The sequence below is a fragment of the Geothrix sp. 21YS21S-4 genome (assembly GCF_030845995.1).
In the GTDB taxonomy this organism is placed as follows: Bacteria; Acidobacteriota; Holophagae; order Holophagales; family Holophagaceae; genus Geothrix.
Genome location: NZ_CP132719.1, coordinates 2,255,728 through 2,370,818 on the forward strand (window position 1 = coordinate 2,255,728; position 115,091 = coordinate 2,370,818).

Here is a 115,091-nt window from a genome sequence, read left to right on the forward strand (position 1 = left end):
GGCCCCCGTGGGCGGCACCCTCGCCGGCAGCCCCCAGGCCGAACTCCTGGTGCTGGGCAGCTCCACGGGCGGGCCCAAGGCGCTGCAGGACATCCTGCCGGCCCTTCCCGCCAACCTGCCGGTGCCCTGCCTCATCGTCCAGCACATGCCCAGCACCTTCACCAAGCCCTTCGCGGACCGGCTCGACGGGCTGTGCAAGGTCCACGTCAAGGAAGCGGAGCAGGGCGAGCCCCTCAAGGCCGGGACGGTCTACATCGCCCCCGGCGGGATCCACATGACCTACGGCCCCCGCGGGCCCAAGGGCTGCATCGAACTGAGCACCGAGCCCGTGTCCTCCCTCCACCGCCCCAGCGTGGACGTGCTCTTCCTGAGCGTGGCGGAGCTGTTCCAGGGCCCGACCTTCGCCGCGATCCTCACCGGCATGGGCGCCGACGGCGCCAAGGGCATGGAGCAGCTCAAGCGGAAGGGCGCCCACACCCTGGCCGAATCCGAAGAGTCCTGCGTGGTCTACGGCATGCCGCGGGCCGCGGTGGAGCGGGGCTGCGTGGACCTGGTCGCACCGCTGCCGGACATCCCCGGCCACATCCGGCGCCACTTCAGAATCTGATGGACGGCGCGGCTCCGCTCTCGCCGACCGTCCTCGCGTCCCTGCGGATCCCCGCGACCGCGGGGCCCGCGGCCGCCGACCTGCTCAAGGCCCTGGTGGGACAGACCCTGGAGGCCACGCTGGGCTCCGCCGGCCCGGACGGGGTGCGCCTCCTCCTGGCAAACGGGAAGGAGCTGACGGCGCGGGGGGACCTTCCCTTCCCGGCGGGCAGCGCCCTGGCCCTCAAGGCCGTGCCCCTGCCCAGCGGGGCGGGGATCCAGCTCCAGGTGGTCCGCGCCACGCCTCCGCCCGCGTCGCCGGTCCTCCAACCCCTGGCGCAGGGGGAGGCCGCCCCGCTCCTGGCGCGGCTGCTGCAATCCCCCGCCTCGGCCCTCCAGCCCCTGGCCGCCCTGTTCCGCGCCCTCTCCGGCGGCACGGCGGCGGAGGAGCCCGACGCGTGGGCCACCTGGCTGAAGGAGGCCTTCCAGTCCCTGGCGGATCCGGCCGCGTCCCCCGATGAGGCCGCGTTCCACCGCCTGCAGGGGCAGGAGGACAGCGGCTGGTTCGAGGTGCCCCTCCCCTGGGCGGCAGGGGCCGAGCCCCTGCGGCTGTGGGTGGAGGCCGATCGGGATTCCGGCGAGGACGCCGGCAGCGAGCCGGTCCATCGGGTCTTCCTCAGCGTTCCCTTCACCGAGCTGGGGGACGTACGCGTGGGCCTGGAGCAGCGGGCGGCGGGCCTCCGGGCGAAGGTGTGGCTCAGCGATCCGGCCCAGCTGGAATCCGGCCGCGCGGCCCTGGAGGCGGAACTGGGCGCCCTGGGCCGCCCCGTGGACCTCCGGATCCTTCCCCTTCCCCCCCAGGCCCCGGACCTTCGCGCCATGGCCGGGGGCGCCTCGCTGTCGGCCCTGGGATGATTTTTCACGCCTCGCATTTAATCGGCATTTAAAATTCATTTCCTTTATAAATCACATTGGGGATGACAGGGTCGCGCTGGGACCTGCGCATCCGGTACCTTCCCGGCCATTCTGAGGATGATGTGGGTTTTCGCCGTTCCTTCGCGTTCCGTCTGCTGTCCCTTTTCCTCCCCCTGGCCGTGGTGGTGACCGCAGCCGCCTGGGCGGGCTACCGGGCGGAGACCCTCCGGCGCCACGCGTCCCACGAGAGCCGAGAGCGGTCCCGGGTGGAAGCCGGGGTGGTCTCGCTGGGATCCAGCCTCGAATCCATCCGCGGGGACCTGCGCTACCTCATCGCCCAGCTCCGGCTGCGCCACGCCGTGGAGGCCCCCGGAGCCGAGGCCCTCGAGCGGATGGCCCAGGACTGGGTGGGCTTTTCCCGGGCCAAGCCGGTGTACGACCAGATCCGGTGGCTGGACGAGACGGGCATGGAGCGCATCCGCATCAACCAGGGGGGAGGGACGCCGGTGATCGTCCCCCAAAGCCAGCTCCAGAACAAGGCCGACCGCTACTACTTCGTGGAGGCCCAGGCGCTCAAGGAAGAGGGGATCTACGTCTCCCCCCTGGACCTCAACGTCGAGAACGGCCAGATCGAGCGGCCCCTCAAGCCCACCATCCGGGTGGCCTCGCCCGTCCGCGATTCCCAGGGGCGGCGGCGGGGGATCGTCATCCTCAACTACCGCGGCGACACCCTCCTGTCGCTGTACGCCAAAGCCACGGGAAATCACCTCAACCGCGCGTGGCTGACGAACACCTACGGCTACTGGCTCAAGGCCACGAATCCGGAAGAGGAGTGGGGCTTCCAGTTGGGCCGTCCCGACCTGAGCGTCGCCCGTCGCCATCCCGATGCCTGGGAGCGGATCCTGACCGAAGAGCAGGGCCAGTTCCCGACCCCGGAAGGGCTGTGGACGTTTCGCACCGTGGTGCCCTTCCGGGACCAGGCCGATGCGGGACCCGCGCCTTTCGGCGTCCCCACGTGGAAGTCCATCTCCCTTCTGCCCCACGCCAATTACAACGGCGGGCTGGCGGGACTGGCGACCGTTCTCAAGGTTTCGGTCGCCACCATCCTCTTGCTGTGGTTCCTGGGGTGCTGGCGGCTGGTCCGCGCCCAGATCGCCGAAGAGAAAGTCCGCACGGGGCTGGAGGATCTGATCGCCGAGCGCACCCGGGACCTCGACGAGAAGAACCACGCCCTCGCCGCCAGCCTCAAGGAGAGCCAGCGGCTCGGGACGGCCCTCCACCAGGCCGCGGAATCCGTCCTGATCACCGACGCCGGGGGCACCATCCAGTACGTGAACCCAGCCTTCACCGCCGTCACCGGCTACGAATTCGAGGAAGCCGTGGGCGCCGCGGCCGGGGCGCTCCTCCGCAGCGGCAAGCACGACGCGGACTTCTACGAGGCGATCCGCACCGCCGTGGCGGCAGGGAAGATCTGGAAGGGCCGGGTGATCAACCGCCGCAAGGACGGAAGGCTGATCACCGAGGACACCACCATCTCGCCCGTGGTGGACGCCTCCGGCGCCATCCGCGAGTCCGTCACGGTCAGCCAGGACATCACCGCCGAACTGGAGCGGGAATCCCAGTACCGCCAGGCCCAGAAGATGGATGCCGTGGGCCGGCTGGCGGGCGGCGTGGCCCACGATTTCAACAACCTGCTGATTCCCATCCTCGTCAACAGCGACCTCCTCCTCCAACGCCCCGATCCGGATCCGCAACTGACCCTGCTGGCGGCGCAGATCTCCGAGGCCGCCGGCCGGGCCAAGCGGATCGTCCAGCAGCTCCTCGCCTTCAGCCGCAAGCAGACCCTGGTCCTGGAGCCCACGGACCTCAACCAGGTCGTGGTCCACTTCAACCAGCTCCTGACCCGGATCCTCCACGAGAACGTGGAGGTCCACACCGTCCTCGCCGAGCACCTGCCCCTCGTCCGCGCCGATGCCGGCCAGATCGAGCAGATCATCATGAACCTCGCCATCAACGCCCAGGACGCCATGCCCCACGGCGGGCGCCTGACCTTCAGCACGGAGATGGCCGAGCTGGACGAGGCCTACGTCCAGACCCACCCGGGCGTCGCTCCCGGCTCCTACGCCATGCTCGCGGTCAGCGACACCGGCCACGGCATGGCGCCCGAAACCTTCGAGAAGATCTTCGAGCCCTTCTTCACCACCAAGGACAAGTCCAAAGGCACGGGGCTCGGGCTGTCCACGGTCTTCGGGATCGTCCAGCAGCACCGGGGCAGCATCTGGGTCTACAGCGAGCCCCATCACGGGACCGTGTTCAAGATCTACCTGCCCCTGGCGAAAGATCTGACCCTCCCGGTCGCCGCACCGCCCGCCGAGCCCGAGCGCGTGCGGGGAACGGAGACCATCCTGATCGTGGAGGACGACACCGCGGTGCGGGACCTCGCCACCCGGATCCTCCGCCAGCAGGGCTACACCGCCCTCGCGGCCCGGGACGGGCAGGAGGCCCTGGAGCTGCTGGCGGGCGAAGGCGCCTCCAGCCGTCTGATGGTGGTGGACGTGATCCTTCCCGGGATGAACGGGCGGGACCTGTACGCCCTCGCCGCCACGCGGATTCCCGGACTGCGCGTCCTCTACATGTCGGGCTACACCGACAACATCATTGGCGAGGACGAGTTGCTGGATCCGAAAACGCCGTTCCTGCAGAAGCCCTTCTCCATCGCGGGGCTCACGGCCAAGGTGCGCGCGGCCCTCGACGCCTGAAGCGCCGAGGGGACCGCGGCCTCACTCGGAATTTCCGGCCCGGCGCAGCTGTTTCATGAGGCGGGGCAGGCGGTTGAGGGCGGCTTGGGCCTCGGTCCATTCGCGGTGGGGGCGGGCGGGGAACCCCGTGACGAAACTGCCCTCGGGCAGGCTCTTCGCCACCACGCTGTTGCCTCCGACGACGCTCCGGCTGCCGATCTCGATGTGGCCGATCACGCCGACCTTGCCCGCCAGGGTGACGTAGTCCCCCAGCTTCGTGGACCCGCTGATCCCGGTCTGGCTCACCAGAAGGCAGTGGTTCCCCACCTGCACGTTGTGGCCCACCTGCACCTGGTTGTCGATCTTGGTGCCCGCGCCGATGCGCGTGGGGCCCAGGACGCCGCGGTCGATGCACACGCAGGCGCCGATCTCCACGTCGTCGCCCACCTCCACCCAACCCACCTGGGGGATCTTGGCGTGGCGGCCCTCCACGAGGACGTAGCCGTACCCGTCGCTTCCCACCACCGAGTTGGCGTGGACCGCGACGCGATTCCCCAGCCGCGTGCGGCGGTAGAGCACCGCGCCGGGAAACAGCTCGCAGCCTTCCCCGAGGACGCAATCGTCGCCGACGTGGACGCCCGGATGGATTACCGAACCCGCGCCGACCACCGTCCGCGCGCCCACCGTGGCGCTCGGCGCGATGCGGCAGCCCTCTCCCACCGCGGCGGAGGGATGGACCGGGCGCTCGCTCCACTCGGGCGCGGGCTCGGGATGCAGCCAGCCGATGGCCTGGGCGAAGGCCCAGTAGGGATGCTTCACCCGCAGGACGGGCCGATCGCCCAGGTCCACCGCCGCATCGGCGAAGATCAGGCCCGCGGCACTTTCCTTGGCCTTCGAGGCATATTTGGGATTGGCCAGGAACGACACGGATCCCGGGCCCGCCTCCTCCAGCGGCTTCACTTCGGAAATCGCCCGATCCGGGGGACAATGCTCCAGGCTGCCGCCCAGCCGTTCCGCCAATTCCTGGGCCGAGAGGGTCGGCATGGGCGCTCCTTATGGTCTGCCAACCTCCAGTCTCCAGCCTCCGGGCTCCCGCCTCAACCTCCGCCGCGGACTTCCATGCATCCAGTTCTTTTCGAGATCGGTTCGTTTCCCCTCGGCACCTACGGGTTGCTGCTGGCGATCGCCTTCTTCGCGGGCACCGCCCTCGCCAAGCGCCAGGCGAAGCTGGACGGGCTGAATCCCGCCGCCATCACGGACATGGCCATCGCCATGCTCATCGCCGCCATCGTGGGCTCCAAGCTGCTGATGGTGGTGGTGGACCTGATCAACGGCACGCCCGTCCGCGAGGTGTTCTCCGTCGCCACCCTCCGCGCCGGCGGCGCCATCCACGGCGGAATCATCGCCGCCACGGCCACGTTCTTCTGGAAGCTCCGCAAGGGCCAGGGACTGCCGCTCCGGACCACCGGCGACGCCCTGGTGCCCGGCGTCGCCCTGGGCCAGGCCATCGGCCGCCTGGGCTGCTTCTCCGCCGGCTGTTGCTACGGGACGGAAAGCCACGCCCCCTGGGCCACGACGTTCACCGATCCCATCGCCCACGCCTTCAGCGGGACGCCCTTGGGCATCCCGCTCCATCCCGTCCAGCTCTACAACACCCTCGCCAACCTGATCGTGATGGCCATCCTCCTGCTGGCCCGCCCCAAGCGGGCCTTCCAGGGGCAGATCTTCGCCCTGTACTTCCTCGTGGAGGGGCTGGGGCGCGTGATCACCGAGACCTGGCGCGGGGACGTGGACCGGGGCACGGGCTGGCTGGGCTGGGCGTGGCTCAGCACGGGCCGCCTGACGGGCCTCGGCTTCATGCTGCTGGGCCTGGGGCTGTGGGTGTTCTGGAGCCGCCGCAAGCAGGAGACCGCATGATCCGCCTCGTCGCCGAAACCGGCGCCCCCCGCCTGGACCGGTTTCTCGCCGACCGCTTTTCCGAAGTGCCCCGCGCCCGCTGGGACATCCACGTGCGCGCGGAACTGGTGAAGGTCAACGGCCAGCCCGTGTCCAAGGGCGGAACGAAACTGCGCCCCGGCGACGTCGTGGAGACCGACCTGCCCGTGATCACCGCGCCCGCAGCCCACCTGGAGGCCGAGGATCTCGAACTGCCCACCCTGTTCGAGGACGGCCACCTGTGGATCGTGGACAAGCCCTCGGGCATGGTGGTCCATCCCGGCCCCGGCCACGCCGGCGGCACCGTGGTGAACGCCCTGCTCCACCGCCTTCAGACGCCCGTCGCCGCGATCGCCGGCGAAGAGGGAAGCGAAGGGGAGGACGCGGAGGAACTGGCCTCGGGCTGGCCGGGCCTCGTCCACCGCCTGGACCGCTATACCACGGGCTGCCTCTGCCTCGCGAAGACCGCCGAGGCCCAGCGCGGCATCCAGGCGCAGTTCAAGGCCCGCACGGTGGAGAAGCGCTATCTGGCGCTGGTCCGCCATTCGCCCCGCCTGCCCACCTTGGGCAGCCTGCTGGTGGACGAACCCATCGCCCGCCACAAGCAGGATCGCCTCCGGATGGTGGTGGCCGCGGGCGGACGCCCCGCCCAGACCCGCCTCCGCGTCCTGGCCCGCACCACCAGCGCGGCCCTCGTGGAATGCGAACTGCTGACGGGCCGTACCCACCAGATCCGCGTCCACCTCGCCCACCTTCGCGCGCCCCTGATGGGGGATCCCCTCTATGGCGGCCCCGGCCGCTGGAAGGATACGGCGGGCGGCGCCCTGCTCCTGCCCCATCCCGCGCTCCACGCCTGGAAGCTGTCCGTGGACCACCCCGTCACCGGCCTCCGCATCCACGGCGAGGCGCCCATTCCCGACGCCTTCCGCGCCCTCGCGGCCTCGCTGGGGCTGGAGATCCCGCTCTAAATACCAATCGGCGCTCAAGACCCAAGATTTTCTTTCACCACCAAGACACGAAGACACCAAGAAAAGATGTGTTCGATCCTCCCGCTCTTCTTGGCGCCCTTGGTGTCTTGGTGGTGATCCTTAAGCCTTTAAATGCAAACTGGCATAAGAAATCATCCAAGAAGGCCAAACTGGCATTCATGTCTTCTTAGCGGTGAGTCCTTACTTTTTCGAGGCTCAGACCACGTCGTCCTCCGGCAGGCCCCAGCGGTCCCATAGCAGCAGCAGGAGCAGCCCCGGAATCGCCGCGGCGGCGCAGACGGGGAAGTAGAGCTTCCAGCCGTACCACTCGGCCATGAATCCCGTGAGCCCGCCGAACACCGTTCTCGGAAGGGCCATCAAAGCGCTGAACAGGGCGTACTGGGTGCCCGTGTAGCGGCGGTTGCAGGCCCCCATCAGCAGGGCCGCGAAGGCGCTGCCGCCCATCCCGTAGGCGAGGTTCTCCAGCGTGTTCGCCGCCACCAACAGCGGCAGGTGCCGCCCCAGGAGGGAGATGGCCCAGAAGCCCAGGATGCTGCCCGCCTGGACGAAGCCGCAGATCCACAGCGCCTTCCGCAGGCTGATGCGGGTCAGCATCCACCCGCCGAGAAGGCCACCCACGATGATGGCGGCCATGGCGGTGGTCTTCTGGACGGTGCCGATCTCCAGCTTGGTGAAGCCCATCCCCCGCAGCAAAAAAGGGATGGTCATGGATTCCGCCAACCAGTCGCCCAGCTTGTAGAACACGGCGAAGGCCAGCAGGTAGGCGATGCCCTTGCGCTGGAGCAGGTCCTTCAGCGGGCCCGAAATGGCTTCCTTCAAGGTCCGCGGCGCCGGAGCCACCGCGTCCGTATTCGTCGCCAGCCAGGTGCCCAGGGCGCCGAGCAGCGTGAGCCCGGCCATGACCAGATAGGTGCTCCGCCAGCCGAAGGTCTGGGCCAGAATGAGCGCCAATCCGCCGCTCACCAGCATCGCCACGCGGTAGGCGGCGATGTGGATGCTGTTGCCGAGGCCCAGGTGCTTGGCATCCAGAGCCTCGGCCCGCCACGCGTCCACGGCGATGTCGAAGGTGGCGCTGGTGACCGCCACCGCCAAGGCCAGGAGCACGACGCGCAGGAGGTCGAGGTGGGGCTGGGTCAGGGCCAACAGCCCCAGGGCCGCCGCCATGCCCACCTGCATGGCCAGCATCCACCCCCGCCGCCGCCCCAGCCCCGGCAGGGCGTAGCGATCCAGGAAAGGCGCCCAGAACACCTTCAGGCTGTAGGGCAGCGTCACGAAGCTGAACAGCCCGATGGTCGCCAGGCTCAGGTTCTCGTCCGTCATCCACGCCTTCAGCGTCGAGCCCGTCAAATAGAGCGGCAGCCCCGACGCGAACCCGAGGAGCAGAAGGACGGAGGTCTGGCGGGGCTTCATGCCCACCAGACTAGCCGGGGTGGCGTCCCAGCCAAACGACCTCAAAACACGAGATGCTCGAGTGAGAAAATTCCAGATTGATTCTTTACCTATAGCTATTCATTCGGCTAGCCTCCAACCATCGATCTTGAGTGCGGTCATCAGGGAACGGGGGCGTTGTGCGGATGTTCAAAGCGGCTGTGTGGACCTTCCTGTGGGTCCTCGGAGGTTCGTGTGCCCTGAAGGGGCAGATCGATACGACAACGGCCCTCACCCAGGCGCCTTCGGCCTCCTATCACGTGTCCTCCCGGCTGGGAGGTTTCGATGCGATCACGGGAAAAGGGTCGTTTTCGCTGCCTCTAGGTCCCACCCTCCCGGGTCGGATTCCCGCCGGATTCTCTCTGAACTTCGACGGCACCGGCTTGATGGGCAGCTTTCGGCCCGTGACGTGGCGTCTGGGAAATTCCTATCAGACGCCCCAGGCTGCATATTCCAACACCGTGACCCTCTTCGGTTCGGACCTCGTTTTCCACTCCTTGCCGTCCAGCCTGGTTCCTTCTGCGACTTCCCTTCAGACCTGGATGACTGCCCGGCGAGTGGATACGGGTGAGGCAGCGGCGGATGCGAGGATCAATGAGATCCGCAACTCGGGAGCGCAAATTGTCTCCGGGCCCACCAAGACATTCATTCAGGATGCGATCCAGGCCACGACGGACGGAACCAAGTTCCTGGCGTGGTACCACTGGCGCATCACCTATGGCCTCCCCAATCCCAAGAACCCCGATGTAGACGAGCGCACCGTCAATCAAGACATGCCCATGAATTGCGCGGTCATCAACGGGGATCAGGCCGTTTTCCAGTCCGAAAATATCACCTATGTAACCACGCTTTGGGGAGACAAGGTCTCCATCCTCGAAACAACCGCTCAAGACGGCTTGAGCGCTTCGTTTACGATTCGAGACGAAGTGGTGCCCTCCAATAGCCTTACCCTTAGCGTGAACACCTCACTGCCAGCCACGGGCGATCAGAAATTCCGTTCCGCCACCTTGGGCGTGACCGCCACGGGCGCACTCTCCGGTCTTCCCGTAGCCATAGCTTCCGGCTTCTACCTCCATCCCACCAGTTTGCCAAATTGGACCGGCTCGACCACGTGGGCGGGGGCCTTCCTTCCCATCTCTCACACTTCCCGAGCCGTGGATGGCACTGAGCGCACCACCACATTCCAGTGGAACTACAGCTTGGTGCCAGGTTTCAGCCTTGTTATAGAAGGCATATCTGCCGGAGAACTCGGCATCCGGAAAATGCAGCACTCAGATGGCCTCGTAGAAAAATTCGCCGGTTCTGGCGCCCCAACCTACGGGAATAAATGTTGGAATTTCGCTTATGGAACATGGACCGGCTTTAAAGCAGGAAATTCCATGTCTTCGATCGGGCCCGGCTTTTCCGGCATCGACCGCATTCAGACGGATGGGACGGGAAGCAGCACCCGCGTCTCTCGGATCATTCCGTGGGGATCTTTCGATGCAAGCTCCACCCCTCATGTCTGGCGATGGAGTTCGTTTGACCAGAAGACGCTGATCTACGCCTTCGATCGCCCGACCTTTTCCAGCGGCCCCAGCGGCCTTCCCTATCGTCTGACGCGGCTGACACACGTGTCCTTGCCCGGAAGCGACCCTTCAAGCTCCACCGCGTTTCTGGCCTACACGTCGGCCGTCGTGCAGGCGGAATCCCTGTACGGCACGGGCGTGGGAAGTGATTGGAGCCCCCAGGGGGCTACCACCACGTCGGTCATCCAGTATTCCGGATGGGATCTGAGTTCATGGATCAATCCCACCAATGCATTGCTCTACCCCACCACAGCGGTTGCCACGCGCGTCCAGACCTTCACCCCGGATCTCCCCACCAAAACCACCCTCGTGGGAGATCTCAGCAAGAACGGCAGGGATGCGCGGGGTCCGGTGCGGACGGATGAATCGACAGATGGGCCAGCCGGCTTGCCGGCCCTGAAAACCGGTAGGGAGACGCCAGCCTGGAATTCCCCCCCGTCAAATCCTTCCCTGGACGGGAATGTGCGCCGAACGGGCGTGGTCACCCGCGAATGGCGTGATTCCCTCGCCGCGCTGAAGACGTTGACGGACCAAAAGACCTTGGCGGGAAGTGCCCTACCCAACCTCCGAGGCGTGGCCTCGGCGGATTTCGGGACGACGACGTACGCCTATGATGCGTTGGGCCGGATTTCGAGCCAGAAGGGGGACCGGGGCGGGTTCACGGCGGAGGAGCAGCGGAGCTATGTGGACGGGCTGCCGCTGCTGCGGGAGACCACCCAGAATGCCCTGACGGGGCCCGGCGGGCCCTACTACCCCAATCCTGACAATTCCGGCATGGTGGCCGGAAAGGTCTACACCTGGGCGGACACGCACGTCCAGGGAGGTCCCTCCACGGTGAGGGACAAGATCGACGGGCGGACGGAGTCGTTCCATTACGACGACCTGGGGCGGGAGACGGGCCACACGGACGTCCTGGGCATCACCACCACCACGAGCTACGACGCCTGGGGACGGAAGTCGCAGGTGACGCGCCTGGCGCGGGGCGGTGTGGGCGCGGTCACCACCGACTACGCCTACGACGTGAACGGGACGTGGAAGGACGAGACCCTCACCGCGGATGGCAGGAGCCTCCGCACCCGGACGAACCTGGACGCCTTCGGGCGGGCGGTGAAGGTCACGGCCTACGACGCCAATGGAATCCAGGCCACGTCGCAGAGCTTCGGCTACGACGGGTTCGGGCAGAAGGTCCGCCAGAGCCCCGTCCTGACAAGGACCCAGGCTTCCTGGGGAAACGAGACCTGGGCCTACGACGGCCAGGGGCGGATGACGGACCACTGGGACGCCCAGGGACGGCTGCTCCAGCATGTGACCCTTCAACCCACCTGGACCACGATCGGCGGAATCACGGCGGTATGGACCACGATCCAGGACGACCGGGGCTTCACCCGGTCGGAGGCGGTGGACCTGCTGGGGCAGAAGCGGGCGGTGATCGACCAGGCGGGCCAGCTGAGCGAGTCCTTCTACGACCAGGACGGCCACCTGATCCAGACCCTGCAGGGCAACCAGCAGCGGAGCTACACCTACAACGCCATGGGGTGGCTGACCAGCCGGACGGAGCCCGAGGAGGGGACGACGGTCTATTCGAAGTTCACCCAGGCCGGAGCGCCGCTGGTGGTCCAGCAGTACGGCCGGAGCGGGGGGAGCGTCCGGAATGCCTTCAGCACGGTCCTGAACGACCAGCTCCTGCCGGCGATCCAGAGCGCCTCCGGACCCGAGGGAAGCGTGGTGCGGACCCTGACCTATGACCCCGCCACGCGGCTGCTGACGGCGCTCCAGGAGACCCAGCCCAACGGGACCCTGACGGAGGCCTACGGCTACGACGACCTGTTCCGCGTTTCCAGCAAGACCGTCTCCGACGGCGCCCAGAGTTTCAATGTCAACCGCGCCTTTGATGCGGCGGGACGGGTGACGAGCCTCACCTATCCCGCCGCCGCCGGCCGCCGGGACGTGGTGGGCTACACCTACGACGTCCTGGGTCGGATGTCGGCGGTGACGGTGAACGGAGAGACCCGACCCCGGGGATCGATGGTCTACGACCAGGTCTCGGACACCTCCGTCAGCCAGGTGCTGACCTACGGGAACAACGCCTGGACCACCAGTCGGGCCGATCGCGGGGAATTGGCCCAGGTGACCCACGTCGCGCCCGCGGGCACGTTGGAAGACCATACGATGGCCTGGACCCCCGGGGGCCTGCTGACGCGCCGGGGGACGGACACCTTCGGCTACGACGCCCTCCAGCGGCTGAGTTCCGCCCACGTGCTCAACCCCCAGACGGGAACGTATGTGGACCAGGGCTTCAGTTACGACCGCTACGGAAACCGCACGTCCAGCACCACCACGGCCCCCGCGGGCACCCTTCCGGCCACGTCCGAAGCCCTCACCTGGACCGCCGCCTACGGCAGCAGCAACGACCTGCCCGCCACTGTGGCCGCCGTGGGCGGGAGCCTCGCCACCGGCGCCCTCTACGACGACCTGGGGCGGATGAAGCAGGTATGGACCACGCCGGGGCAGGCCGCCACCCAGACCGCCTGGACCTACGATCCCTCGGGCAGGATCGTCAAGGAGAATGGGACCGCCTACCTGCTGGACGGGCAGGGCCTGAGGTTCCGACGGTCGAAGGGGGACGGATCGATCACTTACACGGTCTACGGCTTCAACCGGGAACCCCTGGTGGTGATCAGCAATGGAATGGCTCCGGGAGAAGCCACCCTCGAGAATGGCGTCACACCCTCAGGGGGGCCCTCCGCCACCACGCATGGCGGAGGGAAAGCTGTTCGCATTTGGCACAAGCAGGGTACGAACTGCTCCCTTGATAGATATTTAGGAAGATTCGAGGCTGGGGACATCGTGACGGCCACGGTGTGGTGCAGGACCGACCCTGGGACCACGGCCACTCTTTTTCTCGGGGATGCGGGCGGACCCGATCCCTATGACAACCAGAGCGTGGCCTCCCTGGATGGGAACGGGAAGTGGCAGTGCCTGACCGTGAGCCGGACCCTGTCCCATGCCGATGACCTGTGGATCTACATCTACGGGAACGTCATGGGGAACGACCCCGCGAATTCAACCAGTGTGTTGTACGACGATGTTACGGTAACCAGTACCCGGAAAGGCGTGGTGCTGCAGGATGGATTTGAATCGGGCTTCGGCGATTGGGATTCGGCAGGTCAGCCCAATGACCTTCTCTCGTCTTCTACTGCCACGACCTACACCGGCCATGCTGCCGTTCGCATCTGGCACAAGCAAGGAACGAATTGCTCCCTTGCCAGGTACTTAGGGAAATTCGATCCGGGCGACATCGTCACGGCTACGGTGTGGTGTAAGACGGAGCCGGGGACCGCGGCGACTCTTTTTCTCGGTGATGCGGGCGGAGTCGATCCCTATGACAATCAGATGGTGATCCACCTTGATGGGAACGGGGATTGGCAGCGCTTGACCGTGCATCGAACCATGTCCCATGCGGATGATATCTGGATTTATATCTATGGGAATGTCATTGGAAACGACCCGGCGAATTCCACCAGCGTGTTGTACGACGATGTCAGGGTGACCAGCACGCTGAAGGACGTGGTGTTTCAGGATGGATTTGAATCGGGCCTCGGCAATTGGGATTCGGCGGGGCAACCCGGTGACCTTCTCTCCTCCTCCACGGCGACCACGTACAGCGGCCATTCGGCGGTTCGGATCTGGCACAGGCAGGGAACGAACTGTTCCCTGGACAGGTATCTGGGAAGGTTCGAGGCGGGGGACATCGTCACGGCCACGGTGTGGTGCAAGACCGAGCCTGGAACCGCGGCCACCCTTTTCGTGGGTGATGCGGGCGGAGCCGATCCCTATGACAATCAGGCGATTCAGAGTCTGGATGGGAATGGGGATTGGCAGCGCTTGACCGTGAACCGGACCTTGTCCCATGCCGATGACATGTGGATTTACATCTACGGGAACGTCGTGGGGAACGACCCGTCCAATTCAACCAGCGTCCTGTACGACGAGGTCACGGTCACCAGCACCCGGAAAGGCGTGGTGCTCCAGGATGGATTTGAATCAGGCTTCGACAATTGGGATTCCGCAGGCCAACCCAACCAGTTGGTCTCCGCTGTTAACACCTATTGGGAACGATCCATGGTCTACGGCTTCGGTCAGCTCCTCAGCGAGAGCCGGCCGGATGGGGTGATCTACATCCAGGGGGATCAGGTGGGGAGTCCCAACGTGATCACGAATGCCAGCGGGGTTCTCGTGAACCGGACGAAGAACCTGCCCTTTGGCGAGCGGCTGATAGACGGGCTGCCCGGCGCGCCCAAGAGCCTGCGGCGGTTCACCAACCACGAGGAGGACCCCGATTCGAACGCGATCTACATGCAGGCAAGGACCTACCTCGCAGGCTACGGGAAGTTCGTCCAGGTGGATCCCGCCTACGACCAGACCAAGGATGATCCCGAGACCTGGAACCTCTATAATTACGTTACGAACAACCCCGTCACCAAGACCGATCCGGATGGACGGATCATGAGCATCCCCGAACAGCAGCAGCAGGCCTGGAACAACTTTTATTCAACCCGATTTGGGGATGCATTATATGCAATAAGCAATGTATCGATGGTTTTAAGGAATACAGGTAGGGATAGTTATACCCTCTCCATAGATACCGACATCCAAGCAATCGGTAGAGAGACGATCTTTACCAACTTTCGAAAAGAAGCGGAGGGACCCTCTACTAATACCAAACCCGCCCAAAGAGGGGCTGTTGATGGTTCAGCTTCCAAGAATGCACTTGTAGCCGGAACCCGAGATCTCTCGGAGAAATCTATCCAGGCGCTTGAGAAAGCACTGGGAACAGGCTCCACGGAAAAAACATGGAGAGGTGCTATCGAGAGTGCTGCCGAAGCCAAGGGAATAGACCCGAATCTTCTAGTTGGATTAGGGTTCAAGGAATCAACCCTGAACCCCAATGCGGTTAATGGTGAAGCTAAGGGGATGTTCCAGATACTTCCCGCGCGACAAGCTGATCTACATTTGAGCACTGAAGATCTATTTACGCCTAAAGTCGTTGCAGCAGTTGCGGGAGCACTATCGGGTGCAATCAAGACATTTCATGGAAACACTGATCTAGCTATCGCTTCATGGACTCTTGGTGCTGGCAGAACACAAAGTGTATTTGCCAAGGAAGGTATGGATGGAGTTCGAAATAGATTATTAGATGCTCGGAACCCATCATATGGTCGTCTTGGTATTAATTATATCGATATTATCAGGAGTTTTCAATGATGATTAAAAAAATGGTTGTCTACAATTTTGCCAAATTGATTACATTGTTTATATTTATGGGCATTGGATCTAATTCTATACAGGCACATGATGTCGGAATCTCTATTCAAGAATTTAGAAATATTATTAATAAAGTTCCAGACTCTAAGGCACACATAGAATCAATTTTGGTTTTTGCGCCTGAAGAGCGTGTTGCAATCCTATACAGTGATTTAACGCGAGGATGGGGCATTTGGGTCTATCAAAAACGCGGTTTAAAGCTTTGGGAGTTAGTATGGGGATCTCCCAAGCTAGATGATTCTTTCTCTATAAGTTCACCCGATCGATTTAAATTATGCAATCTTCCAACCGGAGAGCGAGGTATACAATTCTCAGGGTGTGGAGCACATAATTGCTCGGATATTTATTCTGTAATGATCTATGTACCTTCACAAAATAAATCATATTCGGTCTCCCATCGTTTGGATCGAATTGATTATTCATTTATTCCAGTTGTGAGCGATGAGAACCTATACAAGGAATATTTAGGTGAACAAATTCGGAACTAACCGCGCAAACAAATGGAGCCCAGGGTCTGACAGGTCCACCGGGGCAGTTAGACAACCTGCAACAGAAGGCTAAAGACGCCACAATCAAGGCAGGTGAGGTTTCTAGGCAGAAGTTTGGGCAGCTCGATGTCTTCGCGTATGGTGGCACTGGGGGTCCTTGAGCTGCCGCTCGTACTGCTCCTTCACGTCCAGGGGCTTGACCCGGAGGGCGTTCTCCATCCCGCACTTGCCATCCTCGATCCAGCCTTCGATCTCCGAGGGCGGAAGGTCGAAGGCCCGGCTGGTTTCCGCCACTGTCGTCTTCCCCTGGATGATCTCCATCACCAGCGCTGCCTTTCGGCGTGCCGTCCATCGTTTGATCTCGTCTTCCATGGCTCCACTCATGGGGTCTCCTTTGGAGTATCCCCTGAGCAGCTTTTCACTGGGTCATTACAGGCTTGCGTAGAGAGGAGCCAACCCTGGTTGAGGTGGACATGAAGCTCGGCCATCCAGGCGGAATCGGCGGCTGCGTTGGGTCCCACCCAGCCTCCCCCGGCAGCCAACGTCCCAAAGTATAGATATGGGCAGCCTCCGGAGATGCGACCCATTGCCGGAAATGAGAGAGGTGGTGAGGGGGTCTGACCGGGGGGAAATAGACATCCCCGCACCTGTGGATCCAGAGGAGGTGGGGGTGGCTGGAGTTGTCGTGGGCTGCGACCAGGGTTTTCAGATCCTCAATGGTGGCTGGGTTCTCTGTTGTTCCATAGGTCCCGAATGAGCTGAGTGCAATCAGGACCGCATTGAAACAACATGCCGTGTCGAAAGAGGCAGGAGATTCTCGGGCCGGTACTTTCTAGGTTTCAGCCTTCAGAGATGGCCTGATCGGGGTCGGTATACGCCGCAGGGTGCGATTCGAATCAATCCGCGAGCGTGCTCAAATCCCCCGGATCCTGCCCCAGGGCTTCGGCCTTGAGGGCGCGGCGGACGATCTTGCCGGAGCGGGTCTTGGGGAGACTGGCGCGAATCTCGATCTCGCCCGGGGCGGCGATGCCGCCCAGGTCCTCCCGCACGTGGTCCTTGAGGCTGGCGATGAGGCCCGGGCCCGTGGGCACGCCCGCCTTCACCACGACGAAGGCCTTGATGCACTCGCCCTTGATGGGATCGGGCAGGCCCACCACGGCGCTCTCGGCCACGGCGGGGTGGCGGAGGAGGGAACCCTCCACGTCGGCCGTGCCGATGCGATGGCCCGCCACGTTGAGGACATCGTCCGCCCGGCCCAGGACGGCGATGTAGCCGTCGGCGTCCTTCACGGCGACATCGCCGGCGCTGTAGCAGCCGGGGATGTCCCGCCAGTAGTCCTCGTAGCGCTTCGGATCGTTCCACACGGTGCGGAGCATGTAGGGCAGCGGAAACTTGACCACCAAGAGGCCGCCCTGGCCGTCGGGAACGGGCGTCCCGTCGCGGTTCACCACCGCCAGTTGGGCGCCGGGCAGGGCCTTCCCCGCCTTGCCCGGCCGGGCCTCGAAGGTGGGCAGGGTGCCGATGACGGGCCCGGCGATCTCGGTCTGCCACCAGTTGTCGACCACCATCCCGTTCCCCTGCCCCACCAGGTGCTGCTGGGCCCAGCGGTGGGCCTCGGGGTTGAGGGGCTCGCCAGCGCAGGCCATCAGCCGGAGGCGGCTCAGATCGAATTTCCCGGGCGCCTCGGCGCCGTGGCTCATCCACATGCGGATGGCGGTGGGCGCGGTGAACATCACGTTGACGCCGAACCGCTCGCAGATCTCCCAGGTGACGTCGGGGCTCGGGTAGTCCGGCGCGCCCTCGCGGCACAGCACCGTGGCGCCGATGCTGAGGGGGCCGTAGACGATGAAGCTGTGCCCCACCACCCAGCCGATGTCGGAGGTGCTCCAGTAGATGTCGCGCTCCTGGATCTGGTAGAAGGCCCGGCTGAGGTAGTTGACGCCCACCAGGTATCCGCCGGTGGCGTGGACGACGCCCTTGGGCTTTCCGGTGGTGCCGCTGGTGTAGAGGATGAACAGGGGGTGCTCGGCGTCCACCATCTCGGGATCGCAGTGGATCTCGCGGCCCTGCTGGATGTCGTAGAAGTCCTTCTCCCGCTCGCTGGCGAAGGTGACGGGCGCGTCGCCGGGACGGGAACCGCGGCGGTGGACGATCACGTGGTCCACGGAGGCCAGGTCGCGCACGGCCTCGTCCACGATGGGTTTCAGCGCCGTGGCCTTGCCGCGCCGGTAGGTGAAGTCGGAGCACACCACCACCCGAGCGCCGGCATCCTCGATCCGGGTGCGGAGGGCCGCGTGGCCCATGCCCGCGTAGACCACGCTGTGGATGGCGCCGATGCGGGCGCAGGCCAGCATGGAGATGATCCCTTCGGGCGTCAGCGGCATGTAGAGGATCACGCGGTCGCCCTTGCTCACGCCGAGCCGCTTGAGGGTGTTCGCGAAGCGGTTCATCTCGCGGTAGAGCCGGTTGTAGGTGTAGGACCGCTCGTCGCCGTCCTCGCCCACCCACAGGAGGGCCGCCTTGTTGCGCCGGTCGCTGTGGACGTGGCGGTCGATGCAGTTGACCGTGGCGTTCAGCTTCCCGCCCAGGAACCACGCGTGGTGCGGCGCCTCGAACTGGAAGACCTCCGTCCACGGCTGGTGCCAATCCAGCGCCGCAGCCTTGTCCCCCCAGAAGGCGGCGGGATCCGCCTCGGCCAGGGCACGCTCCACTTCGTAGTCGATGGCGGCCTGCTTCGCCAGCCAGCCCCGCATGGGAATGGACGGCTCGCCCTTCTGGAGCGCGTCGATGGTGGCCCGCTGGGTGAGGCTGATCTCCACGTCGCTCATGGGCGGCTCCGGGAAAACGGATGGATTGTCGGGATGGCTGGAGGGAAGGTAGCACAAGGCCGGACACGCTCCTAGACTCGTCCCGGAGCGCCCCATGCCCGAGCCCTACGACCTCCATCCCAGCGTGGCCTACGTCCAATCCATCCTGTCCAACCTGGAAGTCCGCACGGGCCGGAGCCTGAAAGCCTGGACCGCCCTCGTCCAGGCGGAGGCTCCGGCGGACGCGAAGGCGCGCGTGGCGTGGCTGAAGGCCCAGGGCCTCGGCGCCACCCAGGCGGCCCTGGTGGCGCAGCGGGCGGGCGCTGAACCGGGCCACGCGTTCGACGACACTCCCGAAGGCTACCTGGCCGCGGCGCCGGGCTACGTGGAGGCCCAATACGGCGGGAGGAAAGCCGCCCTGCGCCCCCTCTTCGAGCAGCTCGCCGCCGCAGTCCGCGGCCTCGGAACGGACGTGAAGGTCTGCCCCTGCGAGACCATCGTCCCCTTCTACCGGAATCACGTCTTCGCCCAGGTGAAGCCCTTCGCCTCCCGCCTGGACCTGGGCCTCGCCCTCGGCGATCCCGCCGCGGTGGAGGATCCCTCGGGCCGCCTCCAGGACACGGGCGGCTTTCGCAGGAAAGACCGCCTCACCCACAAGCTGGAGATCGTCTCCGACATCGACGTGGCCGCGGCGCTGCCGTGGCTGCAGAGGGCCTACGAACGGGATGGGGACCGGGACGGAACGAGCTAGGAGCGGCTCCCTTCCTTCAACACAGCGAGATCCTCCGGCGCCAACGCGAGGGAGGCCGCGCGGATCAGGCTGTCCAGTTGCGCCGGGGTGGTGGCGCTGGCGATGGGCGCGGTGACGCCGGGGCGGGCCATCAGCCAGGCGAGCGCCACTTCCGCGGGCTTGGCGCCATGGCGCGCGGCCACCTGCTCCAGGGCGCCGAGAATCCGGAAGCCGCGCTCGTTGAGGTAGGCCTTGATCCCGCCCCCTCGCACGCTCTGACCCAGGTCCGCCTCGCTGCGGTACTTCCCGCTGAGGAAGCCCCGGGCGAGGCTGAAGTAGGTGATGACCCCCAGCCCTTCCGCCAGCGCGAGGTCCCGCAAGGCTCCTTCGTAGCCCTGGCGGTCGTAGAGGTTGTACTCGGGCTGGAGCACGTCGTAGCGCGGCAGGTCCCGCGCCGCGGCCGCGTCCAGGGCCTCGCGCACCTGGGCGGCGCTGTAGTTGGAAGCGCCCACGGCCCGCACCTTTCCGGCGGCGATGAGCTTCGCGTAGGCCTCCAGGGTCTCGGCGTGGGGCACGTCCGGATCGGGCTTGTGGGACAGGTAGACGTCGATGTAATCGGTCCGGAGGCGGCGCAGGGAATCCTCCACCGCCCGCTCGATCCAGGCCGCAGACAAGCCCTTCCGCCCCGGCCCCAGCTCCATCCCGACCTTGGTGATCAGGACGATCCGGTCGCGGACGCCGCGCTCCCGCATCCACTCGCCGAGGATGGTCTCCGACTCGCCGCCCTGGTTCCCGGGCTTCCACGCCGAGTAGACGTCGGCGGTGTCCACGGTCTCGAAACCCGCCGCCAGGAAGCGGTCCAGGAGGTCGAAGGAGGTCTTCTTGTCGATGGTCCAGCCGAACACGTTCCCGCCGAAGACCAGGGGCGAGATGGCGATGCCGGTGCGGCCGAGGAAGCGCTTGGGCTGCATGGTGAATCCTCCGCAAGTCAGAACTTCCTTTTTTTAACCGCAGATGACGCAGATGGCGCAGAGAAAGATGAAAACGAGGGCCTTCAGCATCTTGCAAATTTCATCTGCGTCATCTGCGGTTAGACAACCATTCAGCTAGATAGACGGAGGTCTATGGAATCGCCACCGACACGCGGTGAATCGTCAGCACGCGATCCAGATCCTTGGGATCGAGGCCCACGAGAAATCCCCGGCTGCCGCCGTTGAGGTAGACGCGATCGAGGTCGAAGATGGTGGCTTCGGCGTGAACGGGCATGGGCTTGCGGGTGCCAAGGGGGCTGGTGCCGCCCACCAGGTAGCCGCTGTGGCGGTTGGCGGTGTCGGGCTTGCAGGGCGAGACCGATTTCACGCTGAGCTGGCGGGCCAGTTCCTTGGTGCTCACCTCGCGGTCGCCGTGCATGAGAACCACGAGCGGCGCGCCGGTCTCGTCCTCCATGACGAGGGTCTTGATCACGGCATGCTCGTCCACGCCCAGCTCCCGGGCGCTCACCGCGGTGCCGCCGCGCTCCTCGTAGCGGTAGAGATGCTCGGCGTAGAGCACGCCCGCCTGCCTGAGAAGCCGGGTGGCATTGGTGGAGGGAGCCTTGGGCATGGGATCATGATTTCACGACTTCCGGGAGGCGGCGATGGGCGCAGGGGGACTGGTCGGCGGGACGGTGCTGGTGACGGGCGCCAGCCGGGGATTGGGGCGCGAAGCGGCGCGGTGGCTAGCGGAGCGCGGGTTCACGGTCATCGCCGGGACGCGGGCGCCCGCGCTCATTCCGGGGACGGATGTGCTGGCCCTGGACGTGGCGGACGAGGCCTCGGTCCGCGCCGCGGTCGCGCACGTGAAGGCCCGCCACGGCCGGCTGGACGCGCTGGTGAACAACGCCGCGATCCAGATCGATGGAACGGACGGAGTGCTGGACCTGCCCCTGGAAACGCTGCGGCGCACGCTGGAGACCAACACCCTCGCGCCGCTGCGGATGGCCCAGGCCTTCGCGCCCCTGATGGGAAAGGGCGGGCGCATCGTGAACGTGAGCAGCGGTGGCGGCCAGCTCTCCACGCCCGCCGCCTGGGCACCGGCCTACTGCATCTCCAAGACCGCCCTCAACGCCGTCACGGTCCAGCTCTCTGAGGGGCTCAAGCCGAAGGGGATCGCCGTCAACGCCGTCTGCCCCGGCTGGGTACGCACGGACATGGGCGGCGCCGAAGCCCCGCGCAGCCTCGAAGAGGGCGCGGCCAGCATCCTGTGGCCGATCCTGGAAGCGGGCCCCGACGTCACCGGCGGGTTCTGGCGGGACGGGAAGCGGATCGAGTGGTAGGGCCGTCAGCCCGCGCGCTTGGCTCGCGCTTAGCATTCACAAATTGAGGATCACCACCAAGACGCGAAGGGCACCAAGACGCACACCCTCAGTGGTCGAGCTCTTCTTGGTGCCTTGGTGGTGAAAAAAATCTTGGGTCTTGATCGCTCGCTGGCATCAGCCCTCCAGCGCCCTGAAGCGCGCGCCCTCGGGCACGTCGATCCCGAAAGACTCCCGCAGGATCGGCACGACTTCCTCGGGCGCCAGTTCGCGGCCCTCCACGCGGTCCCCGTAGATCTCCGCGTAGGCGCGGTTCCGCAGGATCCGCCGCGCCTCGGGACCCGGCAACTGCGCGGTCAGCGTGCGGACGAACCGCGACTCGGGGTGGGTGGCGGTGTAGTGGTTGGCCACTTCGAAATCCACCGGGAACCGGGGCTCGGGGCGGAAGGCGTAGAGGTCCGTCCACACCCCGTCGCGGAAGGATTGGAGGACGCGGGCGTCGCCGTCCGCCGCCACGCGCTGGACGCCGCCGAACTGGGACTGCGGTTCCCCATCGAGGGGCACCGGGCCCAGCAGCCCCTCGCCGCCGAAGCCCACGTCGGCCAACCACACGCGCCCTTCCAGCCGGACCAGCAGCAGCATGTGGGTGCGGGGCAGCACCTCGGAAGCACCCAGCCGCACCCGCGCCTCGCAGGCTGCGGCGTCGAAGCCCAGGGCGCGGAGGACGGCGAGAAAGAGCGTGTTGTGCTCGAAGCAGTACCCTCCCCGGCGGCGGCGCACCAGCTTGGCCTGGAGGGAAGCCAGATCCAGGCGGATGGGAAGGCCCATCTGGATGTCCAGGTTCTCGAAGGGGATGGAGGTGGCGTGGGCGAAGTGGAGCGCCCGCAGCGCCTCCAGGGTGGGCGCCAACGCGCCGCCGAAGCCCGTGCGCGCGACGTAGGCGCCCAGGTCGAGGTCAGCGGACATACTGCGCTTCGCCGTTCCCGAAGGACCAGTCCGCCAGGTCGTTCTCCACCAGGCAGACCAGGATGTCCTCTCGGCGCAGGCCCGGATTCCCGGCCAGGTTTTCCGCGATGCGGCGGTAGAGGGCCTGCTTCATCTCGACCGTGCGCCCCTTCCGCAGCGTGATCTGGATGGCCACCCAGTCCGCCGACCGCTCGATGCCGAGGTAGTGCGCGTCGAACACCAGGCCCGAGGCGTGCTCCGTGAGGATGTGGAACCGATCGTCGGCGGGCACGTTCACCGCCGAGGCCAGGGCCTCCTGGACACCGTCGGAGAGGGCCTGGCGGTAGGCATCGGACACGCCGGCGCGGTGGGAGATTCGGACGAGGGGCATGGGATCTCCTGGAGGGTCGTTCATTCTAGGCCCTGTCATCCTGAGGAACGCTCCCGGAGTTCCCATGCGCCTTCCGAAGGCCCGCCTCCTCCCCTTCCTCGCGGTCGCGCTGGCCGTGGCGCCGCTCACCGGCGGGGACCGGGTGACGGGCCGGGCCTTCGCCACGCGGTCGGAGGTGGCGGCCCAGCACGGGATGGCCTGCACCAGTCAGCCCCTGGCCACCCAGATCGCCCTGGACATCCTCAAGCAGGGTGGATCGGCGGTGGATGCCGCCATCGCCGCGGACGCGGCCCTGGGTCTGATGGAGCCCACCGGCAGCGGCCTGGGCGGCGACCTCTACGCCATGGTGTGGGATCCCAAGGGAAAGCGGCTCCACGGCCTCAACGCCAGCGGCCGGTCGCCGAAAGCGCTCACCCTCGACCACTTCAAGAAACTCGGCCTGACCCACATTCCGCCCCACGGCCCCCTGCCCGTGAGCGTGCCGGGGTGCGTGGACGGCTGGTTCGAGCTGCACCGGAAATTCGGGAAGCTCCCCATGGCCCAGGTGCTGGCGCCTGCCATCCGCTACGCCCGCGAGGGCTTCCCGGTCAGCGAGCTCATCGCCTACTACTGGGACCGCAGCGTGCCCATCCTCGGCAAGTTCCCCGGCTTCCTGGAGACCTTCACCGTGGACGGCAAGCGGGCGCCGAAGAACGGCGAGGTCTTCCGCAATCCGCGCCTGGCGAAGACCCTCGAACTGCTGGCGAAGGACGGCCGTGACGCCTTCTACAAGGGCGAGATCGCCCGCAAGATCGACGCCTACATGAAGGCCAACGGCGGGTTCCTCAGCTACGAGGACCTGGCGGCCCACCGCTCGGAGTGGGTGGAGCCCGTGAGCGCCTCCTACCGCGGCTACGACGTGTGGGAACTGCCGCCCAACGGCCAGGGGATCGCCGCGCTCCAGATGCTGAACATCCTCGAAGGCTACGATTTCTCCGCGATCCCCTTCGGCAGCGCCCGGCACGTCCACCTGTTCACCGAGGCCAAGAAGCTGGCCTTCGAGGACCGGGCGAAATTCTACGCGGACGCGGCCTTCATGAAGGTGCCGCTGTCCTGGCTGCTGTCGAAGGACTACGCCGCCCAGCGCCGCGCCCTCATCGACGAAACCCGCGCCGCCCGGCGCCTGGAGGCGGGCCATCCCCCCCTGAAGGAGGGCGACACCATCTACCTCACCACCGCCGACGGCGAGGGCTGCATGGTGAGCCTCATCCAGAGCAACTACCGCGGCATGGGCAGCGGGATGACACCCGGGGACCTGGGTTTCTGCCTCCAGGACCGCGGCGAGATGTTCAACCTCGAAGACGGCAACGCCAACACCTACGCGCCCGGCAAGCGGCCCTTCCACACCATCATCCCGGGCTTCATCACCAAAGACGGCGAACCCTTCCTCAGCTTCGGCGTCATGGGCGGCGAGTTCCAGCCCATCGGCCACGCCCAGATCGCCATGAACCTGATCGATTTTGGGATGAACGCCCAGGAGGCCGGCGACGCCCCTCGCATGACCCACGACGGGTCGCCGGAACCCACCGGCGAGAAGGGGAAGCTGCCCGGCACCATCCAGCTGGAGAGCGGGTTCCCCTACGAGACCGTCCGCGAGCTGATGAACCGCGGCCACGGCGTGGGCTGGCTGTTCGGAGGCTACGGCGGCTACCAGGCCATCCGATGGGATCCCAAGCAGAAGGTCTACTTCGGCGCCTCCGAATCCCGCAAGGACGGCCAGGCGGCGGGATACTAGTGATCATATTTAGGATAGATTCTCAAAACAATCAGATTTTAGCTTCGCCAGAAGCCTTTAAATAGAAAGATTTATCTTTCAATACGATAAGAGTGAACTTTGAGTAATTTGGCAAAAAGGACCCTCGCAGACGATCTCGCTCTTCAACATAGATAGGTAACCAACGGTTGTTGCAAGGCCATTCTCCTAAGTCTGCAGGAATTTCAGGTCTTTGTAATCCATGAAAAACCATGTTTATTGAAAAATGCTGAAAACTGCTGTTCGAGGAGGCCGTATTATAAAATTCGGCAGGATTGGCGACTCCCGGATAAGCCATGTCACGCCACTTCACTTCGACTCGAATATGTTTATCAGGAGTCTTTGCTAACTCCCAAGATACAGCTTCGTTGTTCGAGTCCTATGGAATCAGAGTGATATCGCAGTAGGCCCTGTGGCACTTCTGCTGTATGGGAGCTTCTAACAAAGGAAACCACTTTGTCAGTTGCAATCGTTCCGCATGAAGCAAGAATGTCCGATGAAGGGTAGCACTTAGAGCTGTTTCCCTTTGCCCCCGTATCGCATACTCTGCTGGATGGACGGTATTTTGATAACAGTTGAAGAAAAGTGACCAAAATTTCTTTTCACTCATACGAGTAAGTAGAAGCTGCTGCTCTTGTTCCGCGGGAGCATCCGAAAACATCTCTAAGGTCATAGCAAAAATCTCCATACCTAACCATTTCGGTCATTGTGGACAAAGCCTTAAAGGGCAAGCTGCCATTAGTTGAAGAGCCTAGCGTTTCTCGCAACTCAACTCTTAGTCCTAATTCTTTGAAATCTGCCAAATCTTCTTTTTGATTAGAAACCTTTTTGACTATAGAAACGCCACCGGATCCAGCTTCCACTCCCGCGGATCCTCGTAGTCCACGATCTGTTCGCTGGCGCGGGCGAGGTGGAGGTCCCGGGGCTGGAGGCGGAGTTTGCGCCCGGCGTCGAACACGATCCGCACGGTGGGGCGGAGGAGATCCTCGCCCTGCTCCACCACCACGGCCAGCCGGCCCCCGCTGAGGCGGACGAGGGAGCCCACCGGGTAGATGCCGAGGGTCCGGATGAAGGCCTGGACGAGGTCCCCGTCGAGGTGCGATCCGCTCCATTCCAGGAGCTTCTTCAGCACCTCGGTGGGCTCCTTCGCCGCGTGGTAGACGCGGTTCGAAGTCAGGGCGTCGTAGACGTCCACGATGGCGGTCATCCGCCCGAATCGGGAGATACGGTCGCCTCCGACGCCGGTGGGATAGCCTCCGCCGGCCATCTTCTCGTGGTGCTCCCCAGCGATCTGGATGACCGTCTCCGACAGCCCGGGGACGCCCGTCAGCAGGTCCCGGCTGAGGGCCGCATGGGATTTCATCACGGCGAATTCCTCATCCGTGAGCCGGCCCGGCTTGTTCAGGATCTCGGCCGGGACCTTCATCTTCCCCACGTCGTGCAGCAGTCCGCCGAGGCCGGCTTCCTCCACGGTGGCCGCATCGAGCCCCAGGGCGTGGCCGAAAGACACCAGCAGCGCGCAGACGCTGACAGAGTGCTGGAAGGTGTAGGTGTCCGCGGCCTTGACCCGCGACAGGCTGATGAGGGCGCCGGGATTCCGCAGGACGGAGTGGCGGACGGCCCTCACCAGAGGGCGCGCCTGCGCGGGATCCACCTGCTTACCCAGCCGCACGTCGTGCAGCAGGCCCTCCACCAGGCCGCCCGCCTCCTCCAGGATCCGCCGGGCCGCCACGGACTCCTCCTTCTGGGAGATCCGGGCCGGCTGCAGGGCGGCGCCGGTCTCCGCGGATCCCTTCAGCAGACGATCCAGCCCGCGATCCACCTCTTCCCGCGTCGGCGCGCCCGCCGCGTCTCCCCCGCGGTCGGTGTCGATGTAGATCTCGTTCAGCCCCTGGTCGCGCATCTTCTGAATCTGCGCGGCCTCCTTCAGCAGGAACCGCTGGCGCAGAAAACCGTGCTCGAGCCAGCCACAGTTGAGATCGTGAACATACATCCCCACTTGGAGATCCTCGATCCTCACCCGCTTGATGGCCATTGCGTCCTCGTCCTTTCCCGATCGGCTCCCGCTCCCGCCGGGATTAAGGGTAGGGAGCGCACCTCTGAGATCGCGTCTCTTCTCTTCTCCGGCGCGGAAAGACTCCCGAGCCGGATGTAGAATGGCAGTTCGGACCGCGTCCCGCGGCGTTCTCAGGGGAGTTGACCGTGCTGCAAGCCTACCGCCAACACGTTGCCGAACGCGCCGCCATGGGCATTCCCGCCCTGCCGCTGACCGAAGCCCAGATGACCGAACTGGCGGATCTGCTGGCCCACCCGACCGCGGGCGAAGAGCAGGCCCTGATGGAACTCCTGGCCTACCGCGTGCCCGCGGGCGTGGATGAAGCGGCGCGGGTGAAGGCGGCCTTCCTGGCGGCCGTGGCCAAAGGGCAGGAGAAGGTGGAGCTGGTGTCGCGCGAGAAGGCGACGGAACTGCTGGGCACGATGCTCGGCGGATTCAACGTCAAGCCCCTGATCGACCTGCTGGACGAGGAGCAGGTGGGTGGGATCGCCGCGGAAGGGCTGAAGAAGACCCTCCTGATCTTCGACGCGTTCGCGGACGTGAAGGCCAAGGCGGACGCCGGCAACGCCAACGCCCGCGCCGTCCTGGAGTCCTGGGCCGCGGCCGAGTGGTTCACCAGCCGGCCCGAGGTGCCCCAGAGCCTCACCCTCACCGTGTTCAAGGTCAGCGGCGAGACCAACACCGACGATCTGTCCCCCGCCCCCGACGCCTGGAGCCGCCCGGACATCCCCCTCCACGCCCTGGCCATGCTGAAGAACCCCCGGCCCGGGATCGAGCCCGACGAGCCCGGGAAGATCGGCCCCCTCAAGCAGCTGGAAGTCCTCAAGGCCAAGGGCCACCAGGTGGCCTACGTGGGCGACGTGGTGGGCACCGGCTCCTCCCGCAAGTCGGCCACCAACTCCGTCCTGTGGTTCACCGGCGAGGACATCCCCTTCGTGCCCAACAAGCGGTTCGGCGGCGTGTGCCTGGGCACCAAGATCGCGCCCATCTTCTACAACACCATGGAGGATGCCGGCGCCCTGCCCATCGAGTTGGACGTCAGCGGCATGGAGATGGGCGACGTCATCGAGCTGCGCCCCTACGAGGGCAAGGCCCTCCGCAACGGCCAGGTCATCGCCGAGTTCAAGGTCAAGTCCGACGTGATCTTCGACGAGGTCCGCGCCGGCGGCCGCATCCCCCTGATCGTGGGCCGCGGTCTCACCACCAAGGCCCGCGAGGCCCTGAAGCTGCCGCCCTCCACCGCCTTCCGGATGCCCAAGGTCCCCGCCGACACGGGCAAGGGCTTCAGCTTGGCCCAGAAGATGGTGGGCCGCGCCTGTGGCGTGACGGGGATCCGCCCCGGCACCTACTGCGAGCCGCACATGACCACCGTCGGCTCCCAGGACACCACAGGCCCCATGACCCGCGACGAGCTGAAGGACCTGGCCTGCCTCCAGTTCTCCGCCGACCTGGTGATGCAGTCCTTCTGCCACACCGCGCCCTACCCCAAGCCCGTGGACGTGAAGACTCACCGCGAGCTGCCCCCCTTCATCACGAACCGGGGCGGCGTGTCGCTGAAGGTCGGCGACGGCGTCATCCACTCCTGGCTGAACCGGCTGCTGCTGCCGGACACCGTGGGCACGGGCGGTGATTCCCACACCCGCTTCCCCATCGGGATCTCCTTCCCGGCGGGCTCCGGCCTCGTGGCCTTCGCCGCCGCCACGGGCGTGATGCCCCTGGACATGCCCGAATCCGTACTGGTGCGCTTCAAGGGTACCCTGAATCCCGGCGTGACGCTGCGCGACCTCGTGAACGCCATCCCCTACTACGCCATCCAGCAGGGCCTGCTGACGGTGGAAAAGAAGGGCAAGAAGAACATCTTCAGCGGCCGGATCCTGGAGATCGAGGGGCTTCCCCACCTGAAAGTCGAGCAGGCCTTCGAGCTGTCCGACGCTTCCGCCGAGCGCTCCGCCGCGGGCTGCACCGTGCGCTTGGACAAGGAACCGATCATCGAGTACATGACCTCGAACATCACCCTGATGAAGTGGATGATCGCCAACGGCTACGAGCATCGCGGGGCGCTGGAGCGCCGCATCCGCGCCATGCAGGACTGGATCGCCAAGCCCGAGCTGCTGGCTCCCGACGCCGACGCGGAATACGCCGCGGTGATCGAGATCGACCTGGCGGACGTGAAGGAACCTCTGCTGGCCTGCCCCAACGATCCCGACGACATCAAGCCCCTGTCCGCCGTGGCCGGCGACACCATCGACGAGGTGTTCATCGGGTCCTGCATGACCAACATCGGCCACTTCCGCGCCGCCGGGAAGCTGCTGGACGGGAAGAGCGACATCCCCACCCGCCTGTGGATCGCCCCGCCCACCAAGATGGACGAGTACGTCCTCACCCAGGAGGGCTACTACGGGATCCTGGGCCGGACCGGCGCCCGGATGGAGATGCCGGGCTGCTCGCTGTGCATGGGCAACCAGGCGCAGATCCGCAAGGGCGCCACCGCCATGTCCACGTCCACCCGCAACTTCCCCAACCGCCTGGGCATCGATACCCGCGTCTACCTCGGCTCCGCGGAGCTGGCGGCCATCTGCGCCCTCCTGGGCCGGATCCCCACGGTGGAGGAATACCGCGCCCAGATCGGGATCGTGGACCAGAAGGCCAAGGACATCTACCGCTACATGAACTTCGACCAGATCCCCGACTTCCGGGAGATCGCGGACACCGTGACGGTCTAGTCCGTTCCTTTCCGGAAAAGGCCCGGGGCCCCGCTCCGGGCCTTTTCCGGATGACCCCCGCGGGGGGCCGTGCTAGTCTCGTCAATTCTTCTTGACCACCTTTCGGGGGGTTCCCATGGGGATCTTTGAGGGCCACATCCGCGTTCACGAGGGCGACCGCTTCGCGCTCGTGGCGTCGCGCTGGAACGACTTCATCGTCGACCGCCTCATCGAGGGCGCCAAGGACTGCGTCCTGCGCCACGGCGGCCGCGAGGACCAGCTGGACCTCATCCGCGTCCCCGGCAGCTTCGAGCTGCCGCAGGCCGCCAAGCTGGCGGCCCAGAGCGGGCGCTACGCCGGCGTGATCCTGCTGGGCACCGTCATCCGCGGGGGCACGCCCCACTTCGACATGATCGCCGCCGAGGTGACCAAGGGCGCCGCCCAGGTGGCCCTGGACACCGGCCTTCCCCTGGCGTTCGGGGTGCTGACGACCGACAGCGTGGAGCAGGCCATCGACCGGGCCGGCGCCAAGATGGGCAACAAGGGCTGGGAAGCGGCCATGAGCGTGATCGAGATGGTCGACCTCGCCCACACGCTGTCCGACGATAAGGGGCGCAGGTAGATGGGTGTTCGCCGCCGGGGGCGCGAGTACGCCCTTCAGATGCTCTACGCCATGGACCTGAGCGGCTACCAGCCGGACCAGGTGTTCGCCGGGTTCTACGCCATCCAGGACCTGAACCGGGACGCGTTCTACTACGCCCGGCGCCTGGTGGACGGCGTCCACGGCCACCTGGACGAGATCGACGGCGCGCTGGCCAAGTACGCCGAACACTGGAAAATCCACCGCATGGCCGCCGTGGACCGGAATCTGCTCCGCCTCGGCCTGTTCGAGTTGATGTTCGTGAAGGAAGTCCCCTTCCCCATCGTCATCAACGAGGCCCTGGAGATCGTCAAGGAATTCAGCGACCAGGAAGGCACGCAATTCCTCAACGGAATCCTCGACGCCGCCCGGAAAGAGTACCGCTCGGAAGAAAACGGCCCGCGCCCCCGCAAGAAGGCCGCCGCGGCCGAATCCACCGAAGAACCCCGATCCTGACCGTCCGGGCTGGTTTGCTATGCTCGATGCCTTCCCCAGCCTGAACCGACCGTTGGAGTCCCGATGAGCACCTCCCGCAAGAAGTCCGCTGTCGCGAAGAAGCCCGTTCCGGCCCCCAAGCCGGCCCCCGCCCGGGCCGCCGCTCCCAAACCCGCCCCGCCCCGCCCCGCCAGCACCGCCCTGGGGCTGGAGGAGATCAAGGCGCTGATCGCCCTCGTGGGCCGCGAGCCCTTCCAGGAATTCGAGTTCGAAGCGGGCGACATGCGGTTCCGGATCCGCAAGGACGGCCCCGCGCCCGCCGCCGCGCCGGCGCCCGCCCCGGCGCCCCTCGTCCAGGCCGCGCCCGCGATTCCCGCGCCTGTCCCCTTCTCGTCCCCCGCGACCCAGCCCGCCGCGCCGGTGGATGAGCCGGGGATCCACTACGTCACCAGCCCCATCGTGGGGACCTTCTACCGCGCCTCCAACCCCACCGCCGCGCCCTTCGTCCAGCCCGGCGACTTCGTCAAGCCCGGCCAGACCCTCTGCATCATCGAAGCCATGAAGCTCATGAACGAGATCGAGAGCGACGCCGCCGGCGAGGTGGTGAAGGTTCTCGTGGAAAACGGCACGCCCGTCGAATACGGCGAGCGGCTCTTCGCCGTCCGGATCGGGTAGCCATGGCCGCGGCCATCAAGCGCAAGTCCGCCCCCGCCGCCGCTTCCGCCGACGCGCCCCCCTTCCGGAAGGTGCTCATCGCCAACCGCGGCGAGATCGCCCTGCGCGTGATCCTGGCGTGCAAGGAGATGGGGATCCAGACCGTCGCCGTCTACTCCGAGGCCGACCGCAACGCCCTCCACGTGCGCTTCGCCGACGAGGAAGTCTGCATCGGGCCTCCACCCTCGTCGAAGTCCTACCTGAACATCCCCCAGGTCATCGCCGCCGCCGAAGTCACCGGCGCCGAGGCCATCCATCCCGGCTACGGCTTCCTCAGCGAGAACGCGCACTTCGTGGAAGTGTGCCTCGCCTGCGGCATCACCTTCATCGGCCCCAGCGCCGAGATCATCCGCAAGATGGGCAACAAGGCCCAGGCCAAGGCCACCATGCTGGAGGCGGGCGTTCCTCTGATGCCCGGCAGCGACGGCCTCGTCGACACGGTGGAAGAGGCCCTGGTGGTGGCCGAGCAGATCGGCTATCCCGTCATCGTCAAGGCCAGCGCCGGCGGCGGCGGGCGCGGAATGCGCATCGTCAACAATCCCGACGAGCTGCCGGACCTGTACCACACCGCCCGCAGCGAGGCGAAGGGCGCCTTCGGCGACGACAGCGTCTACATGGAGAAGTACCTCCTGGAGCCGCGCCACATCGAAGTCCAGATCATGGGCGACCTCTTCGGGAACGTGGTCCACCTGGGCGAGCGCGAGTGCTCCATCCAGCGCCGCCACCAGAAGCTCATCGAGGAGAGCCCCAGCGCCGCCCTGGATCCCGACCTCCGCCGCCGCATCTGCGACACCGCCGTCCGCGCCGCCCGCGCCGTGGGCTACTACAACGCGGGCACCATCGAGTTCCTGCTCGACAAGCGCGGCGACTTCTTCTTCATGGAGATGAACACCCGCGTCCAGGTGGAGCACCCCGTCACGGAGCTGGTGACCAGCATCGACATCGTGAAGGAGCAGCTCCGCATCGCCGCGGGCCAGAAGCTGAGCTTCCGCCAGGAGGACGTGGTCCAGAAGGGCCACGCCATCGAGTGCCGGATCAACGCCGAGGATCCCTTCAAGTTCACGCCCAGCCCCGGCCGCATCACCGCCCTGCACTTCCCCGGCGGCCCCGGAATCCGCGTGGACACCGCCATGCACCAGGACGCGGTGATCCCGCCCCACTACGACTCCATGGTGGCCAAGCTGATCGCCTACGGCGCCGACCGCACCGAGGCCATCGCCCGCATGCGCCGCGCCCTGGACACCCTCGTCATCGAGGGCATCAAGACCACCGCGCCCCTCCACCGCCGCATCATGGACCACCCGGACTTCATCTCCGGCGCCTTCTCCACCAAGTGGATGGAGGGGTTCCTGGACGAGCTGAAGCGGGAGCAGGCCGAAGCTCCGCGCCCCTGAGGTCCGTTCAGGAAACCCGAAGGATCCGATAGACTGGATGTCGTGCCGCTATAGCTCAGTTGGTAGAGCGCCCGCCTTGTAAGCGGATGGTCGTTGGTTCAATTCCGACTAGCGGCTCGGATGTGAAGCCCCCAAAGCCAGTGCTGGCGGGGGTTTCAGTGAATTGCCCAATCAATCAAAGAACTGACCACTCAGCGTGGTTGTGAGCATTTCAAGGCAGGACAGGTGCAATAGAGGTGCAAGTCGAAACGGGATGAAACCCTCGTGGTTCCTTGCGTCCCTTTCATCCTCGCGGACCAGTTCCGAATTGAGGCTTGCGAACTCTTGGGGATTGACCCCAGCGGCATCAATCAGAAGGTATTCGGCGACGCCATCACCGCTGCGATTGAGAATCACGGGGTGCAGATCAAGCGAGACCGGCTGCTCCATCCGGTGCTGGGCAACGTTGTCATCTATCGCGGCATAACCATAGCAACCCTTCGCATCACCTGGTTCTGGTGGAATTCTAAAGTCCTTCCGGGCCGAGTTGGGTAAACCTGGGGAAAAGGCAGCCGCCAACATAGGTCACAAGCTACATGTGACCTATGTTGGCGGCTGCTTGCGTTGGAGTCCTCGCTGGGAGCGCTGATAGGAGCCAGCGTGATTATTCCCCTACGACCAAGGTGCGCAGCCTCCCGCCATTTCTGAAGGAAAGAACAGCCTCAATTGGGTCTCCAACACCAACAAGGCCAAAGCCGTCGGACACAGACTGCGCATACCCGTTCCGGGCGGAAGGGAAGTCAGTCCAATCGGATTGGGCCTGTCGTGACCTCGATGGAAGTTACCGGGTGGATCCCCCATGCGTCCGCACACCAGTGCCGTGAGTTCCCTGGAGCGGTATTCACCACCTGGTTCTTGGCTTCTACGTCGAAGGGCATCCAACAGCGAACCTTCACCCAGCGTCCAAGCCAGGAGTGCCGCAGCGCCTTGGTAGTCCAGTCCACGTCCTTGGCCTTCAACATCGCTCATCTGCTGTGCACTACATCTCCTCTTATCGTCCCGATTCCTCGACTCCGCTCCTCATCTCGGTGCAGGCATCGCCGGTTAGCCGTATTCGTTAGGCCACCTTCCAGCGCCCAGTTCGCCCTAATTTTTAGGCCGCATCGTTACCAAATGCATGTATTTCCAAAAATGGGCCCCAATCCGGGAATTTCCGGTCTGCCTATTCCGCTACCCTGTTTCATAGCTCTACTGTTCGTTTAGCAGTTACATGTTTCTCAACTGTAGGATTAGGCGAACTCAAGGCTTTTCGGTCGCCGTCCATTTCTAGTAGGCCCTGATGAGCACCGAAACCATACTTAGCTTAGCCATCAGCATCCCGCTTAGTGTTCTTTGTGGGTTGTTTTCCGGTCTCGTTGTCGCTCGATACCAGCGGTTTTCTGATCTCCGGTATCAGGCTAAAAAAGTCATTTGGGAGATCGGTTTCGTCTCTGAGGGAGACCATCTGGAGTTTCCTTCCAGGACCGAAGCGCCCGAGTTGTCATCCATCGCCTCCGAACTCTTGTTCCTCAAACATCGTGAAGCAGCTGAAACCCTGCTTCGCTTGCACGCTGGAATGTATGGATCAATTCAAGACGCGAGAATGGGCCGAATCAGTTTTGAGAAATTCAACAAGATATACGGTGGTTGGCAAGAGTCGATCATGGCCATTTCACCGAATATGCGGCAACTCCTACGCTTACGTGGTGGGCTGTGAGCTTTGGCCTAACCCTCCGCTCAGCTCAACTCGGCCCCTATCGCTGCGCGCTAGGGTCCTCAAACAATTCAGCAGCCAGGTTCCCGCAGCAGTAGGGCCGGTTAGCTTCCTTCGTTAGGCATCTACACACTCCCATGCGGCACATGAAAAAAAAGCGAATCATCCATAACCACTCAATCAGCAAGAACCTGAAAGAAATTGAGGGCTTACGCGCTCTCAAAATGTTATTACCACTGGCAAAGCCAATTTTGGTCCCACTTGGTGTTGACTACAAAGGATTAAAGGATTCTTTCTCTAAAATCGACAGCATACACGATCAAATGAAGAAATTAGCAACGTTACCTGATCGTTTTAATGATATCTTTTCAGATCTCGGCTGGATAATGTACGACATGATGAACGTTGAAGTTGCCGAATCGGCCATTCAAATGGCCGCTATGGGTAATATAGAATCTGCTGAAGCCATAATTGTAGAGCATTATTCCAGCGAACAAGTGGAATGGCAACTTAATACAATGCTAGGAGTCAAAGCCTTCTACGAAAGAATGACCCTAGCTAAATTAGCTCTCATTGATTACAAGGAAGAGCGATATCATGCATGTGTTCCAGTAGTGCTTGCCTTACTCGATGGGCTCGTCAATCACGTAGGCAAACAAAATCGTGGTTTTTTTGCAGAAGGTGCTGATCTTTCCGCTTGGGATAGCATTGCAGCACACGACACCGGTTTAAACAAAATTGTCGAACTATTTAAAAAATCACGAAAAAAGACGAACAGCAATTCAATAACAATTCCATATAGAAATGGAATTGTTCATGGTATGGACCTCGGTTATGCCAACAAAATAGTGGCAGCCAAATGTTGGGCGGCACTGTTCGCCACGCGAGAATGGGCTATTAAATACGAAAATGATCAGATCGGTAAACCCCCACCAACCGAAGATATTTCATGGTCTAAATTATTTGAACAACTCCGCCAAGACGAAACAAACAAACGTGCCCTAGAAGCCTGGAAACCGCGTGAAAACCTCAATTGTTCAACCCTTTCCGACAATCCGCCTCCAGAAAACCTGCCCCAAGACAGTCCCGAGCGCACACTGGCTCAATATTTTTCTTTTTGGCGCCAAAAGAACTATGGGCATATGTCAAAACTTATACACAAATGGAGTTCAATCAGTGATTCCATATCACCGGCCCAGGTTAAGCGAGAATATTATAACAAAATGCTTACAAAATATCAATTTACGTCCATTACAGATAATGCTGCCGCAATAACAATTATTGGATCCTCTATCGAATTCACAACAAACAGCCAAATTTTTTCGATAGATTTTGAGTTCAGGTTGATTTGCATTGATCAAAACGGCGAGATTGCAACCAGAGGTGAAGCTAAAACCAGTTGGAAGATCATTTCTTGGTGTGTGTACTGATGCCTAACCCTCCGCTCAAGTCTGACCCCGCCTACATTGCCTTCCGTTCTCTCTCAACATTTCGCTATCCCGGCTTCCCTCACCGCCTCGGTGCAGACGTGGCCGCTTAGCTTCCTTCGTTAGGCAACCAGAATACTCCCGGAATTTCTCAAACCATCTAGCTCCTCAGTTCAGAGAGCGGCGAGAGGATTTGGGTGGTCTTTCCTCATAACCCACTCTCTTCTGGCGTATGGTGCGTTAAACATGATCGCTTCACACACTCCGGATGGTGCGTGGTGGCCAATTTTGTTTTACATCCCTGATTACCCGCTTTCATGGTTGGTTTTTTCATCATTCGGAGATCACTGGCCCGCTTGGACAGCATGGCTAACGCTGACAGTCCTCGGGGGTGCATGGCATTTCTGTTGGCCGCAATTGCTTGTCTGGTGGTGCCGAAGAGGCATTCAGCTTGTTAAAAGAAAATGAGCCTCCGACAATGCAGCCGCATGAGCCCGTTCTTGAACTTGGTGGTCATGTCACCTCCGCGATGAGGCGGAGTGGTCAGGCTTTGAAGAATCGGGCAGAGAGTGCAACATAGGTTCAGGGGCGTGCCTCATGCCCCGTAAACCCTTAGTGCCGCTATAGCTCAGTTGGTAGAGCGCCCGCCTTGTAAGCGGATGGTCGTTGGTTCAATTCCGACTAGCGGCTCCAGTCCTTCCGAGCCGCCTCCGCGGCTCGGCGTTCCAAAGGATTTCTTCACCGCAGAGCCCGCAGCGCGCGCAGAGGAAAGACGCTCCCCGATGACCGAGCCCGCTTCCCGCCCCAGCCTGCTCCGCTCCGCCGGGATCGTGGGGCTGATGACCCTCCTCAGCCGGCTTACGGGGCTGGCCCAGACGTTCTTCCTGAGCCACGTCCTCGGAGCGGGCGCGGCGGCGGACGCCTATGCCGTGGCGTTCCGCCTGCCCAACCTGCTGCGCCGCTTCACCGCGGAAGGCACCATGAGCGCCGCCTTCCTGCCCACCCTGGCGGAAGCCGAAGCCGCCGAGGGCGAAGCCGCCGTGAAGGCCGTGGCCGCACGGTTCCTGGGGACCCTCCTCGCCCTCCTGCTGCTCGGGGTCGTCGCGGTCCTCCTCTTCATGGGGCCCCTGGCGGGCCTCCTCACCCTGGGGCGGCCCGGCGTCCAGGGCGAGCTCACCGCGAAGCTGGGGCGGATCATGTTCCCCTACCTCGCGCTGGTGAGCCTGACGGCGGGCTTCGCGGGCCTGCTGAACCTGCGCCACCGCTTCGCCCTGGCGGCCTCCGTATCCGTCTTCTGGAACGTGGCGTTCATCGGTTTCGGCTGGACGGCCCTGCGGGTGCTGGAGCGGAACGGCCGGGTGCCACTGGAGACGGTCGCTGTCATCTGCGCCTTGGCCGTCCTGGCGGGCGGCCTCCTCCAGCTTCTGGTGGTCCTCCCGGGCGTGCGGAAGGAGGGCTTCGGCCTCGCCTTCGGCTTCCACCTGCGCGATCCCTGGGTGGCCAAGGCCCTCAAGCGGATGGGCCCGGGAATGCTGGCGGCGGGGATCTACCCCATCAACGCCCTCATCAGCACGACCCTCGCCTCGAAGTTGGCGGACGGCGCCCAGATCGTGCTCTACAACAGCGGGATGATGGGCGAGATGGTGCTGGGCCTGTTCGCCATGAGCCTCGCCACGGCGGGGCTGCCGACGCTGGCGCGGCAGGCCGAGGCGAAGGACTGGCCCGCCCTCAACCGCAGCCTCACGCAGGCCGTCTCCGCGTCGGCCCTGCTCGTGCTTCCCGCCTCCGTGGGCCTCGCCGTGCTGGCGCGGCCCATCTGCGCCCTCCTGTTCCGCACGGGGGCCTACTCTCCCGCCGCCTCGGACTGGACGGCGCTGACCCTGGGGTTCCAATGCGTAGGACTGGTGTTCGTAGCCGCCCAGCGGCTGGGCAACCAGGCCCTCTACGCCCTTAAGGACTACCGCGGCCCCGCGGCCCTGGCGGGCGCCAGCCTGGGGCTCAACGTCCTCCTCAGCGTGCTTCTGCTGAAGCCGCTGGGCACCGGCGGCCTCGCCCTCGCCAACGGCCTCTCCAGCCTCGCGGGCCTCGCGGGCCTCGTCCTGCGCCTCCGCCCGCGCCTGCCGGGCCTGACCTTGCGCCCGTTCCTGGGCGCCGCCGTCAAGGCGCTCCTCGCCGCCGCGCTCATGGGCCTGCTGGCCTGGGCGGGGGCGCGCGTCTTGGGGCTGGATGCTCCCCACGCCTTCCGCCGTGCCGCCCTGGGCTGGCGCCTCCTTCCGCTCATCGTGCTGTGCGCCGCCACTTACGGCCTGGCCGCCGCGGGGCTCGGCCATCCCGAAGCGCGGGAACTGGCGGCCAAGCTCCGACGCAAGCTGGGCTGATACCCACGAGCGACCAAGAATCGAATTTCCTCGGCCATCAAGCTTCGGCGAAGCCGCAGACCCCGGTCTCTAGAACGCCAAGAGAAGCCATCTCCAAAGCGGAGGAGCGCGGAAAAGCCGAGAAAAGCGGAGGAAATTTTTCTCCGCGCTTCTCCGTCCCTCAGTTTTCCTCAGCTTTTATTCCTTGGCGGCGCGGACCTCGAACGCTCCGTGCCAACCGAAGCATTTACAGGACGCAAAGAGAGCCAAGAACCGCCTCAATAGTGGCTTTTCTTGGTGCCTTCGCGCCTTGGTGGTGATCCTTGTCTTTTGAATGCCAACCGGACTGAGCTTCAGCCCTGGGCGGCGGAGGGCGCACGGAGTTCCCGGCGCAGGGCCTTGCCCACGGCGTTCTTGGGGATCTCGGCGAGGAAATCGAAGCTGGTCGGCACCTTGTAGCCCGCGAGGAGCCGCCGGCAGTGGGCGCGGATCTCGTCCACCGTGAGTTCCTTCCGCAGCACGACGAAGGCGCGCACGGCCTCGCCCGTGCCCTCGTCGGGAACGCCCACCACGGCCACGTCGGCGACGTCCGGATGCAGGGCGATGCAGGCCTCCACCTCATTGGGGAACACGTTGAACCCGCTGACGATGATCATGTCCTTCTTGCGGTCGGTGACCTCCAGGTAGCCGTCGGCGTCCAGGCGGCCGACGTCCCCTGTGTGGAGCCAACCGTCCCGCAGCGTCTGGGCGCTCTCGCCGGGCTGGTTCCAGTAGCCGCGCATGACCTGCGGCCCGCGCACCACGATCTCGCCGTGCTCGCCAGGTCCCACCGCGCGGCCCTCGTCGTCCACGATGCGGACGTCGGTCCCCGGCAGCGGCAGGCCGACGCCGCCCACCTGCGCCATGGTGCGCCGCAGGCGCCCGCCCTCGCGTACGGCGGCGTTGTAGGTCACCAGCGGACTGGCCTCGCTGAGGCCGAAGCCCTCGATCACCAGGCAACCCGTGAACGTCTCCCAGCGCTCCAGCACCGCCGGATGGGTCTGCATCCCGCCGGCGAAGGCGCCGAGCATCTTCCGGGTCATCTCGGGGCGGAACCAGGGCTCGTCGGGCAGGGCCTTCAGCAGGGTGTTCACCGCCGTCATCCAGGTGATCTCGTGCTTCCGGAACGCCGGGCGCAGGTTCTGCAGCGGCCGCGGATTGGGCACCAGGATGCTGTGGCTGCCGCTGTGGAACCCGAACAGAAGGTTGATGGTGAAGGCGATCACGTGGTACATGGGCAGCACCGTGAGCACCGTCTCCTCGCCGTGGGTGAGGTAGATCCGCGTGATCTCCGCGATCTGCTCCAGGTTCGCCAGGAGGTTGCCGTGGGTCAGCATGGCGCCCTTGCTCGTGCCCGTGGTGCCGCCCGTGTACTGGAGGAGCGCGAGGCTGTCCCGCGTGGGCGCGGGGGGCTGCCGGTGGAAGAGGTGCTCCTTGGCGACGTAGAGAGCGCCCTGGTGCAAGGCCGTCGAAAGTCGCGTGAACGGCATCCCCAGCCGCGGGATCTGGCCCGAGAGCTTGAGCTTCGCCCGGATGAGGGCGCGGGAAAGCAGCGGAAAGAAGTCCGCGATGCCCGTCACCACGACGGTCTTCACCTGCGTCCGCGGGACCACGGAGGCCACCTTGTCGCCGAAGTGATCCAGGACCACCAGCACTTCCGCGCCGCTGTCCGCCAGTTGGAGTTCCAGCTCCCGCGGCGTGTAGAGGGGGTTGGTGTTGACGACGACGCAGCCGGCCTTCAGCGCGCCGAAGGCGCAGACGGGATAGGCCAGCGCGTTGGGCAGCAGGATCGCCACGCGCGCGCCCGCCTCCAGCCGGAGGCCGTCCCGCAGATAGGCGGCGAAGGCGTCGGACAGCCGGTCCACCTCCTTGAACGTGAGGGAGGCCTCCATGCCGTTGGGCAGGACGAGGGTCTCCGCCTTGCGGTCCCCGTAGCGCTCCGCCGCGCCGCGCACGAGCTGCCCCAGGTTGTCGAAGGGAAACGGCTGCGCCTCGCGGCCCACGCCCGCGGGATAGTTCGACCACCACGCCTGTCCTGTCGTCACCGATCCGCCTTTCCGCCCGCGGACCGCCGATCGGCCCGGTCTTTTGTTAACTTTGGAACCTTCATCATTTTAGCCCTTTCCATCCCCTGAGTGGAACGCCGGCGTTTTCCCGGCCCCCGACCGTGGCACAGTCGAAAGGGAGGGCATCCATGAGAGCCGTCATCCAGCGCGTGAAGCGGGCCGCCGTGCGTTCCGGCGACCGGGAGGCCGCGATCGGGCCGGGCCTGCTGGTGCTGGCGGGACTGGAAACCGGCGACACGGCGGAGGCCTGCGCCTGGGCCGCCGCCAAGATCGCGGGCCTGCGGATCTTCGACGACGCCGAAGGCAAGATGAACCTGGGCCTCGCGGACGTGGACGGCGAGATCCTCGCCATCAGCCAGTTCACCCTCGCCGGCAGCGTCGCCAAGGGCCGCCGTCCCTCCTTCGACCGCGCCATGGCTCCGGGCGAAGCCCGCGTCCTCTTCCGCACGTTCCTGGATCAGCTGAAGGCCCAGCATCCCCGCCTCAAAGCGGGCTTCTTCCAGGAGCACATGGAAGTGGAACTGGTGAACGACGGGCCGGTGACGTTCGTGCTGGAGCGGTAGACCGGAAACTACCGCGCTTCGATCGGCATCCGCCGGAGGCGCTCCACGCGGGCTTCCATGGGCGGGTGCGTGGAGAAGAGGCTCATCAGGCCGCCGCCGCGGAAGGGGTTGACGATCAGCATGTGCGCGGTGGCGGGCTCGGCGGTGTGCATGGGGAGCTGGTGGTTGTAGGCGTGCAGCCGCTCCAGGGCGGAGGCCAGCATGTCGGGACGGCCCGTGAGGCGGGCGCTGTAGTCGTCCGCCAGGTACTCCCGCGAGCGGCTCAGCGCCATCTGCAGCATGAAGGCGGCGAGGGGGCCGAGGATCATGATCGCGATGCCCGCCAGGGGATTGGAGCGGCCCTCCTCGTCCCGCGCGCCGAAGAAGCCCACCAGCCGCGACAGGAACATGATGGCCTGCGCCAGGACGGCGGCCAGGCTCCCGATCAGGATGTCGCGGTTCTTGACGTGCCCCAGCTCGTGGGCGAGGACGGCCTCCAGCTCGGGGCGGCTGAGGATCCGCATGATGCCCTCGGTGACGGCCACCACGGCGTGGTCGGGGTTCCGGCCCGTGGCGAAGGCGTTGGGCGTGTCGTCGGGGATCATGGCGACGCGGGGCATGGGCAGGCCCGCGCGCTGCGCGAGGTTGGCGACGATGGCGTAGAGTTCCGGCGCCTCGGCCTGGGTGACGATCTGCGCGCGGTAGCTGGCCAGCACGATCTTGTCGGAGAAGAAGTAGCTCACGCCGTTCAGCACGAGCCCCAGCGCCAAGGCCATCACCATCCCGGACTCGCCGCCGAAATAGCTGCCGATCCACACCAGCACCCCGGTCAGGGCCGCGATGAGGAGAAGGGTCTTGGTCTGGTTCATGAAGGGTCCTCCACGTACCAGGATACAAATCCGATCAAGCGCCCATCCGCTTCACCACCACCAGCGTGACGTCGTCGCGGAAGCGGCCCTCCTCCAGGTGCTGGAACGCCGCTACAAGCAGGGCTTCGAACAGATCGTCGGCTCCGGCGGAGGCGAGCCGGCGCACCACGTCGCCCAGGGGGCCATCGCTCAGTTCCTCGCCCGCGGCGTTCTCCGCCTCCACCAGCCCGTCGGTGAAGATCACGAGCGTATCCCCCAGCCCCATGGAGGCCCGGCCCTCGGCGAACTTCACGCCCGGCAGCAGGCCCACCATCGGGCCCGTCGGCGCGAGCCGCACGACCTCGCCCCCGGCGCGGACCAGCAGCGGCGGATTGTGGCCGCCGTTCACATAGCGGAGGTCGCCGTTCTCGGGATTGAGGCTGGCGGCGAACAGGGTGGTGTAGCGGTTCCCGTCCCGCACGCTGTTCATGCGGCGGTTCAGCCGTTCCGCCAGCCGGCCCCAGTCGTCCACCCGCCGGTCGCCCATGGCGCGGAGGAAGGCGGAAAGCTGGGTCATCATCATCGACGCGGGCAGGCCCTTGCCCGAGATGTCGCCCACGGCCATGTGCAGCCGGTCGCCCTGCTGGTCGTCGCGCGCCATCCACAGGTCGTACAGGTCGCCGCCCACGGCCTGGTAGGGCAGGTTCGCCGCGGCGCACTGCCAGCCCGCGGGCTCGGGCAGGGTCTGGGGCAGCAGGCTGCGCTGGATGTTGCGGGCCAGGTCCAAATCCTTCTCCATCCGGTCGGCCTGGAGCCGGGCTTCGCGCAGCTCCAGGCTGGAGAGCTGCGAGGACGTGAGGTTCAGGAGGGTGTGGAGGAAGACCTCGTCATCCTCGGAGAGGCTTCCCACCACGGGGTCGGCCACGTAGGCGAAGCCGTGGCTGTGGTTCTGGTCCTGGAGCTCGATGGCGTGGACCAACCCCTTCGTCTCCACCAGTTCGTGGAGCGCGTCGCCCTCCAGCGCCTCCGGGACGCGGCCCAGCCCCTTGGCGTGGAGGATGCCCCCCTGGGGATCCACCACCAGCAGCCGCATGATCCGGAACTCGCCCATCAGGGTGTTGGCCATCAGGCGGACGAGATCCTGCCGGGTCTCCACCTGGCCCAGGTTGCGGGTGAGTTCAAACACGGTGTTCAGGCGGGAGAGCTGCAGGGCCAGGGCCTGGTTCTGGGAGCTGCGGACGGCCTCGGCCCGCCGCCAGGCCAGAAGGGGCGCGGAGATGGACAGCAGCAGGGGAACCGCCGCCGGCAGATCCGTCGCTTTCAGTACCAGGTGCCCGTAGGTCTCATCCCCGTAGCGCCACGGCAGCACCTGCCAGCCTTCGCCGGGGTGGGTGGGAAAGGGCGGCGCCGAACCACGGAGGAAGAGCCACCGCCCGCCGTCCCACAGCCCGCCCTGGCGGGCCTTGGCGATCCCCATGGCGGTGACGCCCACGAGGTGGACCAGATCCTCTTCCGTGCCCTGCTCCGGGAAGGTCTCCAGGAAGTCGATGAGCGGGAGCAGCTCCTGCGCCCCTTCGGGGGTCTTCAGCGCCAGCTGGCGGAGGCGGTCGAAGGGAGTCGTGGTCGGCATGGCGCGCGGAATCCGCCGTTCAGCCGATCTTCTTGATCAGGCAGCACTCGTTCCGGCCCGAGGCCTCGTCGGCCTCGAAGCGCACCTCGTCCATGAAGCGGCTCATGAGCAGCAGCCCCAGGCCTCCCTTGCGGGGATGCTTGATGTATTCCTTGGGATCCGGCAGCACCATCTGATCGGCGCGGATCCCCTGGCCCGAATGCAGGATGTGGATCTCCAGGGCGCTCTCGGTGAAGCGGAGGTCCAGCTCCACGGTGTGCTCGCCCTCGCCGCGGTAGGCGTGGAGGATCACGTTCGTCACCGCCTCGTCCACGGCGATGCTCACCTTCGCCGCGGCGGCGTCGTCGAGCCCGGCCACGAGGGAGGCGCGCTTGGCGAGTCCCGTCACGAGGTTGAGGTAGCGGGTCTGGCTCGGGATGACGAGCCGGAACTGCGCGGGATTCACGGGAACCAACGCGCTCACGCTTTTCGGTCCGGAGCGACCGCCGCCAGGGCCTGGTCCTCGTCGCCGAATACGCGATAGAGCTGGGTGAAGCCCAGGGTGTCGAAGATGGCGAACACGTTCTCCTGCAGGTTCGACAGGAGGATGTCCCCTTCGTGTTCCCGCACGGTCTCGATCAGGCCCATGATGGCGCCCAGCCCCGCGGAACTGATGTAGTGGAGATCCTTGCAGTTCAGCAGGATGGTGTAGCGCCCCTCCTGGACGAGACCTTCCAGGGCATCCTCGAATTCCCGCACGGTATGGGCGTTGATGAATCCGGTGGGAAGAAGCACGGATACGTCCCGGGTCTGCCGCACCACTATGGAAAGATCCGCCATCCGCCGTCTCCGAGGAACCTGGGCCATCCTATCGGTTCCCCCGGCCGATTGCCAGCGGACGGCGTTCCGCGGGAAGTGGGCTACCCTGGTTGGGAACCTTCCCGAGCTTCCGATGAGCGACCTCCGCCCCGTGGATCCGCCTGCCAGCGACCCCCTCCACCGGGAAGTGGAAGCGTGGCTGCGCCAGCGGCGCGAGGCCCTGGCCGACGAGTTCCAGGCCGCCTGCGCCCGCCTGGTTCCCGACGCCGACCTGGCGGAGCGCCTGCGCCGGGCCGTCCCTTCCCCGCCTCCTTCCGCCGGCTCCGCCTTCGCCGATGCCCTGGATCTGGTGGAGGGGGCCGCCACCCAGAGCGACCTCCTCAAGCGCCTTCTGGACGCCCTGGCGCCCCTGGCCGGACGCAGCGCCCTGTTCATCCTGCGGCAGGGACTGGCCTCCCTCTACGCCCACCGGGGGTTCGATCCCGGAGCGCCCCCCCCGACCGGAGCCGTGGTGCCGCCGCCGGAGCTGGAGGCGGTCATCCAGGGTTCCGCCCGCGCGATCCGGTCGAAGGGCCCCGCCTACGCCGCGCTCCTCGCCGCGCTCAGCGCTCCGGAGGCCGCGGACCTCGCCATCCTCCCCCTGCGCCACAAGCGCAAGACGGTGGCGCTCCTGCTGATGGACAGCGGCGCTCAGCCGGCGCTGGACCATCCCGAATTCCTGCGGGCCCTGGTCCTGGCCGCCTCCGCCACCCTCGCCAGCCTGGCCGCGGCGGCGAAGGAGGAGACGTCGCCCCACCTCCGCCCCGGCGGCTTCCCGACCCCCAGCGCCCCCACCCAGGCCCTTCCCGAGTCCCTGGACGGCCTCGCCGAGCCGGAACTGGACGGCCGCACCCGGGCCTCCGCCGAGCGCCTGGCGCGGGTCCTGGTGAGCGACGTGGAACTGTACTTTCCCGCCAAGGTGGCCCAGGGCCGGACCCACGGCGACCTCTACCGTTTGCTGCGGGACGAACTGGAGCGGAGCCGGGCGACCTTCGTGGATCGGTTCGGGGAACCCCTTGAGGCGCGCCACCGGATTTTCACCACCACTGTCATTCAGCACCTGTGCGAAGGCGACGCTTCCAAATTGGGCACCCCTTCCTGGGCCTGAGCACCCCTCCGGGGGGAGGTGACAACGGCGGCGGACTCTGGTAGAACCTTGTTCCTTTGGGTCTAGGCGAGGAATAGGTCAATGGCGGATCTCGGCAAGAAATTCACATGTTTCCAGTGTGCGGCGAAGTTCTACGACTTCGGAAAGCCGGAGGCGATCTGTCCGAAGTGCGGCGCCAACCAGAAGGCTGCGCCCGCCAAGCCCAAGGCCGTGAAGAAGGAAAAGAGCGTCCACGTCATCGAGGACGACTTCGCCGGCGAGCCGGAAGCGGAGAACCTGGAGGAGACCTTCAGCGAGAGCGGCGTGCCCATCGAGCGCGGCCGCGGCGAGGGCTTCGATCCCGGCGACCTGCGGATGGACGACTACGACGAGTAGGGCGAAGCGGACGAACGCGGAACAGCCGGGCATCATGTCGGCCATGAGCCTTCCCGCCCCTTCCCCGCCGCTGGTCGACCGCCACACGCACCTCGAAGGGGCGCTGGATCCGGCCTGGGTCCGCCGCGAAGCCGCCGCCCGCGGGCTGGAGATCCCGGCCAGCCTCGAGACCCTCTGGGCCGGCGTGCCGGCACCGTTCGAGGGCTTCATCGAGGCTTTCCTGTTCGGCGCGGCCCTCCTGGACCGGCGCGAGGCCGTTCGCGAGGCCGTCCTCGGCGTGGCGCGGCGCACGCGGGACGCCGGCGGCGCCGGCTTCGACCTGTGGGTTTCCCCCCACTTCCTGGTGATCCACCAGGGCCAGATCCGGCTGGGCGACCTGTGGCGCGGGCTGGAGGAAGGCTTTGCCGCCGCGGCGGCCCTGGGCGTCCGCGGGTGCGCAGTGGTGGACGCCGTCAACCACCTCGGCGCGGAGCACGGCCACGCTGTCCTGGACTTGGTCCTGCCGGAATGCCCTCCCTTCGTCCAGGGCTTCTCCACCGGCGGACTGGAGCGCCGTCCCTTCCGGGAGTGGGCCCCCGTCTTCGACCGCGCCAGGACCGCCGGCCTGCGCCTTGCCGCCCATGCCGGAGAGAACGGCCGCGGCTCCAACGTCCGCGAAGCCGTGCTGGAAGCGGGGGTGGAGCGCATCGTCCACGGCCTCCGGGCGGATGACGCCACCTTCGAGCTGCTGGCGGAGCGCGGGATTCCCGTGGACGTCTGCCCCAGCTCGAACCGGGCCCTGGCCGCCGACGTCGCGCCCCATCCCCTCCCCCGGATGCTGAAGGCCGGCGTCCGCTGCGCCCTCGGCACCGACGATCCCGGCGTCATCCCCTGCGATCTGACGACCGAAACCGCCGCCGCCCGGGTCATGGGCTTGGACGAAGGCGGCCTGGCCCTCCTCCGCCGCCACGGCGCCGAGGACGCCTGGTGCCTGGCGGAAACCTGAAAGCTGGGGAGACGGCCCCGTGAGGAGCTTCCGGGCGGAGCCGATAGAGCCCTTCGGCCTCCGGCGCCCTATCCCGCCAACCCGGGGGTCGAAGCGAACGGAGCTTCCAGGTAGACTAGGGGATTCGGTGCGCGCCCATAGCTCAGCTGGATAGAGCATCAGGCTTCGAACCTGAGGGTCGGGCGTTCGAGTCGCTCTGGGCGCACCACCGGCATTGACAACTCGGCTTGCTGCGAGCGTGGCGGAACTGGTAGACGCACTGGATTTAGGTTCCAGCGGTTCACACCGTGTCGGTTCGAGTCCGACCGTTCGCACCATTCCGCAGGATTGCGGAATGGGACGGAATGGACGCGCCAGCGTCCATTGCCGCCCGCAGGGCGAGGGCACAGGACGTGCCCGAGTCACGACGGAAGCCGCCACACCCTGCCCCGGAATGATCCCGTCACCCATCCCGAGGCCAGCCGCCATCACCCGAAGTCCTGCCCGTTCCCACGCACGTCCTGCACCACGGAGCCTTCATGTCCGCCACCCTCCACCACCAGTCCCCCACCCGCAAGGCCGTCGAGGTGACGGTGCCCGCCGCCGAAGTGAGCGCCGCCTTCAACGAGGTGGTGGCGAAGATCGCGCCGAAGGTCCGAATCCCCGGGTTCCGTCCCGGCAAGGCCCCCCGGCCCGTCCTGATGCAGCGCTACGCCCGCGAGATCCAGTCCGACGTGGCCCAGCAGCTGGTGGAGAAGCACTTCTGGAAGGCCGCCCAGGAAGCGGGCGCCCTGCCCATCTCCCATCCCTCCCTGGAGAAGCTGGAGCTCACGGAAGGCGCCGACGCCATGTTCCGCGCCCAGTTCGACGTGGCGCCGGAGATCGGGCTGCCCGACTACAAGTCCATGGCCCTGACCAAGAAGAAGCGCGCCGTCGACGACGCCACCATCGAGGAGCACGTGGAGAGCCTGCGGCAGCGGGCCACCAAGTTCCTGCCCGTGGACGACGGCACCGCGGCCGACGGCCTGATCGTCACCTGCGACATCCGCGTGAAGCCCCAGGGCCTCAAGGCCCAGACCTACCGCGACCAGACCCTGGAGCTCGACGCCAAGCGCCCCTTCGATGCGCAGGTGGTGGGCATGAAGGCCGACGAGAAGAAGGCCTTCACCCTCGACCACCCCGCGGACGACGCCAACACCGTCCTCGCCGGCAAGAGCCTCGCGTACGAAGTGACGGTCAAGGACATCCGCCGCAAGGAAGTGCCCGTCCTGAACGACGACTTCGCCAAGGACATGGGCGCCTTCGAGAACCTCGAGGCCCTGCGGGCGGCGGTGCGCAAGGATCTGGAAGAGGCCTCCGAGCGCGATGCCGTGGCCCGCCTCCACGCCACCATGCTCGACACCCTGCTGGACGCCGCCCCCTTCGAGGTGCCCCGCACCATGGTGGGCCTCCAGCTCGACGACTACTGCCAGGAGTTCGCGCAGCAGGTGAGCCGCCAGGGCATGGATCCCAAGCGCGTCAACTGGCAGGCCTACCGCCAGCACCGCCTGAACGACGCCGAGCGCGCCGTCCGCAGCGGCTACCTCCTGCAGGCCATCGGCAACGCCGAGAACATCGAAGTGCCCGAGGAGGACATCGACGCCGAGATCCGCACCTTCATGGCGGAGAACCAGGTGCAGCAGCCCTTCGAGGCCTTCAAGGCCGAGCTGGAGCGCCGCGGGAACGCCACCGAGATCAAGGGCCGGCTGCGCACGGACCGCATCTTCGACCACCTGCTCACCACCGCCCAGGTCTCGGAGGAGCTGCTGGACAAGGCCGCCTTCGAGGCGCTGGTCGAGCTGGAGCGCCGCCGCGAGGCCGGGCTGCCCATGAACCGCTTCGACGCGGGCGGCCTGGAGGGCGGCGAGCTGGAGGATCAGGAGGGCGGCGAACCCGCTGCCGTGGCCCCCGCCGGTCACGTCCACGGCCCCGACTGTGACCACGATCACGACCACGAGCCCGCCGCGAAGAAGCCCGCCAAGAAGGCCGAAGCCGCCGAGGGCGAGGCGGAGTCCAAGCCGAAAAAGGCCGCCAAGGCGAAGGCCGAAAAGGACGAGCCCGCCGAGGAGAAGCCCAAGGCAAAGAAGCCCGCCGCCAAGAAGTAGCGGTCTGCTTCCCTTTCCCGCAGAAGGCGCCGCAAGGCGCCTTCTTGCTCTATCCTGAGGAACCAGCCGGAGGGCCCATGCCCAGCAGCTACTATCCCCCCATCGTGATCGAGCAGACGCCCCGCGGCGAGCGCAGCTACGACATCTACTCGCGCCTGCTCAAGGACAACATCATCTTTCTGGGCACCGCCGTGGACGACAACGTGGCGAACGCCATCGTCGCGCAGATGCTGTTCCTCGAGAGCGAGGACCCGGACAAAGACATCCAGATCTACATCAACAGCCCCGGCGGCAGCGTCACCGCGGGCCTCGCCATCTACGACACCATGCAGTTCGTGAAAAACGACATCGTGACCTACTGCATCGGCCAGTGCGCCTCCATGGGCGCGCACCTGCTCGCCGCGGGCACCAAGGGCAAGCGCTTCGCCCTGCCCAACGCGCGCATCATGATCCACCAGCCCTCCGGCGGCGCCCAGGGCCAGGCCACCGACATCGAGATCACCTTCAAGGAGATCCAGCGCCTGAAGGAGAACCTGGCCGCCACGTTCGCCAAGCACACCGGCCAGCCCCTGAAGAAGGTCATGAAGGACATGGACCGGGACTACTTCATGAGCGCCGAAGAGGCCATGGAGTACGGCATCGTCGACAAGGTCCTGTCCGAGCGGCCTGCGTAATGAGCGCGAGCCTCTCGACCCTTCCGGCCTTCGACCACCTGTCCCGGATTCCGCTGTACGTGCCGGGCAAGCCCATCCAGGAAGTCCAGCGCGAGCTGGGGCTCACCACCGTCGTCAAACTCGCCTCCAACGAGAACCCCTGGGGGCCGACGGAAGCCGTCAAGGCCCGCGTGGCCTCCGTCATCGCCGGGTCCGAGTTCGAGGGGCTGGGGCTCTACCCCGTGAGCGACGGCTACTACCTGCGGAAGCGCGTCGCCGAGCGGAAGGGCGTCGCCCTCGATCGCGTCGTCCTCGGCAACGGCAGCAGCGAGATCCTGGAGATGGTGGCCAAGGCCGCCTTCCTGGACGGCGGCAGCGCCGTCGTGCCCAAGCACAGCTTCGCCATCTACGGAATCGCGACCCAGACCGCCGGCGGGCGCGTCATCGAGTCCCGGGCCTCGGCCACGGAACTCGACGCGGACGACATCCTGAACGCCGTCGCGGAGGACACGCGGCTCGTCTACCTCGGCCATCCCAACAACCCCACCGGCGTCCGCCTGGAGCGCGCCGCCCTGGAGCGCCTGGTGCGCGGGCTGCGCGAGGACATCGTCCTGGTGGTGGACCAGGCCTACGCCGAGTACGAGGATCCCGCCGAGTACCCCGACGCCGCCGCCTACCTGGACGAGCGGCCGAACCTGCTCGTCCTCCACACCTTCTCCAAGATCCACGCCCTGGCGGCCCTCCGCATCGGCTACGGCCTCGGCTCGAAGGAGCTGATGGGGCTGCTGGAGCGGGTCCGCAGTCCCTTCAACACCAACCACCTGGCCCAGGCCGCGGCGGAGGTCGCCGTCCAGGACCTGGCGTTCGAGGCCTTCTCGCGGACCAGGAACGCCGAAGCCCGCGCCGCCTTCGTCGCGGAGGCCGCCAGCCACCGCTGCCGCCTGTCGGGCACCAGCGGCAACTTCATCCTGCTGGAAAGCGCCCTGCCCGCCGCCGATCTGTTCAAGGATCTGCTCCAGCGCGGCGTGATCGTCCGTCCCATGCAGGGCTACGGCCTGCCCAACCACATCCGCGTCTCCTTCGGCAAGCCCGAGGAGATGGCCGCCTTCTGGAAGGCCGCGGGACCGCTGCTCGACGGCGGCTGCTGATTGGCGCCGGTCGGCGATGAGATCGGCCTCCTGCGCGGCCTGCTGGACCGCGGGGAGCGGTCCGCCTGCCGGGAGGGACTGACGGCCCTGCGGACCCGCTACCGGCAGGACCCGGGAGCGTTCACCCCCGACACCATCACGGCGCTGAAGGCGGTGGCCGCCGCGCTGGAGGCCGCTCCCGACCTGGAGGCGGCCCTCAAGGCCACCTTCGGGTACGACACGTTCCGACCGGGCCAGCGGGCCATCATCGAAGCCGTGCTGGCGGGCCGCGACGTCGTCGGAATCATGCCCACGGGCGCCGGAAAGTCCCTCACCTACCAGCTTCCGGCCCGCCTCCTCGGCGGCGTCACGCTGGTGGTGTCGCCCCTCATCGCCCTCATGAAGGACCAGGTGGATGCCCTCACCGAGGCCGGACTGCGGGCGACCTTCCTCAATTCCAGCCTGGATGCGGAAGCCCGCCGCGACCGCATCCGCGCCCTCAAGAACGGCGAGCTGGAGCTGGTCTACGCCGCGCCCGAGGGCCTGGAACTCTACCTCGCGGACCTGCTGCGCGAAGTGGACCTCCGCCTGATCGCGGTGGACGAAGCCCACTGCATCAGCCACTGGGGCCACGATTTCCGCCCCGCCTACCGCACCCTGGCGGGCCTGAAGCGGCGCTTTCCGTCGGTGCCCGTCCTGGCCCTGACGGCGACGGCGACACCTGAAGTCCGCCGCGACATCGCCGCCCAGCTGGAGATGCGCGGGCCTTTGGAAGTACAGGGCTCCTTCTTCCGGCCCAACCTGCGGATCAGCGCCTACCGCAAGGGCGCGGAAGGCCAGCCGCCGGTGCGGGAGGCCATGCTGCGCCTCCTGCTGGCCCGGCGGGGGGAGAGCGGCATCATCTACTGCCTGTCGCGGAAGGCCGTCGAAGCCACCGCGGCCTTCCTCACCGGCGAAGGGCTGCGGGCCGCGGCCTACCACGCGGGAATGGATCCCGCCGCCCGGGCCGCCGCCCAGGACGCCTTCCAGAAGGACGACGTGGACGTCATCGTGGCCACCGTGGCGTTCGGGATGGGCATCGACAAGAGCAACATCCGCTTCGTCATCCACCGCGACATGCCCAAGAGCGTCGAGGGCTGGTACCAGGAGATCGGCCGCGCGGGCCGCGACGGCGCGGACGCGGACTGCGTGATGTTCTACGGCTGGGGCGACGTCCTCAGCTACGACCGCTTCACGGACGGCCTGGAGGACAGCCTGGCCCAGGGGCAGCAGCGGCAGACCCGCGACCTCTTCCGCCTGGCCGAATCGACGCGCTGCCGCCACCAGGCGCTCCTGGCCCACTTCGGGGAGCGGATGGACCCCTGCGGCGCCTCCTGCGACGTGTGCTCCGGCGTCGATCCGCTCGAAGCCGCGCCCAAGCCCGGCAAGGCCAAGCGGGGCTCGCCGCGGGGCACCCGCCCGGCGCTGACGGAGGGCCCGGTGGAGGGCGAAGAGGCGCTCTACCGCCACCTGAAGGCCCTGCGGAAGGGCCTCGCCGACGAGAAGGGCGTCCCCGCCTACGTGATCTTCAGCGACGCCACCCTCCAGCAGATGGCCCGGTTCCGCCCCGCCACGGAAGCGGAATTCTTAGCCTTGAGCGGCGTCGGACCGAAGAAGCTGCAGCAGTACGGCGAAGCGTTCCTCGACAGGCTGCGGACCTGGGAGCCTTGAGCTCCCGGGATCTCTGTCACAACTTGGAATGTCGCAAGTTGATAACAATCGAGATAGGTCACTACGCACGGGATCGCGGGCTTGTCGCCGTCCCCGCGGGATTCTAGGGTTAGAGAGAGACATTTCATACGCGCATGTCGTTTGTTTTCCCCCATACGCGGAGGTAGCGCAGTGAGCATCATCGAACGCACCAGAGATCTGGTCAGGCTGGCCTTCCAGCTGGGCAACAACTGGCTGACCCTGGCCGGCGCCGCCATCACCACGAGTTCGGCGGTCGTCCTCATCTGGTTCTGGTTCATGGAACTCACGAGCCCCCGGCCCATCTCGCCCTACGCCGGGATCCTCCTGTTCCTGATCCTCCCCGGCATCTTCCTCGCGGGCCTGGCCCTGATCCCCCTCGGCATCTGGCGCCTGCGCCGCCAGCGCAAGCTGGCCGGCGAAGCCCCCCAGCCCCTCCAGAAGGTGGATTTCAAGCAGCCCGGCGTGCGCCGCCTGCTCACCGCCGTGGCCGTCCTCACCTTCGCCAACGTGGCGATCATGGGCACCGCCGGGCTGAAGGGCGTGGAGTACATGGACTCCAACCGCTTCTGCGGCCTCACCTGCCACACGGTGATGAGCCCCGAGTACACCGCCTTCCTGGATTCCCCCCACTCCCGCGTGGGCTGCGCCCAGTGCCACATCGGCCACGGCGCGCCTGCCCTGGTCCGCGCCAAGCTGTCCGGCACCCGCCAGCTGTTCGCGGTGGCCTTCGGCACCTACTCCCGGCCCATTCCCAGCCCCGTCGAGCACCTCCGCCCCGCCCGCGAGACCTGCGAGCAGTGCCACTGGCCCCAGAAGTTCACCGACGACAAGCTGATCATCCGCACCAAGTACTCCGAGGACGAGGCCAACACGCCGGCCACCAGCATCCTGCTGCTGAAGATCGGCGGGCACACCGCCAACGGGACCACGGGCATCCACGGGCGCCACCTCGACGCCATGGAGCGCATCAGCTACGTCTCCACCGACGCCCGCCGCCAGGAGATCCCCAAGGTCACCTACCGCGACGACAACGGCCAGATGGTCGATTACGTCACCGACGAGTTCAAGCAGTTGCCCCCGGAAAAGCTGGCCAAGGCCACCACCCGGAAGATGGACTGCATCGACTGCCACAACCGCCCCACCCACGCCTTCGAGCTGCCGGACCGCGCCATGGACAAAGCGCTCGCCAACCAGCGCATCAGCGCCGAGCTGCCCTACATCAAGAAGAAGGGCGTGGAGCTGCTGAAGGCCGACTACGCCAGCCGCGACGAGGCCGGCTCGAAGATCGTCCTGGGCATCAACGAGTTCTACCGCACCACCTACCCCGAAGTGTTCAAGCACAAGCGCGCCCAGGTGGACGCCGCCGCCGAAGGCGTCAAGGCCATCTACCTGCGGAACGTCTTCCCCGAGATGAAGCTGATGTGGGGCACCCACCCCAACAACATCGGGCACGAGGAATCCGTGGGCTGCTTCCGCTGCCACGACGGCAGCCACACCGCCGCAGACGGCCGCGTGATCAAGGGCGACTGCGACACCTGCCACACGATCCTCGCGCAGGACGAGAAGGACCCGAAGATCCTCAAGGACTTCGGAATGAAGTAATGACGGGCGCGGAGCGGTCCCCCAAAATGAAGGGATGACCGTTTCCGAGCTTCCGCTGATCGCCATTGACGGCCCGTCGGGCGTGGGGAAATCCACCACTGCCCGGCGGGTCGCCTCGCGTCTGGGCTGGCAGTACCTGGATACCGGCGCCATGTACCGCGCCGTCGCGCTGGCCGTGCATCGCGCCGGCCTGGAACTGGGGGACCGCCCCGCGCTGGAGCGCCTCCTGGCGGGCCTGGCGCTCGCGCAGGAGGGCACCCATATCTTCCTGGGCGGAGAGGACGTGAGCGAGGCCATCCGCAGCCTTGAGGTCACGCGCCGCGTCACCCCCGTGAGCGCCGACGCCCGGGTGCGCGAAGTCCTGGTCGAGCAGCAGCGCCACGTGGGCGCCACCGGACGGTGGGTGGTGGACGGCCGCGACATCGGCACCGTGGTTTTCCCCGGCGCCTGCTGCAAGGTGTTCCTCACCGCCAGCCCCGAGGCCCGCGCCCGGCGCCGTTTCCTGGAACTCCAGGCCAAGGGCGCCGTCGTGGCCTTCGAAGAGGTACTCGAAGACCTCCGTCGCCGCGACGAAGCCGACACCACCCGCGCCGTCGCCCCCCTCCGCAAAGCCGATGGCGCCGTCGAACTGGACTCCAGCGACCTCACCCTCGACGAAGTGGTGGATCGCATCGTGGGAGCGCATCTGGCGCACGCCTGATACCGCTTTGCATTCAAAAGCTAAGGATCACCGCCAAGGCGCCAAGGACACCAAGAAGCGCACCCTCACGGGGTAGAGCCTTTCTTGGCGCCTTGGTGTCTTGGTGGTGAAAAAGATCTTGAGGCTTGGGTCCTGATCACCCCTCGGGATGACGCTGCGATCGCCGGCGGTTCCTCGATCAGAGGTGGATGCCGAGGGCGCACTCGAAGGTGGTGGTGGATTTCTCCCCGGTGGTCCACTGGGTGTCCACGAACTGGAGTCCGCCGGTCTTCAGGCGATACGCGCTGACCTCCACGCTGATCTTGTCATTGAAGCGGAAGCCCACGCCCAGCACCGGCGTCAGCGTCGTGACCTGGTCGCCCCTGAACGTGGTGCGCGCCGGCGAGGCGTCCGTCGGAAAGGCCTTGTCGTACTGATCGAGGGTGCTCCGCAGCCGGAAATAGCGCAGCCCACCCTGGACGTAGGCGCCTTCGAACGCGCCCTTGAAGTCGGTGTAGCGGTAGAGGACGCCGCCGTAGAACCCCTGGGTGCCGAAGGACAGGGACTGCACGTCCGAGACCGTCGCGTCGGCCGAATTCTGCGTGGTGTAGCCGCCTTCGACCACCACCTGAGCCTTCCGCGCCATCCAGTAGCTCCCCTCCACGCCGATGCCCCAGCGCCCGCGGCCGCCGAGGTGGTCCGACACCTTGTCGCTGGCGGGGCTGAGGGTCAGCTTGAGGACGGGATCCCAGGCGTCCTGCGCCCGGAGCCCCGCGCCCGCCGCCAGCAGGAGCGCCGCCATCCCCAGATGTCGCGTCATCGATCCCATCGTCTCCTCCTCACCGCGCCGCCCTGAACCACCGCCAAACGCGCGGCAGCACGGCTCCACGACGATTCTAGATGGGCCGCGGAAAAGCGGAAGGCCCGCGGGGACCTTCCCGGCGGGCCTTCCGCTGGTCTTTGCTTTCCTAGTACCCCTCGCCCTCCGCTGCGGCCTTCACCTTGCCCCGGTGGAAGCGGAACAGGAAGGTGAGGTAGCCGATGGCCAGGGGGAAGCCCAGAATCCACCAGACCAGGCCCGCGCGAAGGCCGTGGACGCCCACGCTGGCGTTGTGGGCGGTGAGGTCGAACTGGGGGCCGAGGGTGGACTTCAGCATCACCGGATAGACGCAGGCGGCGCTGGCGGCGAGGAGGCCCAGGATGAAGGCGCCCGATCCGAGGAAGGCCAGGAGATGGCGCTTCTGCCAGATCCCGACGCCCACCACGACCAGCCCGGCCAGGAAGATGGCGGTCGCCAGCCACGCCAGAGGCGCGCTGCCGAGGCGGCTGAAGACGGCGGGATTCACGATCCACGTGGCGTAGCTGGCGAGGACCCACAGCACCAGGACGGCCGCCCACAGCTTGGCGGCGAGGCCGGCGGAGCGCGCGTGGACGGGGCCCTCCGTCTTCCAGGCCAGGAACAGCGACCCGTGGGCCGCCACCGCTACCAGCGCGAAGACGCCGATCAGGACGGTGTACCAGTCGAGGATCCCGGGCTGGGAGCCCAGCCGGAAGTTGGTCCACAGCGGCATTTCGAAGTATCCGCTCCCGTCCAGGGGCACGCCCCGCAGGACATTGCCCAGGGCCGCGCCCAAGAGCACCGGCAGCAGGATGCTGACGAAACTGAAGGCGAAGTCCCAGAACCGGCGCCACAGGCCGTCCTGGACGTGGGAGCGGAACTCGATGGAGATCCCGCGCCCCATCAGGCACCACACCACCAGCCACATGGCCAGGTAGAAGCCGGAGAAGCCCGCGGCCAGCACCTTGGGGAAGGCCAGGAACAGGGACCCGCCGCCGGCCAGCAGCCAGACCTCGTTCCCGTCCCACAGGGGCCCGATGGCGGCGAGCACCTCGCGGCGCTCCTCGTTCGTCCGGGCGACGGCGTGATGCAGGATCCCGGCGCCGAAGTCGAAGCCGTCCATCACGACGTAGATGGCGACCATCACGGAGACGAGCCAAAACCATAGTTCATGCATGGCGGACTCCTAGACGTTCGACGGGTTCGGGTGGGTCGGCGCGTTGAGGGCGTGGGGCGCCGGCCCGTGGGCGATCTCGCGGCCGATCAGGAACAGCCACAGGACGCTCAGGATGGTGAAGATGCCGGCGAAACCCAGGGTGGTGAAGGCCGTGTGGCCCGCGTTCACCGTGGGCGACGCGCCGTGCACGGTGCGCAGGACGCCGTAGATCAGCCAGGGCTGGCGGCCCAGCTCGGCCACCGCCCAGCCCGCCGTGGTGGCGATGTAGGGGAAGGGGAAGGCCAGCATCAGGATCCAGAGCATGGGCCTCGCGGTGTCCAGCTTCTTCCGCCACAGCAGGAGCCCGGCCAGGCCCATGATCGCGATCATGATCGTCCCCAGGCCCGCCATGATGTGGAAGGCGTAGTAGAGCAGCTCGATGTTCTGCGGCCACTGGTCCTCGGGGAACTCCAGCAGGCCCTTCACGTTGCTGGAGAAGCTGCCGTAGGCGATGAAGCTGAGGACCGCCGGAAGCTGGATGGGATTCTCGATCCGGCGCTTGGCCACGTCCGGCTGGCCCACCAGGGTGAGGCTCGCCCGGGGTCCGCTCTCGAAGCGCCCTTCCATCGCCGCGAGGCTGATGGGCTGGTGCTTCGCCACGAGCTTGCCCTGGAGGTCCCCGGTGGGGAACGCCACCAGCACGCTGAACACGAGGCCCATGATGGTGCCGGTCCGGAGGTTCAGCTTCGCCTGCTCGGGATAGAGGCCCTTGAGCGTCCAGTAGGCGCCCACGGCGGCCACCACGAAGGAGCCGGTCACCACCGCCGCGATCATGTTGTGGGCGTACTGCCCCAGCGCCCAGGGGTTCAGCAGGAAGGCCCAGAAGCTGGCGAGCTGGAGCGTCCCGTCCGCCGCCACGGTGTAGCCGACGGGATGCTGCATGAAGGCATTGGTGGCGATGATGAAGTAGCCCGACAGCCAGCTTCCGATCCACAGCGCCAGCGCCGCGCCGAAGTGGCCCTTGGGCGACAGGCGCTTCTCGCCCCAGATCAGGAGGCCCAGGAAGCTGCTCTCCAGGAAGAAGGCGAACATGCCCTCCATTCCCAGCGTCTGGCCGATGATCCCGCCGGAAAGGTGGGAGAACTTCGCCCAGTTCGTGCCGAACTGGAATTCGAGGGGAATGCCCGTCACCACGCCCACCGCGAAGTTGATCCCGAAGATGCGGATCCAGAACCGCGCGGCGTCGTTGTAGCGGGCCTCGCCCGTCCGCAGCCCCAGCGCCTTCAGGACGACGATGACCAGGGCCAGGCCCATCGTCAGCTGGGGGAAGAGGTAGTGATAGGTCGCCGTGAACCCGAACTGAAGCCTGTGCCAGAAAAGCGGATCGCCCATGGTCCCTCCGTCCCACCTGCGTGCGGTGCGTCAGTGCTGAATCGCGCCCAGTATCCCACGGCCGAAGGGGACCTTGAACGTCACAATCGCCCCTGAATTTTCCGCCGCGCGGTCAGACCGGGCCGTCGTCACACTCCGCGCTCGGTGCGGCCTGCTTCCGGCGGTGCCGGAGCCCGACGCCCGCCGCGGCGAAACCGGCGGCGGCCCCCACGCCCAGCGCCCAGCGCGGACCAAAGGCATCGGCGACGCGGCCCACCAGCGGCGCGCCGAGGGGCGTGCCGCCCACGATCAGCGCCAGGAGGATGGCCACCACCCGGCCCCGCATGGCGGGCTCCGTGGAGAGCTGCACCAGGCTGTTGGTGGAAGTGGTGAGGATCTGGGCGGAAGCCCCGACCAGGACCAGCGCCGCGCCGAAGAATCCGTAGCTGGGCATCACCGCGGCGAGGCCGCAGCCCAGCCCGAACACCGCCGCGGCGCCCGCCAGCAGCCCGATCCGCGGCTCCGGCCGCGACGCGGCGAACAGCGCGCCCGCCACGGAGCCGATGGCCATGATCGAGGTGAGGAGCCCGAACTGGGCGGCGCCCGCATGGAACACCGTGGCCGACATGGTGGAGATGAAGATGGGGAAATTGAGCCCGAAGGTCCCGATCAGGAAGAGCATCAGGAGAAGGGCCTTGAGATCGGATCGCCCCCACACGTAGCGGAACCCTTCGGCCAGGCTTCCCGCCGCGCGCGGCAGCTTCGGCTTGCGGTGGAGATGCGCCACCCGAAGCAGGCTCAGCGAGCCCAGGACCGCGGCGAAGGACGCGGCGTTGATCAGGAAGACCCAGCCCGTGCCCACCTTGGCGATCAGGACACCGGCAACGGCCGGGCCGATCATCCGGGCGGCGTTGAAGGAGGTGGAATTCAGGGCGACGGCGTTGGACAGATCCGCCTCCCCCGCCAGCTCCGACACGAAGGTCTGGCGGGCGGGCGCATCGAAGGCGGCCACGCAGCCGAGCAGGAGCGCGAACCCGTAGACGTGCCACAGCCGCACGCGGCCCGTGACCGTCAGCAGGCCCAGCCCCAGGGCCAGTAGCCCGAGCGTCGCCTGGGTGGCGAACAGCAGCTTGCGCCGGTCGAAGTGATCGGCGGCGAACCCGGTGAGGGGCAGCAGCAGGATCTGCGGACCGAACTGGAGCCCCATCACGGCGCCGACGGCCGTGGCGTTGTGCGAGGTGAGCTGGGTCAGGACGAGCCAGTCCTGGGCGATGCGCTGCATCCACGTGCCCACGTTGGAGACGATCGCCCCGGCCGCCCACACGCGGTAGTTGAAGCTCCGCAGCGCCCGGAAGGTGCCGCGCCAGGAGGCGCTCCCGGGCCCGGCCGGGCCGTCTTCAGCCACGGGCGCCGTCCAGGAGGGCCAGGATCTCGGCGGTGGTGCCGGTCTCTCCCAGCCGCGGGAAGACCCGCGCCACGCTGTTGGCGTGGGCGTCGGCATCCGTGTCCGTCATGGCGTCGATCGCCAGGGTGACGTTGAATCCCAGCTCGTGGGCGTGCCGCGCCGTGGATTCGACCCCGCTGCAGGTCGCGATCCCCGCGATCACCACCTGGGTGACGCCCAGCGCCGCCAAATGCTCGCGGAGCCCGGTGTTTGTGAACGCGCCCCAGGTCCGCTTCGCCACGACGTGATCCTCCGGCTGCCGATCGAGTTCCGGCGCCAGCTCGAACCACTCGGGAGAGGTGGGTCCTCCGCTGCGCGTCCGCTCCACGCGGCCCGGCGCGCCGCCGACCACGGTGACCAGGACCACCGGCAAGCTGCGCCGCCGGAAGGCGGCGGCCAGGGCGGCGGCGCGCGCCACCACCTCGTCCGCGGGATGCACCGTGGGATAGGCCCGGATGCCCTGCTGCAGGTCGATGACGATGAGGGCCGTCCTGGGATCGAGCGTGGTGAGGGCCATGGCGTCTCCTTGGGAAAAGTTCAGGGCTCGGCGAGGCGCGCGAGCAGTTCCACCGCGGCCGCGAGCTTCTTCTGCTCCGGCGGCGTGAGGTGGCGGCGGAGGGCGCGGAACAGCCAGTCCTCCCGCGCGGCGCGGGCCGCCTGCACCTTCTTCACGCAGGCGTCCGTCAGCGACAGGAGGGTCCGCCGCCCATCGGCGGGATCCGGCGCGCCGCTCACGAGGCCCGCCGCCTTGAGCGCCGCCACCGTTTCGCCCATGGACTGGGGACGCATCCCCTCCGCCGCCGCCAGGGCCGACACCGTGGCGGGCCCGTCCTGCTCCAGGCGGACCAGGACCCGCACCTGGGTCCAGCTGAGGTCGCCCAACTGCGCTTCCCCGCGCATCCGGCGCTTCAGCTTGCCCAGGACGATCCTCAGCTCCGCCGCCAGGGCCGCCGTGCGCGCGAGTTCGGGATCCCGTTCATCCATGGGCGAGGCGTCCAATCATGAAGGCAACCTTCACAGGTTGCCTTCATGATTCAGTCCCGTCAAGCCGGCCGCCGTCCCTGCCGGAAGACGGCGGGAAATCTCCCGGCTCGGCCGTTCCAGTCCCCTACTTGAGGGCCTTGTAGCTGACGCGGGCGCGGGCGGTGACGTGGCCGCAGACCAGGTCGCACAGCTCGCCCACGAGGGGCATCGCGGGCGTGAAGTAGACGGCGTTGCCCTCGGGCTCGCGGCTGACCAGCCCCACCCGGACCAGGCAGGCCAGGTGCTTGGAGGCATTGGCCTGGGACAGCCCCGCGGCTTCGGCCACGGTCCCCTGGCTGAGGGCCCCGTCCGCCTCGAGCAGGGCGCGGAGGATCTTCAGCCGCGACACGTCGCCCATGGCGCTGAACAGGCCGCTCACTTCCTCGATCATGGGATTGCTCAGCTGATGGGGCACGACTTCAACTCCTGAAGCATATAGCCATCTAACGGACGATTTCGTCCAGCCGAAATCCGTCACCACACCAGAACTGTAGCTTCATCGAAGCACCCGGCGGACAAATATCCACCTCCATGTCGTTTTTGTCGGAGCGCCGGTGGCTTGGTAGGCTGATCCAGGAGATTCCCGTGGACGACCTGGACCTGCGCGCCGCCAAGATCCGCCTCCTCTGCACCGACGTGGACGGCGTGCTGACCGTCGGAACCCTGCACTACGGGGCGAGACCGGGGCACACCAAGGCGTTCAACGTCCGCGACGGCGCGGGGATCAAGTGGCTCCAGCGGGCGGGGATTCCCGTCGCCTTCATCTCGGGCCTGCACGCGGAAGCCACCATCCATCGGGCCCAGGATCTCGCGGTGGAGGACTGCTTCGCCGGGCACCTGGACAAGCGGCCCATCCTCGACCGGCTGTGCGAGAAGTACGGCCTGGAGTACGACCAGGTGGCCCACCTCGGAGACGACCTCGCGGACCTGCCCCTCCTGCGCCGGGTGGGATTCGCCTGCTGCCCTTCCGACGCCGCGTCCGAAGTGAAGGCCGTCTGCCACTGGGTGCCCGACGTGCCCGGCGGCTACGGCCTTCTCCGCGCCGTGGCGGAGCGCATCCTGAAAGCCCAGGGACACTGGGACGCCCTTCTCCGCAGCTACGAGGCCTGACATGACGCTTCCCTTCCCCCTGCGCGCCCTCCTCCTCGCCGCCGCCGCGACGGCGCTTCCGGCGCAGGAAGCCACCTTCGGCCTCCGCGGCCACCTCCTGCTGCCCGTGGGCGACCTTCCGGACCTCGCCAGCGGCCAGCTGGGCCTGGGGCTCGCCGGATTCGTGGACATTCCCGTGGGCCGCGGCTTCTCGCTCCGCCCCGTGGTGGGCGGACAGTTCATCCCCAAGGGCGACTCCACCAAGCTGCCGGGGACGAAGACCCGGATCACCTCCGTGGATTTCATGGTGGACGCCGTGTGGTTCCCGTCGGAGAACCCGGAGCGCGGCCCCTACCTCGTGGGCTCCGCGGGCGCCCAGCAGTGGCAGATCAGTTCCGCGGGCACCACCACCTCCACCGTGACCCACACCCGCATGGGCCTGGGCGCGGGGCTGGGCTACCAGGCCTCGCCCCGCCTCGGCTTCGAGATCAAGGGCGTGTGGAGCCCCATCACCCCCGACATCACCGCCACCGGCCTGACCTTCGGCGCGACGATGCGGTTCTGAAAGAGAAAGAAAGGAACCGCGAATGAACGCGAAAAAAGAAAGGTAGTGCTCTCATCTTTTCTTTTTCTTTTTCGCGCGCCCGTAGGGCGATTTCGCGCCTTTCGCGGTTTCTCTTCCGGTTCGCTACTTCAGGCCGCGCTTCTCCAGCAGCGGCTCCACCTTCGGATCACGGCCGCGGAAGCGGCGGTAGAGGAGGGCCGGATCCTCGGTGCCGCCCTTGGACAGCACTTCGTTCCGGAAGGCCGCGGCGGTGGCGGGGTCGAACAAGTCGCCCTTCTCCTTGAAGGCCTGGAAGGCGTCGCTGTCGAGGACGGCGCTCCAGATGTAGCTGTAGTACCCCGCCGCGTAGCCGCCCATGATGTGGTTGAAGTAGGGGCTGCGGTAGCGGGGCGGGATCTCCGGAATGAGCCCCCACTTGGCCAGGGACGCCTTCTCGAAGGCCGCCGTGTCGCGCACCTTCGCGTCCGTCAGGGTGTGCCAGTCCAGGTCCAGGAGGGCCGCCGCCATGTATTCCACCGTGGCGAAGCCCTGGCCGAAGCGGGAAGCCCGCCGCACCTTCGCGGCAAGCGCTTCGGGGATGGGCTCGCCCGTCTGGTAGTGGCGGGCGTAGAGCTTGAGCATGGCGGGCTCCATGGCCCAGTTCTCCATGACCTGGCTGGGCAGTTCCACGAAGTCGCGCGGCGTGCCCGCCGTCCCCCGGTAGCGGCCCGCGTAGAACAGGCCGTGAAGGGCGTGGCCGAACTCGTGGAAGAGGGTCCGCACCTCGTCCGAGGTCAGGAGCGCCGGTCGGCCGCCCGCGGGAGGGGTGAAGTTGCACACGTTCACCACCACCGGATCGACCTGCTTCCCGTCGCGGATCCAGGCCTGGCGGTAGTTGCTCATCCACGCCCCGCCCCGCTTCCCGGGCCGCGGATGGTAGTCGAGGTACAGGATGCCGAGGTGGCGGCCGTCCTTCTCCTTCACCTCGAAGCCCCGGACGTCCTTCTGGTAGACGGGCAGCCCCTTCACCTCCGTGAATGTGAGGCCGTACAGCTTCCCGGCCAGGGTGAAGGCACCCTGACGAACGGCGTCCAGGGCGAAGTAGGGCTTGGCCTCCTCTTCCTGGAAGTCGTACTTCGCGTGCTTCACCTTCTCCGCGTAGTAGCGCCAGTCCCAGGGCTCCAGCTTCTGGCCGGGCAGGTCCTTCGCCATCATGGCCTGGAGCTCGGCGCGCTCCCGCTTGGCGGCTTCGAGGGCCGGCTTCCAGATCTGATCCAGCAGGCCGTAGACGCCCTTGGGGTCCTTGGCCATGTTCTCTTCGAGGACGTAGTCGGCCCAGGTCGCGTAGCCCAGCAGCCGGGCCTTCTCGGCGCGGAGGGCGGCCACCTTCGCCACGATGGCGTTGGTGTCCGTCTCGCCGCCCTGGTTGCACCGCTCCAGGTAGCCCGTGAGCAGGCGCCGGCGCAGGTCGCGGTTCTGGGCGGATTCGAGGAAGGGCCAGATGCTGGGGCCGTCCAGGGTGAACAGCCACTTGCCCGGATGGCCGGCCTTTGCAGCCGCCGCCGCGAGCCGGGCGCCCTCGGGGAGGCCCGCCAGGTCCGCCGGAACGTCCACGATCAGTTGGAAGTCCTTGGTCGCTTTCAGCAGCCGCTCGCCGAAAGTCACGCCGAGGGTGGACAGCTCGGCGTTGAGCGCCCGCATCCGCGTCTGCTGGGCCGCGTCCAGGGCGGCCCCCGCGCGGACGAAGCTCTTGTAGGTGCGCTCCAGCAGCCGGGCCTGCTCGGGATCCAGTTTCAGCCCGGCCCGGGCGTCCCACACCGCTTTGACCCGGCGGTAGAGCGCGCCGTCCAGCTGGAGGTCGTCGCGGTGGGCCGCCAGCAGGGGCGTGGCCTCGCGGTTCACGGCCTGGAGGGCCGGCGTGGTCTCGGCGCCCAGCAGGTTCGAGAACACCGCATTCACCCGGTCCAGGAACTGGCCCGAGCGGTCCAGGGCCGCGATGGTGTTGTCGAAGGTCGGCGGTTCGGCCAGGCCCGCGATGGCCGCCACTTCGGCCTTCTGGCGCGCCATCCCCTCCTTCAGCGCCGGGAGGAAGTGGGCGTCGCGGATCTCCCCGAAGGGGGGCACGCCGAAGGGCGTCTGCCACTCCCCGAAGAAGGGATTGGGGACGGCAACGGGATCGGCGGCGAGGGCGGGAAGGGTCATGAGGGCAGCCAGGGCGGAAGCGGGGCGCATGGGGAACTCCGGGAGCGTGGGCTTACCTTAGCATCACCATACGAGGGTGATCCGCCCCGGGGCCCCCAGAGGCTCGGGTATCCTGAGTCCATGGTCAAGATCACCCGCAACTGGATCATTCGCGCGGGGGGCGCCCTGGGCCTCTGCCTCCTCCTGGCCTGCCAGCCTCCGGCCCCGGTTCCAGTTCCGGCGGTCGCGCCGCCCCCGCCCACTCCCGTGGTCCCGCAGGGGCCGCCGCCGAAACCGAAGATCGCGCTGGTCCTGGGCGGGGGCGCCGCCCGCGGGTTCGCGCACATCGGCGTGATCCGCACCCTGGAGCAGGAGAAGATTCCGGTCGACCTCGTGGTGGGCACCAGCGTGGGCAGCCTGATCGGCGCCATCTACGCCGCCGACCGGAACAGCTTCGAGCTGGAGTGGACGGCCTTCCAGCTCCAGAAGGAGGATCTGTTCGACTTCGGCGTGCTGTCCACCGTCGTGGGCATGGGCTTCGCCAAGGGCGACAAGCTGGAGGCCTGGGTCAAAGGCCACATCAAGCCCACGGACATCGAGCAGCTCAAGATCCCCTTCGCGGCGGTGGCCACCGACCTCAACTGGGGCCAGAAGGTGGTCCTGGACCGGGGCTCCGTGGCCCGCGCCGTCCGCGCCAGCTCCGCCATCCCCGGCGTGTTCCAGCCGGTCCAGCACCAGGGGAAGATCCTGGTGGACGGCGGCGTGGTGGACAACATCCCCATCTCCGTCGCCCGGGCCAAGGGCGCGGACATCGTCATCGCCGTGGACATCAGCGCCAACGTGGGCAACCCCAACATCACCAACCTGGTGGGCGTCAGCCTCCAGGCGGCCAACATCATGTTCGCCCTCAACGTGGACCACGCCCGGCGCGAGGCGGACGTGCTCATCTCCCCCGCCATCGGCGACGTGGGCACCCTGGACTTCACCCAGAAGAAGCGCTGCATGGAAGCGGGAATCCTCGCCGCCCAGCAGTCCGCCCCCGCCATCCACCGCGCCATCGAGAAGTGGGTGGCCGCGCGGCGGTGAGCGTCCGTCAAGCACGCCAAAAAGAACTTTCTCCACCGAGGCTCAAAACAAAGGCAAAAGGGCCTTTGCTTTGATCGGTGTTCATCAGCTTTGATCAGTGTTCATCGGTGTTCCCTCTTTTCCCGATGGGCCCGGCGACCCGCTGAAGAAAAAATGAAAGTGGCCACCGATGAACACAGATGAACACTGATCAAGATCTTGTCTTTCCTGCTGCCTTGGTGATCTCTAGGACGTTCTACTTCGCCTTGTCGAAGGCGGTGTTCCGCACCATGTCCTCGGTCTTCCAGGGGGCGGCGCTGCCGCCCAGGTACTTCTGGAACCACTCGAGGTGGGCGTTGTAGTAGACGGGCATGGACTTCAGGTTGTCGGGCCAGTGGCCGTCGTTCTTGAAGACGAGGAGCCGGCTGGGGACGCCCATCTCCTGGAGGCCCGTGAAGAACTGGAGGCTCTGGGTGTAGGGCACGCGGTAGTCCCGCTCGCCGGTGATCACCAGGCAGGGCGTCTTGAACTGCTTCACGTGGGTGCTGGGGTTCATCCGGTCGTAGGCCGCGGCCTTCTCCCAGGGCGCGCCGGTGAGGTCGTGCTCGGGGAACCACAGCTCCTCGGTGGCGCCGTGCATGGAGCGCAGGTCGTAGACGCCCATCATGGCGGCCAGGGCCTTGAAGCGCGTGGTGTGGCCCTCCAGCCACATCATCGCGTAGCCGCCCCAGCTCCAGCCCATGGCGCCCATGCGGTCCTTGTCCACGTAGGGCAGCGCGGCGAGGTGGTCCGCCACCTTGTCGATGTCGGTCTGCACCTTGCCGTCCCAGTCGCCGCTGATGGCGTCCGTGAACGCCTGGCCGTAACCCGTGGACCCGTGGGGATTGGGGAAGGCCACGATGTAGCCCGCGCCCGGGTAGACCTGCCAGTCGCCGCGCAGGGTGTCCGACCACATCATCTGCGGCCCGCCGTGGACGTTGAGGATCAGCGGGTACTTCTTCGCGGGATCGAAGCCGTGGGGCTTCACCAGGAACACGTGGACGTCCTTGCCGTCGGCGCCCTTCACCCACTGTTCCTCGGCGGGGCGGAAGTCCACCTCGTCGGCCACAGCCTGGTTGAGGGACGTGAGCCGCTTCAGCTCCTTCGACTCCACGCCGTAGCGCCAGATCTCGGTGGGTTCGTTCACGCGCGTCTTGCTGAGGTAGACGGCCTTCTGGTCCGGGCTCACCACGAATTCGCGGATGCTCTGGCCTTCGAGGACGCGGGTGATCTTGCCGGACGCCACGTCCACGCGGTGCAGCGGCCAGCGGCCCTTCTCCTGGACCGTGAACCAGATCGCCTTGCCGTCCGCGGACCACTGGAAGCCGTCCACCCAGTTGTCGATGGCCTCCGTCAGGACCTTGCGGGTCTTCGCCTGCCGGTCGTAGGCGGCCAGGCGGAACCGGTCGGACTCGTGGCCGGGCTTGGTCTGGAACTTGTAGGCGATCCAGCGGCCATCGGGCGAGTACTTGGGATCCTGGTCCGCGGCCGGATTGTCGCCGGTGATCCGCTTCGGCGCACGGTCGCCCTCCAGGGAAATGAGGAAGAGGTCCTGGTTGGTGCTGCGGGCGGGCACGGCGTCCGTGTTGGTGGTGACGCAGATCTCCTTGCCGTCGGGGCTGAGGTCCCAGGCCTGCCAGAAGGACGGGTAGTCCTGCTTTCCGGCGGTGAGAGCCTCCGCCTTGCCGTCGAAGGCCGCGGTGAAGAGGTGGGTGTACTGGAAGTCCCGCCACTCGGTCCAGTGGCGGTAGAGCAGCGTGTCGGCGAGGTGGGCCTGGACCGGTCCGCTCTCCAGCTTGTCGCTCAATTCCTTGTGCTTGGCGCCGTCCGCCATGGCCTCGGGGAACACACCCGCCTCGAAGGCCACGCCCTTGCCGTTGGGCAGCAGCTTGGGCGCGCCCACGCCGGGCTCGAAGGCGGTCACCTTGCGCGCCTCGCCGCCGGCGGCGTCCAACGCCCAGAGCTGGCTTCCGCCCGCGCGGGTGGACAGGAAGTAGAGGGTCTTGCCGTCCTTCGACCACTGGGGCGCCGTGTCCGACTTGCCGGAGAACGTGAGCTGCTTCGCCGCGCCCGTGGCCGTTTCTAGCATCCAGATCTGGGTGTTCCGCGTGGCGGCCTTCAGGTCCTGGCTCGACACCTCGAAGGCCAGCTTGGACCCGTCCGGGCTGAGGGCGAGGTGCTGCACCCCCTTGAGGCGGTAGAGATCCTCGATGTGGAAGGGCCGCTTGTCCGCCGCCGCGGCGGGCAGGGCGAGGATGAGGGCCGGAATCAGGGCGGAGCGGAACGAACGCACGGAACCTCCAGAGGAGGCCCCCAGGATGGCACGCCCCCCCTGTGACTCAGGCCACCTGGAACTGGCGCATGGAGGCGGCCAGGCCTTCGGACGCGCGGGCCAGATCCTCGCTGGTGCGCTGGATCTCGTGGACGGTCTGGGAGAGTTCCATGGTCGCCGCGGCGCTGCGCTCCATGCCGTGCGCGGCGTCCTCCACCTGCCGGGCCACGGCGTCCGAGGTGCGGGTCTGCTCTTCGGTGGCCACGCCGATCTCGTGGATGGCCCGCGCCACGGCCAGGGTGCTCTCCTTGAGCCCCACAAGCGTCTCCACCGTGGAGGCCACCGTGCTGCCGCCCTGGGCCATGGCCTCCTCGGTGCGGGAGATGAGGGCCCCGATCTCCCGGGCCGCCACCGCGCTGCGCTCGGCCAGTTTCCGCACCTCCTCGGCCACCACGGCAAACCCCTTGCCGTGGGCGCCGGCCTTGGCGGCCTCGATGGCCGCGTTGAGGGAGAGCAGGTTCGTCTGCCGGGCGATCTCCTGGATCACCCGGACCGCGCGCACCATCTGCTGGTTGGCCTCCCGGATGGCGGACATGGCGCCCGCGGAAGCCTCGCCTTCGGACGCGCCCTGGTCGGCGGCCCGGCGCATGCCCTCCGTGTGCTCGCGGCTGGAGCGGACGTTGGCCGCCACTTGGAGGATCGAGGCCGCGAACTGGGTCATGGCCGACGCCGTCTGCTCCGATTCCCGGCGCTGCGCCTCGGAGAACTCCGCGATCTCGGCGGTGGCGCGGTTCATCTCCACAGAGGTGGCGCTCAGCTCCGTGGACTGGGCCGCCACCTCGGCCGAAGTCGCCTGAAGCGCCCGGAAGACGTCCGCGAACTTGCCCATGGACTGGTTGAAGCTGACGCCCATCCGCCCGAATTCGTCCTTCCGCGCAGCGTCCAGGCGATCCCTCAGGTCGCCGTGACCCATCCGATCCAAGGCCCGCTGGAGGGCGCCCAGGGGATCGAGCACGCCGCGCAGGGCGATCCGCACCAGCCCCAGGGCCAGCATGAGTCCCGCCGCCAGCAGCGCGGCCTGAACGATCGCCGCCCGCTTCCGGAGGGCGGCCAGGGATTCCAGTTGCCAGTCCCGCTCCGCCAGGTTCCGGTCGATCACCCGCTTCGCCAGATCCCCCAGGGCGGCGGCCATGGGCCGATCCATGCCCCGCACCTGCTGGTCCACGAGCCGCGGACTGAACGGATCCGAGGCCTTGAACCGCTCCAGGGCGGCCCGGTACCGCTCGCCCATGGTCCGGTGCTCGACCAGCGCCTTCTCCGCCAGCCCCGGCTCGCCGCCCGTCTGGGCCAGCAGCGCCTTCAGGCCGTCGAGGTCGGCGCGGACCTGGCCTTCCGCCTTCTCGAAGCCGGCGCGGTACTTCGCGAAGGCCTCGGGATCGTGGCCGCGGAGGAGCAGATCCTTCCACTCCTGGACCTGGGTCTTGAAATCGGCCTGGGCCTGGCGCGCCAGATCCGCCGTCCGCATGACCCGATCCGCCGTGTCCAGGTTGGTCCTCACGGAATCCGCCATGGTGCGCATGTCGAGGAAGTCCACCCCCGCCAGCAGGAGCGTGAGACCCAGCAGGCCCGCGGCCAGTCCCCACAGCTTCCCTTTCACGCTCAGCTCGTCGAACCAGCGCATGGCGGCCTCCCCGGGGATCTGTTTCCGTCCCGCCCGATCGGAAGAAGGCCCCGTCGACTTGAACCGGCGCCGGCTCTCAACCCCCTGCGAGGGGGCCGGAGGGCCTTGGTATCCTGCCCCATGCCCGACGCGACCTCCCTCCCGAACCTCGCCGGCCGCGGGATCTTCTGCAACCGGACCCTGAACCTGCGCTCCGTGCGGGCCATCGGCTACGACATGGACTACACGCTGGTGGACTACCGCGTGGCGGCGTTCGAGGAGATGGTCTACGCCCAGGCCCGGGAACGGCTGGGCTCCGAGGGCTGGCCCGTGGAGACCCTGGAATTCGACCCGCGGATGGTGACCCGCGGGCTGGTCGTGGACACGGAGCTGGGGAACCTGGTGAAGGCCAACCGCTTCGGGTTCGTGAAGCGGGCCATGCACGGCACGCGGATGCTGGAGTTCTCCGAGCAGCGCGACGCCTACGCCCAGACGCTGGTGGACCTGTCCGATCCCCGCTGGGTCTTCCTCAACACGCTGTTCTCCCTGTCGGAGGGCTGCCTCTACGCCCAGGCGGTGGACCTGCTGGACGGCGGCATCCTTCCCCGCCCCTTCGAATACGCGAGCCTCTACCGCCACGTCCGCGCGCGGGTGGACGCCCAACACCTGGAAGGGCATCTCAAAGCCGAGATCGCCGCGGCCCCGGAGCGCTACGTGGTGCAGGATCCCGAAGCGGCCCTGGCCCTCCTGGATCAGAAGGCCTCCGGCAAGAAGCTGCTGCTCATCACCAATTCGGAGTGGAGCTTCACGTCGAAGATGATGACCCACGCCTACGACCGCCACCTGCCCGAGGGCATGACCTGGCGGAGCCTGTTCGACGCGGTGATCGTGGCCGCCCGCAAGCCCGCCTTCTTCACGGAGCGCGGTCCCTTCTTCGAAGTGGTGGACGAGGCCGGCCTGCTGCGCCCGCTGGCGGGGCCTCTCCGCGTGGGCGGGCTCTACCTCGGCGGCTCCGCCGCCCAGGTGGAGCGCGACCTGGGGATCTCCGGCGACGAGATCCTGTATGTGGGCGACCACATGTTCGGCGACGTCCACGTGAGCAAGCGCACCTTGAGCTGGCGCACCGCCCTGGTCCTGCGGGAGCTGGAAGGGGAGGTCGCCGCCCTGGAGGCCTACCGCAGCACCGAACTGCGGATCATGGCCATGATGCGCGACAAGGAGGCGGCGGAGGCCAAGCTGTCCCAGGCCCGCCTGGCCCTCCAGCGCCTCCGCGCGGGCTACGGCCCCGAGCCCGAGGCGGACGCCGCGGCGCTGGAAGCCAAGGCCCACAGCCTCCGCGCCCACCTGGTGGCCCTCGACGCCGAGATCGCGCCGCTGGCGAAAGCCGGAACGGAACTGGTGAACGCGCGGTGGGGCCTGCTCACCCGCGCCGGGAACGACAAGAGCCACCTCACCCGCCAGATCGAGCGCTACGCCGACATCTACACCAGCCGGGTCTCCAACTTCCTGCACGCCACGCCCTTCGCCTACTTCCGCTCCCCCCGCGGCAGCCTGCCCCACGATCCCGGAGGTACCGGTGCCTGAGCGCCTTCCCGGCCTCTTCCTCCGCACCTTCGCGGTGCCGGAAGCGGCCATCGACGTGAACGGCCACGCCAACAACCTGGAATACCTCCGGTGGATGCAGGAGGCGGCCACGGCCCATTCGGACGCCGGAGGCTGGACCCTGGCGCGGTACCAGGCGACGGCCACCACGTGGATGATCAAGTCCCACGCGATCGAGTACCTCCGTCCCGCCTACGCCGGCGAGGAGCTGACCCTCGGCACCTGGATCGGCGGATTCGACGAGCGCACCTCGCCCCGCCACTACCTCTTCTGGCGCGGCCGGGACAGGAAGGTCCTCGCCCGCGCCCAGACCCTGTGGGTGTTCGTGGACACGGCCACCGGCCGCGCCGCCCGCATTCCCGAGGCCTTCCGCTCCGCGTTCCCCGTGATTCCCGATGAGAAGGAGGTCCTCCAGTCTCTGAAGGAGGGCGCCGGCGCTCACTTCCCAGCGTAGACCGTTACGCCGTAGTGCTCCGCGTCCCAGGGGGCGTCGCTGTTCCAGTGGCCGTAGGCGTGGCTGCCGTCCGTGCGGAAGCGCAGGACGTACTCGCCTTTCGGGAGCTGGATCACCTCGTCCACCTGCCGGTTCTTGAAGGCGCCGCCCGCGTGGTGCGTGCGGCTGCGCTCCATGATCCACACCCGCTTCCCGGCCGCGTCCTCGATCCAGGCTTCGTCGGCCATGGCATCCCCATCCCCCTCCCCGAGGGCGTAGACGCGCACGGAGCGGCTCGCCGGGAGGCGGAAGGCGAGGCGCCGGTCCTCTCCGTCGCCCACGCGCACCAGTTCCGCCAGGGGCGTCCAGCTCAGGGGTTGCGTGAAGGAAACCGCCGGGAGATCGGCCTCCGCCTGGACGGACAGGGTGAGGCCGTACATCCCGGGATCGCAGGGCGGGGCCGCGTTCCAGTCGGCGGGGGAGTGGGAATCGTCGGTGGCGAAGGCAGCCTCGTAGTCGCCCGCGGGCAGCAGCACCGTCTCCACCTGGCGGCGGTTCTTGGAGGCACCACCGGCGTACTGGCTCCTGTCCATGGTCATCTCCCACACGCGGGTCCGCGCGCGGGCGTCGATGATCCATCCGTAGTCGTGCATCCGCCGCCCGCTTCCCTCGCCCTCGGCGTAGACGTGCAGGGTGGTGGGCCGGCTGAGGTGGAAGGGCTGGGTCCAATGGCCGGAATCCGCGCGGGCGGGCAGCGACACGACCACGTTCTTCCAGCGGAGCGGCGCGTCGAAGCGCGGCACCTCGGCGGGATCGCCCGACGGCAGGTAGACCTCCATCCCGTAGTTCCCCACCTGCTCCCGCCAGTGGCGGAGCAGGCTGTCGTCGTCCAGCCCGAACATGCTCAGCGCCCGGCGCCGGTCCTCGTGCAGACGGAGGTCGCGGCGGTCGATGTTCCGGCTCCACTGGGCGAACAGCAGGCCCTGGCCGAACCCGTGGTTGGCAAAGTAGGCCTCGTAGCTCCCCTTGGGCAGGTCCAGGTACTGGTCGGCGACGCGGTACTCCCAGTTGCGGCTGGTGTTGGCGCCGTCCATCTGCCACACCACCTCCCGGGTGGCCGCGTTCAGGATCCAGCCGTAGGCGAACAGGGGCTCCCCGCTCGGCCGGTGGGTGATCCGCCGCACGCCGCCGCCCTTGGCGTAGACGTGGACCTTCGCGTCCCGCGGCAGGGTGAAGCCCTGGCCCCGCACCTCCACCGCCTCGAAGCCCTTGAGGGAAACGAGGACCGGTTCCGCGCTCCGGAGCAGCGGCGCGAACACCGTGAGGATGATCGAAGCCGCCACCACCTGGATCACCCGCCCCAGGGCGGCCGCTTCGGACATCAGGAAAGCGAACATCGGAGGCTCCTGCGCGACTTCTCCAAGGTAGAGCACGTCCTTTCGCCCGGGCCGCCGGATCGGCGAACGGCGGGCAGGCACCGGCCACCGGCCGGCGCGACCCGGTCTATCCGCGAAGGCGCTTCATGTCCGCGATGGGCGGAAGGCCGAACAGCCGGGCGTATTCCCGGCTGAACTGGGAGGGGCTCTCATAGCCCACGCGAAAGGCGGCGGTCGCGGCGTCCACGACCTCCGTGCTGAGCAGCCGCCGGGCCTCCTGGAGGCGGAGTTCCTTCTGGTAGCGGAGCGGGCTCATGGTGGTCGCCTGCTTGAAGTGATGAAAGAAGGCCGAGGGGCTCATGTTCGCGCTCCGCGCCAGCTCCTCCATCCGCAGCGGGCGGTCGAAGTGGCTGCGGATGTGCTCGATCAGCTTCGCGATCCGCCGCACGTGGCTTCCCGCCACGCCCAGTTGGCGGACCGCAGCCCCCTGGGGCGAATGGAGCAGCCGGTAGGTGATCTCCTGGATCACCAGCGGCGCGAGCACGATCCGGTCCGCCTCCTGCACCAGGCACCGCAATAGGCGGAGGAGCGCATCCCCCACCTCGGCGTCGCACCGCGCGGGCACCAGGTGTTCCCCCGCCGGCGGACGCGCCGGAAGGGACTCCCACTGCTGAAGGAGCCGGTAGACCACGTCCGGATCCAGGTCCAGGACCAGGCACAGGAAGGGCCGCCGGGACGACGCCCGCACCACCTGTCCGGTCACGGGCACGTCCACGGGAACCACCAGGGATTCCCCGGCGCGGAAGCGGAAGGACGTCCCTCCCACCGTCGCCACTTTCTCCCCCTGCGCCACGAAACAGAACGACGGCGTGTAGACCGTAGGAACGGGCAAGGTCGGGCCGTCGCTGCGGATCACCTGCAGGCCTGGAATGGCGGTAGGGCGGGTGCCTGCTTCCGGAGCCGCAGCCGCGGCGAGCTTCACCAGTTCTTCGGAGACCATGAATCCCTCGCCGCCTTTTCCAGGAGAGAGCATAAGGCCAGCGCCTCTTTCCTCGGATTCCTTTTTATTGGAGGATCGGGCAATAGATCGAGCGGATCCGTCTACCCTCCTCCCCTCCCAGGCGCCTAGCCTGGACGGACGGTCTCAACCGTTCCGAGGAGCCATCCATGAGCCAGCGCGTGGCCTTGATCACCGGAGGAAGTCGCGGACTGGGGCGGAACGCCGCCCTCCACCTCGCCCAGGCGGGGTTCGACGTCCTCTTCACCTACCACAGCCGGGCCGACGAAGCCCAGACCGTCGCGGACGAGATCCGCCGCCTGGGCCGCCGCGCCGAAGCCTTCCAGTTGGATGTGGGCCAGTCCGGCACCTTCGCCGCCTTCGCCGACCGCGTGAAGGCGGTTCTGAATGCGTGGGGCGCCGAGCGCTTCCATACCCTCGTCAACAACGCCGGGATCGGCATCCACGCGGCCTTCCAGGACACCACGGAGGAGCAGTTCGACCGCCTCGTGGCCATCCACCTGAAGGGTCCCTACTTCCTCACCCAGCGCCTGCTGCCCCTGCTCGCGGACGGGGGCCGGATCGTCAACCTCTCCTCCGGCCTGGCCCGCTTCTCCCTTCCCGGCTACTCCGCCTACGCCACCATGAAGGGCGGCGTCGAAGTGCTCACCCGCTACCTCGCCAAGGAGCTGGGCCCCCGCCGGATCGCCGTGAACACCCTCGCCCCCGGCGCCATCGAGACCGACTTCGGCGGCGGTACCGTCCGCGACAACCCCGCCGTCAACCAGTTCATCGCCAGCCAGACCGCCCTCGGCCGCGTCGGCCTTCCCGACGACGTGGGCGGCGCCCTCACCGCCCTGCTGTCCGAGCCCGCAGGCTGGATTACGGGACAGCGAATCGAGGTGTCGGGAGGGATGTTCCTGTAGCGGAACTTCAGGCCTGAAGGGCGACCCACGCCTCCAGCACCCGCTGGGCCTGAAGGATGGGGCCTTCGGGGCCGGTGAGGAGGGGGATGCGGACGGCGCCGTCGGGGCCGAGGCTGGCGCCCTTCTGCTGGCTGACCCAGGCCATGAGCTTGGCGGGATCCAGGGGGGTCTGGGGGCTGAGGCGCAGGCGGAGCTGGCCCTTGTCGGCGGCCACTTCGGAGACGGCGAGGGCCTGGGCGCGCAGCTTCACCTTGAGCAGTTCGAAGAACCGCTGGGTGCCCTCGTCGTCCTCGGGCACGCGGCCGAAGCGGTCCTCCAGATCCATCCGGTAGAGCTGCAGGTCCCGCTCTTCGCGGAGGCGCGAGATGCGCTTGTAGGCCACCAGGCGCTCACTGGCCTGGTCGATCCACCGGCGGCTGAGCTGAGCGCCGGGGGCCAGGCCGTCCAGCTTCACGTCGAAGGTGCCGCTGGGCTGGCCCTGGAGTTCCTGGAGGGTCTCCTCCAGCAGCTTCACGTACAGCTCGAATCCGATGTCGTGGATGTGGCCGGACTGCTCGCCGCCCAGCAGGTTGCCGGCGCCGCGCAGTTCGAGATCCATGGCCGCCACGCGGAAGCCCGAGCCCAGTTCGGAGAAGTCCTCGAGGGCCTGGAGGCGCCGCCGGGCGTCCTCGCTGATCTCGTGCTTGGGCGGGATCATCAGGTAGGCGTAGGCGGGCACGTCGCTGCGGCCCACGCGGCCCCGCAGCTGGTAGAGCTGGCTCAGCCCGAAGGCGTCCGCGCGGTGGACGATGAGCGTGTTGGCATTGGGCACGTCCAGGCCGTTCTCGACGATGGTGGTCGCCACCAGGACGTCCACGCGGCCCTCCATGAAGGCGAGCATCACCTGCTCCAGCCCGTCGTCGGTCAGCTGCCCGTGGCCCACGGCCACGCGGGCGTCGGGCACCAGCTCGCGGACGCGCTCGGCGATGGAGACGATGGATTCCACGCGGTTATGCACGAGGTAGACCTGGCCGCCGCGGCGCAGCTCGAACTGGATGGCCGTCTGCACCAGCTCGTCGCTCCAGGGCGCGACCACCGTCTCGATGGCGAGACGGTCCTTGGGCGGCGTCTCGATGAGGCTGATCTCGCGCAGGCCCGTGAGGCTCATGTGCAGCGTGCGCGGAATCGGCGTGGCGGAAAGCGCGAGCTGGTCCACATTGAGGCGCAGTTTCTTCAGCTTTTCCTTGTGCCCCACGCCGAAGCGCTGCTCCTCGTCCACCACCACCAGACCCAGATCCGCGAACTTCACGCGGGCGCCCAGGAGCTGGTGGGTGCCGACCACGATCTCCACCTTGCCGTCGGCCACCTCCTGGAGGACGAGCTTCTGATCGGCGGGATCCACGAAGCGGTTCAGCATCTCGATGCGGATGGGAAAGCCCGCGAAGCGCTCCTTGAAGGTGCGGAAGTGCTGGAAGCACAGCACGGTCGTCGGACACAGGACGGCCACCTGGCGGCCTTCGAGCGCGACTTTGGCCGCGGCGCGCATGGCCACTTCGGTCTTGCCGAAGCCCACGTCGCCCACCAAGAGGCGGTCCATGGGGCGCGGGGATTCGAGATCCGCCTTCACCGCCTCGATGGCTTCCACCTGATCCGGCGTAGCAGTGAAGGGGAAGCTGGCGTCGAAGGCGGCCATGTCGGGGCCATCCGGCGGATAGGCGTGGCCCTTCTCCAGCTTGCGCTGCGCGTAGAGCTTCAGCAGCTCGTCGGCCATGTCGCGGATGGCCTTCTTCGCCTTGCGCTTGACCTTGGCCCAGCTCGCGCCGCCCAGCTTGTCCAGGGGCGGGAGGTGCCCCTCAGCGCCGGTGTAGCGCTGGACGAGGTCCGCGCGCTCCAGGCTGACGTTGAGCTGGCCGCCGTCGGCGTAGCGGAGCTGCAGGACCTCCTGGTCCTCGCCACCCACGGTGAGGGTGGTAAAGCCCACGAATTCACCGATCCCGTGGTCCATGTGGACCACGCGATCGCCCGGCTTGAGGTCGCGCAGGTCCGACAGGAAGGCCGCGCTGCGGGATTTCTTAGGCGCCGCCTGGACAGCCTTCCGCCCGAAGATCTCGCGCTCGGTGAACACCACCAGGCCCGGTTCCTTCAGATGGACGCCGGCGCTGAGGCTCAGCAGGATCGCCCGGCAACCGGTTTCGGTGCCGTAGGCGTGGGGCAGGTCGTAGTCGCGCAGGAACTCCGCGAAGCGGTCCCGCATCCCCGGCGTGGAGCCCGCCAGGAACACGCGGTGGCCCGTGAGCGCCAGCTCCTGGGCGTGCGCGGCCAGCTCCGGCAGCCGCCCCTGGAACTCGCGCACGGGCTGGGCCGCCAGCGGCACGGTGGCCTCGCTCTGCCACTCCGTGAGGTGCAAGGTGGGCCGGCTGGGATCGGAGGGCAGGAAGCGGTCCTCGAAGTCGGAACAGATCACCCCGCCCCGGCGGAGCACCGCCAGCCCTTCCTCGATACGGGCGCGCTCCGCTTCGCGCAGGGCGTCCTCCCACGGCCCGTCCAGCCGCACGCGGAGGCAGGGCGGCACCCAATGGGTGAGCTGGCCCTTGGGCTGGGCGAGGAGGGGATGGAACAACTCCTCGCCCGGGAAGTGGCCGTGGGTGGCCAATCGCGCGCGGCGGAACGCCAGGTCGTCGCCCGGCTCGGGCGTGCGGTCCGCGCGGGACGCCACCGCCGCCAGGAGAGCGGGGCCGTCCCCGCGGTCGCCCTCGAAGCGGGGATAGAGGGTGAGGGATTCCAGGGCCTCGCCGGTGCGCCGCTGGGTGTCGGGGTCGAAGGGGCTGAGGCGCTCCAGTTCGTCGCCGAAGGTCTCCAGGCGCAGGGGCTGCTCCAGGTGGTCGGGCCAAAGGTCCACCACCATCCCGCGGGAACTGAATTCGCCCGGGGCCGAAGCCATGTCCACCCGGCGGTAGCCGAGGGCGATGAGGGTCTCCAGGAGGAGTTCGCGGGGCACTTCGGCGCCCTGGCGCAGGTCGAGCTTCTGCTTCTGGAACCAGGTGGGGTGGGGCAGTTTCTCGCAGGCGGCCAGCGGTCCCGTCACCAGGACCCGCACCCGCCGCTCCAACAGGCCCACCAGCGTGGCGAGGCGGTCCCGGAGCACCATCCCCGGCGGGCTGCTCTCGCCCCCGGCGTAGGGCGCGAACCCGGGGAAGTGCGCCACGCCCGCGTCCGGCAGCAGCGCCTGGAGATCCTGGGCCAGGGTCCGGGCCTCGGCTTCGCTGGGGGCGTCCACCCACAGGGACTGGATCCGCCCTTCCCGGGAGATCCACCGGGCCAGCACCAGGGCCAGGGCCGGCGGGGAAGTCCAGCGCAGCCGGGCGCCGGGGGCGAGCCCTTCGGGGGATCCTTCCGCCAGCCGCAGCAGGTCTCTCAAGTCGGGGGAAAGCGCGTCCATGGACCTTCCAGAGTGCCGCAATCCCGGGGAAGGGAGGCCGCCAAAAACGCGAGGAAGCGCGAAACCGGGGGGTCTCGCGCTTCCTCGGGCTTGTAAAGATTAAGAATCGCCACCAAGGTACGTTGGCGGTGGGAAGGCGTTTTCAGGCGTCCGGCGCTTCCGCCAGCGGAGGCGCGGCGGCGGGTTCGGGCACGGACATCCCGAGGCGGCGGCGGATCCAGGCCCAACCGCGGGCCAGGCTCATCTCCTCGATGATCTCGAAGAAGACCGGGACCACGATCAGGGTGAGCAGGGTGGAGGTGATCAGGCCGCCCACCACCGCCCGGGCCATGGGGGCCCGCATTTCCGCGCCGGCACCCAGGGCGAGGAACAGGGGCAGCATGCCGCCGACCATGGCGAAACTGGTCATCAGGATGGGCCGCAGTCTCACGGTGCCCGCCCGGATGATCGCCTGGCGGCGCGGAATGCCCTCCTCGCGCTCCAGATGGAGGGCGTGGTCCACCAGCAGGATGGCGTTCTTGGTCACGAGGCCCATCAGCAGGATCATCCCGATGCTCGTCATCATGGACATGGAGTCGCCGGTGACGAGCAGCATGAGGACCATGCCCACCATGGACAGCGGGAGGCTGGCCATGATGGCGATGGGCAGCTTGAAGCTCTCGAACTGGCTGGCCAGCACGAAGTAGATGAAGAACACCGCCAGCAGCAGGGCGGAGCCCATGTAGCCCGCGGTCTCCTTGTTGTCCCGGGTCTGGCCCAGGAATTCCACGCGCACGCCTTCGGGGAGCTTCCCGCTGGCCTTCAGCTCCTCCACCTTCTTGGCGGCGCCGGCGCTGACTTCGCCCAGAGTGGAACCGTCGAAGTTGGCGTCCACTTCCACTTCTTCCATCAGGTCGTGGCGCTGGAGCTTGGCGGGGGCGATGCCCTCCTCGAAGCGCGCCACCTGGTTGAGGCGGACCAGCGGGTGCTTCCCGCCGCCGATGTCCTTGGTGCTCTGGACGGTCATGTTCGCGAGCTGGGCGGTGAAGCGGCGCTGGCGGTCCTCCAGCCGCACGCGGACGTCGCGCTGCTCGCCCTTCTCGTCCTCGAACTTGGCCACCTTCTCGCCGTCCACCAGGGGCCGGACGAGCTGGGCCACCAGGCCGGGGCTCACGCCCAGGTCCGACGCCGCCTTGCGGTCGATGACGAGCCGCAGCTCGGGCTTGCCGCTGTCCAGGCTGGTGGTGACGTCCACCGCGCCGGGAACGCTGCGCAGGGCTTCCTTCACCAGGGGCGCGGCCTGGATGACGGCGTCCCGCTCCGGGGCCTGGACGGCCACCATGATGGGGAAGGAGGTGCCCCAGTCGTTGGCGGTGCCGATGGAGGCGTCCACGCCGGGGACCGACCGGAAGTTCTCGCGGATCTGCCGCCGGATGACCACCTGGTTGGGACGGCGCCCTTCCTTGAGCTTGATGTAGATGCCGCCGGAATCCACCGTTCCGTTCAGGCCGGTGCCGATGGTGGTGTAGGCGAAGTCCACGCCGGGCACGGCGAGGATCGCTTTCTCCAGAGCGACGGCCTTCTCGCGGGTGGCCGCGACACTGGAGCCGGGCTCCGCCTTGAAGGTGGCCTGGAGGTCGCCGCGGTCGTAGTCGGGCATGAAGTTGTTCCCCAGCAGCCCGGACAGCGCCATGGCCAGGATGAAGCTCGCCCCGCCCAGGAACATCACGGTCTTGCGGTGCTCCATGGCCCACTCGATGGCCCGCTTGTAGAGCGCTTCCCAGCGGTCCAGCATCCGGCCGAAGGCCTCGACGCTGCGCATGATCGGGTTGCGGCCCTGGTAGTGGACGTGGCCGTCGGTGCTCTTCTCGTGCTCCGGATCGGGCCACACGGCGCTGAGCATCGGATCTAGCGTGAAGCTGACGAACAGCGACACGGCCACGGCGAAGGCCACCACGATCCCGAAGGGGAAGAAGAACTTGCCCACGATCCCGCCCATGAACGCCACGGGGACGAACACGGCGAGGATGGACAGGGTGGTGGCGATGACCGCGGGGCCGATTTCCGCGGTGCCTTCGCGGGCGGCGGTGACGTGGTCCTTGCCCATTTCCGCGTGCCGCGTGATGTTTTCGCGGACCACGATGGCGTCGTCGATCAGGATGCCGATGGCGAGGCTGAGCCCCATCAGTGTCATGGTGTTCAGGGTGAAATCCAGGACCCGCATCACGATGAAGGTGGAGATCACCGACACCGGCAGGGTGAGGCTCGTGATCAGCGTGGAGCGCCAGCTCTTCAGGAAGAAGAACACGATGATCACCGTGAGCAGGCCGCCCACGTAGATCGACACGTTCACGTCGTCCACGTTGTCGATGATGAACCGCGCGTTGTCCTTGGCGGTGACCACCTCCACGCCCTGCTTCTTCAGCTCGGGCTTCAGCTCCTCCAGCGCCGCTTCCACGGCCTTCACCATGGCGACGGTGTTGCCGCCGGTCTGCCGCTGGATCTCCAGGGCCACCACGTCCTGGCCGCCGAGGCGGGCCAGGCTGCGGCGCTCCTTGATCCCGTCCACCACCGTGGCCACTTCCTGCAGCTCGATGGGACGGCCTTCCTTGTTGCCCACGACGACGTGGTTGAAGTCGCTCACGGCTCGGGCCTTGGCGTCCACCTTGACGGAGACCTCGCGGTCGCCCTGGAGGAGGTTGCCGCTGGGCACGGCCATGGTGTCGCTGCCCAGGGCGCTGTTCACCGCCTGGAGCGACAGCCCCTGCGATTCCAGCTTCTGGGGATCGATCTGGATCAGGATCTCGCGGGTGCTGACGCCCACGGGATCCACCTTGCCCACGCCGGGGATGTTCTCGATGCGCCGCTTCAGGAAGTCCTCGGCGATGCGCGTCAGTTCCCGGTCGTCCAGCGAGGCATGCTGGGCGTCGGGCTTCAGGACGAGGGACAGCACCGGCAGCTGGGCGGGGTCGAACTTCGAGATGACCGGCTCCTCGATGTTGCTGGGGAGGTCGCGGCGGATCTGGCCGATCTTCGTGCGGACGTCATTGAGGGCGTTGTCCACGTTGCGGCCCAGGTGGAACTGGATCACGAGCGTGCCCAGGCCCTCCTGGCTGGTGGAGCTGATCTCCTTGATCTTCTCGATGGGGTTGACGGCCTCCTCGATCTTCCGCACCACGTCCTGCTTGACGGACTCGGGGCTGGCGCCGGGGTAGACGACGGAGACGGTGACGGTGGGGATGTCCGTGTTGGGGTACTGGTCGATGCCCAGGGTCTTCACGGAGAAGAGCCCGAGGACCACCAGCGCCAACATGATGCAGACCGTGAAGACCGGCCTGCGGATGGAGAGGTCGGAGAGGAACATGGGTTACTTCCCTCCCGCGGCGGGGGCATTTGCCGCGTTGCCGATCACGCGCAGGCGGGTGCCTTCGCCCACCAGGTCCTTGCCGCCGTCGATGACCTGCGCCCCGGCGGGAAGGCCGGTGACGGGGCGATAGCCGTCCTGCTCGACGCCCAGCGTCACCTTGGCGCGGCGGGCCGTGCCCTGGTCCGCGACGAAGAGTTCCGCGTCTCGGTCCTGGGCCTTCAGCAGCGTGGCCGGCAGCGCGGGACGCTTGGTCTCGCCTTCGCCGAGGATCACGCCTTCCACGAACAGCCCGCCCTTCAGCGCGCCGTCGGGGTTGGCCACTTCCAGGCGGACGCGCAGGGTGCGGCCGTCCTGGGCCAGGCTGGGACTCACCTGGGCCACGCGGCCCTCCACGGGCCGGTCCAGGCCCATGGCGCGGAAGGTGGCCTTCTGGCCGACCTTCACCTGGGCCATGGCTTCCGCCGGCAGATCCGCGCGGATCTCCAGCTTGCGGTTGTCCACGACTTCGAAGGCCGTCTGGCCGGGGCTCAGCATCTCGCCGGGCTGCACGGCGCGGCGGGCGACCTGCCCCGCGAAGGGCGCGACCAGGCGGGCCTTCTTGAGGCGGAGGCGGGCCAGGCCGAGGTTGCTCTGGGCGGCCGCGGCGGCGGCGCGGGAGGCGTTGTAGCCCGTCTCCGCCTGCTGGGCGGACTGGCGGGTGATGCTCCGCTTCTCCAGCAGGGCCACGGAGCGGTCATTGTCGCGCTGGGCCTGGAGGGCCTGCGCCTGGGCCTGGGCGAGCTGGGCCTCGGCAGCCTGGACACCCAGGGTGTAGTCGTCCTCGTCCTGGGCGCCGAGGAGGGCCCCGGCGGCGACGGAATCGCCCTCCTGGACGGCCACGCGGGTCACGCGCCCGGCCACTTCGGCCTTCAGCTCCGCGCGGTTCACCGCCAGCAGCGTGCCCGTGAAGGCGACGGCGGGGCGGAAGCTGCGCTCCTGAAGGGCAACGAGGGTGACGGGCACCGTGCCCTCCGCTTTCACGGAGGACTGGTGATCCAGCTCCGTGTTCCGCTTGCCGCGGTGGAAGGTGGCCGCCCCGGCGATCACGAGCGCGGGGACGGCGACGAAGAGGATGGTCTTTCGGTTCATGGTCGGCTCCGGAATCGTCGAAATCAGAGAGGGGGCAGGCCGAGGGAGCGGCGCTGGTCGAAGCGGGCGGACCAGAGGCCCAGCTCCGCCCGGCGGCGCTGGCTCTCCGCCTGGCGCTCGGCGCGCTCGGCCTGAAGGAGGTCGAGGGAGGTGATCAGCCCCTGGTCGAAGGACTCGCGGCTCATCCGCAGCGCTTCGGCGGCGGCGTCATGGGCCCGGCGCGCCGCTTCGTCCAGGGCGACGGCCTTGTCCAGCTCGCGGTCGGCGGTGCTCTGCTCGATGGCGATGGAGCGCTCCTTGTCGATGCGCGTCTGCTTCACCTGCTCCAGCTGCGCCGTGTTCTGCGCGCGCTTGCCGGAGCTGCGGAGTCCGTCGAAGACCGGGAAGCGCATGGTGACGCTCACCTTCCAGGTGTCGTAGGGCTCCTTGAACAGGTTGTCCGACTTCTCGGCCTGGTAGCCGTAGCTGGCGGTCAGGTCGAACTTGGGCCGCAGGTCCGAGGTGATGATCTTCTCGTTGGCCCGGTACATGGCCTCCTGCTGCCGCATCTGGGCCAGTTCGCTCCGCTCCGCGCCCGCGGGCTTGGCGAGCAGTTCCGCCCGTCCGAGGTCGGCCAGCCGCAGGGGAGCCTTGGGATCCAATCCCAGTTGTCCGTTCAGAACCTCCAGGGTCCGCTTCACGTCGGCCTCGGCCTGGAGGGCATCGGGAATCACGGCAAACAGCTCGCTCTCGGCCCGCAGCCGATCCAGCTCCGTGGCGGTCTGCGATTCCAGCCGCGCCTTGACGTCGGAGACGAACTGCTCCGCGGTCTTCCGCTGGACCTGCACCACTTCCAGCTGCGCCTGGGCGGAGAGCACCGCCAGGTAGGCCTTCGCCACGCCGTGGAGGGTGTCCAGTTCGGCGGTGGTGAACCCGTAGACCGCCTCGCGCTCGCCCATCTTGGCGATGTCGATGGCGGTGCCCAGCTTGCCCCAGTAGAAGAGCGGCTGCGCCAGGTTGGCCTGGCCCGTGTAGATGTTGCGGGCGCCCACCAGCGATTCGGGCGTGAACCCGAACTGGGCGGCGCTGTCGCCGAACCCGCTGTTGAGGATGGACACGTCCCGCGCCCGGGTGAAGTCGCCCACCAGGGTGAGCTGCGGCAGCGCGTCGGCGCGGGTGGCGGTGATCAGCCCGCGGCGCTCGTCCACCCGGGCCTTGGCGGCGCGGAGCAGGGGGTTCTCCTGCCGGGCGCGGGCCAGCGCCCCCGGCAGATCCAGGGACGGGGCGGCTGAGGCCGCCGGAGCGGGGACTTCCGGAGAAGTCGGCGGGGGAAGCGGCGCCTGCGCCAGAAGGGCGGGCGGGGCGAACAGCAGCATGTCAGCTCCTCGGCTGGGGGAACGCCTCGGGAATGCCGAGTCCCCGCAGGCTGAATTCGGTGAGATGGCGGACGAGTTCCGACAAGTCCTCGGGATAGTCGGGGTTTCCGCGGATGAGGCGGATGATCCCCAGCGAATTCCGGAAGTGGATGAGGGGCCCCTGGATGCTCAACCCCATGTTCAGCAGGTCGTCCGCGGACAGGTCGGGGCGCAGCACCCGCAGGCAGGCCACCAGGTGATCGATGTAGGGCTGGATCTGCTCCAGGAGGAGCGGCGCCGCCGCGGGGCGCGGGGCCTGCATCTCGCGGGCCATCAGGACCATGGCGGCCTCTTCCACCGGATCGCTCCGGTCGGTGGAGATCAGGTCCTCCATGAAGGCGCGGATGTGGTCCTTCAGCCCCTGGATGGCCGCTTCCCGGGCCCCGGGAGTTCCCGGCGCCGGAACCGCCGCGAGGGCCGCCACGTGGCAAGCCTTGCGGGTGAAGATGTGCTTCAGGGCCTCCAGGTAGAGGCCTTCCTTCCCGCAGAAGTGATACGCCACCAGGGCGGAGTTCGCGTGGGCCCCCTTGGCGATCTCGCGGATTCCCGCCCCGTCGAATCCCTTCGCGGCGAAATGGAGGATGGCGGACTCGATGAGCCGCGTCCGCGTGTCCTGGGAGAAAGCGGGCGTCATAGGGGACCTCGAAAAGATCAATCGAGTGATTAACTCGGTTTTTCCAGGTTAATCAATCGGTTAATCCTGTCAACCCCCCATTCCGCCTTTGGCGCCTCCCTCTCCCCCGCCGCTTGTGCGATCCTGGGAGCTTGCGGAGTTTCCCCATGCCGTTCCTGATCTTCTATTTCATCCTGTTCGCTGTGCTCCTCTTCCAGGGCACGCACCTGGCCGGCGAGGTCAAGACGCCCCTCGGCACCCTGCCCGAGGAAGTGGGCCAGAATCCCGCGACCGCGGCCCGTTGGGGCGCGATCCTGATCGCCTCCGGCCTCCTCGGCGGATTGGCGGGCCTCCTCGGCTTCCGCTGGGCCGCGTTCGCCACGGCTCGCCCTGCCCTGTTCATCCTGGGCGTGGCGATCCTGGCCGCCTACGGGTTCTGGGTGATCGCGCTGGGTCGCCGGCCGGAGTTCATCGGCAAGCCCACCGTCGCCGACGATCACGGCCACCACTAGGCCCGCCGGGAAAAGGAACGATAAAAAAGGCGGCCCGAAGGCCGCCTTTTTTATCTTGAACGGTAGGAGTTGGAGCGTTAGATCTTGACGACGTTGGTCGCCTGGGGGCCCTTCTGGCCCTGAGCGACTTCGAAGCTGACGCGCTGGTTCTCGTCCAGGGTGCGGAAGCCGCCGCCCTGAATCGCGGTGTGGTGGACGAAGAGATCAGCGGTGCCTTCGTCGGGGGTGATGAACCCGAAACCCTTCTCGGCGTTGAACCACTTGACGGTGCCTTGAGCCATGACTGTTTCCTGCAGAGTGTCTGGTGATGTTGATTGCGATGACATGGCCCCCAGACCAGGCTGTCATTGCTTTGGTGTGAGGTCCGCCCCTGGCGGGTCACGGCATCCAGCATGACAGGATTGCGGAAGTCCACCGCTTTTTTCTGCGTCGAGTTCCGATTTTCAGAATCGGAGGACGGCTCCGAACCCGACCCCCTTCCGGTCCAGCTTCACTTCCAGATCGTCCTGGATGGAGCCTTCGGGCACGTCGAAGTGGCCCGCCTCGTAGAAGGCCCGCAGCCCGAACCACCGGACGGGGAAAATCCGCACGTCCGCCCCGTAGAGGTTGTACTTGGCACTCTTGTAGGCCAGGTAGTGGACGTAGGCCTTGGCTTCCACGGCGCCGTTGAAGCCCCGCGCGCCACCCGACAGTCCGATCTGGGGAATGGGCGCGGTGATCCGGGTGCTGGATTCCTGGGACGGTCCGAGGAGCGGCGCGCTCCGGGCGTCCAGGTCCAAGGTCCAAGCCTGCACACCCAAGTCCACGCCCAGCCAAGAGTCGTCCCCCCGCAGGAACTTGATGGTCCACACGCCGTCCACCGTGGCAAGTTTGACGTGGGACTGGACCCGCGTGCCGGCGATATAGGGGACGCCATCCAGAGTCACCATGCGGTTCACAATCCGGTCACCACGGTACTCCGCCGAGCCATTGGAGATCTGGAATGCGAAGCGGGGACCCTGGTACTCGACGAAGAACCCCGGGGTGGTCTTGTCCTTCCCCAGACCCAGGTCCGAATCCAAGTCGACATCAATAGGCTGGCCGTCCTCCACCCCGCGGAAGTGGCCCTTCAGGGTCGGGCCGTAGCTCTGGAGCCCGAGGCTCCAGGTGGGCTGAAAGCCGGCTCCGGAACTGGGAGCGCCCAACTGGGCGAACGCGGCGGTGGCGGTGAGGGAAAGGACGAGCGGCAAGGTACGCATGACGCCTCCGGAAGGATGCCCATGCTACCGCCGAAAACCCGCCGGATCTGCAATTCCAAAATCGAGATCAGGAAAAATCAGATGGCGGCGAGCTTCCGATAGGCCTCCAGGAAGTCCTGGGGCTGGGGCAGGATCTCGTCCTCCAGGGCCGGGTAGTAGGCCACCCAGGTGTCCTTGGCGCCGACGCGGCGGACCGGGGCGTCCAGATGGAAGAACAACTCGTCGGCGATCCGGGCCGCGATCTCGGCGCCGTAGCCCCAGCTCACGGTGTCCTCGTGGGCCACGATCACGCGGTGGGTCTTCTTCACCGTGCGCTCGATGGCGGGCCAATCGTAGGGATTGAGGCTGCGCAGGTCGAGGATCTCGACGGAGAGCCCCTCCTTCTCCGCCGCCCGCGCCGCCTGGACCGCGCGGTGGACCGTGTTCCCGAAGGTGATGACGGACAGGTCCGCGCCCTCCCGCACGGTCCGGGCCTTCCCGAACGGGATCATGAAGTCGGGTCCCGGATCGTTGCCCTTGTTGTGGGTCTGGCGGTAGAGGTGCTTAGGCTCCAGGAAGAGGACGGGATCGTCGCAGCGGATGGCCGTCCGCAGGAGGCCGGCGGCATCCAGGGCCGTGCTGGGGCAGATCACCCGCAACCCCGGAATGTGGGTGAACGTGCTCTCGCCGCACTGGCTGTGGTACGTGGCGCCGCCCATCAGGTAGCCGGCGATGGGGACGCGCACCACCATCGGCGCCTTGAAGGCCCCGTTGGAGCGCCACCGGATGTTGGCCAGCTCGTCGCGGAGCTGCTGCATGGCGGGCCAGATGTAGTCGAAGAACTGGATCTCCACCACGGGCTTGAAGCCCCGCGCCGCCAGGCCGATGGCGCGCCCGATGATGGTGGCCTCCGCCAGGGGCGAGTTGAACACCCGGTGGCCGCCGAACTGCTTCTGCAGGCCATGCGTGGCCTTGAACACGCCGCCCTTCCCCTTCACCTCGGCCAGGATCTCCTCGCGGCTGGCGTCGGCGACATCCTCCCCGAACACCAGGATCCGCGGATCGCGGGCCATCTCGTGCTTCAGGGTGGCGTTCAGGAGGTCGATCATCGTCTTCGCGCCGGTGGCCTGGTCGCCGGCGGCGGCTTCGGTGTCGAAGTCCGGGGACGCGGGGTCGGCGTCGGGGCTGTAGAGGTGCTCGTAGAAGCTGCCGGATTCGGGCCGGGGAGCCGCGTCCGCCTCCTCCCAGGCCCGGTCGACCTCCGCCTGGACGTCGGCCTTCAGGGCCTGCAGTTCCTCCAGGGACAGGTCGCCCCAGGCCACCAGCTGGTCCGCGTAGGTGGCCACGGGATCCCGCTGGGCCTCGGCCTCGCGCTGGGCCTTGGACTTGTAGAGCTGCTCGTCGTCGGAGAGGGAATGGCTGTAGGGCCGGATCACCCGGGCGCGCACGAGCGCCGGACCCTTGCGGGCGCGGGCGTGGTCCGCGGCGGCCTTCAGGGCCTGGAAGCTGGCGATGGGATCGCACCCGTCCACGTCGTCGATCACCAGCAGACCGTGGGCCTCGTAGCCCTTCAGCAGCGCGGCGACATTGCCGCCGGGATACTGGACTTCGCTGGGAACGCTGATGGCGTAGCCGTTGTCCTCCACGAGGAACACCACGGGGACCTTGAGGGTCGCCGCGTTGCTGACCGCCTCCCAGAACTCGCCCTGGCTGCAGGTGCCTTCGCCGGTGGTGACCAGCACCACCTCGTCGGAACGGATGCCCAGCTGATCCTGCAGACCGCCCTGCTCCGCCCGGAGCGCGGCCTCGGCGGCGCCCACGGCCTGGAGGAACTGGCTGCCCGTGGGGCTGGAGGTGGTGAAGATGTTCAGATCCCGGTGGCCCCAGTGGCTGGGCATCTGGCGGCCGCCGCTGGCGGGATCGCTGGCCGCGCCCACGGAGCCCAGGAACATCTCCTTCGCGGTGTAGCCCAGGCCGTAGGCCAGGGCGCGGTCCCGGTAGTAGAAGAAGAACCAGTCGTGGCCGGGCCGGAACGCCATGGCGGCGGCGGCCTGGACGGCCTCGTGCCCCACGCCGTTGATCTGGAAGAAGACCTTGTTCTGGCGCTTGCCGGTGATCTCCTTGTCGTCGATCCGGCGGGCGGCGTAGATGGTGCGGTACAGTCCCACCCGCTGGTCGCGGGTCAGGGTCGCGGCGGGCGCGGACAGGTCGGAACGGGCGGCCAAAGGCACTCCTTGGGACTCCTGCCGAGGTCGGCGTGCGGAAGGGTCCCAATCTAGCACGGCGGGGCCGGAGTTCCCTGAAAACCCCGGCCCTTTTACAGACCAATCCGGAAGAGATCCCTCTTTCTCCGGGAGGGACCGCAGACCGGCGCAGATCAATTGCGACAGAAAGGTCTAGAAACTCGCGCCCAACCCGATGGTGGCCGAGAAGCCCTCGCGGAAGGTCTTGCCCTGGGCATCCGCGAGGTCCCGGTTGAGCCGGTCCTGCCGCAGCTCCAGGCGCGCGAAGGCGGGGCCGTGCTTCTTTTCGGCGCCCACGCTCCAGGACCAGGCGACCAGATCCACGCCCGAGCGGCCGGCGTAGGTCCCGCCGGGGCCATCCAGCTCCAGGCTCGCGCGGATGGTGGGATCGCAGGAGAGGCGCACGCCGGAATCATCGGACAGGTGCTCACCCCGGACGAAGAGGGCGATGCCCCGGCCGATGTCCAGCTTGTAGATGGCGCCGACCCCGCGCCAGAAGGCATCCACGGGCATCACGGCCCCGAGGATGTCGGCCGCGGCGAAGCGCTCCCGCCCCAGGGACACTTCGCCCTGGAGGGTGGAGGGCCCCCACACCCACTGCCCCATCAGGCACACCCGCTCGCGCTGGCGACCTTCGGCGCCGCTGTTGGCCGCCGCGCCCAGGCCGTTCTGCTCGGGGCCGCGGTAGGCGTGCAGGGAGAGGTAGCGGTCCTGCGCGCCGCGATGGTTGTAGGTGAGCCCCAGGCCCATGGACTTCCCGTGGTTGTTGTCCTTGAGGCGGTCCTCGCCGTTGAACACCCACAGGTCGGCGCTCCACACCGGGCTGAAGGCGTGGTGCCAGTTCACGCCCACCTGGCCGAAGGGATCCGAGTACGAGAACAGAAGGCCCCGGCTGGCGGTGATGTTCTGGCTGCCGTCCAGGAACTCCATTCCGATGAACGTCATCATCCGCCCGACGCGCAGGGTGTCCCGCTCGCCGGTCCAGGCCACCAGGGCCTCCACCGGCGCGATGGTCCCGGTGTCGCCGGTGCTGGCCTGGATGGTCTTTCCGGTCTGGCCCGCCAGGAGGGTCGCCTTGGCGGACCAGCCCCGCGCGAAGCTCGCATCCACGCCGAGCATCAGGCCGTCGAGGCTGAACTGGCTCTGGCCCGATTCCATGGGGCGGAAGGCCAGCGAGCCGTCGGAGGTCTCGCGGTCCTGGGTGACCGCGGAGGCCCACAGGGAGCCCCGCCACTTGAGCGTGGGCGCGGCCGCTTCGGAAGGGGCCTGCTGGGCCACGAGGACGGCACAGAAGCCGAGCAGGGAAATCGTCACGCGATGCGCGCGCATGGTCATCTCCAAAGAACGGGGACGGGACGGCCCCGCGGCCGCCCCGTCAGAACGATTGCCGGCGGATCAGAGCCCCTGGGGATAGGCCTCTTCGCCGTGCAGTTCGGTGTCCAGCCCCCGCTCCTCGGCGGTGGGCGCCACGCGGACCGGGGTGATGCGGTCGATGATCCACAGCATTCCGTAGGTGAACCCGAAGGCCCACACGGAGGAGACGGCCACCGCGGCGCACTGCTTCCCGAAGAAGCCGATGTTGCCGAGCAGGAGGCCGTCGGACCCGGCGGGGTTCCAGGCCTTGGAGGCGAACACGCCCAGGAAGATCACGCCGATGAAGCCGCCCACGCCGTGCACGCCCCAGACGTCCAGCGCGTCGTCCCAGCCCAGCTTGTTCTTGAGGGCGACGGCGTAGTAGCAGATCACGCCCGCCAGGATCCCGATGAGGGCCGCGGTGCTGAGGGAGACGTAGCCCGCCGCCGGGGTGATGGTGGCGAGGCCGGCGACGGCGCCCGTGAGCAGGCCCACGAACTTGGGCTGCTTGGCGTTCATCCATTCCACGAACAGCCACGCGGCGGCGGCGAAGCTGGCGGCCACGTCGGTGTTGAGGAACGCGCTGGCGGTGATGCTGTCCACCTTCAGCTCGGACCCGGCGTTGAACCCGTACCAGCCGAACCACAGCAGGCCCGTGCCCAGGGCGATGAGGGGGATGTTGTGGGGGACGTTCTCCACCACCTTGCGGCGGCCCACGTACAGGATGGACGCCAGGGCGGCGAGCCCGGCCGTGTTGTGGACGACGATCCCGCCCGCGAAGTCCAGGACGCCCCACTTGGCGAGGATGCCCTCGGGGCTCCACACCATGTGGACGAAGGGGAAGTAGACGAAGATCAGCCAGCCGGTCAGGAACAGGAAGTAGGCCTTGAAGGTCACCCGGTTGGCGAAGGCGCCCGTGATCAGGGCCGGCGTGATGATGGCGAACATCATCTGGTAGGCCACGTGGACGATCAGGGGGATGCCCGCGTCATTGCCTGTGTACATGCTCTGGAGGGTGATCCCCTTCAGGAAGGCGTAGTGGGTGGGATCGCCCACGATCCCGTGCCAGGTGGGGCCGAAGCACATGGAGTAGCCGAAGGCGAACCACAGCACCGTGGTCCAGCCGAGGCTGACGAAGCTCTGGGTCATGATCGTCAGCACGTTCTTCCGGCCCACGAGCCCGCCGTAGAAGAAGGCGAGGCCGGGGGTCATCAGCATCACGAGGCTGGCGCAGAGCAGCATGAACGCGGTATTGCCGACGTTGAGCGGCATGGGGGACATAAAAGTTACCTCCTCATCACGAATGAATCCGACGGCCGAGTATGCAGAGGAAGGCCTGTGACCAGGGTCCGCGGGCCGGAGTTTTTACGCGCTTTTTATGCGGCCCCCGTGGTCGGCTTACCCTGGTTCCATCCATGGACGCGCATCCCCGGCCCATCCTCGTGGCCCTCGGTTCCGAGGCCCGCTCGCTCCGCCTGATCCAGGCGGGGTTCCGCCTGGCGCGGGAGCGCGGCGCGCCCTGGATCGCGGTCCACGTGGACACGGGCCCCGGCGTCGCCGAGGACGCCGAGCAGGTCCAGGTCTGGATGCAGGAGGCCCAGCGCCTGGGGGCGGAGGTCCAGTGGGCGCAGGCGCCCACCCTGGCCCGGGGCCTGACGGACCTGGTGAGGAGCAGCCACGCCCAGGCGCTGGTCCTGGGCCGTTCCCGGGACCGCTGGCCCTGGGCGCGGCTGGGGCACTCCACCGCGGACGAGCTCCAGCGCCGGGGGCTCGACGCGCAGATCGTCGTGATGGACGACCGCGCGGAGGGCGCGGGTCCCGGCGCCGGAGGGATCCGGTTCGGGGCCGTGGTCGGCACGTTCGTGGTGCTGGCCGCCTGCACGGGACTGGCGTGGCTGGTGCCGCCCGAGGGCAACCTCTCCCTGGTGCTTCCCATCTACCTGGTGGGCGCCACCTTCATCGCCCGCCGCTGGGGGCCCGCGCTGGGGATCCTCGCCTCCGTCGTGGGCACGCTTCTCTACGACTTTCTGCTGGAAACGCCGCGGTTCAACGTGGCGGGCGGGCACTGGCCGAACCTGCTCTTCTTCCTGCTGATGCTGGTGGCGGCCCAAGTGGTCATCGGGCTGCTGGGCCGGATGCGGCGGCAGGCGCGGGAGGTCCAGCGCCGCGAGGTCCACACCGCCTCCCTCTACCTCCTGGGCCGCGCCCTGGCGCGCAGCCGGACACCCCGGGAAGTGGCGGAGACCGCCGCCGAGCACATCCGCCGCGTCTTCCGCGCCCAGGCGTGGCTGCTGTTCCCCGACCACGACCGCTGGGCGGTCCAGCCTTTCCCCTTCTCCCCGCCCTTCCTGGCCGCGGACCTGCCCGCCCCCGCGGAACTCCTGCCCCGGCTGGCGGTGGGGGAGCGGCTGGGCGATCCCCTGGAGCCCCTGGCCGTGGGCGAGGCCACCTGCCTGTCCCTCACCGGCACCGACCGCAGCGAAGGCGTCCTGCGGATCCTCCCGGACGAGCCGGAGGGGCTGCCGCCCTCCACCTGGGAACTCCTCAAGGCCTTCGCCGTCCAGATCGCCCTGGCGCTGGAGCGGCTGCGCTGGCTGGAGGAGGCCCGCCGGGCCCACGTCGAGAACGAGACCGAGCGCCTCCGGAGCACCCTGCTGGGCGCCATCGGCCACGACCTGCGGACGCCGCTGGCGGCCATCCACGGCGCCGCCAGCAGCCTGCTCCTGCCGGGCGAGATTCCCGAATCCACCCGCCGGGACCTGCTGGCCATGATCCAGGACGAAAGCGAGCGCCTGGCCCAGCTCCTGGGGAACCTCCTGGACCTGACCCGCCTCGAAAGCGGCGCCCTCCAGGCCCAGAAGGACTGGCAGCCCCTGGAGGAGGTGGTGGGATCGGCCCTGGGCCGCCTGGAGCGCCGCTCCGGCCCCCTGCCGGTGAGGGTGGATCTGCCGGAGGATCTCCCGCTGGTCCCCCTCGACGCGGCCCTCATCGAGCAGGTCCTCATCAACCTGTTCACCAACGCTCAGGTCCACGCGCCGGGGCGGAACGTGGACCTGCGGGCCTGGGGCGCGCCCGGATGGGTCCACCTGGAAGTGGCGGACCGCGGGCCGGGCCTCCCCGAGGGCTTCGAGGAGCGGGTCTTCGACAAGTTCTTCCGGCTGCCGGGCGCGGGCGAAGGGGGCGTGGGGCTGGGCCTCGCCATCTGCCGGGCCGTGCTCCAGGCCCATGGCGGCTGGATCCGCGCCGAGGGCCAGCCCGGCGGGGGCACCGTGTTCCACCTGGCGCTTCCCCTGGACGGCACGCCGCCCGCCGCCCCCGAACCCGCCACCGGGAGCGCCCCGTGAACCAGCCGCTGATCCTGATCGTCGAGGACGAGGAATCCCTCCGCCGCTTCCTGGTGCCCACCCTCGCCGGCCAGTCCTACCAGGTGCTGTGGGCCGCCACCGCCTCCGAAGGCCTGGCCATGGCGCGGAGCCACAACCCCGACCTGGTGCTGCTGGACCTGGGGCTGCCGGACCTGGACGGCATGGCGGTCCTGCGGGAACTGCGGAGCTGGAGCCGCAAGCCGGTGATCGTCCTGAGCGCCCGGACCCAGGAGAAGGACAAGGTGCGGGCCCTGGACCAGGGCGCCGACGACTACCTGGCCAAGCCCTTCGGGGCCGCCGAGCTCCTGGCCCGGATCCGGGTGGCCCTCCGCCACGCGCTTCCCTCCGAAGCCCCCGAACCCGCCGTCCGCAGCGGGAGCCTCCGGATCGACCTGGGGCGTCGGGAAGTGAGCCAGGACGGCCTTCCCGTCAAGCTGACGGTCCTGGAGTACCGCCTGCTGGAGGCCCTGGCGAAGCGCAACGGGAAGGTCGCCACCCACGCCCAGCTCCTGGGCGAGGTGTGGGGCCCCGGAGGCGAAGGCCACACCCACTACCTCCGGATCTACATGGCCATGCTCCGCCGCAAGCTGGAGGCCGACCCGACGAGACCCCGGCACCTGATCACCGAGCCCAGCGTCGGCTACCGCCTGCACGTGGACGGCTGATGCCATTTTGCATTCCAAAGACAAGGCTCACCACCAATTGGTGGTGAAAAGAGAATCTTGGTTCTTGATCGCCGATGGGTATGAACCTCCGTCAGGGAGAGCCCGGGGTAGAATGGCGCCTTTGCGAGCGCCCATGCCCCGTTCCGCCGACGAGATCCGCGCCCTCCACGACCTCCCGGTCCCCGAGCTGCTCTACCGCGCCGCCACGGCCCACCGGGCGCACTGGAACGCCGAGGAGATCCAGTTCTGCACCCTGGATTCCATCAAGACCGGCGCCTGTCCCGAGGACTGCGCCTACTGCCCCCAGAGCGCCCGCTACAACACCGCCCTGAAGGGGGAGCCCCTCAAGGACGTGGAGAAGGTGCTGGCGGGGGCCGCCGAGGCCAAGGCGAACGGCAGCACCCGCTACTGCATGGGCGCCGCCTGGCGCGAGGTGAAGGACGACGCCAACTTCGACGCCGTCCTGGACATGGTGCGGGGCGTCTCCGGAATGGGGATGGAGGTCTGCGTCACCCTCGGGATGCTGGACGAATCCCAGGCCCAGCGCCTGAAGGCCGCCGGCTGCCAGGTCTACAACCACAACATCGACTCCAGCCGCGACTTCTACGAGACCATCATCCACACCCGGACCTTCGACGAGCGCCTGACCACCATCGCGGCGGTCCGCGCCGCGGGGCTGGAGGTGTGCTCCGGCGGGATCGTGGGCATGGGCGAGACCATCGACCAGCGCATCCACTTCCTGCAGGAACTGACGGAGCTGGAGCCCGCCCCCGAGAGCATCCCCATCAACCAGTTCGTGGCCGTGGACGGCACGCCCCTGGCCGGCGTCCCGCCCCTGCCGCCCCTGGAGCTGGTCCGCATGATCGCAGCGGCCCGGATCCTGTTTCCCAAGAGCCGCATCCGCCTCAGCGCCGGACGCACCCAGATGAGCGACGAGCTTCAGGCCCTGTGCTTCTTCGCGGGCGCCAACTCCATCTTCACGGGCGACAAGCTGCTCACCACCCCCAACCCCGGCGGGAACCACGACCACTGGCTGCTGGGCGCCCTGGGGATGCGGGTGGAAGGCGCGCCGAAGGCCCAGCCGTGCAACTGATCGAGGATCTCCGCGCCGAACACCAGCTCATCGAGCGCGTGGCGGGCGCCTTCCGGACGTTCGTGGAGACGCGCCTCGCCGGGCAGGGCGCTCCGTCGGACGGCCCCCGCTTCATGGCCTTCTTCCGCCGCTACGCCGGGGACTTCCACCACGACAAGGAGGAGCAGGTCCTGTTCCGCGCCCTGGCCGAGCGGGCCGAAGTGCCCGCCCACCGCGGGCCCCTGGCCGCCCTGACCGCCGAACATGCCCGGATGGCGGGCCTGCTGGATGGGCTGGAAGGCCTCGTCGGCACAGCCTTGATCGAGCAAGCCGACCGGGAGCGTCTGCGGGCGCTCGCCGTGGACTACAGCCGCTCCCTGTGGCGCCACATCGACGCCGAGAATTCGGTCCTCTTTCCCGAAGGGGAGGAGCGCCTCCGTCGCGTCCACGTCCGCGAGCTGCCGTCCCGGCCCATGACCGAAGCGGAGGCTGACGCGCGGGCGACGGGCCTCGCACTAACCGAAACCTACCCGCCCCTGCACGATGCGGAGGTCCTCCGCGGGGACGGCTGCATGCTGTGCCCGTCCTTCGGGACCGCCTGCGAAGGGCTGGAGCGCGAGTGGTGGACGGATCTGGACTGGGAGGACATGCAGGCGCGGATGACGGGGGAATGACGCCCCTGTGACGCGCCTCACAAAGGGGCCTTTTCCGCCCTCCGGGGGCTGATTTCCGGATTCATTCCCATCTGTCCCCGGCCGATCAGGGGGTTTGGGCCTCCTGAGGAGCGCCCGCGGCCTGCCCGCAGGGGCTCACGGTCGACGCCACAGACCGGAGCCCCCATGAAGCTGATCAAGGCCCTCTATTACCTTGCCGAGAAGGCCTTCTTCCATTCCATCCCCCGCAAGATCCTGGGCTGCATCCTGCCCCTGTTCGTCCTGCTGGTGGTGCTGAGCGCCCACACCCTGCACCTGGTGAAACAACTGAAGGTGAGCCTGGGCGGCCAGGGCTCCGCGGAGGTTCTGGCCCTCATCTCCCAGGCGGAGCTCGCCGCCATCGTCATCCCCATCGCGGCGGCGATCCTCGGCCTGGGCGCGTTCCTGGCCTTCCACTTCTCGGTCTCCGGCCCCATCCGCCAGATCTCCGCCACCATCCGCAGCGGCGACTTCTCCAAGGATGTGGAGGTGGACACCCACGACGAGATCCGCGGGCTGGCCGACAGCTTCAACCGGTTCGCCGGGGACATCCGCAACATCCTGGACGCGTCCAAGCGGCTGGGGCTCGCCATCGCCGTGGACGCCACCCGCACGTCCAAGCTGGCGTCGGATTCCGCCGTCGACGCCCAGCGGCAGGGGGACCTCTCCGCCCACATCTCCCGCACCAGCCAGGAAGTGGCCCAGACCGTGGACGGCATCGCCCGCGTGACCGAAGGGATCGCCGGAACCACCGTGGAGAACCTGGAATCCGCCCGCCTGACCCACGGCGAACTGGCGGACGCCAACGCTGGAATGGAGCGGACCACCCGCCGCCTGACGGACTTCGCGCAGCTCGTGGCGGGCCTCAGCGAGAAGTCTGCCCGCATCAGCGACGTGGTCCAGCTCATCGAGGGCGTGTCGGGCCAGACCAAGCTCCTGGCCCTCAACGCCACCATCGAGGCCGCCCACGCAGGCCAGGCGGGCCGCGGGTTCGCCGTGGTGGCCGAGGAGGTCCGCAAGCTGTCGGACCGGGTGGGCGAAGCCACCGAGGAGATCTCCCGCAACATCGGCGACATGCTCCAGGACGTGGAACGGACCGCCTCCGAGATCCGCGAGATCGACCACGGCTTCCGGGACACGTCCACCATCCTGGACCGCGCCTCCGGCCACTTCGAGAAGCTGATGGGCGACTTCGAGAACAACACCTCCCAGTTGTCGGAAACCACCTCCGCGGTGGGCGGGATCTCCACCGTCAGCACGGAGATCTACCACCAGGTCCAGGACATCCACGCCCTCAGCGTGGACGCCGGCCGGCGCCTGGAGGAATCCACCCGCTGCTCCCGCGACATGAACCTCGCCACCGAAAAGCTGCTGGAGCTGGTGTCGCGCTTCAAGACGGGCAAGGGCGAGCTGGAGGGCGTCATCCACCGCGCCGCCCACTGGCGCGAGGTGATGGAGACCCGCATCGCCGGCCTGGCCCAGCGCGGCCTCGACGTGTTCGACCGGGACTACCGCCCGGTGCCCAACACCCATCCCGAGAAGTTCCTCACGTCCTACGCCGTGGCCTTCGCGAAGGAGCTCCAGCCGGTGTTCGACGAGGCCCAACGGGACCTGGGCGCCATCTACGCCGTCGCGCTGGACGTCAACGGCTACCTGGCCATCCACCATTCGGCCACCTCCCATGCCCTCACGGGCGATCCCAAGGTGGACGTGGCGAACAGCCGCCACCAGCGGATCTACTTCAACGTCGAGACGGAAAAGCGCCGCTCCCGGAACACGGAGACCTTCCTGTTCCAGACCTACATGCGCGACACCGGCGAGATCCTGAACGACCTCTCCATGCCCATCCACGTGGACGGCCGCCACTGGGGCGCCATGGTCACCGGCTTCCGGCCCGAGCGGTTCCTGGAGGCCTGATCCCCAGAGGCGATCACTGCCAAGGGGTTTCTTTTCACCGCCAAGACGCCAAGGGCGCCAAGAAAAGCAGGGGCTCAGGCTGCTTTTCTTGGTGTCTTCGTGTCTTGGTGGTGTTTCTTTTCCAGGCCATGAAGACTTTCACCACCAAGGCACCAAGTAAGGACAGAAGCTTCCTGCTTTAACTTGGCGTCTTGGCGGTGATCCCTATCTTTTAAATGCTTTGAATCCCGTCTTTCCGGACGACCGGCGTTCAGGGCAGCAGGATCTGCGCCGGCAGGCCCGTCCGAATCCGGCCGCCGGGATTGGGGACCACGACTTTGACGCGCACCTTCCCGCGGGCGTCGGCGCAGGGATCCACGAGCGTCACCTCGCCGTCCGCCTCCGCCTGCTCGCCCAGCTGCGGCAGGCGCACCCGAACCTTGGCGCCGACGGCCAGGGGGGCCACCGCCGCGGGATCGGCCGCGCACTGGACCACCACCCGGCTGAGGTCCACCAGCCGGAACAGGGGCTGGCCACTGGAGACGGCCTCGCCGACTTCCCGGTACCGCTGCACCACCACGCCGTCCATGGGCGCCAGGACGGTGCGCAGCCGGACCTGCTCCGCCGCGGCCTCGTACTGCAGGCGCGCCAGTTCCAGATCCAGCCGGCACTCCACGGCTTTGGACTCGGGGATCACCTTACTGTCGTAGAGGCGCTTGGCGCCCTTGGCCTCGAATTCCCGGCGCTCCAGCAATGCCTTGGTGCGCTCGGCCTCTAGTTCCTCCAACTTCGCGTAGAGCAGCGCCAGGGGCTGGCCCGCCTTCACGGCCTCCCCTTCCTGGACCTTCGCCTGCTCCACCCGGCTGGAGACGGGGGCGCTGACCTCCACCTGGCGGAAGGGCTGGATCACGCCCTCCAGGGGCGCCGCGGAGAGGGCCGCGCCCAGAAGAAGGGTGCAGGGAAGGAGAAGGGCGCGGGACGGGGACATGGGCCTCACTTGATGTGGAAAGTGTATTTCCCCTCGTGGCACTCCAGGCACTTCACCGCCGGCGGGCGGTGCTGACGGTGGCATTCGGTGCAGGGGATCGGGCCCTTGTGGGAGTCGTGGGGGTTGGGCTTCACGTGCTTCGTGAGGGCTTTCATCGCCGGATAGTCGCCGTGGCACACCATGCAGGCCTCGTCCGCCACTGCCGCCGAAGTCGGCTTCTCCTTGTGGTGGCAGTCGTGGCAGATCACGTTGGCCTTGGCGTGGGGCGCGGGGAGGGGCCGCTCCTCCGCGAAGGCGATCCCTCCGGCCAGCAGGCCGGCCACCGCTAGGATCCCGAATCCACGTGGACGCATGTGCCCTCCCGCCCCGTCCTGGCCGGCGACGGTTCCTTTATCCCACGCGGCCTCCGGCGCCCGCCGTGATCCGCGTCAATGCTGGAAGCGGCCCGGGGCCACCGGTAGACTGATCCATTCGGCGCCGGGAACCCGCAGTCCTCGGCCCAGGGGACTTCCATGCGCGAGATGGACAAGGCTTTCGACTTCAGGACGGCGCAGACCCGCTGGTACGCCGTGTGGGAGGAGGCCCGCGCCTTCGAGGCGGCGCCGGAGAGCGGCAAGGAGCCCTGGTCCATCGTCATCCCGCCGCCCAACATCACCGGCAACCTGCACATGGGCCATGCCCTGGTGAACACGCTCCACGACGTGCTCACGCGCTTCAAGCGGGCCCAGGGCTTCGACGCCCTGTGGGTGCCGGGGACGGACCACGCCGGGATCGCCACCCAGATGATGGTCGAGCGCCAGCTCAAGGCCGAAGGGACCGATCGCCACCAGCTGGGCCGCGAGGCCTTCGAGCAGCGCATCTGGGACTGGAAGGAGAAGAACCAGGGCGCCATCGAACACCAGCTCAAGCGCCTGGGCAGTTCCGTGGACTGGACCCGCAACCGCTTCACCCTGGACCCCGCCCTCAACAAGGCCGTGCGCAAGGTCTTCGTGGAGAGCTACAAGGCCGGCCGCATCTACCGCGGCCCGCGCATGATCCAGTGGGATCCGGCTCTCCAGACGGCGCTGAGCGATCTCGAAGTGAAATACGAGGAGCGGCGCGGCAAGCTGTGGCACCTCCGCTATCCCCTGGCGGACGGCAGCGGCGACATCGTGGTGGCCACCACGCGCCCCGAGACGATGCTGGGCGACACGGCGGTGGCCGTGCATCCCGACGACGAGCGCTACCGGCACCTGATCGGCAAGCTGATGGACCACCCGCTGACAGGCCGTCAGATTCCGCTGGTGGCGGATACCTTCGTGGATCCCGCCTTCGGCACCGGCTGCGTGAAGGTCACGCCCGCCCACGATCCCAACGACTTCTCCGCGGGCCAGCGCCTCAAGCTGCCCTCCATCGCCGTCATCGGGTTCGACGCGAAGATGACCGAAGCCGCGGGCGCCTACGCGGGCCTGGACCGGTTCGAGGCCCGCAAGCGGATCGTGGCGGATCTGGAGGAACAGGGTTTCCTCGTGAAGGTGGAGGACTACACCCACAAGATCAGCCTCAGCGACCGCAGCGGCGCCGTCCTGGAGCCGCTCGTCAGCGAGCAGTGGTTCATGGACGTGAAGGAAGCCGCGGCCGGGGCGCTGGCGGCGGTGCGCGACGGGCGCATCCAGTTCACGCCCGAGCACCACGTCGCCGTGTGGGAGCACTGGCTGACCAACATCCAGGACTGGTGCATCAGCCGCCAGCTGGTGTGGGGCCACCGCATCCCCGCGTGGACCTGCGGCGCCTGCGGCACGCTCCACGTGGAGCTGGAGGCCCCCGCGGCCTGCGCCTGCGGATCCAAGAATCTCATCCAGGATCCGGACACGCTGGACACCTGGTTCTCGTCGGCGCTGTGGCCGTTCAGCGTGTTCGGCTGGCCGGACGAGACGCCGGACCTGAAGCGCTACTACCCCACCAGCGTGCTGATCACCGGCTACGACATCCTGTTCTTCTGGGTGGCGCGCATGGCCATGGCCGGCCTCACCTGGATGGGCGAGGTGCCTTTCCGCAAGGTCTACTTCAACAGCCTGGTGCGCGACGCCAGCGGCCAGAAGATGAGCAAGACCAAGGGCAACGTCATCGATCCGCTGGAGGTGATGGAGGAGTACGGCACCGACGCCCTGCGCTTCGCCCTGTCCATCATGGCGGCGCCGGGAACCGACATCGCCATGAGCCCCGCGCGGCTCGAAGCCAGCCGCAACTTCTGCAACAAGCTGTGGAACGCCTCGCGGTTCGTCCAGATGAACCTGGACGATTCGATCACGCTGGCGACGGAGCCGGAATTCGGCGAAGCCGAGTTCTGGATGGTGGGCCGCCTGCGGGACGAACTCACGGCGATCACCGAATCGCTCGAAGCCTTCCGGTTCCACGACGCCGCGGAACGGCTGTACCACCTGGTCTACGACGACTTCTGCGCCACCTACATCGAGCTGGCCAAGGTGCAGCTCCAGAACGGGACCGCCGCCCAGAAGGCCGCCATCCTGCGCTTCCTGGACATCCTGCTGCGCGCCCTGCACCCCTTCGTGCCGTTCCTCACGGAAGAGATCCACGAGGCGGTGATCGCCCCCCGCCTGCCGACCGCGGAACCGACCCTGCTCACGCTGAGAAGCTGGCCCATGGATGAGCCGCTCCTCCGCACCCAAGGCGGCAAGCCAGCGCTTATCCCCCGCTTCCAGGAAGTGCTCTCCGCGTTCCTGCGCCTCAAGGCGGAACAGGGCGTGGATCCGGCCAAGCGGGTGGCGGCCTTCTGTTCCCTGGCGGAACTGGAGCCCTTCGCCGAGGCCCTCAAATCCATCGCGCGGCTCGAATCCGTGACCTTCACCCAGGCGGACCTGGCCTCGCCCACCCGCGCCGTGGCCGTGGTGGCGGGCGGGACCGTGGCTCTGGAACTGGCGGGCCTCAAGGACCCGGCGGCGGAGAAGGCCAAGCTGGAGAAGGAACTGGCCAAGCTGGAGAAGGAACTGGAACCCCTCCGTGGGCGCCTGGCGGACGACAGTTTCGTCACCAAGGCTCCGGAAGCGGCCGTCGCGAAACTGCGCGCCCAGGCCGAGGAAAAGGAGCGGCGGCTGGCCCAGGTGAAGGCTCTCCTGGGCTGAATCCTTCCCCGCAATGCTAATCTGATGTCATGACGAAGACTTACTACGCCGGCCAGGACGTCGATGCACCCTGCGGCCGCTGCGGCGGGGAGACCCGCCACCAGATCCTGACCGTCACGAACGGCGTTCCGGAACAGCTCATCTGCGGCAATTGCCGCTCCGTCCACAAGTTCCGCGCGGCGCGGCCCGAGCCCCTGCCCCGCTCGCCCCGGATCCCCGCGGCGGCCAAGGCCGGTGGTCCCCGCCCGGGTTCGCTGTTCTCCCAGTTCCAGGAGGTCATGGCCCGCGAGCAGGGCGGCGCGCTGGCCCGCCCTTATTCCGTGGCGACCCGCTGGGAAGAGGGCGCGTGGATGGACCATCCCAGCTTCGGCCTAGGCCGGGTCCAGCGGCGCGTGGGACGGAAAGTGGACGTGCTGTTCAGGGATGGGCTGAAGACCCTGATCAGCGCATGATCCAGGAACCGCTCCTCGAAACCGGATCTCCCGCCCTGCGGGAACTGCGGTTCGCGGTGCTCGATCTGGAGACGACGGGCGGCAGCCCCAAGAGCCGGTGGAACAAGGAGGGGCGGTTTATCCGGGCCTCCGAGATCACCGAAGTGGGCGTGGTGGGCCTGTCGGGCATGGTCGTGGAGGACCGGTTCTCCAGCCTCGCTGCCATCGAGGGCTTTCTGCCGGAAGAGATCCAGCGCCTGACGGGGATCAGCCTCCCCATGCTGGCGGGCGCTCCGCCCTGGGAACAGGTCGCCCTGAAAGTGGCGCCCCGGCTGGAGGGCCGCGTGTGGGTCGCCCACTACGCGCCCTACGACGGCAGCTTCCTCAAGGCCTGGCTGCCCGAGGGGATCTGGCGCCGCCACCGGCTGATCTGCACCCGCCTCCTCGCCAAGGAACTCCTCCCCGAGCTGCCCAAGCGCAGCCTGGCCGACGTCTGCGCCCACCTGGGGATCACCAACACCCGCGCCCACCGCGCCCTCCAGGACGCCGAGGCCACCGCCGAAGCCCTGCAATGCCTGATCCAGCGCGCCGAAGACCGGGGACTGGACGGAGAGGCCTTCCTCCGCCTGGGCGAAGTGGCCTGGAACAAGGTCTGATCGCGCTTCAACCGAAGGACAGGACTCACCGCCAAGGTTCCTCTGGGCGGTGAGTCCTGTCTGCGGAGGTGAACTCAGTTCCAGCGGTTGGCGTAGATGTGGCGGATGCCGCTCGCGTCCTTCTGGTACCACGTGGCGATGGCCGATCCGGAGCTCGAGACCTGGACGGAAGGGGCATAGGCCATGCCGGCGTCGCTCGTCTCCAGGAGGCGCGCGGAATCCCACCCCCGCGTGACGTCGAAATGGGCGCCGAAGATGCTGGCCACGGAACCCACGTTCTGGTTCCACACCAGCGCTGCGGAGCCCGCCGCATTGACGTGGAGCGCGAGGCTTCCGATCTCCCCCGATTGCGTATCGAGGGGCTGGGTGGAGGCCGTCCAGGCCCCCGATGGCGGGCGGCTGGCCAGATAGATGTCGTTCCACGACCCAGCGGAGTACTGGAGCCAGGCGCCGTAGGCGTAGCCCGTGGCGTCGATGCCCACGCGCGGAACGTCGCCCGCGGCCGTGGTCATGGGCGACGCCGCGCTCCACACGCCGGTCGCGGGGTTCCACACCCGGGCGTAGGGGCGGTAGTCGCTTCCGTTGACGCTCTCAGCCCAGCCCAGCACCGCGCCGCCGGCGCTCATGGCGAGTGAACAGCCGTAGGCGTCATCCCGACTTTCCAGGCCCACCTGGAGGCTGGGGATAGGGCCCGCCTGCCAGCCCTGGCTGCGGCGGTAGAGGGCGGCGCACACCGCCGCAGGGCCACTCTCCACATCGACGGCGCGATTCCATGCGACGAACCCATTCCCCGCCGGATCCATCGCGGCGCAGGGGACGTAGTTGTTGGTGGAGGAACTGGTCCCCAGGATCGTGGGCGCCGACCAGAAGCCGGTGCCGGCGTCGAAGCGGGTCGCCTGGATTTCGTAGTAGCCGGAGGCGTTCTGCTGGTGCCACGCCACGATGGCGTTTCCGGAACCGTCCGCCGCCACCGACGGGTAGGCGGCTGCCGCCGTCCCTGTGCTCACCTTCAGGGGGCCGCTCCACCCCGAGCCCGGGACGTAGCGGTTCACGTACACGGCGGTGGATCCGACGACCGGCGTCTGTTCCCAGGCCACGAAGAAGGCCCCATTCCCGCTGACGGTCACCACCGGATAGGCCGCGTCGCCGTCCAGGGATTCGATGGTTCCCTCCGGCTGCCACCCGGTGCCCGGTTGGTAGACCTTCGCCCAGATATCGGCCGGGCCGCCCAGCGTCCGGAACCACACCACCAGGGCGCGGCCGGAACCGTCCACGGCCACCTGGGGGTTGTAGGAGTCGAAGAGAAGGTTGGTCTCCAGCACCTGGGCGGAGCCCCAGGAACCGGCCGTCGCCGGGGGCGGCACCACTGCGGCCCCGCCGCCTCCCCCCCCTCCGCCGCAGGCCAGGGCCGCGAGCAGCGCGGAGCCCGCCGCCAGACGGCGCAGGAACTGGGAAAAGGAAAGCGGGATGGGCACGGGTCCTCCGGAGCGCCCGCGTCCGGAATCAAGGCGCGGAGACGGGGGCAACCTCGGAACCTGGACTGTCGGGGTGGGGCGAGGAAAGCGTAGCATTCTCCCCCAAAGCCCTGCGGAGCAACCCCGTCAGCCGAGGGCCTTCTTGGCTTTTTCCGCGGAGGCCTGGGAATAGTAGGCGCACACGCCCTTCTTGGCGTCCGGCGCGATGCCCGCGGCCTTGAGGGCGTCCTTGAACTTCTTCTCCGGCACGCCCAGTTCCTTCGCCCAGTTCACCGCCGTCTTAAGATCGTCCGCCACAGGACCCTCCCCCCGGTCGAGCGCCGGTCCGGGAATGGTAGCGCTAGACTTCCCCCCATGGACCTCTCCCGCTTCCTCGACCTCGTCCGCACCCAGGGCTGGCAGGGATGGTCCCTGTGGCTGGTGCTCATGGCCCAGGCCCTCCTGTGGGTGGGGCTGGTGCGCCTCCAGCTCTCTCTTCACCGGGAGGAGGCGCCCTGGGAGGAATGCGTCGGCAAGATCCGCTCCGCCTTCCTCCGCAAAGTGAACGGCGAGGAGGAGATCCAGGAACTGAAGGTCCACCGCTACGCCCCCCTCGTGGATCAGCTCCTGGCCCTCCATTTCGCGGAACAGAAGAGCGACCGCTTCGACCGCTGGCTGCTTCTCCGCTGGAAGGCCAAGGAGGGGTTACGCCCTTTCTGGATCCGGTGGGGCCACCTGGTGATCGCCTTCGGCGCCGTGGTCTGGTACCTCCAAGGCCTGCGCCTGGACCTGGGCACCGACGCCCTCAAGCGCACGCCCGTCGATCCCCGCCTGCTGTGGGTCTGGCTGGGCTACGCCATGCTGCTCGCCTGGAAGATCGTCCGCCTCCAGGGCAACCTCGAACGCGTCCAGCGCAGCCTGCTGCTGCCGAGGCGGGAGGAATAGTCCATGGCGGGAAAGATCCACCACCAAGGCACCAAGACACCAAGGACAGACAAGGAAGAGACCTTTGCTTTTCTTGGTGTCTTGGTGCCTTGGTGGTGGTCCGTTTCAGTCTTGAAGGCTCATCCTCATGCCCGCGTCTAGGCGCGGGGAAGCCGCCCGACGGCTGGGACTGCGCGTCGAACGGCTGACGCTGTGGCTGATGTGGGCTCGGGGCTGGGATCTGGTGGCCTGGCGGCGGAAGGTGGGTCGCTATGAACTGGACCTGCTCCTGAGCCGGGGACCGGAGTTGCGCCTGCTGGAGGTGAAAGCCCGCCGCCCCGGAACCTGGGTGGGCGCCGACACCGCCCTGGCGCCGGAACAGCGGCTCCGCCTTCAGCGGGCCCTGCGGACCTGGCTGGACCGGGTGCCCTGGCCGGGAACCGTCAGCTTCCAGCGGGTGAGCTGGGCGGGCTGGCGCTGCCGCCTCCATCCGGCGGAACGGTGGGACGCCCTGAAGCTTCCCCGCTGAGGGGACCCGCCGAGGCCGCGCGGATCCGCGCGATCTCCTCCTCCGAGAGCCCCAGGAAGGCCAGGAACCGCTGATGGCGCAGGGGATCCGCCGCCTCGAAGGTGGCATGCCAGCGGTCCATGTCCGCATCGGTGAAGCCCGAGGCCCGGAGGAGGGCCACCCAGGTGGCCTTGTCCAAGGCGGGCTCGCCCAGCAGGTCCGGATTCCGCAGGAAACCGCCGATCACCCGCTGCTGGCCGCGGAGGCGCCGGATCTCCTCATCCAAGGTGCGGAGGCGGCCTTCGAGGATGCCCGCCACCGCCCGTTCCGGCCCGTCCAGCAGGCGGCGGATCTCCGCGAGGGGCACGCCGGCCCGGCGGTAGGCGCAGATCCGCTCCAGCCGGACCTCCTCGGCTTCGCCGTAGCGCCGGTAGTCCTTGGCGCTGCGGCTCCCGGGCCGGAGGAGGCCGATGCGGTCGTAGTAGAGGAGGGCGCTCCGGGACAGGCCGAACCGCCGGGCGAGGGCGCTGATGGTGGGCATGGGTCACTGTACTTCCCGGATCAGGGCGCGCCCACCAGGCACGCTCCGGTCCGGAGGAAATGGGCGAGCTTGGCCTCCAGCGCCGCCAGTCGGGCCGGCAGGGCGGCCAGGTACTCCCGGTGGAACCCTTCCCGGGTGGGATCGAGGGCCGTCAGGGTGTAGGTCCAGCTCACGCGGGACCCGCCCGTCTCGGCCTCCAGGGCGATGTCCAGCACCGTGACGAGGGAGCCTGGGGCGTACACCACGAATTGCACGGCGGCCGGAGGCTCGTGGCGGCTCACGGTCCAGACCCATTCGGAGCCGTCGGGCCCCGGGCTGGTGAACACGGCACCGGGCTCGGCCAGGCCGCTAACGGAATGAAGCATCCGGGCGTCCCAGCCTTCCAGCCATTCCCGCTCCCGGACGGGGCACAGGAGCGGGAACACGGCCGAAGGGGGATGGGCCAGATGCATGACGTGGGTGCAGGACAGGCGCAGGGCGGCCTCGGGCACGGGCGCTTCGATCATCGGTCTCTCCAGGGGATCCTTCCCCGGAGCCCAGCCTCGGGGGTGAAGCCGTGGTCGGGTCAAGCGGGTCTAGGTCAGGGGGCCCCCGCCCGCTTTGGCACACCCCTCGCCCCGCACCCTCCGGGTGTCGGTATGTTGACCTTCCTGGACCGCTTGCTTCCGTTCATGGCCCGCCTGTCGAGGCGGTCGGATCTGGCTGCGCCCGTCTTCGTGATGGTCGTCCTGGTGGTAATGGTCCTGCCGCTGCCGGCGTTCATGCTGGACCTGCTCATCGTCCTGAACGTCACCCTCAGCCTGCTGATCCTGATGGTGGGGATGTACGTCCCCAAGCCCAAGGAATTCAGCTCCTATCCTTCGGTCCTGCTGGTCATCACCCTGTTCCGCCTGGCCATCAACGTGGCCACCACCCGGCGGATCCTGCTCTACGCCGGGGACCAGGGCGCGGACGCCGCCGGGCACATGGTGAAGGCCTTCGGCCAGTTCGTGGTGGGCGGGAGCTACGTCATCGGCCTGGTGGTGTTCCTGATCCTCCTGGCCATCCAGTTCCTGGTGATCAACCACGGCGCGGGCCGCATCGCGGAAGTGACCGCCCGCTTCACCCTGGACGCCCTGCCCGGCAAGCAGATGGCCATCGACGCCGACCTGAACGCCGGCTACATCGACGAGCAGGAAGCCCGCAAGCGTCGCAAGGATCTGCAGGAAGAAGCGGGCTTCTACGGCGCCATGGACGGCGCCGTGAAGTTCACCCAGCGCGACGCGGTGGCGGCCCTGATCATCCTGGCCGTCAACATCGTGGCGGGCATCCTGCTCGGCGTGATCCAGTACAACCTGCCGGTGTCCCAGGCCCTGGAGGTCTACACCCTCCTGACGGTGGGCGACGGCCTGGTGACGGTGATCCCCAGCCTGCTCATCAGCGTCGGCGGCGCCATCCTCACCACCCGCAGCGGCAGCGACGCCACCGGCCTGGGTAGCCAGGTCCTCGGCCAGTTGGGCGCGGACCACCGGCCCCTGGCGATCGCAGCCTCCGTCCTGCTGCTCTTCGGGGCGGTGCCCGGCCTGCCGCTGTTCCCCTTCTGGGCCATGGCCGCGATCTTCGGCGTGATGGCCTACGCCACCTGGAAGCTGCCCAAGCCCTCCGCCGTCGCCGCCGAAGCTGCCGCCGCGGCCGAGAAGGCCAAGGCCGCGGCGGCCGACACCTCCGAAAAGGTGGAGGGTCTCCTCAAGGTGGATCCCCTCGGGCTGGAAGTGGGCTACAGCCTCATTCCCCTTCTCGACGTGAACCAGGGCGGAACGGTCCTGGAGCGAATCAAGGCCGTCCGCCGCCAGATGGCCCAGGAACTGGGGATCGTCGTCCCCCCCGTCCGCATCCGGGACAACCTGCAGCTCCCTCCGCACACCTACCGGCTGCTGCTGCGGGGCGAGGAGATCGCCCGCGCGGAGCTCCAGCCCGGCCAGTTCATGGCCATGAACCCAGGCACCGCCACCGAGGATCTGACGGGCACGTCCACGACGGAACCCGCCTTTGGCCTGCCCGCCTACTGGATTCCGGACGCCCAGCGCGATCGGGCGCAGATGCTGGGCTACACGGTGGTCGAGCCCGCGACGGTGCTCACCACCCACCTCTCCGAACTCATCAAGCAGCACGCCCCCGAACTCCTGGGACGGCCGGAAGTCCAGCACCTCCTCGACACCCTCAAGGAGAGCACCCCCAAGCTGGTGGACGACCTCATCCCCAATGTGGTGAGCGTCACCACGCTGCAGAAGGTCATGCACAACCTGCTGCGGGAGCGGGTCCCCGTCCGCGACCTGGGCCGGATCCTGGAGGCCACCGCCGACGCCGCGACCATGACCAAGGACCTGGGCTTCATCACCGAGTACGTCCGCCAGGCCATGGGCCGGGTGCTCACCAGCCCGCACCTGTCCGACACGGGAGAGCTGGGCGTCCTGGTGCTGGATCCCCAGATCGAACAGGCCCTCCAGGGGGGCATCGAGCAGACGGACCGGGGGAGCTTCCTCGCCCTGGAACCGGGCCGCACCCAGGAACTGCTCTCCCGGATCGCCAACGGGATCGCGTCCCTCCTGCCCGGCGCCCAGCCCGTGCTGCTCACCAACCCGGTGGTGCGCCCGCACCTCCGCCGCCTGCTGGAGCGCGCCCTGCCCCATCTGGTGGTCCTGAGCCACAGCGAGGTCCCCATGGACGTCCGCGTCGTCAACCTCGGCACCGTGTCGTGAAGGCCCATCCATGCGCGTGAAGACCTTTGAAGCCGGATCCATGCAGGACGCCCTGGATGTCGTGAAGCGCGAGATGGGCGAGGAGGCGTTCATCCTCTCCACCCGCACCCGCCGCCGCCCCTCGGCCTTGGGCCTTGGGGAGGAAGCCGTCATCGAGGTCACGGCGGCGGTGGACGAAACGCCCGCCAAGCCGTCCGTTCCCGCCCATCCCGCCCCGCCCCTCACCTACGGGCTGCGGCCTCCGCTGGAAGCGGCTGCTCCGAAACCCGCGCCTCCGGCCCGTTCCGCCGCCCGCTCGGGACCGCCCCCCGCTCCGCCTTCGCCGCCGGCCCCGCCCATGGACCTGCAGCCCCTGCGCCGGGAGCTGCTGGAGATCAAGGGCGCGGTGGCGGCCCTCAAGGACAACGACCAGCGCAACACCTCCATCCTGAAAGAGCTGGATCAGATGAAGTCGCTGCTCAACCGCATCCAGCGGCAGGGCATGCCTCCGGCCCAGCTCCAGCTTCCCTCCAGCCTCCTGGAGCTGTACGGCGATCTGGTGGCCAACGACGTGGAGCCCCTGGTCGCCCTCCGGCTGTGCGAGTACGCCCAGCGCGCCCTGGTGGACCAGGACGGCGACACGGCGGCGGGCGTGGTCGATGCCGAGCGCGCGCGCCTGTTCCTCCGCCGGGTGATCGCCGACTTCATCCCCGTCGCGCCCCCCATCCAGCTCGATCCCGGCAAGATGCGCGTGGCCGCCCTGGTGGGCCCCACGGGGGTGGGCAAGACCACCACCCTCGCCAAGCTGGCCGCCTACGCCCAGCTCCACCTCAAGCAGAAGGTGGCTCTCCTGACCCTGGACACCTACCGCATGGCGGCAGTGGACCAGCTCCAGCAGTACGCCCAGATCCTGCAGGTGCCGCTGCACGTGGCTCTGACGGTGGAGGACCTGCGCAGCGCCCTCCGCTTCTACCAGGACCGGGCGCTGGTGCTGATCGACACGCCGGGCCACAGCCCCAAGGACACCGAGACCCTGGGCCAGTTGCGCGGCCTGCTGGACGAGCTGCCGGAGGTGGAGACGCACCTCGTGATGTCGGCCACCACCAAGCCCCGCGACCTGACCGAGATCGCCGCCCGCTACGAGCCCCTCCACCCGACGCGGCTGCTGTTCACCAAGCTGGACGAGACCTCCACCTACGGTCCCATCCTCAGCACCCTCGTGCGGGTCAAGCGGCCCCTCAGCTACCTGGGAACGGGCCAGGAAGTGCCCGAGGCCCTGGAGCTGGCCACCAGCCGCCGCGTGGCCGACCTGATCCTCCCCGCTCCCGTGAAGGAGGCCGAATGAGCAGCGACCAGGCATCCCGGCTCCGCAGCCTCGCCCAGAAGCAGCGCCCCGAAGCGCCCCTCTTCTCCGCCCGGGTCCTCGCCATCACCTCCGGCAAGGGCGGCGTGGGCAAGACCAACGTCGTCGCCGGCCTGGCCCTGTCGCTCGCCCAGAAGGGCCAGCGCGTGGTGGTCATGGACGCGGACTTCGGCCTCGCCAACCTGGACATCCTCCTGGGCCTGTCGCCGAAGTACACGCTCGAGCACGTCCTCCGCGGAGAGAAGGTGCTGGAGGAGATCCTTCTCGACGGCCCGCTGGGGGTGCGGATCATTCCCGCCAGCAGCGGGATCCAGGAACTCACTCGCCTCGACACGATGAGCGAACTGCGGCTGGTCCAGGGTCTCCAGCGGGTGGCGGAAACCGCCGACTGGCTGCTGATCGACACCGCCGCGGGGATCCACGATTCCGTCATCAAGCTCCTGATGGCGGCGCAGGAAGTGATTCTGGTGACGACCCCCGAGCCCACCAGCCTGGTGGACGCCTACGCCATGGTGAAGGTCCTGCACCTCCGCGACGCGTCGAAGCCGCTGTGGCTCCTGGTGAACAACGGCCAGAGCGCGGACGAGGCGCAGGAGACCATCGAGCAGCTCCAGGCCGCCACCGAGCGGTTCCTGGGGAAGCAGCTCCGCGTGCTGGGCATGGTCCCTTCCGATCCCCACATCCTGCAGGCGGTGCGCCAGCAGCGGGGCGTGGTGGACCTCTTCCCGCGCAGTCCGTCCGCCCAGGCCTTCCAGACCCTGGCACGCCAGCTGCAAGGGCAGGTTTCCTTGCAGCCCGATGGCTTTGCGGCATTCTGGAGGCAGCTCGCTTCGGATGAATCCGCCCTCTAAGGAGCTTTCCCCCATGTCTTTCCCGCCGGATCCGTCCGCCGTGCCCCTCCCGCCCCGCGGGCCCGAGGGCGTGCGCGGCGTGGAATCCGCGCCCGCCGCCCTCCGCCCCTGGGCGGCCCTGGCGGCGGCCAAGGCCTATGGGAAAGGAACGCCCGTAGCACCTGCGGCTGCCGCTCCTCCGGCCTCCGGGGAGACGGATCCTCCCGAAGTCTTCGACCGGGAGAACCGCGAGCAGCTCATCAAGGACTACGTCCCCCTGGTGAAGTTCGTGGCCCATCGCGTGGCCTCGCGCCTGCCCTCCCACGTGGAGCTGGACGACCTCATCAACAGCGGCATCCTCGGCCTGATGGACGCCATCGAGAAGTTCGAGCCGGCCCGCAACATCAAGTTCAAGACCTACGCCGAACTCCGCGTGAAGGGCGCCATCCTCGACGGGCTGCGCGACCTCGACTGGGTTCCCCGCAGCCTGCGCCGCAAGAAGAAGGACATCGAGAACGCCTACCATCTCCTGGAGCAGCAGCTGGGCCGGGCCGCCACGGACGAGGAGGTCGCGGTCCATCTGGGCGTGCCCCTGGAGGAGCTGCACAAGAACCTGGACGAGTTGAAGGGCGTCACCCTCGGCACCTTTGTGGAGGTCGGCGAGGACGGCGAAGGGGAAAGCCTCATCAGCTTCGTCCCCGATCCCGACGCGGAGGATCCCCACCAGACGTTCCAGGCCACGGAGATCAAGGACATCCTGCGGACGGCCATGGACGTGCTCCCCAAGAAGGAGAAGTTCGTCGTGCAGCTCTACTACTTCGACGAGCTGACCATGAAGGAAATCGGGACCCTGCTGAACATCACCGAGTCCCGGGTATCCCAATTGCATACGAAGGCCATGCTGCGCCTCCGGGGAAAACTTCTGGAGAAGCACATCGAAGGGTGAGCCGTGGCCAAGATCCTGAGCCAAGAAGAAGTCGATGCGCTACTTAAGTCCCATACCCGGTCCGGTCCGAAGAGCGGCGGCGGGTCGGGAGGGGAGCGCGGAGGCGCGCCATCCCAGGCAAAAAAGGCCCAGGCCCAGCGCAAAGTCACCCTCTACAACTTCCGCCGCCCGGACCGGGTGAGCCGGGAGCAGATGCGGTCGCTCCACTTCATGCACGACCGCTTCGCCCGGAACTTCTCCAGTTCCCTCAGCGCCTACCTCCGGACCATCACGGAAGTGAACCTGGTGAGCGTCGAGCAGCTCAGCTACCAGGAATTCCTGCTGTCGGTACCCGATCCCACCTGCTTCAACGCCATCTCCATCAAGCCCCTGGAAGGCGCCCTGGCGCTGGAGGTGAACCCCACCCTGGTATTCCCCATCATCGACAAGATGCTGGGCGGACCCGGCGAGCCGCTGAAGCAGCTCCGCACCATGACCGACATCGAGCAGAGCATCTTCGACGGCGTCCTCAAGCTCGTCCTGGAGGACCTGCGCGAGGCCTGGCGCGGCATCGTGGACCTGGATTTCCGGATCCAGGCCCGGGAGACCAGCCCCCAGCTCATCCAGATCGTGGCGCCCAACGAGGTGGTCCTGCTGGTGGTCTTCGAGGTGAAGATGGGCCCCGTGAGCGGGATGATCAACCTCGCCATCCCGAGCATCATCCTCGAACCCATCTCCAGCAAGTTCGACCAGGAGATGTTCACGGGCTACAAGAAGTCCTCCACCTTCGAGGAGGCGCGCCTGCTGATGGCCAGCCTCAAGCGGTGCTCCATGGAGGCCGCCGCCGAGATCCGCGGCACGAACCTCCGGATGGAGGAGATCCTCCAGCTCAAGCCGGGCGACCTGATCCCCCTCACCAAGCGGTTCGACGCGGAACTGGATCTGTGCGTGGACGGGATCCCGCGCTTCATGGGGCTGGTGGCCCTGAATCCCAACGGAAAACGCGTCTTCCAAGTGACCGCCACCCGATCGGAGGGATGAGCCATGGACGTCCAGGACACTGAACTCTTCCAGAAGGTCGGCAGCGCATTCGCCGAGAGCATGGGCTCCGTTTTCTCCATGCTCACGGGGCGCGAATTCCAGCTGAAGTCCACCCCGGGCGACAGCCTGGAAGCCGCCGGAATCGCCGCGCTGCACGGGGCGCCCACCATCCTCGTCAAGGCCAACTACCAGAAGGGCCTGAACGGCGCCCTGTTCTTCTCCCTGCCCCTCAAGGAAGGGACCATGCTGGTCGACCTGATGCTCGGCGGTGACGGCGCGTCGGCCGACGAGCTGGTGGGCGACTCGAAGGACGCCCTCGCCGAGACCTTCAACCAGGTCATGGGCAGCGCCAATCAGACCCTTTCCGACCTCGCGGGCGAGACCCTCGCCATCGCCAACGTGGACATCCTCGCCGTGGCGCCGGAAGAGGGCGCCTTCGCGGAGCACCTGGGCCAGGGCCCCTTCCAGGACGTCGCCCTCCCCACCACCCAGGACAGCCTCTCCACCACCATCCACCTCCTCCTGCCGGACCTCCTCCTGCAGCAGCTCAAGCGAAAGCTGGGCCTGGTGGAGGCCCCCGAACCGGCGGCCCCGCCCCCACCTCCCGCCGCTCCTGCCCCTTCCCCAGCCCACCGCGCCCCGGTCGCCGCCGGTCCCTTCCCCGACGCGGGCAACCTGGACCTGCTGCTGGACATCCAGCTTCCCGTGGTGGTCCGCATGGGCCAGACGGAAATGCAGATGGGCGAGCTGCTGAAGCTCACCCCCGGCGCCATCCTGGAACTCAACCGCAGCGCCGACGCACCGGTAGAGCTGCTGGTGAACGGCAAGCACATCGCCCGCGGCGAAGTGGTGGTGGTGGACGGGAACTTCGCCTTCCGCATCACCGAGATCGACAGCCGCGCCGCCCGCATCCGCAGCCTCGGGTGATGTCCTCCGGGGGTCCCGCGCTGCGCGCATACCCCCGGACCCCCGTGTTCAGCCCAGCCAAGCCGGGCTGAACTTTCATGACGGGTGGGAGACACCACACGTGTAGCGGGAGCTCCGCCGCGGGGCGTGTGCGGCCCACCACATTGGAACTGGAGGGCGGTCCCGCTAAGTTGGGGATACGCCACCTCCGGAGTCACCCATGTGCGGAATCGTCGGTTACATCGGCCAGCAGGGCGCCGCGGCCATCCTCGTGAACGGCCTGCGCAGCCTCGAATACCGCGGCTATGACAGCGCCGGCGTGGCCCTGTCGGATCCCGCCGACGGCTTCAAGATCCTGCGGGCCTCGGGCAAGCTGGCCAACCTCGCGGGAAAGGTGGATCTCGCCGATCCCACGCCCCTGGGCATCGGCCACACCCGGTGGGCCACCCACGGCCGGCCCACCGAGGAGAACGCCCACCCCCACCAGAGCGGCGACGGCCAGGTGGTGGCGGTCCACAACGGCATCTTCGAGAACTTCCTGGAGCTGCGCGCGGAATTGTCCGCCGCCGGAGAAACCTTCCGCTCCGAAACCGACACCGAGTGCTTCCCCGTGATGGTCTCCCACCTGATGAAGGGCGGCATGGGCTTCACGGAGGCCTTCCGTGAGGCCATAAGCCGGATGAAGGGCATCTACGCCCTCGCCTGCCTCCACGCTTCCGACAAGGACCGCCTGCTCGCCGCTCGCAGCGGTCCTCCGCTGGTCCTGGGTCTGGGCGACGGCGAGGCCTTCGTCGCCTCCGACGTGGTGCCGCTCCTGCCCCACACACGGCGCGTGATCTTCCTGGAGGATGGCGATCTCGCCGAACTGACCCGCGAAGGGATCCGCATCTTCCGCCCGGACGGCACTGAAGTCCAGCGCCCGGTCCACACCATCCCCTACGATCCCGTGGCGGCGGAAAAGGGCGGCTACAAGCACTTCATGCAGAAGGAGATCTTCGAGCAGCCCCAGGCCCTGTCCAACACG

The 115,091-nt window shown here is 67.6% G+C and carries 96 protein-coding genes and 4 tRNA genes (2 of these 100 only partly in view); 56 read left to right on the forward strand and 44 right to left on the reverse strand.

The window, feature by feature from the left end:
• From RAH39_RS10335 to RAH39_RS10345, 3 genes are all read left to right on the forward strand, one after another.
• Window positions 1–607 carry the 3' portion of a protein-glutamate methylesterase/protein-glutamine glutaminase gene (locus RAH39_RS10335; RefSeq protein ID WP_306590019.1) on the forward strand. It extends 524 nt beyond the left edge of the window, so 607 of the gene's 1,131 nt are visible here — the last part of the coding sequence; the start codon falls outside the window, past its left edge; its stop codon occupies window positions 605–607.
• On the forward strand, window positions 607–1,500 hold the full coding sequence (locus RAH39_RS10340; protein WP_306590020.1) for a hypothetical protein: 894 nt from the start codon (window positions 607–609) through the stop codon (window positions 1,498–1,500). The genes RAH39_RS10335 and RAH39_RS10340 overlap by 1 nt, the downstream gene beginning before the upstream one ends.
• Before the next feature lie 122 nt (window positions 1,501–1,622).
• Entirely contained in the window at window positions 1,623–4,259 is a 2,637-nt protein-coding gene (locus RAH39_RS10345) for an ATP-binding protein (protein ID WP_306590021.1), read from the forward strand.
• A gap of 21 nt (window positions 4,260–4,280) precedes the next feature.
• Here the strand turns inward: RAH39_RS10345 and lpxD are convergent, their stop codons facing one another.
• A complete protein-coding gene (gene lpxD, locus RAH39_RS10350) occupies window positions 4,281–5,282 on the reverse strand; it encodes a UDP-3-O-(3-hydroxymyristoyl)glucosamine N-acyltransferase (RefSeq protein WP_306590022.1) in 1,002 nt (333 codons plus the stop codon).
• Window positions 5,283–5,357: 75 nt separating this feature from the next.
• On the opposite strand from lpxD, the gene RAH39_RS10355 reads away from it, so the two are divergent.
• The gene (locus RAH39_RS10355) at window positions 5,358–6,155 is read left to right on the forward strand and encodes a prolipoprotein diacylglyceryl transferase (protein WP_306590023.1); all 798 of its coding nucleotides are present in this window, start codon (window positions 5,358–5,360) and stop codon (window positions 6,153–6,155) included.
• A complete protein-coding gene (locus tag RAH39_RS10360) occupies window positions 6,152–7,141 on the forward strand; it encodes an RluA family pseudouridine synthase (protein WP_306590024.1) in 990 nt (329 codons plus the stop codon). The genes RAH39_RS10355 and RAH39_RS10360 overlap by 4 nt, the downstream gene beginning before the upstream one ends.
• A gap of 216 nt (window positions 7,142–7,357) precedes the next feature.
• Here RAH39_RS10360 and RAH39_RS10365 read toward each other — a convergent pair whose 3' ends face one another.
• Window positions 7,358–8,572: an AmpG family muropeptide MFS transporter gene (locus RAH39_RS10365; RefSeq protein WP_306590025.1), complete on the reverse strand. Its 1,215-nt coding sequence runs from the start codon at window positions 8,570–8,572 to the stop codon at window positions 7,358–7,360.
• A 164-nt stretch (window positions 8,573–8,736) separates the two neighbouring features.
• On the opposite strand from RAH39_RS10365, the gene RAH39_RS10370 reads away from it, so the two are divergent.
• Together RAH39_RS10370 and RAH39_RS10375 are read left to right on the forward strand one after the other, a co-directional pair.
• Window positions 8,737–15,423: an RHS repeat-associated core domain-containing protein gene (locus RAH39_RS10370; protein ID WP_306590026.1), complete on the forward strand. Its 6,687-nt coding sequence runs from the start codon at window positions 8,737–8,739 to the stop codon at window positions 15,421–15,423.
• On the forward strand, window positions 15,423–15,971 hold the full coding sequence (locus RAH39_RS10375; protein ID WP_306590027.1) for a hypothetical protein: 549 nt from the start codon (window positions 15,423–15,425) through the stop codon (window positions 15,969–15,971). The genes RAH39_RS10370 and RAH39_RS10375 overlap by 1 nt, the downstream gene beginning before the upstream one ends.
• Window positions 15,972–16,073: 102 nt before the next feature.
• Here the strand turns inward: RAH39_RS10375 and RAH39_RS10380 are convergent, their stop codons facing one another.
• Both RAH39_RS10380 and acs read right to left on the reverse strand, forming a co-directional pair.
• A complete protein-coding gene (locus RAH39_RS10380; RefSeq protein WP_373467323.1) occupies window positions 16,074–16,355 on the reverse strand; it encodes a DUF1153 domain-containing protein in 282 nt (93 codons plus the stop codon).
• A 512-nt stretch (window positions 16,356–16,867) separates the two neighbouring features.
• Window positions 16,868–18,799 (reverse strand): acetate--CoA ligase, encoded by a 1,932-nt coding sequence (gene acs, locus RAH39_RS10385; protein ID WP_306590029.1) that lies wholly within the window; start codon window positions 18,797–18,799, stop codon window positions 16,868–16,870.
• A gap of 94 nt (window positions 18,800–18,893) precedes the next feature.
• Between acs and RAH39_RS10390 the strand changes: the two genes are divergently transcribed.
• On the forward strand, window positions 18,894–19,529 hold the full coding sequence (locus RAH39_RS10390) for a DUF5655 domain-containing protein (RefSeq protein WP_306590030.1): 636 nt from the start codon (window positions 18,894–18,896) through the stop codon (window positions 19,527–19,529).
• Here RAH39_RS10390 and RAH39_RS10395 read toward each other — a convergent pair.
• Window positions 19,526–20,479, reverse strand: a complete 954-nt coding sequence (locus RAH39_RS10395) for an aldo/keto reductase (RefSeq protein ID WP_306590031.1) — start codon at window positions 20,477–20,479, stop codon at window positions 19,526–19,528. The two genes, RAH39_RS10390 and RAH39_RS10395, sit on opposite strands and share 4 nt — an antisense overlap.
• A gap of 151 nt (window positions 20,480–20,630) precedes the next feature.
• Entirely contained in the window at window positions 20,631–21,110 is a 480-nt protein-coding gene (locus tag RAH39_RS10400) for an aminoacyl-tRNA deacylase (protein WP_306590032.1), read from the reverse strand.
• Window positions 21,111–21,144: 34 nt separating this feature from the next.
• On the opposite strand from RAH39_RS10400, the gene RAH39_RS10405 reads away from it, so the two are divergent.
• Window positions 21,145–21,822, forward strand: coding sequence for an SDR family NAD(P)-dependent oxidoreductase (locus RAH39_RS10405; protein WP_306590033.1), 678 nt, complete (start codon window positions 21,145–21,147; stop codon window positions 21,820–21,822).
• Window positions 21,823–21,978: 156 nt separating this feature from the next.
• On the opposite strand, the gene RAH39_RS10410 is transcribed toward RAH39_RS10405, so the two are convergent.
• Both RAH39_RS10410 and RAH39_RS10415 read right to left on the reverse strand, forming a co-directional pair.
• Window positions 21,979–22,767 (reverse strand): arylamine N-acetyltransferase family protein, encoded by a 789-nt coding sequence (locus RAH39_RS10410; RefSeq protein WP_306590034.1) that lies wholly within the window; start codon window positions 22,765–22,767, stop codon window positions 21,979–21,981.
• Window positions 22,757–23,137 carry a tautomerase family protein gene (locus RAH39_RS10415; RefSeq protein ID WP_306590035.1) on the reverse strand — a complete coding sequence of 127 codons (381 nt, stop codon included), beginning with the start codon at window positions 23,135–23,137 and terminating at the stop codon, window positions 22,757–22,759. Before RAH39_RS10415 ends, RAH39_RS10410 begins: the two co-directional genes overlap by 11 nt.
• Window positions 23,138–23,201: 64 nt before the next feature.
• On the opposite strand from RAH39_RS10415, the gene ggt reads away from it, so the two are divergent.
• On the forward strand, window positions 23,202–24,911 hold the full coding sequence (gene ggt, locus RAH39_RS10420) for a gamma-glutamyltransferase (RefSeq protein ID WP_306590036.1): 1,710 nt from the start codon (window positions 23,202–23,204) through the stop codon (window positions 24,909–24,911).
• Window positions 24,912–24,942: 31 nt separating this feature from the next.
• On the opposite strand, the gene RAH39_RS10425 is transcribed toward ggt, so the two are convergent.
• Together RAH39_RS10425 and RAH39_RS10430 are read right to left on the reverse strand one after the other, a co-directional pair.
• A complete protein-coding gene (locus RAH39_RS10425) occupies window positions 24,943–25,242 on the reverse strand; it encodes a hypothetical protein (protein ID WP_306590037.1) in 300 nt (99 codons plus the stop codon).
• A 519-nt stretch (window positions 25,243–25,761) separates the two neighbouring features.
• Window positions 25,762–26,964 carry an HD-GYP domain-containing protein gene (locus RAH39_RS10430; protein ID WP_306590038.1) on the reverse strand — a complete coding sequence of 401 codons (1,203 nt, stop codon included), beginning with the start codon at window positions 26,962–26,964 and terminating at the stop codon, window positions 25,762–25,764.
• Between the two features lie 167 nt (window positions 26,965–27,131).
• On the opposite strand from RAH39_RS10430, the gene acnB reads away from it, so the two are divergent.
• The 6 genes from acnB (at window position 27,132) to RAH39_RS10460 (ending at window position 32,987) form a co-directional block, all read left to right on the forward strand.
• On the forward strand, window positions 27,132–29,708 hold the full coding sequence (gene acnB, locus RAH39_RS10435) for a bifunctional aconitate hydratase 2/2-methylisocitrate dehydratase (RefSeq protein ID WP_306590039.1): 2,577 nt from the start codon (window positions 27,132–27,134) through the stop codon (window positions 29,706–29,708).
• A gap of 115 nt (window positions 29,709–29,823) precedes the next feature.
• Complete coding sequence (gene ribH / locus RAH39_RS10440) at window positions 29,824–30,309, forward strand: 6,7-dimethyl-8-ribityllumazine synthase (RefSeq protein ID WP_306590040.1); 486 nt, start codon at window positions 29,824–29,826, stop codon at window positions 30,307–30,309.
• A complete protein-coding gene (gene nusB, locus RAH39_RS10445; RefSeq protein WP_306590041.1) occupies window positions 30,310–30,783 on the forward strand; it encodes a transcription antitermination factor NusB in 474 nt (157 codons plus the stop codon).
• 63 nt (window positions 30,784–30,846) lie between these two features.
• Entirely contained in the window at window positions 30,847–31,437 is a 591-nt protein-coding gene (gene accB / locus RAH39_RS10450; RefSeq protein ID WP_306590042.1) for an acetyl-CoA carboxylase biotin carboxyl carrier protein, read from the forward strand.
• Between the two features lie 2 nt (window positions 31,438–31,439).
• Window positions 31,440–32,870 carry an acetyl-CoA carboxylase biotin carboxylase subunit gene (accC, locus tag RAH39_RS10455; protein ID WP_306590043.1) on the forward strand — a complete coding sequence of 477 codons (1,431 nt, stop codon included), beginning with the start codon at window positions 31,440–31,442 and terminating at the stop codon, window positions 32,868–32,870.
• 44 nt (window positions 32,871–32,914) lie between these two features.
• A tRNA-Thr gene (locus tag RAH39_RS10460) sits at window positions 32,915–32,987 on the forward strand.
• 54 nt (window positions 32,988–33,041) lie between these two features.
• Here RAH39_RS10460 and RAH39_RS10465 read toward each other — a convergent pair.
• Complete coding sequence (locus tag RAH39_RS10465; RefSeq protein WP_306590044.1) at window positions 33,042–33,431, reverse strand: hypothetical protein; 390 nt, start codon at window positions 33,429–33,431, stop codon at window positions 33,042–33,044.
• A gap of 757 nt (window positions 33,432–34,188) precedes the next feature.
• Here RAH39_RS10465 and RAH39_RS10470 point away from each other — a divergent pair.
• The 4 genes from RAH39_RS10470 to murJ all read left to right on the forward strand — a co-directional run bounded on the left by RAH39_RS10470 (window position 34,189) and on the right by murJ (window position 38,407).
• A complete protein-coding gene (locus RAH39_RS10470; protein WP_306590045.1) occupies window positions 34,189–34,605 on the forward strand; it encodes a hypothetical protein in 417 nt (138 codons plus the stop codon).
• A gap of 143 nt (window positions 34,606–34,748) precedes the next feature.
• Window positions 34,749–36,032: a hypothetical protein gene (locus RAH39_RS10475; protein ID WP_306590046.1), complete on the forward strand. Its 1,284-nt coding sequence runs from the start codon at window positions 34,749–34,751 to the stop codon at window positions 36,030–36,032.
• A 614-nt stretch (window positions 36,033–36,646) separates the two neighbouring features.
• A tRNA-Thr gene (locus tag RAH39_RS10480) sits at window positions 36,647–36,722 on the forward strand.
• An 89-nt stretch (window positions 36,723–36,811) separates the two neighbouring features.
• On the forward strand, window positions 36,812–38,407 hold the full coding sequence (murJ, locus tag RAH39_RS10485; protein ID WP_306590047.1) for a murein biosynthesis integral membrane protein MurJ: 1,596 nt from the start codon (window positions 36,812–36,814) through the stop codon (window positions 38,405–38,407).
• A gap of 332 nt (window positions 38,408–38,739) precedes the next feature.
• Here the strand turns inward: murJ and RAH39_RS10490 are convergent, their stop codons facing one another.
• Entirely contained in the window at window positions 38,740–40,470 is a 1,731-nt protein-coding gene (locus RAH39_RS10490; RefSeq protein WP_306590048.1) for an AMP-binding protein, read from the reverse strand.
• A gap of 149 nt (window positions 40,471–40,619) precedes the next feature.
• Here RAH39_RS10490 and dtd point away from each other — a divergent pair, with 149 nt between their 5' ends.
• On the forward strand, window positions 40,620–41,054 hold the full coding sequence (gene dtd, locus RAH39_RS10495; protein ID WP_306590049.1) for a D-aminoacyl-tRNA deacylase: 435 nt from the start codon (window positions 40,620–40,622) through the stop codon (window positions 41,052–41,054).
• An 8-nt stretch (window positions 41,055–41,062) separates the two neighbouring features.
• Here dtd and htpX read toward each other — a convergent pair whose 3' ends face one another.
• From htpX to RAH39_RS10515, 4 genes are read right to left on the reverse strand one after another with little or no spacing between them, the layout of a single operon-like run.
• Window positions 41,063–41,902: a zinc metalloprotease HtpX gene (htpX, locus tag RAH39_RS10500; RefSeq protein WP_306590050.1), complete on the reverse strand. Its 840-nt coding sequence runs from the start codon at window positions 41,900–41,902 to the stop codon at window positions 41,063–41,065.
• Between the two features lie 34 nt (window positions 41,903–41,936).
• Window positions 41,937–43,511 (reverse strand): PP2C family protein-serine/threonine phosphatase, encoded by a 1,575-nt coding sequence (locus RAH39_RS10505; RefSeq protein WP_306590051.1) that lies wholly within the window; start codon window positions 43,509–43,511, stop codon window positions 41,937–41,939.
• Between the two features lie 19 nt (window positions 43,512–43,530).
• The gene (locus tag RAH39_RS10510; RefSeq protein ID WP_306590052.1) at window positions 43,531–43,974 is read right to left on the reverse strand and encodes an ATP-binding protein; all 444 of its coding nucleotides are present in this window, start codon (window positions 43,972–43,974) and stop codon (window positions 43,531–43,533) included.
• Entirely contained in the window at window positions 43,971–44,357 is a 387-nt protein-coding gene (locus RAH39_RS10515) for an STAS domain-containing protein (RefSeq protein ID WP_306590053.1), read from the reverse strand. Before RAH39_RS10515 ends, RAH39_RS10510 begins: the two co-directional genes overlap by 4 nt.
• Window positions 44,358–44,442: 85 nt before the next feature.
• Between RAH39_RS10515 and RAH39_RS10520 the strand changes: the two genes are divergently transcribed.
• From RAH39_RS10520 to cmk, 11 genes are all read left to right on the forward strand, one after another.
• Window positions 44,443–45,456: a hypothetical protein gene (locus RAH39_RS10520; RefSeq protein ID WP_306590054.1), complete on the forward strand. Its 1,014-nt coding sequence runs from the start codon at window positions 44,443–44,445 to the stop codon at window positions 45,454–45,456.
• Window positions 45,457–45,537: 81 nt separating this feature from the next.
• Window positions 45,538–45,831, forward strand: a complete 294-nt coding sequence (locus RAH39_RS10525; protein WP_306590056.1) for an FYDLN acid domain-containing protein — start codon at window positions 45,538–45,540, stop codon at window positions 45,829–45,831.
• 43 nt (window positions 45,832–45,874) lie between these two features.
• Window positions 45,875–46,816: an adenosine deaminase family protein gene (locus tag RAH39_RS10530; protein WP_306590057.1), complete on the forward strand. Its 942-nt coding sequence runs from the start codon at window positions 45,875–45,877 to the stop codon at window positions 46,814–46,816.
• Between the two features lie 131 nt (window positions 46,817–46,947).
• Window positions 46,948–47,024 (forward strand) — tRNA-Arg (locus RAH39_RS10535).
• Window positions 47,025–47,048: 24 nt separating this feature from the next.
• Window positions 47,049–47,133 (forward strand) — tRNA-Leu (locus RAH39_RS10540).
• A gap of 201 nt (window positions 47,134–47,334) precedes the next feature.
• Window positions 47,335–48,939: a trigger factor gene (gene tig / locus RAH39_RS10545; protein WP_306590058.1), complete on the forward strand. Its 1,605-nt coding sequence runs from the start codon at window positions 47,335–47,337 to the stop codon at window positions 48,937–48,939.
• Window positions 48,940–49,016: 77 nt separating this feature from the next.
• Window positions 49,017–49,613 (forward strand): ATP-dependent Clp endopeptidase proteolytic subunit ClpP, encoded by a 597-nt coding sequence (gene clpP, locus RAH39_RS10550; RefSeq protein ID WP_306590059.1) that lies wholly within the window; start codon window positions 49,017–49,019, stop codon window positions 49,611–49,613.
• On the forward strand, window positions 49,613–50,740 hold the full coding sequence (locus tag RAH39_RS10555) for a pyridoxal phosphate-dependent aminotransferase (RefSeq protein WP_306590060.1): 1,128 nt from the start codon (window positions 49,613–49,615) through the stop codon (window positions 50,738–50,740). Before clpP ends, RAH39_RS10555 begins: the two co-directional genes overlap by 1 nt.
• Window positions 50,741–52,429, forward strand: a complete 1,689-nt coding sequence (locus RAH39_RS10560; protein ID WP_306590062.1) for a RecQ family ATP-dependent DNA helicase — start codon at window positions 50,741–50,743, stop codon at window positions 52,427–52,429.
• A 171-nt stretch (window positions 52,430–52,600) separates the two neighbouring features.
• Complete coding sequence (locus RAH39_RS10565; RefSeq protein WP_306590063.1) at window positions 52,601–54,052, forward strand: NapC/NirT family cytochrome c; 1,452 nt, start codon at window positions 52,601–52,603, stop codon at window positions 54,050–54,052.
• Window positions 54,053–54,086: 34 nt separating this feature from the next.
• Entirely contained in the window at window positions 54,087–54,752 is a 666-nt protein-coding gene (gene cmk, locus RAH39_RS10570; protein ID WP_306590064.1) for a (d)CMP kinase, read from the forward strand.
• Between the two features lie 178 nt (window positions 54,753–54,930).
• On the opposite strand, the gene RAH39_RS10575 is transcribed toward cmk, so the two are convergent.
• The 7 genes from RAH39_RS10575 to RAH39_RS10605 form a co-directional block, all read right to left on the reverse strand.
• Window positions 54,931–55,551 (reverse strand): hypothetical protein, encoded by a 621-nt coding sequence (locus tag RAH39_RS10575; protein ID WP_306590065.1) that lies wholly within the window; start codon window positions 55,549–55,551, stop codon window positions 54,931–54,933.
• A 148-nt stretch (window positions 55,552–55,699) separates the two neighbouring features.
• On the reverse strand, window positions 55,700–56,746 hold the full coding sequence (gene cydB, locus RAH39_RS10580) for a cytochrome d ubiquinol oxidase subunit II (protein WP_306590066.1): 1,047 nt from the start codon (window positions 56,744–56,746) through the stop codon (window positions 55,700–55,702).
• Between the two features lie 9 nt (window positions 56,747–56,755).
• Window positions 56,756–58,117 (reverse strand): cytochrome ubiquinol oxidase subunit I, encoded by a 1,362-nt coding sequence (locus tag RAH39_RS10585; protein ID WP_306590067.1) that lies wholly within the window; start codon window positions 58,115–58,117, stop codon window positions 56,756–56,758.
• 112 nt (window positions 58,118–58,229) lie between these two features.
• Window positions 58,230–59,501: an MFS transporter gene (locus RAH39_RS10590; RefSeq protein ID WP_306590068.1), complete on the reverse strand. Its 1,272-nt coding sequence runs from the start codon at window positions 59,499–59,501 to the stop codon at window positions 58,230–58,232.
• Window positions 59,494–60,057 (reverse strand): isochorismatase family protein, encoded by a 564-nt coding sequence (locus RAH39_RS10595; RefSeq protein ID WP_306590069.1) that lies wholly within the window; start codon window positions 60,055–60,057, stop codon window positions 59,494–59,496. The genes RAH39_RS10590 and RAH39_RS10595 overlap by 8 nt, the downstream gene beginning before the upstream one ends.
• 20 nt (window positions 60,058–60,077) lie before the next feature.
• Complete coding sequence (locus RAH39_RS10600; RefSeq protein WP_306590070.1) at window positions 60,078–60,524, reverse strand: MarR family winged helix-turn-helix transcriptional regulator; 447 nt, start codon at window positions 60,522–60,524, stop codon at window positions 60,078–60,080.
• A gap of 124 nt (window positions 60,525–60,648) precedes the next feature.
• Window positions 60,649–60,978 (reverse strand): ArsR/SmtB family transcription factor, encoded by a 330-nt coding sequence (locus RAH39_RS10605; RefSeq protein WP_306590071.1) that lies wholly within the window; start codon window positions 60,976–60,978, stop codon window positions 60,649–60,651.
• Window positions 60,979–61,148: 170 nt separating this feature from the next.
• On the opposite strand from RAH39_RS10605, the gene RAH39_RS10610 reads away from it, so the two are divergent.
• Complete coding sequence (locus tag RAH39_RS10610; protein WP_306590072.1) at window positions 61,149–61,673, forward strand: KdsC family phosphatase; 525 nt, start codon at window positions 61,149–61,151, stop codon at window positions 61,671–61,673.
• Between the two features lies 1 nt (window position 61,674).
• Window positions 61,675–62,217 (forward strand): hypothetical protein, encoded by a 543-nt coding sequence (locus tag RAH39_RS10615; protein ID WP_306590073.1) that lies wholly within the window; start codon window positions 61,675–61,677, stop codon window positions 62,215–62,217.
• Between the two features lie 123 nt (window positions 62,218–62,340).
• Here the strand turns inward: RAH39_RS10615 and RAH39_RS10620 are convergent, their stop codons facing one another.
• Complete coding sequence (locus RAH39_RS10620) at window positions 62,341–64,428, reverse strand: M3 family metallopeptidase (protein ID WP_306590074.1); 2,088 nt, start codon at window positions 64,426–64,428, stop codon at window positions 62,341–62,343.
• A 90-nt stretch (window positions 64,429–64,518) separates the two neighbouring features.
• Here RAH39_RS10620 and RAH39_RS10625 point away from each other — a divergent pair, with 90 nt between their 5' ends.
• A complete protein-coding gene (locus RAH39_RS10625) occupies window positions 64,519–65,463 on the forward strand; it encodes a patatin-like phospholipase family protein (RefSeq protein WP_306590075.1) in 945 nt (314 codons plus the stop codon).
• A gap of 235 nt (window positions 65,464–65,698) precedes the next feature.
• On the opposite strand, the gene RAH39_RS10630 is transcribed toward RAH39_RS10625, so the two are convergent.
• A complete protein-coding gene (locus tag RAH39_RS10630) occupies window positions 65,699–67,774 on the reverse strand; it encodes a S9 family peptidase (protein WP_306590076.1) in 2,076 nt (691 codons plus the stop codon).
• A gap of 46 nt (window positions 67,775–67,820) precedes the next feature.
• Window positions 67,821–69,434 carry a methyl-accepting chemotaxis protein gene (locus RAH39_RS10635; protein WP_306590077.1) on the reverse strand — a complete coding sequence of 538 codons (1,614 nt, stop codon included), beginning with the start codon at window positions 69,432–69,434 and terminating at the stop codon, window positions 67,821–67,823.
• Between the two features lie 120 nt (window positions 69,435–69,554).
• Here RAH39_RS10635 and RAH39_RS10640 point away from each other — a divergent pair, with 120 nt between their 5' ends.
• Window positions 69,555–70,997: an HAD-IG family 5'-nucleotidase gene (locus RAH39_RS10640; protein ID WP_306590078.1), complete on the forward strand. Its 1,443-nt coding sequence runs from the start codon at window positions 69,555–69,557 to the stop codon at window positions 70,995–70,997.
• Window positions 70,990–71,469, forward strand: a complete 480-nt coding sequence (locus RAH39_RS10645; RefSeq protein ID WP_306590079.1) for an acyl-CoA thioesterase — start codon at window positions 70,990–70,992, stop codon at window positions 71,467–71,469. Before RAH39_RS10640 ends, RAH39_RS10645 begins: the two co-directional genes overlap by 8 nt.
• On the opposite strand, the gene RAH39_RS10650 is transcribed toward RAH39_RS10645, so the two are convergent.
• Entirely contained in the window at window positions 71,454–72,845 is a 1,392-nt protein-coding gene (locus RAH39_RS10650) for a hypothetical protein (protein ID WP_306590080.1), read from the reverse strand. The two genes, RAH39_RS10645 and RAH39_RS10650, sit on opposite strands and share 16 nt — an antisense overlap.
• Before the next feature lie 106 nt (window positions 72,846–72,951).
• Window positions 72,952–73,824 carry an AraC family transcriptional regulator gene (locus RAH39_RS10655; protein ID WP_306590081.1) on the reverse strand — a complete coding sequence of 291 codons (873 nt, stop codon included), beginning with the start codon at window positions 73,822–73,824 and terminating at the stop codon, window positions 72,952–72,954.
• A 167-nt stretch (window positions 73,825–73,991) separates the two neighbouring features.
• Between RAH39_RS10655 and RAH39_RS10660 the strand changes: the two genes are divergently transcribed.
• On the forward strand, window positions 73,992–74,747 hold the full coding sequence (locus RAH39_RS10660; protein WP_306590082.1) for an SDR family NAD(P)-dependent oxidoreductase: 756 nt from the start codon (window positions 73,992–73,994) through the stop codon (window positions 74,745–74,747).
• A gap of 7 nt (window positions 74,748–74,754) precedes the next feature.
• Here RAH39_RS10660 and mfd read toward each other — a convergent pair whose 3' ends face one another.
• The 5 genes from mfd to RAH39_RS10685 form a co-directional block, all read right to left on the reverse strand.
• Window positions 74,755–78,165 (reverse strand): transcription-repair coupling factor, encoded by a 3,411-nt coding sequence (gene mfd, locus RAH39_RS10665; protein WP_306590083.1) that lies wholly within the window; start codon window positions 78,163–78,165, stop codon window positions 74,755–74,757.
• Window positions 78,166–78,307: 142 nt separating this feature from the next.
• Window positions 78,308–81,508 (reverse strand): efflux RND transporter permease subunit, encoded by a 3,201-nt coding sequence (locus RAH39_RS10670; protein WP_306590084.1) that lies wholly within the window; start codon window positions 81,506–81,508, stop codon window positions 78,308–78,310.
• A 3-nt stretch (window positions 81,509–81,511) separates the two neighbouring features.
• Window positions 81,512–82,639 (reverse strand): efflux RND transporter periplasmic adaptor subunit, encoded by a 1,128-nt coding sequence (locus RAH39_RS10675; RefSeq protein WP_306590085.1) that lies wholly within the window; start codon window positions 82,637–82,639, stop codon window positions 81,512–81,514.
• A gap of 23 nt (window positions 82,640–82,662) precedes the next feature.
• Complete coding sequence (locus RAH39_RS10680) at window positions 82,663–83,994, reverse strand: TolC family protein (protein ID WP_306590086.1); 1,332 nt, start codon at window positions 83,992–83,994, stop codon at window positions 82,663–82,665.
• A 1-nt stretch (window position 83,995) separates the two neighbouring features.
• On the reverse strand, window positions 83,996–84,667 hold the full coding sequence (locus RAH39_RS10685; RefSeq protein ID WP_306590087.1) for a TetR/AcrR family transcriptional regulator: 672 nt from the start codon (window positions 84,665–84,667) through the stop codon (window positions 83,996–83,998).
• Between the two features lie 146 nt (window positions 84,668–84,813).
• Between RAH39_RS10685 and RAH39_RS10690 the strand changes: the two genes are divergently transcribed.
• On the forward strand, window positions 84,814–85,158 hold the full coding sequence (locus RAH39_RS10690; RefSeq protein ID WP_306590088.1) for a hypothetical protein: 345 nt from the start codon (window positions 84,814–84,816) through the stop codon (window positions 85,156–85,158).
• A 77-nt stretch (window positions 85,159–85,235) separates the two neighbouring features.
• On the opposite strand, the gene RAH39_RS10695 is transcribed toward RAH39_RS10690, so the two are convergent.
• The 5 genes from RAH39_RS10695 to RAH39_RS10715 all read right to left on the reverse strand — a co-directional run bounded on the left by RAH39_RS10695 (window position 85,236) and on the right by RAH39_RS10715 (window position 91,243).
• Entirely contained in the window at window positions 85,236–85,439 is a 204-nt protein-coding gene (locus RAH39_RS10695; RefSeq protein ID WP_306590089.1) for a cold-shock protein, read from the reverse strand.
• Between the two features lie 162 nt (window positions 85,440–85,601).
• Entirely contained in the window at window positions 85,602–86,396 is a 795-nt protein-coding gene (locus tag RAH39_RS10700) for a hypothetical protein (RefSeq protein WP_306590090.1), read from the reverse strand.
• A 77-nt stretch (window positions 86,397–86,473) separates the two neighbouring features.
• Window positions 86,474–88,606, reverse strand: a complete 2,133-nt coding sequence (locus tag RAH39_RS10705; RefSeq protein WP_373467324.1) for an alpha-ketoacid dehydrogenase subunit alpha/beta — start codon at window positions 88,604–88,606, stop codon at window positions 86,474–86,476.
• A 165-nt stretch (window positions 88,607–88,771) separates the two neighbouring features.
• Window positions 88,772–89,947 carry an outer membrane beta-barrel protein gene (locus tag RAH39_RS10710; RefSeq protein ID WP_306590092.1) on the reverse strand — a complete coding sequence of 392 codons (1,176 nt, stop codon included), beginning with the start codon at window positions 89,945–89,947 and terminating at the stop codon, window positions 88,772–88,774.
• 66 nt (window positions 89,948–90,013) lie between these two features.
• Entirely contained in the window at window positions 90,014–91,243 is a 1,230-nt protein-coding gene (locus RAH39_RS10715; RefSeq protein ID WP_373467357.1) for an ammonium transporter, read from the reverse strand.
• Window positions 91,244–91,386: 143 nt separating this feature from the next.
• On the opposite strand from RAH39_RS10715, the gene RAH39_RS10720 reads away from it, so the two are divergent.
• From RAH39_RS10720 to RAH39_RS10740, 5 genes are all read left to right on the forward strand, one after another.
• The gene (locus RAH39_RS10720; protein ID WP_306590094.1) at window positions 91,387–93,315 is read left to right on the forward strand and encodes an ATP-binding protein; all 1,929 of its coding nucleotides are present in this window, start codon (window positions 91,387–91,389) and stop codon (window positions 93,313–93,315) included.
• Window positions 93,312–94,001 (forward strand): response regulator, encoded by a 690-nt coding sequence (locus RAH39_RS10725; RefSeq protein WP_306590095.1) that lies wholly within the window; start codon window positions 93,312–93,314, stop codon window positions 93,999–94,001. Before RAH39_RS10720 ends, RAH39_RS10725 begins: the two co-directional genes overlap by 4 nt.
• A 133-nt stretch (window positions 94,002–94,134) precedes the next feature.
• The gene (gene bioB / locus RAH39_RS10730) at window positions 94,135–95,094 is read left to right on the forward strand and encodes a biotin synthase BioB (RefSeq protein ID WP_306590096.1); all 960 of its coding nucleotides are present in this window, start codon (window positions 94,135–94,137) and stop codon (window positions 95,092–95,094) included.
• Window positions 95,085–95,747, forward strand: a complete 663-nt coding sequence (locus RAH39_RS10735; protein WP_306590097.1) for a hemerythrin domain-containing protein — start codon at window positions 95,085–95,087, stop codon at window positions 95,745–95,747. Before bioB ends, RAH39_RS10735 begins: the two co-directional genes overlap by 10 nt.
• A gap of 165 nt (window positions 95,748–95,912) precedes the next feature.
• Window positions 95,913–97,682 carry a methyl-accepting chemotaxis protein gene (locus RAH39_RS10740; protein WP_306590098.1) on the forward strand — a complete coding sequence of 590 codons (1,770 nt, stop codon included), beginning with the start codon at window positions 95,913–95,915 and terminating at the stop codon, window positions 97,680–97,682.
• Between the two features lie 250 nt (window positions 97,683–97,932).
• Here the strand turns inward: RAH39_RS10740 and RAH39_RS10745 are convergent, their stop codons facing one another.
• Window positions 97,933–98,649: an efflux RND transporter periplasmic adaptor subunit gene (locus RAH39_RS10745; RefSeq protein WP_306590099.1), complete on the reverse strand. Its 717-nt coding sequence runs from the start codon at window positions 98,647–98,649 to the stop codon at window positions 97,933–97,935.
• Window positions 98,650–98,654: 5 nt separating this feature from the next.
• A complete protein-coding gene (locus RAH39_RS10750; RefSeq protein ID WP_306590100.1) occupies window positions 98,655–99,002 on the reverse strand; it encodes a cytochrome c3 family protein in 348 nt (115 codons plus the stop codon).
• 159 nt (window positions 99,003–99,161) lie between these two features.
• Between RAH39_RS10750 and RAH39_RS10755 the strand changes: the two genes are divergently transcribed.
• The 3 genes from RAH39_RS10755 to RAH39_RS10765 are packed head-to-tail and all read left to right on the forward strand — an operon-like array spanning window position 99,162 to window position 102,858.
• Entirely contained in the window at window positions 99,162–101,771 is a 2,610-nt protein-coding gene (locus tag RAH39_RS10755) for a valine--tRNA ligase (RefSeq protein ID WP_306590101.1), read from the forward strand.
• Between the two features lie 29 nt (window positions 101,772–101,800).
• Window positions 101,801–102,223: a hypothetical protein gene (locus RAH39_RS10760; protein WP_306590102.1), complete on the forward strand. Its 423-nt coding sequence runs from the start codon at window positions 101,801–101,803 to the stop codon at window positions 102,221–102,223.
• A complete protein-coding gene (locus RAH39_RS10765; protein ID WP_306590103.1) occupies window positions 102,220–102,858 on the forward strand; it encodes a 3'-5' exonuclease in 639 nt (212 codons plus the stop codon). The genes RAH39_RS10760 and RAH39_RS10765 overlap by 4 nt, the downstream gene beginning before the upstream one ends.
• Window positions 102,859–102,932: 74 nt before the next feature.
• Here the strand turns inward: RAH39_RS10765 and RAH39_RS10770 are convergent, their stop codons facing one another.
• Together RAH39_RS10770 and RAH39_RS10775 are read right to left on the reverse strand one after the other, a co-directional pair.
• Complete coding sequence (locus tag RAH39_RS10770; RefSeq protein ID WP_306590104.1) at window positions 102,933–104,333, reverse strand: hypothetical protein; 1,401 nt, start codon at window positions 104,331–104,333, stop codon at window positions 102,933–102,935.
• A gap of 126 nt (window positions 104,334–104,459) precedes the next feature.
• Window positions 104,460–104,630 (reverse strand): hypothetical protein, encoded by a 171-nt coding sequence (locus RAH39_RS10775; protein ID WP_306590105.1) that lies wholly within the window; start codon window positions 104,628–104,630, stop codon window positions 104,460–104,462.
• 57 nt (window positions 104,631–104,687) lie between these two features.
• Between RAH39_RS10775 and RAH39_RS10780 the strand changes: the two genes are divergently transcribed.
• Together RAH39_RS10780 and RAH39_RS10785 are read left to right on the forward strand one after the other, a co-directional pair.
• Window positions 104,688–105,257, forward strand: a complete 570-nt coding sequence (locus RAH39_RS10780) for a hypothetical protein (RefSeq protein WP_306590106.1) — start codon at window positions 104,688–104,690, stop codon at window positions 105,255–105,257.
• 127 nt (window positions 105,258–105,384) lie between these two features.
• On the forward strand, window positions 105,385–105,765 hold the full coding sequence (locus RAH39_RS10785; RefSeq protein ID WP_306590107.1) for a YraN family protein: 381 nt from the start codon (window positions 105,385–105,387) through the stop codon (window positions 105,763–105,765).
• Here RAH39_RS10785 and RAH39_RS10790 read toward each other — a convergent pair.
• Complete coding sequence (locus RAH39_RS10790) at window positions 105,680–106,285, reverse strand: MerR family transcriptional regulator (protein WP_306590108.1); 606 nt, start codon at window positions 106,283–106,285, stop codon at window positions 105,680–105,682. The two genes, RAH39_RS10785 and RAH39_RS10790, sit on opposite strands and share 86 nt — an antisense overlap.
• 20 nt (window positions 106,286–106,305) lie before the next feature.
• Entirely contained in the window at window positions 106,306–106,791 is a 486-nt protein-coding gene (locus RAH39_RS10795) for a hypothetical protein (protein ID WP_306590110.1), read from the reverse strand.
• 132 nt (window positions 106,792–106,923) lie between these two features.
• Here RAH39_RS10795 and flhA point away from each other — a divergent pair, with 132 nt between their 5' ends.
• The 7 genes from flhA to glmS all read left to right on the forward strand — a co-directional run.
• The gene (gene flhA / locus RAH39_RS10800; protein ID WP_306590111.1) at window positions 106,924–109,023 is read left to right on the forward strand and encodes a flagellar biosynthesis protein FlhA; all 2,100 of its coding nucleotides are present in this window, start codon (window positions 106,924–106,926) and stop codon (window positions 109,021–109,023) included.
• Window positions 109,024–109,033: 10 nt separating this feature from the next.
• On the forward strand, window positions 109,034–110,347 hold the full coding sequence (gene flhF, locus RAH39_RS10805) for a flagellar biosynthesis GTPase FlhF (protein ID WP_306590112.1): 1,314 nt from the start codon (window positions 109,034–109,036) through the stop codon (window positions 110,345–110,347).
• On the forward strand, window positions 110,344–111,216 hold the full coding sequence (locus RAH39_RS10810; protein WP_306590113.1) for a MinD/ParA family protein: 873 nt from the start codon (window positions 110,344–110,346) through the stop codon (window positions 111,214–111,216). The genes flhF and RAH39_RS10810 overlap by 4 nt, the downstream gene beginning before the upstream one ends.
• Before the next feature lie 13 nt (window positions 111,217–111,229).
• Entirely contained in the window at window positions 111,230–112,141 is a 912-nt protein-coding gene (locus RAH39_RS10815; RefSeq protein ID WP_306590114.1) for a FliA/WhiG family RNA polymerase sigma factor, read from the forward strand.
• A gap of 3 nt (window positions 112,142–112,144) precedes the next feature.
• Window positions 112,145–113,161 carry a flagellar motor switch protein FliM gene (gene fliM / locus RAH39_RS10820; protein ID WP_306590115.1) on the forward strand — a complete coding sequence of 339 codons (1,017 nt, stop codon included), beginning with the start codon at window positions 112,145–112,147 and terminating at the stop codon, window positions 113,159–113,161.
• A gap of 3 nt (window positions 113,162–113,164) precedes the next feature.
• Window positions 113,165–114,088: a flagellar motor switch protein FliN gene (fliN, locus tag RAH39_RS10825; protein WP_306590116.1), complete on the forward strand. Its 924-nt coding sequence runs from the start codon at window positions 113,165–113,167 to the stop codon at window positions 114,086–114,088.
• 199 nt (window positions 114,089–114,287) lie between these two features.
• A protein-coding gene (glmS, locus tag RAH39_RS10830; RefSeq protein WP_306590117.1) for a glutamine--fructose-6-phosphate transaminase (isomerizing) crosses the window boundary here: on the forward strand, window positions 114,288–115,091 show its start. Its footprint extends 1,029 nt past the window's final position; only the first 804 of its 1,833 coding nucleotides appear in the window; it begins with the start codon at window positions 114,288–114,290; its stop codon lies off the right edge, out of view.

Coding starts and splice junctions, on each gene's coding strand:
- RAH39_RS10340 (WP_306590020.1), top strand. CDS start 607: ATGGACGGCGCGGCTCCGCTCTCGCCGACCGTCCTCGCGTCCCTGCGG.
- lpxD (WP_306590022.1), bottom strand. CDS start 5,282: ATGCCGACCCTCTCGGCCCAGGAATTGGCGGAACGGCTGGGCGGCAGC.
- RAH39_RS10355 (WP_306590023.1), top strand. CDS start 5,358: ATGCATCCAGTTCTTTTCGAGATCGGTTCGTTTCCCCTCGGCACCTAC.
- RAH39_RS10360 (WP_306590024.1), top strand. CDS start 6,152: ATGATCCGCCTCGTCGCCGAAACCGGCGCCCCCCGCCTGGACCGGTTT.
- RAH39_RS10365 (WP_306590025.1), bottom strand. CDS start 8,572: ATGAAGCCCCGCCAGACCTCCGTCCTTCTGCTCCTCGGGTTCGCGTCG.
- RAH39_RS10370 (WP_306590026.1), top strand. CDS start 8,737: ATGTTCAAAGCGGCTGTGTGGACCTTCCTGTGGGTCCTCGGAGGTTCG.
- RAH39_RS10375 (WP_306590027.1), top strand. CDS start 15,423: ATGATTAAAAAAATGGTTGTCTACAATTTTGCCAAATTGATTACATTG.
- RAH39_RS10380 (WP_373467323.1), bottom strand. CDS start 16,355: ATGAGTGGAGCCATGGAAGACGAGATCAAACGATGGACGGCACGCCGA.
- acs (WP_306590029.1), bottom strand. CDS start 18,799: ATGAGCGACGTGGAGATCAGCCTCACCCAGCGGGCCACCATCGACGCG.
- RAH39_RS10390 (WP_306590030.1), top strand. CDS start 18,894: ATGCCCGAGCCCTACGACCTCCATCCCAGCGTGGCCTACGTCCAATCC.
- RAH39_RS10395 (WP_306590031.1), bottom strand. CDS start 20,479: ATGCAGCCCAAGCGCTTCCTCGGCCGCACCGGCATCGCCATCTCGCCC.
- RAH39_RS10400 (WP_306590032.1), bottom strand. CDS start 21,110: ATGCCCAAGGCTCCCTCCACCAATGCCACCCGGCTTCTCAGGCAGGCG.
- RAH39_RS10405 (WP_306590033.1), top strand. CDS start 21,145: ATGGGCGCAGGGGGACTGGTCGGCGGGACGGTGCTGGTGACGGGCGCC.
- RAH39_RS10410 (WP_306590034.1), bottom strand. CDS start 22,767: ATGTCCGCTGACCTCGACCTGGGCGCCTACGTCGCGCGCACGGGCTTC.
- RAH39_RS10415 (WP_306590035.1), bottom strand. CDS start 23,137: ATGCCCCTCGTCCGAATCTCCCACCGCGCCGGCGTGTCCGATGCCTAC.
- ggt (WP_306590036.1), top strand. CDS start 23,202: ATGCGCCTTCCGAAGGCCCGCCTCCTCCCCTTCCTCGCGGTCGCGCTG.
- RAH39_RS10430 (WP_306590038.1), bottom strand. CDS start 26,964: ATGGCCATCAAGCGGGTGAGGATCGAGGATCTCCAAGTGGGGATGTAT.
- ribH (WP_306590040.1), top strand. CDS start 29,824: ATGGGGATCTTTGAGGGCCACATCCGCGTTCACGAGGGCGACCGCTTC.
- nusB (WP_306590041.1), top strand. CDS start 30,310: ATGGGTGTTCGCCGCCGGGGGCGCGAGTACGCCCTTCAGATGCTCTAC.
- accB (WP_306590042.1), top strand. CDS start 30,847: ATGAGCACCTCCCGCAAGAAGTCCGCTGTCGCGAAGAAGCCCGTTCCG.
- accC (WP_306590043.1), top strand. CDS start 31,440: ATGGCCGCGGCCATCAAGCGCAAGTCCGCCCCCGCCGCCGCTTCCGCC.
- RAH39_RS10465 (WP_306590044.1), bottom strand. CDS start 33,431: ATGTTGGCGGCTGCCTTTTCCCCAGGTTTACCCAACTCGGCCCGGAAG.
- RAH39_RS10470 (WP_306590045.1), top strand. CDS start 34,189: ATGAGCACCGAAACCATACTTAGCTTAGCCATCAGCATCCCGCTTAGT.
- RAH39_RS10475 (WP_306590046.1), top strand. CDS start 34,749: ATGAAAAAAAAGCGAATCATCCATAACCACTCAATCAGCAAGAACCTG.
- murJ (WP_306590047.1), top strand. CDS start 36,812: ATGACCGAGCCCGCTTCCCGCCCCAGCCTGCTCCGCTCCGCCGGGATC.
- dtd (WP_306590049.1), top strand. CDS start 40,620: ATGAGAGCCGTCATCCAGCGCGTGAAGCGGGCCGCCGTGCGTTCCGGC.
- htpX (WP_306590050.1), bottom strand. CDS start 41,902: ATGAACCAGACCAAGACCCTTCTCCTCATCGCGGCCCTGACCGGGGTG.
- RAH39_RS10505 (WP_306590051.1), bottom strand. CDS start 43,511: ATGCCGACCACGACTCCCTTCGACCGCCTCCGCCAGCTGGCGCTGAAG.
- RAH39_RS10515 (WP_306590053.1), bottom strand. CDS start 44,357: ATGGCCCAGGTTCCTCGGAGACGGCGGATGGCGGATCTTTCCATAGTG.
- RAH39_RS10520 (WP_306590054.1), top strand. CDS start 44,443: ATGAGCGACCTCCGCCCCGTGGATCCGCCTGCCAGCGACCCCCTCCAC.
- RAH39_RS10525 (WP_306590056.1), top strand. CDS start 45,538: ATGGCGGATCTCGGCAAGAAATTCACATGTTTCCAGTGTGCGGCGAAG.
- RAH39_RS10530 (WP_306590057.1), top strand. CDS start 45,875: ATGAGCCTTCCCGCCCCTTCCCCGCCGCTGGTCGACCGCCACACGCAC.
- tig (WP_306590058.1), top strand. CDS start 47,335: ATGTCCGCCACCCTCCACCACCAGTCCCCCACCCGCAAGGCCGTCGAG.
- clpP (WP_306590059.1), top strand. CDS start 49,017: ATGCCCAGCAGCTACTATCCCCCCATCGTGATCGAGCAGACGCCCCGC.
- RAH39_RS10555 (WP_306590060.1), top strand. CDS start 49,613: ATGAGCGCGAGCCTCTCGACCCTTCCGGCCTTCGACCACCTGTCCCGG.
- cmk (WP_306590064.1), top strand. CDS start 54,087: ATGACCGTTTCCGAGCTTCCGCTGATCGCCATTGACGGCCCGTCGGGC.
- RAH39_RS10575 (WP_306590065.1), bottom strand. CDS start 55,551: ATGACGCGACATCTGGGGATGGCGGCGCTCCTGCTGGCGGCGGGCGCG.
- cydB (WP_306590066.1), bottom strand. CDS start 56,746: ATGCATGAACTATGGTTTTGGCTCGTCTCCGTGATGGTCGCCATCTAC.
- RAH39_RS10585 (WP_306590067.1), bottom strand. CDS start 58,117: ATGGGCGATCCGCTTTTCTGGCACAGGCTTCAGTTCGGGTTCACGGCG.
- RAH39_RS10595 (WP_306590069.1), bottom strand. CDS start 60,057: ATGGCCCTCACCACGCTCGATCCCAGGACGGCCCTCATCGTCATCGAC.
- RAH39_RS10600 (WP_306590070.1), bottom strand. CDS start 60,524: ATGGATGAACGGGATCCCGAACTCGCGCGCACGGCGGCCCTGGCGGCG.
- RAH39_RS10615 (WP_306590073.1), top strand. CDS start 61,675: ATGACGCTTCCCTTCCCCCTGCGCGCCCTCCTCCTCGCCGCCGCCGCG.
- RAH39_RS10620 (WP_306590074.1), bottom strand. CDS start 64,428: ATGCGCCCCGCTTCCGCCCTGGCTGCCCTCATGACCCTTCCCGCCCTC.
- RAH39_RS10625 (WP_306590075.1), top strand. CDS start 64,519: ATGGTCAAGATCACCCGCAACTGGATCATTCGCGCGGGGGGCGCCCTG.
- RAH39_RS10635 (WP_306590077.1), bottom strand. CDS start 69,434: ATGCGCTGGTTCGACGAGCTGAGCGTGAAAGGGAAGCTGTGGGGACTG.
- RAH39_RS10640 (WP_306590078.1), top strand. CDS start 69,555: ATGCCCGACGCGACCTCCCTCCCGAACCTCGCCGGCCGCGGGATCTTC.
- RAH39_RS10650 (WP_306590080.1), bottom strand. CDS start 72,845: ATGTTCGCTTTCCTGATGTCCGAAGCGGCCGCCCTGGGGCGGGTGATC.
- RAH39_RS10655 (WP_306590081.1), bottom strand. CDS start 73,824: ATGGTCTCCGAAGAACTGGTGAAGCTCGCCGCGGCTGCGGCTCCGGAA.
- RAH39_RS10660 (WP_306590082.1), top strand. CDS start 73,992: ATGAGCCAGCGCGTGGCCTTGATCACCGGAGGAAGTCGCGGACTGGGG.
- mfd (WP_306590083.1), bottom strand. CDS start 78,165: ATGGACGCGCTTTCCCCCGACTTGAGAGACCTGCTGCGGCTGGCGGAA.
- RAH39_RS10670 (WP_306590084.1), bottom strand. CDS start 81,508: ATGTTCCTCTCCGACCTCTCCATCCGCAGGCCGGTCTTCACGGTCTGC.
- RAH39_RS10675 (WP_306590085.1), bottom strand. CDS start 82,639: ATGAACCGAAAGACCATCCTCTTCGTCGCCGTCCCCGCGCTCGTGATC.
- RAH39_RS10680 (WP_306590086.1), bottom strand. CDS start 83,994: ATGCTGCTGTTCGCCCCGCCCGCCCTTCTGGCGCAGGCGCCGCTTCCC.
- RAH39_RS10685 (WP_306590087.1), bottom strand. CDS start 84,667: ATGACGCCCGCTTTCTCCCAGGACACGCGGACGCGGCTCATCGAGTCC.
- RAH39_RS10690 (WP_306590088.1), top strand. CDS start 84,814: ATGCCGTTCCTGATCTTCTATTTCATCCTGTTCGCTGTGCTCCTCTTC.
- RAH39_RS10695 (WP_306590089.1), bottom strand. CDS start 85,439: ATGGCTCAAGGCACCGTCAAGTGGTTCAACGCCGAGAAGGGTTTCGGG.
- RAH39_RS10700 (WP_306590090.1), bottom strand. CDS start 86,396: ATGCGTACCTTGCCGCTCGTCCTTTCCCTCACCGCCACCGCCGCGTTC.
- RAH39_RS10710 (WP_306590092.1), bottom strand. CDS start 89,947: ATGCGCGCGCATCGCGTGACGATTTCCCTGCTCGGCTTCTGTGCCGTC.
- RAH39_RS10715 (WP_373467357.1), bottom strand. CDS start 91,243: ATGCCGCTCAACGTCGGCAATACCGCGTTCATGCTGCTCTGCGCCAGC.
- RAH39_RS10720 (WP_306590094.1), top strand. CDS start 91,387: ATGGACGCGCATCCCCGGCCCATCCTCGTGGCCCTCGGTTCCGAGGCC.
- bioB (WP_306590096.1), top strand. CDS start 94,135: ATGCCCCGTTCCGCCGACGAGATCCGCGCCCTCCACGACCTCCCGGTC.
- RAH39_RS10740 (WP_306590098.1), top strand. CDS start 95,913: ATGAAGCTGATCAAGGCCCTCTATTACCTTGCCGAGAAGGCCTTCTTC.
- RAH39_RS10745 (WP_306590099.1), bottom strand. CDS start 98,649: ATGTCCCCGTCCCGCGCCCTTCTCCTTCCCTGCACCCTTCTTCTGGGC.
- RAH39_RS10750 (WP_306590100.1), bottom strand. CDS start 99,002: ATGCGTCCACGTGGATTCGGGATCCTAGCGGTGGCCGGCCTGCTGGCC.
- RAH39_RS10755 (WP_306590101.1), top strand. CDS start 99,162: ATGCGCGAGATGGACAAGGCTTTCGACTTCAGGACGGCGCAGACCCGC.
- RAH39_RS10760 (WP_306590102.1), top strand. CDS start 101,801: ATGACGAAGACTTACTACGCCGGCCAGGACGTCGATGCACCCTGCGGC.
- RAH39_RS10765 (WP_306590103.1), top strand. CDS start 102,220: ATGATCCAGGAACCGCTCCTCGAAACCGGATCTCCCGCCCTGCGGGAA.
- RAH39_RS10780 (WP_306590106.1), top strand. CDS start 104,688: ATGGACCTCTCCCGCTTCCTCGACCTCGTCCGCACCCAGGGCTGGCAG.
- RAH39_RS10785 (WP_306590107.1), top strand. CDS start 105,385: ATGCCCGCGTCTAGGCGCGGGGAAGCCGCCCGACGGCTGGGACTGCGC.
- RAH39_RS10790 (WP_306590108.1), bottom strand. CDS start 106,285: ATGCCCACCATCAGCGCCCTCGCCCGGCGGTTCGGCCTGTCCCGGAGC.
- RAH39_RS10795 (WP_306590110.1), bottom strand. CDS start 106,791: ATGATCGAAGCGCCCGTGCCCGAGGCCGCCCTGCGCCTGTCCTGCACC.
- flhA (WP_306590111.1), top strand. CDS start 106,924: ATGTTGACCTTCCTGGACCGCTTGCTTCCGTTCATGGCCCGCCTGTCG.
- flhF (WP_306590112.1), top strand. CDS start 109,034: ATGCGCGTGAAGACCTTTGAAGCCGGATCCATGCAGGACGCCCTGGAT.
- RAH39_RS10810 (WP_306590113.1), top strand. CDS start 110,344: ATGAGCAGCGACCAGGCATCCCGGCTCCGCAGCCTCGCCCAGAAGCAG.
- RAH39_RS10815 (WP_306590114.1), top strand. CDS start 111,230: ATGTCTTTCCCGCCGGATCCGTCCGCCGTGCCCCTCCCGCCCCGCGGG.
- fliN (WP_306590116.1), top strand. CDS start 113,165: ATGGACGTCCAGGACACTGAACTCTTCCAGAAGGTCGGCAGCGCATTC.